The sequence below is a fragment of the Ferriphaselus sp. R-1 genome (assembly GCF_000746095.1).
Taxonomy (GTDB): Bacteria; Pseudomonadota; Gammaproteobacteria; order Burkholderiales; family Gallionellaceae; genus Ferriphaselus.
Genome location: NZ_JQKP01000002.1, coordinates 1 through 115343, shown reverse-complemented (window position 1 = coordinate 115343; position 115343 = coordinate 1). Strand labels below are relative to the sequence as shown.

At 60.3% G+C, this 115343-nt stretch carries 96 protein-coding genes, 1 tRNA gene, 1 other RNA gene, 1 pseudogene and 1 riboswitch (1 of these 100 running past the window's edge); of the genes and pseudogenes, 55 read left to right on the top strand and 44 right to left on the bottom strand.

What is annotated here, in order from left to right:
* From DM08_RS02980 to DM08_RS02925, 12 genes are all read right to left on the bottom strand, one after another.
* Positions 1–163 carry the beginning of an efflux RND transporter permease subunit gene (locus DM08_RS02980; protein ID WP_035383151.1) on the bottom strand. 2945 nt of this gene lie to the left of the window's left edge, so the window shows 163 of its 3108 coding nt (coding positions 1–163); it begins with the start codon at positions 161–163; its stop codon lies beyond the left edge, outside the window.
* Entirely contained in the window at positions 164–1303 is a 1140-nt protein-coding gene (locus DM08_RS02975) for an efflux RND transporter periplasmic adaptor subunit (protein ID WP_035383150.1), read from the bottom strand.
* Positions 1300–2925 (bottom strand): efflux transporter outer membrane subunit, encoded by a 1626-nt coding sequence (locus DM08_RS02970; RefSeq protein WP_237560204.1) that lies wholly within the window; start codon positions 2923–2925, stop codon positions 1300–1302. The genes DM08_RS02975 and DM08_RS02970 overlap by 4 nt, the downstream gene beginning before the upstream one ends.
* 150 nt (positions 2926–3075) lie before the next feature.
* The gene (locus tag DM08_RS02965; RefSeq protein WP_035383149.1) at positions 3076–4275 is read right to left on the bottom strand and encodes an ABC transporter permease; all 1200 of its coding nucleotides are present in this window, start codon (positions 4273–4275) and stop codon (positions 3076–3078) included.
* Between the two features lie 19 nt (positions 4276–4294).
* On the bottom strand, positions 4295–4672 hold the full coding sequence (locus tag DM08_RS02960) for an HVO_A0114 family putative DNA-binding protein (protein ID WP_035383148.1): 378 nt from the start codon (positions 4670–4672) through the stop codon (positions 4295–4297).
* Positions 4669–4947, bottom strand: a complete 279-nt coding sequence (locus tag DM08_RS02955) for a toxin-antitoxin system TumE family protein (RefSeq protein ID WP_035383147.1) — start codon at positions 4945–4947, stop codon at positions 4669–4671. Before DM08_RS02955 ends, DM08_RS02960 begins: the two co-directional genes overlap by 4 nt.
* Positions 4948–4992: 45 nt before the next feature.
* On the bottom strand, positions 4993–6198 hold the full coding sequence (locus DM08_RS02950; protein WP_035383146.1) for an ABC transporter permease: 1206 nt from the start codon (positions 6196–6198) through the stop codon (positions 4993–4995).
* Positions 6195–6878, bottom strand: coding sequence for an ABC transporter ATP-binding protein (locus DM08_RS02945; RefSeq protein ID WP_035383145.1), 684 nt, complete (start codon positions 6876–6878; stop codon positions 6195–6197). The genes DM08_RS02950 and DM08_RS02945 overlap by 4 nt, the downstream gene beginning before the upstream one ends.
* Positions 6875–8044, bottom strand: coding sequence for an efflux RND transporter periplasmic adaptor subunit (locus DM08_RS02940; RefSeq protein ID WP_237560203.1), 1170 nt, complete (start codon positions 8042–8044; stop codon positions 6875–6877). The genes DM08_RS02945 and DM08_RS02940 overlap by 4 nt, the downstream gene beginning before the upstream one ends.
* A gap of 12 nt (positions 8045–8056) precedes the next feature.
* Positions 8057–8737, bottom strand: coding sequence for a DUF4197 domain-containing protein (locus DM08_RS02935; RefSeq protein ID WP_035383144.1), 681 nt, complete (start codon positions 8735–8737; stop codon positions 8057–8059).
* A 34-nt stretch (positions 8738–8771) separates the two neighbouring features.
* Positions 8772–9338 carry a TMEM165/GDT1 family protein gene (locus DM08_RS02930; protein WP_035383143.1) on the bottom strand — a complete coding sequence of 189 codons (567 nt, stop codon included), beginning with the start codon at positions 9336–9338 and terminating at the stop codon, positions 8772–8774.
* Positions 9339–9351: 13 nt separating this feature from the next.
* A complete protein-coding gene (locus DM08_RS02925) occupies positions 9352–12432 on the bottom strand; it encodes a DUF748 domain-containing protein (protein ID WP_161780254.1) in 3081 nt (1026 codons plus the stop codon).
* Positions 12433–12716: 284 nt separating this feature from the next.
* Here DM08_RS02925 and gltB point away from each other — a divergent pair, with 284 nt between their 5' ends.
* The 8 genes from gltB (at position 12717) to DM08_RS02885 (ending at position 26416) form a co-directional block, all read left to right on the top strand.
* Positions 12717–17378 carry a glutamate synthase large subunit gene (gene gltB, locus DM08_RS02920; protein WP_081908743.1) on the top strand — a complete coding sequence of 1554 codons (4662 nt, stop codon included), beginning with the start codon at positions 12717–12719 and terminating at the stop codon, positions 17376–17378.
* Positions 17378–18841 (top strand): glutamate synthase subunit beta, encoded by a 1464-nt coding sequence (locus DM08_RS02915; protein ID WP_035383142.1) that lies wholly within the window; start codon positions 17378–17380, stop codon positions 18839–18841. The genes gltB and DM08_RS02915 overlap by 1 nt, the downstream gene beginning before the upstream one ends.
* Before the next feature lie 54 nt (positions 18842–18895).
* A complete protein-coding gene (gene hemE / locus DM08_RS02910; RefSeq protein WP_035383141.1) occupies positions 18896–19960 on the top strand; it encodes a uroporphyrinogen decarboxylase in 1065 nt (354 codons plus the stop codon).
* A gap of 294 nt (positions 19961–20254) precedes the next feature.
* On the top strand, positions 20255–22426 hold the full coding sequence (locus DM08_RS02905) for a primosomal protein N' (protein WP_035383140.1): 2172 nt from the start codon (positions 20255–20257) through the stop codon (positions 22424–22426).
* A 117-nt stretch (positions 22427–22543) separates the two neighbouring features.
* On the top strand, positions 22544–23056 hold the full coding sequence (petA, locus tag DM08_RS02900; RefSeq protein ID WP_035383139.1) for a ubiquinol-cytochrome c reductase iron-sulfur subunit: 513 nt from the start codon (positions 22544–22546) through the stop codon (positions 23054–23056).
* Positions 23057–23064: 8 nt separating this feature from the next.
* Entirely contained in the window at positions 23065–24288 is a 1224-nt protein-coding gene (locus DM08_RS02895; RefSeq protein WP_035383138.1) for a cytochrome b, read from the top strand.
* On the top strand, positions 24285–24959 hold the full coding sequence (locus tag DM08_RS02890) for a cytochrome c1 (RefSeq protein ID WP_237560202.1): 675 nt from the start codon (positions 24285–24287) through the stop codon (positions 24957–24959). Before DM08_RS02895 ends, DM08_RS02890 begins: the two co-directional genes overlap by 4 nt.
* Positions 24960–25009: 50 nt before the next feature.
* Positions 25010–26416, top strand: coding sequence for an FAD-binding oxidoreductase (locus DM08_RS02885; RefSeq protein ID WP_035383137.1), 1407 nt, complete (start codon positions 25010–25012; stop codon positions 26414–26416).
* 51 nt (positions 26417–26467) lie between these two features.
* Here the strand turns inward: DM08_RS02885 and DM08_RS02880 are convergent, their stop codons facing one another.
* The gene (locus DM08_RS02880; RefSeq protein ID WP_035383136.1) at positions 26468–26677 is read right to left on the bottom strand and encodes a SlyX family protein; all 210 of its coding nucleotides are present in this window, start codon (positions 26675–26677) and stop codon (positions 26468–26470) included.
* 93 nt (positions 26678–26770) lie between these two features.
* Here DM08_RS02880 and DM08_RS02875 point away from each other — a divergent pair, with 93 nt between their 5' ends.
* Both DM08_RS02875 and hemF read left to right on the top strand, forming a co-directional pair.
* Complete coding sequence (locus tag DM08_RS02875; protein WP_237560201.1) at positions 26771–27319, top strand: L-threonylcarbamoyladenylate synthase type 1 TsaC; 549 nt, start codon at positions 26771–26773, stop codon at positions 27317–27319.
* Between the two features lie 49 nt (positions 27320–27368).
* On the top strand, positions 27369–28283 hold the full coding sequence (gene hemF, locus DM08_RS02870; protein WP_035383135.1) for an oxygen-dependent coproporphyrinogen oxidase: 915 nt from the start codon (positions 27369–27371) through the stop codon (positions 28281–28283).
* On the opposite strand, the gene DM08_RS02865 is transcribed toward hemF, so the two are convergent.
* The gene (locus DM08_RS02865; RefSeq protein ID WP_035383134.1) at positions 28261–29487 is read right to left on the bottom strand and encodes a TIGR03862 family flavoprotein; all 1227 of its coding nucleotides are present in this window, start codon (positions 29485–29487) and stop codon (positions 28261–28263) included. The genes hemF and DM08_RS02865 overlap by 23 nt on opposite strands.
* A 14-nt stretch (positions 29488–29501) precedes the next feature.
* Complete coding sequence (locus tag DM08_RS02860) at positions 29502–30776, bottom strand: class I SAM-dependent methyltransferase (RefSeq protein WP_035383133.1); 1275 nt, start codon at positions 30774–30776, stop codon at positions 29502–29504.
* Positions 30777–30831: 55 nt separating this feature from the next.
* On the opposite strand from DM08_RS02860, the gene DM08_RS02855 reads away from it, so the two are divergent.
* Both DM08_RS02855 and ttcA read left to right on the top strand, forming a co-directional pair.
* Positions 30832–31572, top strand: coding sequence for a pteridine reductase (locus DM08_RS02855; RefSeq protein ID WP_035383132.1), 741 nt, complete (start codon positions 30832–30834; stop codon positions 31570–31572).
* A gap of 158 nt (positions 31573–31730) precedes the next feature.
* Positions 31731–32579 carry a tRNA 2-thiocytidine(32) synthetase TtcA gene (ttcA, locus tag DM08_RS02850; RefSeq protein ID WP_051937755.1) on the top strand — a complete coding sequence of 283 codons (849 nt, stop codon included), beginning with the start codon at positions 31731–31733 and terminating at the stop codon, positions 32577–32579.
* 7 nt (positions 32580–32586) lie between these two features.
* Here the strand turns inward: ttcA and DM08_RS02845 are convergent, their stop codons facing one another.
* From DM08_RS02845 to DM08_RS02820, 6 genes are read right to left on the bottom strand one after another with little or no spacing between them, the layout of a single operon-like run.
* Positions 32587–33036 (bottom strand): NanQ anomerase/TabA/YiaL family protein, encoded by a 450-nt coding sequence (locus DM08_RS02845; RefSeq protein WP_035383131.1) that lies wholly within the window; start codon positions 33034–33036, stop codon positions 32587–32589.
* Positions 33033–33698 carry a hypothetical protein gene (locus tag DM08_RS02840; protein ID WP_152555763.1) on the bottom strand — a complete coding sequence of 222 codons (666 nt, stop codon included), beginning with the start codon at positions 33696–33698 and terminating at the stop codon, positions 33033–33035. Before DM08_RS02840 ends, DM08_RS02845 begins: the two co-directional genes overlap by 4 nt.
* Entirely contained in the window at positions 33695–34414 is a 720-nt protein-coding gene (locus DM08_RS02835) for a type III pantothenate kinase (protein WP_035383129.1), read from the bottom strand. The genes DM08_RS02840 and DM08_RS02835 overlap by 4 nt, the downstream gene beginning before the upstream one ends.
* Complete coding sequence (locus DM08_RS02830) at positions 34411–35394, bottom strand: biotin--[acetyl-CoA-carboxylase] ligase (RefSeq protein WP_035383128.1); 984 nt, start codon at positions 35392–35394, stop codon at positions 34411–34413. Before DM08_RS02830 ends, DM08_RS02835 begins: the two co-directional genes overlap by 4 nt.
* An 18-nt stretch (positions 35395–35412) precedes the next feature.
* Positions 35413–35670, bottom strand: coding sequence for a hypothetical protein (locus tag DM08_RS02825; RefSeq protein ID WP_035383127.1), 258 nt, complete (start codon positions 35668–35670; stop codon positions 35413–35415).
* A gap of 9 nt (positions 35671–35679) precedes the next feature.
* Positions 35680–37950, bottom strand: a complete 2271-nt coding sequence (locus DM08_RS02820) for an NADP-dependent malic enzyme (protein ID WP_035383126.1) — start codon at positions 37948–37950, stop codon at positions 35680–35682.
* Positions 37951–38091: 141 nt separating this feature from the next.
* Here DM08_RS02820 and DM08_RS02815 point away from each other — a divergent pair, with 141 nt between their 5' ends.
* From DM08_RS02815 to DM08_RS02730, 17 genes are all read left to right on the top strand, one after another.
* Positions 38092–38961: an alpha/beta hydrolase gene (locus DM08_RS02815; protein ID WP_081908742.1), complete on the top strand. Its 870-nt coding sequence runs from the start codon at positions 38092–38094 to the stop codon at positions 38959–38961.
* A 27-nt stretch (positions 38962–38988) separates the two neighbouring features.
* A complete protein-coding gene (locus tag DM08_RS02810) occupies positions 38989–39240 on the top strand; it encodes an acyl carrier protein (protein ID WP_035383125.1) in 252 nt (83 codons plus the stop codon).
* Positions 39241–39243: 3 nt separating this feature from the next.
* Positions 39244–40485, top strand: a complete 1242-nt coding sequence (locus DM08_RS02805; protein ID WP_035383124.1) for a beta-ketoacyl-[acyl-carrier-protein] synthase family protein — start codon at positions 39244–39246, stop codon at positions 40483–40485.
* A 50-nt stretch (positions 40486–40535) separates the two neighbouring features.
* Entirely contained in the window at positions 40536–41462 is a 927-nt protein-coding gene (locus DM08_RS02800) for a bifunctional riboflavin kinase/FAD synthetase (RefSeq protein ID WP_035383123.1), read from the top strand.
* Positions 41455–44322: an isoleucine--tRNA ligase gene (gene ileS, locus DM08_RS02795; protein ID WP_035383122.1), complete on the top strand. Its 2868-nt coding sequence runs from the start codon at positions 41455–41457 to the stop codon at positions 44320–44322. The genes DM08_RS02800 and ileS overlap by 8 nt, the downstream gene beginning before the upstream one ends.
* A gap of 117 nt (positions 44323–44439) precedes the next feature.
* On the top strand, positions 44440–44922 hold the full coding sequence (lspA, locus tag DM08_RS02790; RefSeq protein ID WP_237560200.1) for a signal peptidase II: 483 nt from the start codon (positions 44440–44442) through the stop codon (positions 44920–44922).
* Positions 44922–45842: a 4-hydroxy-3-methylbut-2-enyl diphosphate reductase gene (ispH, locus tag DM08_RS02785; RefSeq protein WP_035383120.1), complete on the top strand. Its 921-nt coding sequence runs from the start codon at positions 44922–44924 to the stop codon at positions 45840–45842. Before lspA ends, ispH begins: the two co-directional genes overlap by 1 nt.
* Before the next feature lie 118 nt (positions 45843–45960).
* Positions 45961–46386 (top strand): type IV pilin protein, encoded by a 426-nt coding sequence (locus DM08_RS02780; protein ID WP_035383119.1) that lies wholly within the window; start codon positions 45961–45963, stop codon positions 46384–46386.
* Between the two features lie 8 nt (positions 46387–46394).
* Positions 46395–46910 (top strand): GspH/FimT family pseudopilin, encoded by a 516-nt coding sequence (locus DM08_RS02775; protein WP_035383118.1) that lies wholly within the window; start codon positions 46395–46397, stop codon positions 46908–46910.
* Between the two features lie 7 nt (positions 46911–46917).
* A complete protein-coding gene (locus DM08_RS02770) occupies positions 46918–47346 on the top strand; it encodes a type IV pilus modification PilV family protein (RefSeq protein WP_035383117.1) in 429 nt (142 codons plus the stop codon).
* 4 nt (positions 47347–47350) lie between these two features.
* Positions 47351–48109, top strand: a complete 759-nt coding sequence (locus DM08_RS02765; protein WP_161780253.1) for a PilW family protein — start codon at positions 47351–47353, stop codon at positions 48107–48109.
* A 2-nt stretch (positions 48110–48111) separates the two neighbouring features.
* Positions 48112–48822: a pilus assembly PilX family protein gene (locus DM08_RS02760; RefSeq protein WP_161780252.1), complete on the top strand. Its 711-nt coding sequence runs from the start codon at positions 48112–48114 to the stop codon at positions 48820–48822.
* A 13-nt stretch (positions 48823–48835) separates the two neighbouring features.
* Positions 48836–52669, top strand: a complete 3834-nt coding sequence (locus DM08_RS02755) for a pilus assembly protein (RefSeq protein WP_051937754.1) — start codon at positions 48836–48838, stop codon at positions 52667–52669.
* Positions 52670–52734: 65 nt separating this feature from the next.
* Positions 52735–53805, top strand: coding sequence for a glycine oxidase ThiO (thiO, locus tag DM08_RS02750; RefSeq protein ID WP_035383114.1), 1071 nt, complete (start codon positions 52735–52737; stop codon positions 53803–53805).
* Positions 53806–53853: 48 nt separating this feature from the next.
* Positions 53854–53929: transfer RNA gene (locus DM08_RS02745), tRNA-Thr, on the top strand.
* 121 nt (positions 53930–54050) lie between these two features.
* Complete coding sequence (locus tag DM08_RS02740; protein ID WP_152555761.1) at positions 54051–54467, top strand: helix-turn-helix transcriptional regulator; 417 nt, start codon at positions 54051–54053, stop codon at positions 54465–54467.
* 790 nt (positions 54468–55257) lie between these two features.
* The gene (locus DM08_RS02730; protein WP_051937753.1) at positions 55258–56814 is read left to right on the top strand and encodes a DNA primase family protein; all 1557 of its coding nucleotides are present in this window, start codon (positions 55258–55260) and stop codon (positions 56812–56814) included.
* A gap of 12 nt (positions 56815–56826) precedes the next feature.
* On the opposite strand, the gene DM08_RS12155 is transcribed toward DM08_RS02730, so the two are convergent.
* Positions 56827–58095: an MT-A70 family methyltransferase gene (locus tag DM08_RS12155; RefSeq protein WP_161780251.1), complete on the bottom strand. Its 1269-nt coding sequence runs from the start codon at positions 58093–58095 to the stop codon at positions 56827–56829.
* Between the two features lie 128 nt (positions 58096–58223).
* On the opposite strand from DM08_RS12155, the gene DM08_RS02720 reads away from it, so the two are divergent.
* A complete protein-coding gene (locus DM08_RS02720) occupies positions 58224–59174 on the top strand; it encodes a hypothetical protein (RefSeq protein ID WP_152555760.1) in 951 nt (316 codons plus the stop codon).
* Here the strand turns inward: DM08_RS02720 and DM08_RS02715 are convergent.
* From DM08_RS02715 to traD, 4 genes are all read right to left on the bottom strand, one after another.
* On the bottom strand, positions 59171–60325 hold the full coding sequence (locus DM08_RS02715; RefSeq protein WP_081908739.1) for a restriction endonuclease subunit S: 1155 nt from the start codon (positions 60323–60325) through the stop codon (positions 59171–59173). The two genes, DM08_RS02720 and DM08_RS02715, sit on opposite strands and share 4 nt — an antisense overlap.
* Before the next feature lie 2 nt (positions 60326–60327).
* Positions 60328–61947 (bottom strand): HsdM family class I SAM-dependent methyltransferase, encoded by a 1620-nt coding sequence (locus DM08_RS02710; protein WP_035383110.1) that lies wholly within the window; start codon positions 61945–61947, stop codon positions 60328–60330.
* A 12-nt stretch (positions 61948–61959) separates the two neighbouring features.
* Positions 61960–64107 (bottom strand): DEAD/DEAH box helicase family protein, encoded by a 2148-nt coding sequence (locus DM08_RS02705; protein WP_035383383.1) that lies wholly within the window; start codon positions 64105–64107, stop codon positions 61960–61962.
* Positions 64108–64211: 104 nt separating this feature from the next.
* Positions 64212–64586, bottom strand: a complete 375-nt coding sequence (gene traD / locus DM08_RS02700) for a conjugal transfer protein TraD (protein ID WP_035383109.1) — start codon at positions 64584–64586, stop codon at positions 64212–64214.
* Between the two features lie 193 nt (positions 64587–64779).
* On the opposite strand from traD, the gene DM08_RS02695 reads away from it, so the two are divergent.
* On the top strand, positions 64780–66111 hold the full coding sequence (locus DM08_RS02695) for a MobA/MobL family protein (RefSeq protein ID WP_161780250.1): 1332 nt from the start codon (positions 64780–64782) through the stop codon (positions 66109–66111).
* A gap of 126 nt (positions 66112–66237) precedes the next feature.
* Here DM08_RS02695 and DM08_RS02690 read toward each other — a convergent pair whose 3' ends face one another.
* Entirely contained in the window at positions 66238–69297 is a 3060-nt protein-coding gene (locus DM08_RS02690) for an STAND family AAA ATPase (RefSeq protein WP_035383107.1), read from the bottom strand.
* 586 nt (positions 69298–69883) lie between these two features.
* Between DM08_RS02690 and DM08_RS02685 the strand changes: the two genes are divergently transcribed.
* Positions 69884–70459, top strand: coding sequence for an antirestriction protein ArdA (locus DM08_RS02685; RefSeq protein ID WP_035383106.1), 576 nt, complete (start codon positions 69884–69886; stop codon positions 70457–70459).
* On the opposite strand, the gene DM08_RS02680 is transcribed toward DM08_RS02685, so the two are convergent.
* The 5 genes from DM08_RS02680 to DM08_RS02655 form a co-directional block, all read right to left on the bottom strand.
* Positions 70456–71643, bottom strand: coding sequence for a tyrosine-type recombinase/integrase (locus tag DM08_RS02680; protein ID WP_035383105.1), 1188 nt, complete (start codon positions 71641–71643; stop codon positions 70456–70458). The two genes, DM08_RS02685 and DM08_RS02680, sit on opposite strands and share 4 nt — an antisense overlap.
* Before the next feature lie 194 nt (positions 71644–71837).
* Entirely contained in the window at positions 71838–72791 is a 954-nt protein-coding gene (lipA, locus tag DM08_RS02670) for a lipoyl synthase (protein ID WP_035383104.1), read from the bottom strand.
* A complete protein-coding gene (gene lipB / locus DM08_RS02665) occupies positions 72781–73413 on the bottom strand; it encodes a lipoyl(octanoyl) transferase LipB (RefSeq protein WP_035383103.1) in 633 nt (210 codons plus the stop codon). Before lipB ends, lipA begins: the two co-directional genes overlap by 11 nt.
* Positions 73410–73679, bottom strand: coding sequence for a YbeD family protein (locus tag DM08_RS02660; RefSeq protein WP_035383102.1), 270 nt, complete (start codon positions 73677–73679; stop codon positions 73410–73412). The genes lipB and DM08_RS02660 overlap by 4 nt, the downstream gene beginning before the upstream one ends.
* A complete protein-coding gene (locus DM08_RS02655) occupies positions 73676–74095 on the bottom strand; it encodes an OsmC family protein (RefSeq protein ID WP_035383101.1) in 420 nt (139 codons plus the stop codon). The genes DM08_RS02660 and DM08_RS02655 overlap by 4 nt, the downstream gene beginning before the upstream one ends.
* Positions 74096–74182: 87 nt before the next feature.
* Between DM08_RS02655 and DM08_RS02650 the strand changes: the two genes are divergently transcribed.
* The 4 genes from DM08_RS02650 to DM08_RS02635 all read left to right on the top strand — a co-directional run bounded on the left by DM08_RS02650 (position 74183) and on the right by DM08_RS02635 (position 80873).
* Positions 74183–76126, top strand: a complete 1944-nt coding sequence (locus tag DM08_RS02650; protein WP_035383382.1) for a transglycosylase SLT domain-containing protein — start codon at positions 74183–74185, stop codon at positions 76124–76126.
* Entirely contained in the window at positions 76116–77342 is a 1227-nt protein-coding gene (locus DM08_RS02645; RefSeq protein ID WP_035383100.1) for a multifunctional CCA addition/repair protein, read from the top strand. Before DM08_RS02650 ends, DM08_RS02645 begins: the two co-directional genes overlap by 11 nt.
* A gap of 2 nt (positions 77343–77344) precedes the next feature.
* Positions 77345–78118, top strand: coding sequence for a TatD family hydrolase (locus DM08_RS02640; protein WP_035383099.1), 774 nt, complete (start codon positions 77345–77347; stop codon positions 78116–78118).
* Between the two features lie 67 nt (positions 78119–78185).
* Positions 78186–80873, top strand: coding sequence for a putative bifunctional diguanylate cyclase/phosphodiesterase (locus tag DM08_RS02635; RefSeq protein WP_051937750.1), 2688 nt, complete (start codon positions 78186–78188; stop codon positions 80871–80873).
* A 4-nt stretch (positions 80874–80877) separates the two neighbouring features.
* Here the strand turns inward: DM08_RS02635 and DM08_RS02630 are convergent, their stop codons facing one another.
* The 4 genes from DM08_RS02630 to DM08_RS02615 form a co-directional block, all read right to left on the bottom strand.
* Positions 80878–84729, bottom strand: a complete 3852-nt coding sequence (locus DM08_RS02630; protein WP_051937749.1) for a DUF3683 domain-containing protein — start codon at positions 84727–84729, stop codon at positions 80878–80880.
* A gap of 87 nt (positions 84730–84816) precedes the next feature.
* Positions 84817–86079 (bottom strand): flagellin lysine-N-methylase, encoded by a 1263-nt coding sequence (gene fliB, locus DM08_RS02625; protein ID WP_035383097.1) that lies wholly within the window; start codon positions 86077–86079, stop codon positions 84817–84819.
* Positions 86080–86122: 43 nt separating this feature from the next.
* Positions 86123–87871: a lipid A export permease/ATP-binding protein MsbA gene (gene msbA, locus DM08_RS02620; RefSeq protein WP_035383096.1), complete on the bottom strand. Its 1749-nt coding sequence runs from the start codon at positions 87869–87871 to the stop codon at positions 86123–86125.
* Between the two features lie 73 nt (positions 87872–87944).
* Complete coding sequence (locus DM08_RS02615) at positions 87945–90014, bottom strand: TonB-dependent receptor (protein ID WP_035383095.1); 2070 nt, start codon at positions 90012–90014, stop codon at positions 87945–87947.
* Between the two features lie 111 nt (positions 90015–90125).
* A riboswitch (cobalamin riboswitch) is annotated at positions 90126–90313 on the bottom strand.
* Between the two features lie 88 nt (positions 90314–90401).
* On the opposite strand from DM08_RS02615, the gene DM08_RS02610 reads away from it, so the two are divergent.
* The 5 genes from DM08_RS02610 (at position 90402) to groL (ending at position 93351) form a co-directional block, all read left to right on the top strand.
* Positions 90402–90599, top strand: a complete 198-nt coding sequence (locus DM08_RS02610; RefSeq protein WP_035383094.1) for a hypothetical protein — start codon at positions 90402–90404, stop codon at positions 90597–90599.
* Positions 90596–90910 (top strand): cell division protein ZapA, encoded by a 315-nt coding sequence (locus DM08_RS02605; RefSeq protein ID WP_035383093.1) that lies wholly within the window; start codon positions 90596–90598, stop codon positions 90908–90910. Before DM08_RS02610 ends, DM08_RS02605 begins: the two co-directional genes overlap by 4 nt.
* 22 nt (positions 90911–90932) lie before the next feature.
* Positions 90933–91111: non-coding RNA, 6S RNA (gene ssrS / locus DM08_RS12465), on the top strand.
* Positions 91112–91380: 269 nt separating this feature from the next.
* Complete coding sequence (locus DM08_RS02600) at positions 91381–91671, top strand: co-chaperone GroES (protein WP_035383092.1); 291 nt, start codon at positions 91381–91383, stop codon at positions 91669–91671.
* Positions 91672–91704: 33 nt separating this feature from the next.
* On the top strand, positions 91705–93351 hold the full coding sequence (groL, locus tag DM08_RS02595; RefSeq protein WP_035383091.1) for a chaperonin GroEL: 1647 nt from the start codon (positions 91705–91707) through the stop codon (positions 93349–93351).
* Positions 93352–93644: 293 nt separating this feature from the next.
* Here the strand turns inward: groL and DM08_RS12775 are convergent, their stop codons facing one another.
* Positions 93645–94493, bottom strand: a complete 849-nt coding sequence (locus DM08_RS12775; protein ID WP_152555759.1) for a hypothetical protein — start codon at positions 94491–94493, stop codon at positions 93645–93647.
* Between the two features lie 89 nt (positions 94494–94582).
* Positions 94583–95356 (bottom strand): hypothetical protein, encoded by a 774-nt coding sequence (locus DM08_RS12460; RefSeq protein WP_202593360.1) that lies wholly within the window; start codon positions 95354–95356, stop codon positions 94583–94585.
* Positions 95357–95757: 401 nt separating this feature from the next.
* Here DM08_RS12460 and dbpA point away from each other — a divergent pair, with 401 nt between their 5' ends.
* The gene (gene dbpA, locus DM08_RS02585; RefSeq protein WP_088177589.1) at positions 95758–97170 is read left to right on the top strand and encodes an ATP-dependent RNA helicase DbpA; all 1413 of its coding nucleotides are present in this window, start codon (positions 95758–95760) and stop codon (positions 97168–97170) included.
* Between the two features lie 41 nt (positions 97171–97211).
* Here dbpA and DM08_RS02580 read toward each other — a convergent pair whose 3' ends face one another.
* Both DM08_RS02580 and serB read right to left on the bottom strand, forming a co-directional pair.
* Complete coding sequence (locus DM08_RS02580) at positions 97212–98549, bottom strand: DEAD/DEAH box helicase (RefSeq protein ID WP_035383089.1); 1338 nt, start codon at positions 98547–98549, stop codon at positions 97212–97214.
* 190 nt (positions 98550–98739) lie between these two features.
* Entirely contained in the window at positions 98740–99576 is an 837-nt protein-coding gene (gene serB, locus DM08_RS02575; RefSeq protein WP_035383088.1) for a phosphoserine phosphatase SerB, read from the bottom strand.
* A 142-nt stretch (positions 99577–99718) separates the two neighbouring features.
* Here serB and DM08_RS02570 point away from each other — a divergent pair, with 142 nt between their 5' ends.
* The 10 genes from DM08_RS02570 (at position 99719) to ccoS (ending at position 109202) form a co-directional block, all read left to right on the top strand.
* Complete coding sequence (locus DM08_RS02570) at positions 99719–100438, top strand: pseudouridine synthase (protein ID WP_035383087.1); 720 nt, start codon at positions 99719–99721, stop codon at positions 100436–100438.
* A gap of 282 nt (positions 100439–100720) precedes the next feature.
* On the top strand, positions 100721–102154 hold the full coding sequence (ccoN, locus tag DM08_RS02565; protein WP_237560199.1) for a cytochrome-c oxidase, cbb3-type subunit I: 1434 nt from the start codon (positions 100721–100723) through the stop codon (positions 102152–102154).
* An 11-nt stretch (positions 102155–102165) separates the two neighbouring features.
* Positions 102166–102963, top strand: a complete 798-nt coding sequence (gene ccoO, locus DM08_RS02560; RefSeq protein ID WP_035383085.1) for a cytochrome-c oxidase, cbb3-type subunit II — start codon at positions 102166–102168, stop codon at positions 102961–102963.
* Positions 102956–103168 (top strand): hypothetical protein, encoded by a 213-nt coding sequence (locus tag DM08_RS02555; protein ID WP_035383084.1) that lies wholly within the window; start codon positions 102956–102958, stop codon positions 103166–103168. The genes ccoO and DM08_RS02555 overlap by 8 nt, the downstream gene beginning before the upstream one ends.
* On the top strand, positions 103165–104139 hold the full coding sequence (locus DM08_RS02550) for a c-type cytochrome (RefSeq protein ID WP_035383083.1): 975 nt from the start codon (positions 103165–103167) through the stop codon (positions 104137–104139). The genes DM08_RS02555 and DM08_RS02550 overlap by 4 nt, the downstream gene beginning before the upstream one ends.
* 59 nt (positions 104140–104198) lie before the next feature.
* Positions 104199–104321 (top strand): hypothetical protein, encoded by a 123-nt coding sequence (locus DM08_RS13260; RefSeq protein ID WP_255358305.1) that lies wholly within the window; start codon positions 104199–104201, stop codon positions 104319–104321.
* Between the two features lie 162 nt (positions 104322–104483).
* Positions 104484–105920 carry a cytochrome c oxidase accessory protein CcoG gene (ccoG, locus tag DM08_RS02545; RefSeq protein WP_035383082.1) on the top strand — a complete coding sequence of 479 codons (1437 nt, stop codon included), beginning with the start codon at positions 104484–104486 and terminating at the stop codon, positions 105918–105920.
* A gap of 39 nt (positions 105921–105959) precedes the next feature.
* Positions 105960–106520, top strand: a complete 561-nt coding sequence (locus DM08_RS02540) for a FixH family protein (protein WP_035383081.1) — start codon at positions 105960–105962, stop codon at positions 106518–106520.
* Positions 106521–106530: 10 nt separating this feature from the next.
* The gene (locus DM08_RS02535; RefSeq protein WP_035383080.1) at positions 106531–108993 is read left to right on the top strand and encodes a heavy metal translocating P-type ATPase; all 2463 of its coding nucleotides are present in this window, start codon (positions 106531–106533) and stop codon (positions 108991–108993) included.
* Positions 108990–109202, top strand: a complete 213-nt coding sequence (ccoS, locus tag DM08_RS02530; RefSeq protein WP_035383079.1) for a cbb3-type cytochrome oxidase assembly protein CcoS — start codon at positions 108990–108992, stop codon at positions 109200–109202. Before DM08_RS02535 ends, ccoS begins: the two co-directional genes overlap by 4 nt.
* A gap of 6 nt (positions 109203–109208) precedes the next feature.
* Here the strand turns inward: ccoS and DM08_RS02525 are convergent, their stop codons facing one another.
* The 3 genes from DM08_RS02525 to DM08_RS02515 all read right to left on the bottom strand — a co-directional run bounded on the left by DM08_RS02525 (position 109209) and on the right by DM08_RS02515 (position 111172).
* The gene (locus DM08_RS02525) at positions 109209–109886 is read right to left on the bottom strand and encodes a hypothetical protein (protein WP_035383078.1); all 678 of its coding nucleotides are present in this window, start codon (positions 109884–109886) and stop codon (positions 109209–109211) included.
* Positions 109886–110380: a hypothetical protein gene (locus DM08_RS02520; protein WP_035383077.1), complete on the bottom strand. Its 495-nt coding sequence runs from the start codon at positions 110378–110380 to the stop codon at positions 109886–109888. The genes DM08_RS02525 and DM08_RS02520 overlap by 1 nt, the downstream gene beginning before the upstream one ends.
* Before the next feature lie 66 nt (positions 110381–110446).
* Entirely contained in the window at positions 110447–111172 is a 726-nt protein-coding gene (locus tag DM08_RS02515; RefSeq protein WP_035383076.1) for a helix-turn-helix domain-containing protein, read from the bottom strand.
* 120 nt (positions 111173–111292) lie between these two features.
* On the opposite strand from DM08_RS02515, the gene hemN reads away from it, so the two are divergent.
* Entirely contained in the window at positions 111293–112693 is a 1401-nt protein-coding gene (gene hemN / locus DM08_RS02510; RefSeq protein ID WP_237560198.1) for an oxygen-independent coproporphyrinogen III oxidase, read from the top strand.
* An 80-nt stretch (positions 112694–112773) separates the two neighbouring features.
* Complete coding sequence (locus tag DM08_RS02505; RefSeq protein ID WP_035383074.1) at positions 112774–114021, top strand: nitronate monooxygenase; 1248 nt, start codon at positions 112774–112776, stop codon at positions 114019–114021.
* A 64-nt stretch (positions 114022–114085) separates the two neighbouring features.
* Here DM08_RS02505 and DM08_RS02500 read toward each other — a convergent pair whose 3' ends face one another.
* On the bottom strand, positions 114086–115021 hold the full coding sequence (locus DM08_RS02500; protein WP_255358307.1) for an alkene reductase: 936 nt from the start codon (positions 115019–115021) through the stop codon (positions 114086–114088).
* A gap of 89 nt (positions 115022–115110) precedes the next feature.
* Between DM08_RS02500 and DM08_RS02495 the strand changes: the two are divergent.
* Positions 115111–115343: pseudogene (locus DM08_RS02495) on the top strand (IS110 family transposase); the annotation flags it as partial.

Below are 115343 nucleotides of genomic sequence, written 5' to 3'. Positions count from 1 at the left end.
CGCTCGCCTGCGTCACTACCTGGACCTGCACGTCCTGTACGTCCGGAAAGGCCACGATGGGCAGGTTCTGCACCGCGCTCCAACCGAAGGCCAGCAGCACGCAAGTCGCCACCAGCACGAACACGCGCTGTTGCAGGGAGAAGGTGATCAGCCGTTCCAGCATTTACTGATTGCCCAGTTCGGAGTTGAGCAGGAGTGCGCCGCTGGTGACCACCCGCTCGCCCTCTTTCAGTCCTGATTTGACGTAGCTGAACTCGTGGCCGCGCAGGGCGAGATCGACCCGGCGCTTCTGCAACACACCTGGAGCCGTCTCGACGAACAGGAAACTGTACAGCCCTTCGGTGATAAGTGCGGCATTAGGTACGCGCGGCAGGCGGTCACGCTCGCGCGCGATCGGGGTCATGCGCGCATACATCTCCGGCTTCAACCGCCCCTCTTCGTTCACGACCTCGCAACGCATCTGCACCCGGCGGGTAGCGGGGTCCAGCGCCCCGGCGATGACTGTGATGTGCGCCAGGAACGCTTCGCCCGGATAAGCATCCACCTCAACGATGGCTGCTTGCCCCACCTCGACCTTGCCCAGCTCGCGCTCGGGCAGATCGACCTGCACCCACAGGTGCAAAGGATCGGTGATGACGAACAGGGGCTGGGGCGCATCGGGGCGCACTTCGCTGCCAGAACTGATCTGGCGTTCGGTAACGGTACCCGCCAGCGGCGCGCGCAGCAGATAGTGGCCACTGTTGTGCGCGCCACCCAGATTCTCCAGCCGTTCTCTGGCGCGCTTGCTTTCGGCCTCGGCCAGACGCTGGTCGGCTTCGGCCAGTTCGACATCCTTTTGGGCGATGCTCTTGGCTTCCCACAGTAACTTCGCTCGTTCGAAGGCCTGCTGCTTGCGCAGCAGATCGGCTTCTGCCTTCTGGCTGTCGGACACCGCCAGCGCGAAATCCGGCGCATCGATCTCGGCCAGCACCTCGCCCTTCTTCACGCGGTCGCCCGGCTCCTTGAGGATGCGCAACACGCGCCCGGCGATGGGCGCGCTGACGCGCGCAGTCAGATTGTCGTCGTAAGCGATGTGGGCGTTCAGCGGCTCGATCAGCGGTACCGGCTCGGATTCCACCGGGCTGATGTTCAGAAAAGCCAGTTGCGGTGCGTTCGCCGGATACACCACGACATCATGGTTGCCTGCCACGGCAGGTCGGTTGGTCGGCGGCACTTCGGTCTGGAAGCGCTGCCAGAGCCAGTATCCGCCTGCGATCAAGGCGAGTGCGGATAGTACGGGTATCAGTCGTCTAACATCCTTCATCGGGTACTGGCTCCTGGTGTGGAGGCGGCCTGCTCGGCACGTCCTCCGGTCGATTCTAACGGTGCTCCGGTATCGGCAGGCCGGTTCCACCAGCCGCCACCCAGTGCTTGATACAGTGCGGCGCTGTCGCCCAGACGGGCGGCTTGCGCCTGGATCAGGTCGAGTCGCGCCAGCAGATAGCCCTGTTCAACCACCAGCCGATCGGCATAGCTGGCATAGCCGGTCTGGTAGCTCTTGAGCGCGATGGCCCGCAGTCTGGCGTTGGCCTGCTCGCTTTCCGCTGCCGCACGCAAGGATTCGGCATCGGCCTGGAGTGTGTGCAAGGTATCTGCGACGTTCTGCAAGGCCGCGATCACCGTGCCCCGATACTGCGCCGCAGTCTGTTCCAGCGCAGCTTGTGCTGCCCGCGAACGGGCTCGCAGGCTGCCGCCATCGAAGATGGTGTAGGCGATGTTGGCGGCCAGATTGAAGAAGCCGCCGCCGTGACGGAACATCCAGTCCGGTGTGCTGGCCATGCCGCCGATGTCGGCCAGCAGGGCGAACTGCGGCAAGGTCGCGGCGATGGCCACGCCGGTCTGGGCGCTGGCCACGTGCAGCTGTTCTTCCGCCGCGCGCACGTCCGGGCGCTGTTCGACCAACTTGGACGGCAAGGTCAGTGGCAAGTCTTGCGGCAGATGCAGCTCGTCCAGCCGCACCGTCTCCACCACCTCGTCGGGATCTGCGCCAACCAGCGCATTCAGCAAGTCACGCGCCTGCCAACGCTGCTTTTGCAACGGTGCCAGCGCCCGTTCGGCGGCGGACAGCACTACTTGCTGCGTCGCCACGTCGGCCTCGGAGGCATAGCCGAGTTTCTGCTGGCGCTCGACGATGGCCAGCAGCTCACGGTTTAGTTGCACCACTTCAGCCACTGCCTCGTACTGGGCACTCAACGCGGCCTCCTGCACGGCAGCGGCGACCACGTTGGCCGCCAGCGTGACGTAGGTCGCCTCCAACTGGAAACGCTGCAAACGCGCTTGTGCCTCGGCGGATTCGGCCAGCCGGCGGTTCAGCCCGAACACGTCCGGCTGGTAGCCGATGTTGAGCTGGGCGACATGGAAGTTGTAATAGGCCGGACCGTTGAACACCGGCCCGGCAGGATTGGCGTAGGTCTGGATGATCTTGCCGTTGCCCTGCACGCCGGGCGAGTTACCGCCCATGTTGCCCGCCAGTTTGTTGCGCGAGGGCGAGTAGCTGACCCCGATGCTGGGATAGAAATAGCCGCGCTGGACGATGACGTTCTCCTGCGCTTGCCGCAACGCTGCCTGCGCCGCCGCCAGATCAGGGTTGGCGCGGAAAGCGCGCTGCACCAGCGCGTTCAGCGCAGCTGAATGGAACTCTTCCCACCACGCAAATGCGATGTCGCGTGCCGGATCAAAGCGCTGTTGCTCGCCAAGCTGTGCCGCTGCCGCTACCGTGGCTGTCGGTAGGGGTTGGGAACTGTAGCTGGCTGCCTGGGGGGCATCCGGTCGCTTGAAATCCGGGCCGACCGCGCAACCGGCCAGCAGCAGGGTCGCCAGCGCTAACAGAGCTTTGCCTCGGAGGGTTCCGATCGTGATCAACCGAGGCAAGGGAATACACATCATGTTTGCTCAAAAAGCTCCGTCAACTCAGCCCAAGGCGGGAAATATCCCAGCGAACGCCATCCCTCAGCAGAGCAGTCGGGATTGGCCGCCGCACATTCTACTCAGCTCACCACTGGAAGTAATAAGGGAATCCCTGATATTGCGGGGTGGTCACTCGGTGCGCAGCGCTTCGACCGGATCGAGCAGGGCGGCGCGGCGGGCGGGCATGACACCGGCGAGCAGGCCGATGATGAGCGCACTGCTCTCAGCCAGTACGGCAAAGCCCAGCGGGGTATGCACCGGCAGTGCGGGGAACAGCGCGTGCAGCCCTTGTGCGATGCCGACTCCGAGCAGCAGCCCAGCCAATCCGCCCGCCGCCGCCAGCAACATGGCTTCGCCCAGGAACAGCAACAACACTTGCTGGCGCTGTGCGCCCAGCGCGCGCAGCAGGCCGATCTCGCCAGTGCGTTCGGCCACGGCCATGGTCATGATGGTGAGGATGCCGACACCGCCCACCACCAGCGAGATGCCGCCCAGTGCGCCGACGGCGAAGGTCAGCACGTCCAGCACCGAGCCCAGCACTTCCAGCGCCTGCTGCTGCGAGGTGAGGGTGAAATCCTCGCGCCCGTGGCGGGCGATGAGCAAGGCCCGCACCGCCGCCTCGACCCGCTCCAGCGACAGATTCTCGGGATAGACCAGATGGATCTCCATCAGGCCGGGGCGATTGAACAGCTCCATCGCCCGCGCCGTCGGGATGTACACCGCATCGTCCAGATCGAAGCCCAGCATCTGGCCCTTGGATTCCATCACGCCGATCACCCGGTAGCGCACGCCGCCCACATGCAGGTAGGCGCCCAGCGGATTTTCCGTGCCGAAGATTTCGGTGCGCACCTTGGAGCCCAGCACCACGAAGGCGCGCGCCTGCTCGGCATCATCGGCGGGCAGGAACTGGCCGCTGTCCACCTTCATCTTCCACACCCGCTGCATCGCTGACCCCACGCCGTACACCATGGTGCGGCGGCTGCGGGTCTGGGCGCGCACCTCGGCATTGCCAGTCACGGTGGGATCGAGCGCCTCGACCTGCGGCAGCCGAGCCAGCGCCGCTGCATCGTCCAGCGACAACTGCCGCACCGAGCCGAAGATGCCCACACTGCCGCCCTGTGTCTGGGTTTTGCCCGGCTGGATGGAGATGAGGTGCGTGCCGAACTGCGAGAATTCGGCCAGCACGAAACGCTGCAAACCCTCGCCGATGGAGGTCAGCAGAATCACCGCCGCCACGCCCACCGCGATGCCCAACCCGGTCAGGAAACTGCGCATCCGGTAGGACAGGAAGCTGGACGTGGTGAGGCGGAGCAGGTCGGCGAAGTGCATGGGCGAGTCCGGCGAGCGTTTAAGCCGCCTGCCTTTCCGGCAGTTTCATGTCCACCCGGATCTCGTCATAAGGTGCGAAAACCAGTCCGTCGCCAGTCTTCTCGACGGCCATCCACTCGATCAGTCGCTCGCAGTCGTTGTGGACGTTCTTGTAGTCGCGCTTGAGGGTGCGGGCGAGTTCGGCGACACTCATCGCGCCGTGGGTACGCAACGCGCCGATCAATTCCCAACGCTTGGGCGTGAATACGGAGAACAACTCGCCCACGTCGTCGAAGCTGACACCAAAATAGGGCTGGACCGGCGAGTTCTCGCGCACGGAGAGCATGGCATCGCGCGCACGGTCCAGACTGGCGGAAACAGGCTCGCCTACGGTCAGGTGCAATATGTTTTTGCTCATTTTGTCGCCTCCATCACGTCTTGCCAGAAATCTTGCAACAACTGAGTTTCGTCGCGGAACAAATAAGGCGTTTCGATCTCGCCTAGATGCTTGTGGTCGCCCTTGCCGCGCTCGTTGTCGTAACCCACGATGCGCTGGCCGTCGCGCACGAACACCAGCCGATACTTGAACGGATGCTCGGAAGGCGGCACGGGTTCAGGCACTTTCCAAACCACCAACTCGATGATGCCACCGGCATAACGGCGCTTCTCGCGGTAGAGCAGTTGGGCGTTCATGGCGGGATTATGGGTGCTCTAGATTTATGGTGTCAAGAACCATAGTCATCGCCTCGCCAGTGCCAACACCGGATCAAGCTGGGCGGCACGGCGGGCGGGCATGACGCTGAACAGGATGCCGGTGCCGAGGGCCGTACCGAGAGCCGCCAACACCGCCCACCAGGGCGCACCGACCGGCAAAGTCGGGTAAAGGTGGCCAATGATGGAGCTGCCCAGCTCGCCCAGCAGCCATCCGGCGACACTGGCCAACAGCGACAGCATGGCGGCCTCGACGAAGAACAAGCGGCGTATCTGCGCGGGTGGTGCGCCCAGCGCCTTGAGCAGGCCGATCTCCTGCGTGCGCTGGGACACGGCGATCAGCATCACGTTCATGATGAGGATGCCGGCCACGGCCAGGCTGATGCTGGCGATGCCGCCGACGGCCAGCGTCAATGCGCTGAGGATGCGGTCGAAGGTGGCGAGCACGGCATCCTGCGTGACCACGGTCACATCGCGTTCGCCGTGGCGTTCGGTCAGGATGCGCTCGGCCTCGTCGCGCGCCGGGATGATCTGCTCGCGGCTGTTGGCCTCGATCAAAATGCGCAGCAGCGAGCGGGTGTTGAACATCTGGTGGGCGGAGGCGATGGGCACGATGACGACTTCGTCGGTGTTGAAACCCATGGACATGCCCTGTCCCGCCAGGATGCCGACCACGCGGCAGCGCCGGTCACCCAGCCGCAGCCAGCTTCCGACCACGCGCTGCGCGCCGAACAGTTCGCGGCTGATCTTGCTGCCCAGCACGCATACCGGCGTGGCGATACGGGCATCGCCCTCGGGCAGGAAACTGCCCTCACCCATGCTCATGTGACGGATTGCCAGCAGGGAAGCGGTCGAGCCCAGCACCACGACTTCGCGGTTGAGCGCGCCGTTGGAAGCCTGCGCCGCGCCTATGCTCAGCGGGGCGTAGCGGCGGATGGCGGTGCTGCGCGCCAAGGCTTGAGCGTCTTCGAGGATAAGTTCGCGCGGTATCTGCCCGAGCAACATGCCGGGCGACACGCCTGCCGTCTCGGTGCGACCGGGAAATACGATCACCAGATTGCTGCCCAGCGAGGAGAACTGGCCGATAACGTAGCGCCGTGCGCCTTCGCCCAGCGCGGTGAGGATGACGACAGCCGCCACGCCGATAGCCATCGCCAACATCATCAGCAAGGTGCGGGTGCGCGCACCGCGCAGGCTGCCGGAAGCGAACTGGAGCGTGTCGGCGAGGTTCATGGCGCGACGCGCTTCGAGTCGGACTCCAGTTGCCCGTCCACCATCACCAGGCTGCGACCGGCGCGATCGCCGATCTCGTGGTCGTGTGTCACCAGGATCAGGGTCACGCCGCGCTCGACCAGCCCCTCCAGCAGCGTCATCACCTCGCGACCCGTGGCGCGGTCGAGATTGCCGGTGGGCTCGTCCGCCAGCAACACCGCCGGGCGCATGATGGTGGCGCGGGCGATGGCGACGCGCTGGCGCTGGCCGCCGGAAAGCTGTTCTGGCCTGTGGTCGGCGCGGTTGCTCAGGCCGTAGCTGGCCAGCAACTCCGCCACGCGCGGCTTGCGCTCTTCCGGCGGCACGCCCGCCAGGATCAGCGGCAACTCGATGTTCATCGCGGCGGACAGGCGCGGCACCAGGTGGAAAAACTGGAACACGAAGCCGATCTTGTCGCGGCGCACCTGCGCCTGCTGCACCTCGTCCAGCGCCGTCACGTCCACCCCGTCCAGCCGGTAAGTGCCGGAGGTCGGGCGATCGAGCAGGCCGATCATGTTGAGCAGGGTGGATTTGCCGGAACCGGACGGCCCCATGATGGAGACATATTCGCCCGCGCCGATGTCGATGTTCAGGTCGCGCAGCGCGGCGACTTGCTGGTCGCCGACGTTGAAACTACGGCAGACATGCTCCAGCCGGATCATTTGGAGACTGGCGCGCTTTCCGCCTGGGCGCGCACGCCTGCTTTCACGCCCTCGCGGTCGAACGAAGTGACGATGCGGTCGCCCGGCTGCAATCCGGCGCTGATCTCGGTGTGGCTCCAGTTGCCCAGCCCGACCGTCACCGCGCGGTCTTCCAGCACGCCGTCGGGGCGCAGCAGCAACACGCGCTTGCCTTCCTGCAAGGCTTGGGTCGGGATGCGCAGCACGCCGGGACGGCTCTGGTGCACGATCTCCACATCGGCGCTGTAACCGACCAGCAGACTCTCGCCGGTGGGCGGCGGGACGAATTCGACCTCGACCTCCACCGTGCGCGCCTGCTTCTCGATCTCGGTCACATAGGGCGCGATGCGGCGCACGCGGCCCTCGAACGATCTGCCCTTGAGCGCATCCAGCGTGATGCGCCCGCTCTGGCCGACTTGGAGATGGCCCGCGTCCACCTCGTCGATGGGCGCACTGACATAGAGGCAACTGTCGTCGATCAGATCGACGGCGGGCAACGTGGGAATGCCGGGCGGCGACGGTGTGGCGTATTCGCCCAACTCACCGCTGAGGTCGGCGACGATGCCGTCGAAGGGCGCGCGCAGCACCATGCGCTCCAGCGTCGCATCGGCCAGGGCGATGCGCGACTGCGCCTGCTTCAGGCCGTTCCGGGCGACATCGCACGTCGCCGCACGGGAGCGCGCTTCAGCCTCGGCCTTGTCCAGCGACTGCGGTGAGTAGAACCCTTGTTTGGCCAGGTCACGCGCCCGCTGGACATCACGACGGGCCGTGTCGGACAGGGCGCAGGCATCGTTCGCCTGAGTCTGAGCCGCGAGCAATTGTTGGGCTGCCAGTCCGCGCTGGGCTTGCAGGTCGGAGTTCCACAACTCCAGCAGCACCTCGCCCGCCTTCACGCGCTGGCCCTTCTTGACCTTCATCGCGGCGATCTGTCCACCGGCAGGCGGTGCCAGTTTGGCGCGGCGGCAGGCTTTCACTGTGCCCGCGCGAGTGTTGCTGACCGTGGCTTCGACCGCGCCGCGTTCGACCGTGGTCACGACCACCTTCAGCGGTGCCGGGCGGGTGGCGAGCCAGCCCAAGCCGACCGCGCCCACCAGCACGGCCAGTACCAGATATTTCCTGCGTCCAGCCAACACGCTCGACAGTTTCACGCTATCTCCCGTTCATTTCCCAATGGCACCGAACACCTTGGACAGCAGATTGCTCGCCTGTCCCACCGGGTCTTTGCGGATGGCTTTCTCTTCTTCGGCGATCATCAGGTACAGCCCGTCCAGCGCTTTCTGGGTGACGTATTTCTCGATGTTGGCCTGATTTTCGTCCAGCAAGCCGTAGCCCGCTGCTTTGCCCGCAAACTGGTCATATTTTTGCGCCAGCCCCACTTTTTCAGTGGCCTTTTGCACGATGGGCAGGAACTTGGCTGCCAGCGGTGTGCGCGTCTTGCCACGGAAATACTCAGTTGCCGCCGTATCGCCGCCGGTCAAAATACCCTTGGCATCCTGTACGCTCATGTCTTTCACCGACTGGATCAGCAGCGCCTTGGCTTCCGGCACCGCCGCCTCGGCGGCACGGTTCATGGTCAGCACCAGCTCATCGGCATACTTGCCGCCACCAAAGGTGCGCAACAGCTTATCCACCTGTTGCAGCGAATCCGGCAAGGGAATCTTGACCTTGGGGTTGCCCAGAAAACCATCCGCCTTGCCCAGCGTGGCGACCGCGTTGCCCGCGCCCTGGGTGAGCGCCTGCTTCAGCCCGGAGACCGCGTCTTTATTGGAAAGATCGGCCAGGCCGAGTGCCTGACTGAACGGGCTGGTCAACAACAGGACACATAGCAACAGAATACGCATGGAAAGCTCCTAAATAAGTGCGAGGGATTATGCCTCAGTTCCCGCCCCAGCCGAACAGCACGGCCAGACCGAGCACGACGAAAATGGCGGCGGCGATGGCGTGGATCTGCTTGCCCGGCAGTTTGCGGGCGAGGCGCTCGCCCAGCAGCACGACGGGCGCATTCGCCAGCATCATGCCTACCGTGGTGCCCATCACCACGGCGGTGAGCGAATCGAACTTGGCGGCCAGCGCGATGGTGGCGATCTGTGTCTTGTCGCCGATCTCGGCCAGGAAGAACAGGATCAGCGTGGTGCCGAACACGCCCAGCTTGCGAAAGGTCGGTTCGTCATCATCCAGCTTGTCTGGCACCATGATCCACGCAGCCATGGCCAGAAACGACAGGCCCAGCACCCAGCGCAGCACCTGCTCGCCCATCAACTGTGCCAGCCAGGCACCCAGCGCTCCGGCCAGACCGTGGTTGAGCACGGTGGCCACGAAGATCGCGGCGATGACCGGCCAGGGTTTCTTGAAACGCGCCGCCAGCAGCAGCGACAGCAATTGGGTCTTGTCGCCGATCTCGGCGATGGCCACGATGCCGGTTGAAACGAGAAATGCTTCCATGATGCCCTTACAGTTAACGGATGGAGAAAGCGACGCGGCTGGGCGGCAGGTCTTTTTCCGCCGGGCCGACGTGACTGCTGAGCAGGAACACGCGCTCGACCGCCACGCTGCCGGTCGAGGTGAGCCAGTCCTGCACGGCGCGGCCACGCGCATCGGCCAGCTCGGTCAGGTCGGCATCGGTCACGGCGATGTTCGCCAGCAACAGGGCTTCCATCTCGGCCACGGGGATGCTCTTCTGCATGCCGATGGCGTTGCGCGGTTTTCCCTTGATGTCTGCGTCGCCATAGACCTTTTCCAGCAAGTCCGGGTATTCCTCGGGCGTGATCACCACCTCGTCCACAGACACGCTGGATTTGCCGCGCCGGGCGCTGTCGGCCAGCTTGCGCGCCTTGAGTTTACGCAGCATCAGTTCGTGTTTCAGCCCGGCGCGGTCAGCCGCCACGTCAGCAAAGCCGGTAATCTCCATCTTCAGGCCGGGACGGTCGGCCATGGCCTTGCCCAGCGACTGCAGCTTGCCCTCCATGTCCGGCGTGAGTCGGCTGGAACCGGCGATGAAGGCCAGATTGGAGAGGTCTTCTCCGCCACCGAACAGGGAACCCAGCAAGGCGAACGGCGCCGTGACCGCCTTTACCACCAGATTGACCAGCACCTTGACCACGATGCCGCCGATGCTGAATTGCGGATCGTTGAGCGAGCCGGACAGCGGCAGGTCGAGGTCGATCTCGCCGCGCGAGTTCTTCAGCAAGGCGATCGCCAACCGGATCGGGATGTCGAGCACGCTGGGGTTGTCCAGCTTCTCGCCCAGCGTCAACTGGTCTAGGAAAATCTTGTTCTGCGCCTTCAGCTCGCCCTTGTCGATCAGGTAACTCACGTCCACCGACAGCTTGCCCTTTTCGATGGGGTAGCCGAGGTAGTGGCCAGAATAGCCGGACAAAGTAGGCAGATCAAGGCCGCGCGCGCTGGCTTGCAGATTGAGCGAAAGCAGCGAGGCAAAAGGATCGACCCAGCCCGCGATGTGCAGCGGCGCGCTCTTGTCCACCTTGCCAGAGATTTCCACGCTGCTCTGCTTGCCTGCCGCCAGTGTGCCGATGTTGCCCTTGAGGCTGGACAGCCGCACTGCATAATTCGGCTTGATGAATTCGTCGTTGAAATCCACCTCACCGTTGGCCAGGGTGATCTTGCCGATGCGCACCGGCAAGGCGGGCGCGGGCTTCACTGGCGCGGTCGCAACCGGGGCGGGCGGTGCCGCCGCTATGCTGGACGCAGGTGCCGGAGTCGGTTCAGCCGGTTTGTTGACGATGCCTTTCAGGTTAAGTTGGCCTTTGGAGTTCACCAGCAGTTGCGCGTAAAAGTCGCGCAGGGAAACCTCGCCGATGTTGACCGCGAAGGGCTGGGTGTTGAGCGCCAGCTTGTCCACCCGTAACAGTTTCCAGCGCAACATGTCCTCGGCATTGACCCGATCCAGCACATTGAAATCGTTCAGCGCCACGTCGCCATCCAGTTTGACCTGGCCGTTGGCGGCGTGGATGTCGCCGGTGAAGCTGGCATCGCCGCGCGTCAGCACTGCGTTCAAGCCTTCCGTGGCCCAGCCTTGCAGGGCGACCAGATCGAAGTGCTGAGCATCCAGCTTGAGATCGGCCTGCCCCGCCAGCGTGACGCTGCCTTCGGCGGCCAGCGATCCCTGTTCGTTCACCGTGGCCTTCAGCTTCACGGGGATGGGCGGTGGCGTGAGGCTAGTCAGCTTGCCGGTCTCGATCTGCACGTCAGCCAGCGTCAGCGCATGCGCATCCTTGCGGCCTTGATCGACGAACTGCAGCTTGCCGGACTCCAGCACAAACTTGTCCAGCGACCAGTTCCAGGCAGGCGCGAGCGCCTCGGTCTTTTCCACCTTGGCCGGTTTGGCGGGCGGTGTGGGCGCGGGCGTGGCGAAGGTTTCGACGATGTCCAGCTTACCCGCCGGGGTGCGCGCCAGATCCAGTTCCGGCGTGGCCAGCTTCACCCCGCCGACCTGCGCCATGTGCGCCTTCATATCCACCGCCAGCGCATCCAGACTGAGTTCCTGCCAGCGCAGGAAACGAGAGTCGGCGCGCTGGAAGGAAGGCATCGCGTCGGCCTGCGACTGGAGCGCGATGCGCTGCACCGCCACTTTCTGGCCGAACACATCGGCACGGATGCCGCCCAGACTGAGCAGCGGCACGTCTATCCCGAGCTTCTGTGCAGTCAGCGTGCCTTTGAGCTTCTTCACCGCCAGATCGCCCGTCACATTCAGCGAATCCGCTCCGCCGTTGCGGCGCTGGAACTGCACTTGCAGCTTGGTGCTCAGCAGCGCCGACTCCAGTGCGAGCGGCGACTGGAGGTAGCCGCTGATGCGGGTCAGGTCGAAATCGTCCAGTTCCACCGCCAGCATCGCATCCTGGCCAGCGGCGAACGGGCGCACCTTGCCGGAGAGATTGAAGTCGGCGCCATTGAGGTGGGCGCTGAACGCAGGCTGGACATAAACTTCCTCCTGCGACGGGGTGTTGGCGAGGAAGGGCACGCCGAGATGGATCTGGCTGACCGTCTGTGTCTCCCCGACCACCTGGTCGACCCACTCCACCTGACCGTCGTTCAGGGTGATGTTGCTCACCGAGAACTGCTGGGGCGGCCCGTTACTTGCAGGTTTTGCCGCCCACTGATCCAGCAGGTCGGAGATGTTCAAGCGCGTTTCCGACTCGCGCACCAGATGCAGCCTGGGCTGGTCGATGGTGACTTCCGACACGATGGGCATCAGCCGGAACAGCGAAGCCGAGGACAAGTTCACCCGCAAACGCCCAACCGATGCCACATCGCCCACCTTGAAACCTTCCACCGTCACCGCCAGCGCATACGGCGAAACCACGATGCGCTCGACCGTCACCGGACGTTTGAACTCGGTACTCAAGGCCGTTTCCAGTTGCGACTTGGCATAGCCGGGAAGCCAGAAGTAGCCGACCAGACCGAACAACAGCATGAATCCGGCGAACGCGATGGACGTGCGTTTGGCGATGCGGCGCGCGCGCGCATCGCGCCACAGCTTGAGGGCGGGATTGTTTACGGAGGTGTTAGTCTGTGTCATGGCATCTTCTTCGGTCATCATCCAGCCTGGCGGCAAGTCCGGTAGTGCGGAGCCGGATCGGCCCGCGATCGCTGCTTGAGCGATTCTGCTTGAAATTGGGGATGAGGTCGAGAGATACACAGCGTGTGGCCGGCTGACCTCCCTGCTGTCAGTGCGGATTTACGCCGCGTCCGTGTTGCCCTCCACGGGGAGACAAGGTACCATTCCCGCCCTTTCGCTTGACTGTAGAACATGGCGATAGTGTGTCGCCGATTTGTGTAGGCTGAATTTGATTAAGGAATAGCGTGAACCATCCTTCGTTGCCGGTACAGCAGGGGCTGTACGATCCGCGCCAAGAGCGCGATGCGTGTGGTGTGGGCTTCGTGGCCCACATCAAAGGACAAAAGAGCCATGACCGCGTACGCGAAGGCTTGCAGATTCTGGAGAATCTGGTGCACCGGGGGGCAGTGGGTGCCGACCCGTTGGCCGGTGACGGTGCGGGCATTCTGCTGCAACTGCCGGATGCCTTCTTCCGTGCGGTCTCCGGCTGTGAGCTGCGCCCGGCGGGCGAATACGGCGTGGGTATGCTGTTCCTGCCGCGTGATGCTGCCGCGCGCGAAGCCTGCGAAAAAGTGATCGCTGCCAAGATCGCCGCCGAAGGCCAGACCCTGCTGGGCTGGCGCGACGTGCCGGTGAACAGCGCCATTCTGGGCGAGAGCGTCAAGCTGGTGGAGCCGACCGTGCGTCAGGTGTTCATCGGTCGCGGGGTGAACTGCCCCAGCCAGGATTGCTTCGAGCGCAAGCTGTTCGTCATCCGCAAGACCGCCGAACACGCCATCCGCAACCTGCCTAACGGCCAGGGTTCCGGTTTCTACATCCCCTCGCTGTCCTCCCGCACCATCGTCTACAAGGGCATGTTGCTGGCGGATCAGGTCGGCACCTATTATCTCGACCTGCAGGATGTTCGCGTGGTCTCCGCGCTGGCGCTGGTACACCAGCGTTTCTCTACCAACACCTTCCCGACCTGGGATCTGGCCCACCCGTTCCGCATGATCGCCCACAACGGCGAGATCAACACCGTGCGCGGCAACGTCAACTGGATGACTGCGCGCCATGCTGCGATGTCGTCGCAGTTCCTCGGGGAGGACCTGGAAAAGCTGTGGCCGCTCATCGTCGAAGGTCAGTCCGACTCCGCCTGTTTCGACAATGCGCTGGAACTGCTGGTGGCCGGTGGTTACAGCCTGCCGCACGCCATGATGATGCTGGTCCCGGAAGCCTGGGCTGGTAATCCACTGATGGACGAGGAACGCCGCGCGTTCTACGAATACCATGCCGCGCTGATGGAGCCGTGGGACGGCCCCGCCGCCGTGGCCTTCACCGACGGCCAGATGATCGGTGCGACGCTGGACCGCAACGGCCTGCGCCCAGCCCGTTATTTAGTCACCGACGACGACGTGGTGCTGCTGGCATCCGAGATGGGCGTGCTGCCCATCCCGCAGAACAAGATCGTCAAAAAGTGGCGTTTGCAGCCGGGCAAGATGTTCCTGATCGACATGCAAGCCGGTCGCATCGTCAGCGACGACGAACTGAAGACCCAGCTCGCCACCGCCAAGCCTTATCGCCAGTGGATCGAGAAGTCGCGCTACTTCCTGGGTGACCTGCCTGAAGTCGCCGCCAACGCTGGACTGAGTGCCTCGTTGCTCGACACCCAGCAGGCCTTTGGTTATTCGCAGGAAGACCTGAAATTCATCCTGGCACCGATGGCCGCCGCTGGCGAAGAAGCCACCGGCTCGATGGGTAACGATGCCGCGCTGCCCGTGCTGTCCAACAAGAACAAGGTGCTGTACAGCTACTTCAAGCAACTGTTCGCCCAGGTGACCAACCCGCCGATCGACCCGATCCGCGAAGAGATCGTGATGTCGCTGACCTCGTTCATCGGCCCCAAGCCCAATCTGCTGGGCGTGGACGAGACCAATCCGGCGTTGCGTTTGGAAGTGCATCAGCCAGTGCTGACCAATGACGACTTGGCCAAGCTGCGCGACATCGCCAGCCTGACTGACGGCCAGTACCGTTCGCGTGTGCTGGACATCACCTATCCGGTCGCCCAGGGCGCTGCCGGGTGCGATGCTGCCATCACTGCACTGTGTGCTGCTGCCGACCAGGCCGTGGCCGAAGGCATCAACGTGCTGATCCTGTCCGACCGAGGCGTGACCGCCGCGCGCGTCGCCATCCCGGCGCTGCTGGCCACCGCCGGTGTGCACCACCATCTGGTGTGCGAAGGTCTGCGCACCAGCACTGGCCTGGTGGTAGACACCGGCTCTGCCCGCGAGACCCACCACTTTGCCCTGCTCGCCGGTTACGGCGCAGAAGCGGTCTGTCCGTGGCTGGCCTTCGAGACCATCGCCGACCTGAGCGCCGGTCTGCCGGGGCAGCTGTCGCCGTACGAGGCGGGCAAACGCTTCGTCAAGGCGATCAACAAGGGCCTGCTGAAAGTGATGTCCAAGATGGGCATCTCCACTTACCAGTCCTACTGTGGCGCGCAGATCTTCGAGGCCATCGGCCTGAACGCCGCCTTCGTCGAGCGCTACTTCACCGGCACTGCCACCCAGATCGAGGGTATCGGCCTGGCCGAGGTCGCGGAAGAAGCGGTGCGCACCCATCTGGGCGCGTTCGGCAACGACCCGGTGCTGGCCGGCATGCTGGATGCGGGCGGCGAATACGCCTTCCGCATCCGTGGCGAAGAGCACATGTGGACACCGGACTCCATCGCCAAGTTGCAGCACGCCACCCGTGCCAACAACTTCAACACCTACAAGGAATACGCCAAGCTGATCAACGATCAGGCGCACAAGCTGAAGACGCTGCGCGGCCTGTTCGAGATCAAGCCGCTGGGTGCCCCCGTGCCGCTGGAAGAAGTCGAATCCGCCAAGGATATCGTCAAGCGCTTCGCTACCGGCGCGATGTCCTTGGGCTCCATCTCCACCGAGGCGCATACCGTGCTGGCGCAGGCGATGAACCGCATCGGCGGCAAGTCCAACACCGGCGAAGGTGGCGAGGATGCCAACCGTTTCCGCAAGCTGAAGGCGGGCGAGACGCTGGCCGGGATCATCGGCAAGAACCGCATCGAAGCTGACCGCGTGATGGCCGAGGGCGATTCGTTGCGCTCCGCCATCAAGCAGGTCGCGTCCGGTCGCTTCGGTGTGACGGCGGAATATCTGTCGAACGCCGACCAGATCCAGATCAAGATGGCGCAGGGCGCGAAGCCCGGCGAAGGCGGCCAATTGCCTGGCGGCAAGGTGTCCGAGTACATCGGCAAGCTGCGTCACTCGGTGCCCGGTGTCGGTCTGATCTCGCCGCCCCCGCACCACGACATCTATTCCATCGAAGACCTGGCGCAGCTCATCCATGACCTGAAGAACGCCAATTCCTCGGCTTCGATCTCGGTCAAGCTGGTGTCCGAAGTGGGTGTCGGCACCGTGGCCGCAGGCGTTTCCAAAGCCAAGGCCGACCACATCGTGATCTCCGGCTACGACGGCGGCACCGGCGCAAGCCCACTGTCCTCGATCAAACACGCCGGTACGCCGTGGGAACTGGGGCTGGCCGAAGCGCAGCAGACACTGGTGCTGAACCAGTTGCGTGGCCGCATCGGCTTGCAAGTGGACGGCCAGTTGAAGACGGGCCGCGACGTGCTGATCGGCGCACTGCTGGGCGCGGACGAGTTCGGCTTCGCCACCGCTCCGCTGGTGGTGGAAGGCTGCATCATGATGCGCAAATGTCACCTCAACACCTGCCCGGTCGGCGTGGCTACTCAGGACCCGGCGCTGCGCAAGAAATTCACCGGCCAGCCCGAGCACGTGGTCAACTACTTCTTCTTCGTCGCTGAAGAAGTACGTGAGCTGATGGCGCAGATGGGCATCCGCAAATTCGAGGACCTGATCGGTCGCTCCGACCTGCTCGACGTGAAGCAGGGCATCGCCCACTGGAAATCGCAGGGCTTGGACTTCAGCAAGATATTCCATCAGCCCGACATGCCTGCCAGCGTGGCGCGCCGCCATGCCGAATCGCAGGATCACGGTCTGGACAAGGCGCTGGATAACCAGCTCATTGCCGAAGCCGCACCGGCGCTCGAATCCGGCAAATCCGTCGTGATCCGCAGCAGCATCGGCAGCGTGAACCGCAGTGCGGGCACCATGCTGTCGCACGAGGTCGCCAAACGCTACGGCAACACCGGCCTGCCCGACAACACCATTGTGGTGAAACTGAAGGGGACGGCTGGACAGAGCTTCGGCGCATTCCTGGCGAACGGCGTGACGCTCGACCTTGAAGGCGAAGGTAACGATTACGTCGGCAAGGGACTGTGCGGCGGTCGTATCGTGATTCGCCCCGCGCAAGATTGTTCCATCGTGCCGGAAGAAAACATCATCGTCGGCAATACCGTGCTGTACGGCGCAACGGGCGGCCAGTGTTACTTCAACGGCGTCGCGGGCGAACGCTTCGCGGTGCGTAACTCCGGCGCGATCACCGTGGTCGAAGGCGCCGGCGATCACGGCTGCGAATACATGACCGGCGGCATCGTCATTGTGCTGGGCCAGACCGGGCGCAACTTCGCGGCGGGTATGTCCGGCGGTGTGGCTTACGTGCTGGATGAGGATGGCAGCTTCGCCAAGCGCTGCAACCTGGCCATGGTCGAGCTGGAACCGGTTCCGGCGGAATCTGCCGCCAGCGAGACGGGTGAACTGGAAACCCATGGTCGTATCCACTTCAACCACCTCGGCAAGGCCGATGAGGCGGTGCTGCGCACCTACGTCGAAAAGCATCTCGGCTTCACCAACAGCACGCGCGCCAAGAAGATTCTGGACAACTGGGCTACGTATCTGCCCAAGTTCGTCAAGGTGATGCCAACCGAATATCGCCGCGCACTGCGTGAGATCGCGGCACAACAAGCCAAGCAAGTGGAGGCCGCATAATGGGCAAGCCAACCGGATTCATGGAATTCCAGCGCATCAACGAGGCGTATCTGCCAGTTGCTGACCGCCTGAAGAACTACGGCGAATTCGTCCAGACCCTGACGGACGAGCAGGCCAAGACTCAGGGCGCGCGCTGCATGGACTGCGGCATCCCGTTCTGCAACAACGGCTGCCCGATCAACAACATCATCCCGGATTGGAACGATCTGGTGTATCGCGGCCAATGGCAGGAAGCCCTGACTGTGCTGCATTCCACCAACAACTTCCCCGAGTTCACCGGTCGCATCTGCCCCGCCCCATGCGAGGCCGCTTGTACCCTGAACATCGATCAGGCTGCCGTGGGTATCAAGTCCATCGAGCACGCCATCATCGACAAGGCCTGGGAGAACGGCTGGGTCGTGCCGCAACCGGCAGTGACCAAGACCGGCAAGAAGGTCGCCGTGGTCGGTGGCGGTCCCGCAGGTTTGGCCGCCGCCCAGCAACTGGCGCGTGCCGGTCACGCCGTGACGGTGTTCGAGAAGAATTCCCGTGTCGGCGGCCTGCTGCGCTACGGCATCCCTGATTTCAAGTTCGAGAAGTCGCACATCGACCGCCGCATGGACCAGATGCGCGCCGAAGGCGTGGAATTCCGTACCGGCGTGTGGGTGGGCAAGGAGATGCCGGGCAAGGGCACGGCCAATGACGCCACCACCAGCGTCAGCCCGGACGAGTTGCTGAAGAGCTTCGATGCCGTGATCCTGACCGGCGGTTCCGAGACGCCGCGCGATCTGCCGGTGCCAGGCCGCGAATTGTCCGGCGTGCATTTCGCGCTGGAATTCCTCATCCCGCAGAACAAGGAAGTGGCCGGTGATGGCCGCAACCCGATCCACGCTGATGGCAAGCACGTCGTGGTGATCGGCGGTGGCGACACCGGCTCCGACTGCGTGGGCACCTCCAACCGCCACGGCGCTGCCGCCGTCACCCAATTCGAGGTGATGCCGCGTCCGCCCGAGCTGGAGAACGGCCCGCTGACCTGGCCCTACTGGCCGCTCAAGCTGCGCACATCCAGCTCGCACGACGAAGGTTGCGCACGCGACTGGTCGGTGACCACCAAGGAATTCATCGGCGAGAACGGCAAGTTGACCGGCCTGAAGGCCGCCCGCGTGGAGTGGAAGGACGGCAAGCTGAGCGAGATCGCCGGCAGCGAGTTCATCGTCAAGGCCGACCTGGTGTTTCTGGCGATGGGCTTCACCAACCCGGTGGCCAAGATGCTGGAAGCCTTTGGTGTGGACAAGGATGCGCGCGGCAACGCCAAGGCCAACACCGACGGCGCGGGCTGCTACCAGACCAACGTGCCCAAGGTGTTCGCCGCTGGCGACGTGCGCCGGGGCCAGTCGCTGGTGGTCTGGGCCATCCGCGAAGGCCGCCAGGCCGCCCGCGCGGTGGATGAGTTCCTGATGGGCAGCAGCGTACTGCCACGTTAAGATAATAATCACAACGCCCTTGCCGAGCAGGGGCGTTTTCTTTTGAGAGATGCCATGAACTTCAAGGTCAAGAACGACACCTTCCTGCGCGCGCTGCTGCGCCAGCCGACTGAGTACACCCCACTGTGGATGATGCGCCAGGCCGGTCGCTATCTGCCGGAATACTGCGCCACCCGCAAGCGTGCGGGCAGCTTCCTTAATCTGTGCAAGTCGCCCGACATGGCGACCGAAGTGACCTTGCAGCCGCTGGATCGCTTCCCGCTGGATGCCGCCATCCTGTTCTCCGACATTCTGACCGTGCCGGACGCGATGGGTCTGGGTCTGTATTTCGCCGAAGGCGAAGGCCCGAAGTTCGAGCGCCCGCTGAAGACCGAAGCCGAGATCAAGGCGCTGCGCGTGCCGGACATCGGCACTGAGCTGAAGTACGTCACCGATGCCGTGTCGCAGATCCGCAAGGCCCTGGATGGCCGCGTGCCGCTGATCGGTTTCTCCGGCAGTCCGTGGACGCTGGGTTGCTACATGGTGGAAGGCGGCGGCAGCGACGACTACGCCAAGGTCAAGAGCATGATGTACAAGGAACCGGCGCTGATGCACCACATCCTCGGCGTGACTGCCGAAGCCGTGACCCAGTACCTGAACGCGCAGATCGAAGCGGGCGCGCAAGCTGTGATGATCTTTGATTCCTGGGGCGGCACGCTGTCGCACTACGCTTATCACGAGTTCTCGCTGCCTTATATGCAGCGGATTGTCGATGGCCTGATCAAGGAAAAGGACGGCGTGAAGATTCCGTCCATCGTGTTCACCAAGGGCGGTGGCCTGTGGATCGAGAACATCGCCGACATCGGTTGCGATGCGGTCGGTCTGGACTGGACCATGGACATCGGCATCGCTCGCCAGAAGGTCGGCCACAAGGTCGCCCTGCAAGGCAACATCGATCCGGCGGTGCTGTTCTCCAACCCGCAGGCCATCGAACGCGAAGTGGAAAAGGTGCTGGCCAGCTACGGCTACGGCAGCGGCCACGTGTTCAATCTGGGCCACGGCATCTCGCAATTTACCGATCCGGAGAACGCGGCTGCCTTGGTGCGCGCGGTGCATGAACTGAGCCGGAAGTACCACTGAAAGGTGTAATTTTCCAGTCGGGTTGTACACATAGCTGTTTTTTCGCAAAGGCCGTTGGCAAAAACCAGCGGCCTTTGTTGTTGGTGTTAATAAGTCATTGATTCAAAATGGCTAGTGCTGTTAGTGCAAAAAATGAGCAGCCGCAAAAAAGTCTATACACCATTAGCAGTTAGGCATTCCATCCAACAACTTTCCACACAGTTATCCACAGGAATTGTGTGTAAGATAAAAACCTATCGTCAGACCATGGTGTTAGCCGGGTTTCATAGAAAATTTCGCAGGAAAATAGACTAAATGCTGATTGTCCGTGTGGCGCTGGATCTGCCACTGTCAAGGCTGTTCGACTACTCGCTGAGTACGGAAATGCACGCGGTCGTGGGACAGCGTGTGCTGGTTCCGTTCGGACGCAAACAGCTCATTGGCGTGGTCATGGAGATAGCCGAAACCTCGGAATTGGCGGACGAGCGCATCAAGCCGGTGGAGCGCGTACTGGAAGATGTCGCGCCATTGCCCGAAGAGATGCTCCGCCTGTTGCGCTTTTGCAGCGACTATTACCACTATCCCTTGGGGGCGACCGTGCTGTCGGCCTTGCCCGCTCGCTTGCGTGCGGACGAAGCTGTCGCGTTGAAGACTGCGCCGAACTATGCGCTCACGGCGGCGGGACAGAGGCTGGAATCCTCCAGCCTGCCCAAGCGGCAGAAGGTACAACTCCGCTTGCTGGACGAGCTGCGCCAGGGCGTGCGGTCACTGGCGCAGCTCCGCACCTTGGCGACCAGTGCACCGACGGCATTGCAGGCCCTCATCGACGCGGGCTGGGTGGAGCAGGTCGCCGATGTCCCGGTGGATCATCGCTTCGCGAGCCACCATAGTCTGACAGACGAGCAGCAAGCCGCCGTGGATGCCGTGACCGCCACTCAAGGTTACGGCTGTTTCCTGCTGCATGGCATCACCGGTAGCGGCAAGACCGAAGTCTATGTCCACCTGATGCACCACGCGCTGGCGCAGGGCAGGCAAGTGCTGCTGTTGGTGCCGGAGATCAACCTCACCCCACAGCTCGAAGGCTATTTCCGCAGCCGCTTCCCGGATGCAGCGCTGGTCAGCCTGCACAGCGGTCTGGGCGACGGCGAGCGCACCCAGAACTGGCTGCGCGCCCAGAACGGGCAGGCGCGCATCGTGCTGGGGACGCGGCTGTCGGTGTTCACGCCCTTGCCGGAACTGGGGCTGATCCTGGTGGACGAGGAACACGACAGTTCCTACAAACAACAGGATGGCCTGCGCTACTCCGCCCGCGACGTGGCCATCTTCCGCGCCCATCAACGCGCCATCCCCATCGTGCTCGGTTCGGCCACGCCCGCGCTGGAAAGCTGGCACAACGCGCAGAGCGGGCGCTACCGACTGCTGCGCCTGACCCAGCGCGCTGTGGCACAGGCCACGCTGCCCAGCCTGCGCCTGATCCATACCCAGCAGGTGCTGATGCAGGAAGGCTTGAGTCCGCAACTGGTGACGGCGCTGGAAGCACGTCTGCAGCGCGGCGAACAGAGCCTGCTGTTCATCAACCGGCGCGGCTACGCCCCGGTGCTGATGTGCACCGCCTGCGGCTGGCTCTCCGCCTGCCCGCATTGTGCGGGCAAGCTGGTGCTGCATCTGCCGGAGCGCCGCCTGCGCTGCCATCATTGCGGCCTGCAGCAGCGCGTGCCCCACGCCTGCCCGTCCTGCGGCAATCCCGACCTGCAACCCGTCGGAATCGGCACGCAGCGCGTGGAAGCGGTGCTGGCCGAGCGCTTTCCGCAGGCGCGCATCCTGCGCGTGGATAGAGACAGCACCCGTAACAAAGGCAGTTGGAGCGCTATGCGCCAGCAGATCGCGGATGACCGGATAGACATCCTGATCGGCACGCAGATGCTGGCCAAGGGCCACGACTTCCCCAAGCTGACGCTGGTCGGCGTGCTCAATCCCGACGATGCGCTGTACAGCAGCGACTTCCGCGCCTCGGAAAGGCTGTTCGCGCAACTGGCGCAGGTGGCCGGTCGCGCTGGCCGCGCCGACAAGCCCGGCGAAGTCATCATCCAGACGGCCTTTCCCGACCATCCCTTGTTCCAGGCCTTGCGCGAACACGATTACGTCAGCTGGGCCGGGACGCTGTTGGGCGAACGCCAGCAAGCCGCTTTCCCTCCGTACTGTTTCCAGGCCATGCTGCGGGCAGAAGGGCTGCAGGCCGACAGCGTGTTCGGCTTTCTGCATCAGGCCCGCAAGCTGGGCGCTGAACTCGCGCACGTGGTGGAGCTCTACGGCGTGGTACCCGCCGCACTGCCGCGCCGCGCCAACCATACGCGGGCACAATTGCTGGTCCAGGCGGATACGCGCGCCGCACTGCAGGCGTTCCTGCGGGCCTGGCTCCCCCTGCTGGAGACTTTGCCCGCCGCCAAACTCCGTTGGTCGCTCGATGTCGACCCATTGGAGTTTTGACCGCACATTTCGCTTATCCCTTTGGGTAGCGGTCACTACTCCATACTAGCGGTTGACTGTCATACTGCCGAAGCCTGAAACTATTAGAATAATCTAATATATCTAGGGAGGTTAGAAATGGCAGACAGCGACACCCTGAACAGCCCGACGCGGCGCGACTTTCTGGGCAAGTTCACCACGGCAGCGGGCGTGACCGGCGCTGCGGCGGCCTGCTGGCCCTTCGTCAGCAGCATGAATCCCAGTCAAGACGTGCTGGCGAAATCCATCACCGAAGTCGATCTTTCCAACATCCCTCCGGGCGGGATGCACACCGTGGCCTGGCAGGGCAAGCCGGTGTTTGTACTGCACCGTACCGAAGCCGAGATCCGCAAGGCGCAGTCCTCGCCCGGCGGACTGGCACCGGAAGAAGATGGACGCCGCGTCCAGAAGCCGGAATGGCTGGTCGTGGTCGGGGTCTGCACCCATCTGGGCTGCGTGCCTAACCACAACGAGGACGGCTGGTTGTGCGCCTGTCACGGCAGTATGTACGACACCAGCGGGCGCGTGGTGCGCGGGCCGGCACCGAAGAATCTCGAAGTTCCCGTCTATAGTTTTGAAGGCGAGAACAAGATCGTCATCGGCAAGGCCTAGGAGCGACCATGTTCAAGCAGACCATAGACTGGATCGACCAGCGCTTTCCCCTGACCAGCTTCGTCAAGCACGAGCTCACAGGCTACCCCACGCCGCGCAACCTCAGTTACTGGTGGAACTTCGGTTTCCTCGCCGGTTTCGTGCTGGTGTTGCAGCTGGCCACTGGCATCTTCCTCGCCATGCATTACAAGCCGGATGCGGCGCTGGCCTTTGATTCCGTCCAGCACATCATGCGCGACGTGAACTACGGCTGGCTGTTGCGCTATCTGCATTCCACCGGAGCCTCGGCTTTCTTCGTCGTGGTCTACATCCACATGGCGCGTACGCTGTACTACGGCTCTTACCGCAAACCGCGCGAACTGCTGTGGTGGACGGGGCAGATCCTGCTGCTGTTATTGATGGCGATCTCGTTCATGGGCTATCTGCTGCCCTGGGGCCAGATGTCCTACTGGGGCGCTGCCGTCATCACCAACCTGTTCCGCGCCACGCCCTTCATCGGTGACCAGCTCGTGGTCTGGCTGCGCGGCGACTACGGCGTGGGTGACGCGACGCTGACGCGCTTCTTTGCCTTGCACTACCTGTTCCCCTTCATCATCAGCGCCGCCGTGGTCATCCATCTGGTCGCCCTGCACTCGGTGAAGAGCAGCAACCCTTCCGGCATCAATCTGGCTGACAAGGACAACATCCCCTTCCATCCTTACTTCACCATCAAGGACATGTTCGGGCTGGGCGTCTATCTGATGGTGTTCTGCTGGTTCGTGTTCTTCGCGCCGAACGCCTTCATCGAAGCCGCCAACAACATCCCGGCCAACCCGATGCAGACACCCGCACACATCGTGCCGGAGTGGTACTTCCTGCCGTTCTACGCCATCCTGCGCGCCGTGCCCGACCTGATCGGCGGCGTGATCGCGATGGCGCTGTCGGTGCTGATCTTCGCTGCCATGCCGTATATGGACCGATCCCGCATCCCCGGCGGCGCACATTACCGTCCTTTCTACCGCATTCTGTTCTACCTGTTCGCGGTGGACATCCTGGTGCTGGGCTGGGTCGGCTCGCAGCCGGTGACCAACACCACGGTGATCGTGGGACAAGTTGCCACCTTCGTCTATTTCGCCGCCTTCCTCGCCCTGCCTTTCATCTCCAAGATCGAGGAGCGTTATCTGATGTCACGCAAGCTGCCGCCCGCACTCAAATCCCTGCTGGATGCGCAGGGTGAGAGGAGTGCCAAATGATCAGGATGTTACTAGCCACCTTTTCCGCCCTGCTGCTGGCATGGGCTCCCGGCGCGGCGCATGCCAATGAAGCCGTGCTGGACCACAGCCCGCTGCCGGAGGACAAGGCCGCGCTGGTGCGCGGTGCCGAGATCGTCGCCACCAACTGCAATGGCTGCCACGGCCTGAAATACCTGCGCTACCGCCATCTGCTCAATTTGGGCGTGAGCAAGGACAAGGTCGACGAGTGGCGCGGCAGTCAGTCTCTGGATGCCGTGCTGGCCTCGCAGATGTCGGACGAGGCCGCCAAGGAATCCTTCGGCGGAGTCGTCCCTCCCGACCTGAGTTTGATGGCCAGTGCGCGCGAAGGCGGCGGGCATTATCTGTACTCCTACCTGACGGCTTATCACAACACTCAGGATGGAGTGTTGGGCAACACAGTCTTCCCCGAAACGCGCATGCCGGACGTGCTGGGCATGGCTACCGCCACGGATGCCCAGCAAAAAGCAGGGATCCAGGCGCAGGCCAAGGATGTCAGCGCCTTCCTGATCTGGGCTGCCGACCCGCACGCCGCCGAGCGCAAGCATCTGGGCAGCTATGTGCTGGCCTACCTGGCCTTCATGACTGTGCTGCTCTACCTGTGGAAACGGCGCATCTGGGCGCGCATCGATCAGGAACCGCCGATCGAATAGCACAGGCGCGGTATCATGAGGCCCTCGAACAACTGAGTGCCCAGTGTGCCATGAGCCATGAACTGATCTCCCGACTGGCCGACATCGTCGGCCAGTCCCATGTGCTGACCGGCGCTGCCGCCGAACCCCATTGCCGTGACTGGCGCGGACGCTATGCCGGCGATGCGCTGGCCGTAGTGTTTCCCGCCGACACGCAACAAGTCAGCGCCGTGGTCGCGCTGTGCGCCAGCCTGCGTGTCGCCATCGTGCCGCAGGGCGGCAACACCAGCTTGTGCGGCGCTTCAGTGCCGCTGGCGGACGGCACGCCGCAACTGGTGCTGAATCTCTCGCGCCTGAACCGCATCCGCGACGTGGATGCCACCGACTACACCATGACCGTGGAAGCAGGTTGCAAGCTGGCTGCGCTGTACGAGGCGGCGGATCAGGCCGGGCGCTTGTTCCCGCTTGGGCTGACCGCCATTGCGCCGCACTGCGAGATCGGCGGCAACCTGTCCACCAACGCCGGCGGCATCGGCGTGCTGCGTTACGGCAACGCGCGCGATCTGGTGCTGGGGCTGGAAGTGGTGTTGCCGGATGGCCGCATCTGGAACGGCCTACGCCGTCTGCGCAAAGACAACACCGGCTACGACCTCAAACATCTGTTCATCGGTGCGGAAGGCACACTGGGTATCATCACCGCCGCCGTACTGAAACTGTTCCCGCGCCCGCAAGCCGTGGCGACCGCCTGCATCGCTGTGCGCGACCCGGCCACGGCGGTGGCGCTGCTGGCGCATCTGCGTGCAGCCTGCGGCGACAAGATCAGCGGTTTCGAGATCATCTCGCGCTCCTGCCTCGATCTGGTGTTCAAGAACATTCAGGACACGCACGAGCCGTTCGCCCGTCCGCACGAATGGATCGTCATCACCCAACTGTCGGATGTGCTGGCGACTCCGCTGGATACCGCCCTGCGCGCGGCGCTGCAAGCTTTCGGCGACGGTATCCTGGAGTCCAGCGTCACCGCCGACAAGCATCACGCTGAACGTTGGTGGAAATTGCGCAAGAACATCAGCGATGCGCAAAAGATCGAAGGTCTGAGCATCAAGCACGACATCTCCGTGCCGATCAGCCGCGTGGCGGAGTTTATCGCCCAGGCCAGCGCCGACCTGCGCGCCGCCTACCCCGGTATCCGCATCGTTGCCTTCGGCCACATCGGCGACGGCAACATCCACTACAACGCCTCCTTGTTCGACGCGGCGCAGAATGCGGCCTTCATCGCCCAGCATGAACCGGAAGTGAATCGCATCGTCTATGAGGTCGTCGCCAGACTCGACGGCAGCATCAGCGCCGAACACGGACTAGGACAGTTGAAGCGCGAGGAGATCACGCATTACAAGAGCGGGCTGGAGCTGGAGCTGATGCGCAACGTGAAGCAGGCGCTGGATCCGCGCGGTCTGATGAACCCCGGCAAGGTCATCTGACTCGTGGCCGGGTTCGTGCGGCCACGAACAGCGTGCGTATGGTGCGGGAGGTCAGTAATGCGGGGGGCGCTCGCTGGCAGGTGACTTGCCGTCACCGCCTGCTTCGGCCAGTGATCTGACCTGTCTGGCCAGCGCCTCGACGATGGCATCGAGCTGTTCCAGCCTTTGCTGTTGCTGGTAGCTCGTTTTGTTCAGCGCCTCGATCAAATCTTCCTGGTAGGTGAGCTTGGCTTCGAGGTCGGCGAGGCGTTCTTCGGTCATGCGGCGATTCCGGTTGGGTGGCTCGGACGGCATTGTAACGCGGGCGGCGCGGCGATTCCGGTATCATTGCGCGCAGTTTTTCAGGAGCTTTCTGTGGTGCATCCATCCCCGGCAGTGATTGCCCATCTCAAACGCGGCGGCCTCGTCGCCTATCCTACCGAGTCGTGCTACGGCTTCGGTTGCGATCCGCGCAACCGGGATGCGGTATTGCGGCTGCTGAAGCTGAAGGGCAGACCGCAGAGGAAAGGGTTGATCCTGATCGCCAGTGCGCCGCGCCAGTTGCGCCGCTATCTGCAGCCGCTGGATGCCGCCGCCGAGGCGAGACTGGTGAAGGATGGCGCGCAAGCGATCACTTACCTGATGCCGGTGAGGCCATCCTGTCCGCGCTGGCTACGCGGCGAGCACGACACGCTGGCGGTGCGGCTGACGGCGCATCCGGAGGCCAGGGAGTTGTGCCGTCGGGCAGGCATGGCTCTGGTCTCGACCAGCGCGAACCTCGGCGGGCGACGCGCCACTCGAAGCTACGCCGAGTGCCAACGCTTGTTCGGCGGGTCGGTTCAGGTGCTGCCGGGGCGCGTGGGCAGACGCCGGAAGCCTTCGACCATCCGTGCGTGGGTGGGTGGTAGAATCGTACGAAACTAGTCAACAACGTCATCCCGCACGGACGGGAATGACGACTCAAGGAGAGAACATGGATAGTGCCGCCGTAAAACAATACTTGCTCGAACTGCAAGAGCTCATCGTGGATAGGCTGGAGCAGGTGGACGGCAAGAAATTCCTGCGCGACAAGTGGACGCGGGCGACCGGCTCCGGCGGTATCGGCAAGGGAGAAGGCATCAGCTGCATCATCGAGGAAGGCAACGTACTGGAACGCGGCGGGGTGGCGTTCTCGCATGTGCAGGGCGACAAGATGCCCGCCTCGGCCACCGCGCACCGCCCCGAGTTGGCCGGATGCAGCTGGGAGGCGATGGGCGTGTCGCTGGTGATGCACCCGCGCAACCCGTATGCGCCAACCTCGCACGCCAACGTGCGCATGTTCATGGCGCACAAGCCGGACGGCGACAAGGTGTTCTGGTTCGGCGGCGGCATGGACCTCACGCCCTACTACGGCTTCGAGGAAGACGCGGTACATTTCCACCAGATCTGCAAGAACGCGCTCGATCCTTTCGGCGCGGAACTGCACCCCAAGTACAAGAAATGGTGCGACGAGTATTTCTACCTCAAGCACCGCAACGAGCAGCGCGGCGTGGGCGGCATCTTCTTCGATGATCTAAACGCGCCCGGTTTCGACACCAGTTTCGCTATCCAGCAAAGCGTGGGCGACCATTACCTGTCGGCCTATGTGCCGCTGCTGGAAAAGCGCAAAGACACACCCTACGGCGAACGCGAACGCGACTTCCAACTGTACCGTCGCGGGCGCTATGTGGAGTTCAACCTGGTCATCGACCGCGGCACTATCTTCGGCTTGCAATCCAATGGTCGCACCGAATCCATTCTGCTGTCCATGCCGCCGCTGGTGAAATGGCGCTACGACTGGCAGCCCGAAGTGGGCACGCCGGAAGCGGAGTTGTACGACACCTTCCTCAAACCGCGCGACTGGGTCTGAGCCAGTCCAAAGCGCCAGACCCAGCGGCTTTGCCGCTGGCGAAGCAGGCAGTGAGCAGATAGCCCCCGGTGGGGGCTTCCCAGTCCAGCATCTCGCCCGCGCAGAATACGCCGGGTAGCTCCTTTACCATCAAGTTTGCATCCAGCGCCTCGAAGCGCACGCCGCCTGCGCTGCTGATGGCTTCATCCAGCGGGCGCGGGGCGAGCAGTGGCAGTGGCAGGGCTTTGATGGCGGCGGCGAGGCGGGCAGGTGTGTTGAACTCCTCCGCCGTCAGGCATTCGCGCAGCAGCCCGGCTTTCACGCCTTTCAGACCCAAACGGCTTTGCAGGTGACTGGAGAGCGAGCGCGAGCCGCGCGGGTGGGCAACGGCGGCGGCAACTTTTTCTGCTGACCAATCCGGCAGTAAGTCCAGATGCAGCGTGGCGCGTCCGGTGTGCTCGATCTCGTCGCGTAGTGCGGTGGAAAGAGCGTAGATCAGTCCGCCTTCGATGCCGTGGGCATCGATCAGGCATTCGCCCAGACGGCGCGCGCCGCCGAAGCTGGCCGCCACTGATTTCAGCGGTTCTCCGGCAAAGCGGCTGCGGAAATGCTCGCTCCACGCCACCTCGAAGCCGCAGTTGGACGGGCGCAGCGGCGAGACTTCTACTCCACGCCCGGCCAGCAGCGGAGTCCACGCACCATCTGAACCAAGTTTCGCCCAACTGCCGCCGCCAAGCGCCAGTACCACTGCGTCGGCGCGCACCGTGTGTTCGCCTTCCGGCTCTGCGAAAAGCAAGCTGCCGTCGTCCGTCCAGCCCAGCCAGCGATGGCGCATGGCGAAGCGCACGCCGCTCTCGCGCAGCCGGTGCAGCCAGCCGCGTAGCAGCGGCGCGGCTTTCATCTCGGTGGGAAACACGCGGCCAGAACTGCCGACGAAGGTCTGCACGCCGAGGCCATGAATCCACGCACGCAGGTCTTCCGGTGGAAAGGCGCGCAGCAGCGGCTCGATCTCGGGCTGGCGCGCGCCGTAGCGGGTGACAAAAGCATCGAACGCCTCGGAGTGGGTGATGTTCATGCCACCCTTGCCCGCCATCAGGAATTTGCGCCCAGCGCTGGGCATGGCGTCAAACACCGTGACCTGCGCGCCGCCCTGCGCCAGCACTTCGGCGGCCATCAGCCCGGCGGGGCCTGCACCGATGACGGCGACGGTCCTGGTGGTGTCCATGGGGTGAGCGGGGTTCACAGCAGGCGCGACAGGTCACCCCGCCCGAAGCCTTGCAACGGGGCTTCCAGCGCGCGTCCCAGCGCGATGACCTTGAACAGCTCGCCCATCTCGGCGGGGCTGGTCAGCTTCTGGAGTTGGCCGGAGAGCGGTGCGTAGGCGCGCACGTCATCGGGCGAGATTTCGTTCAGCAGATCGGTGATGCCGCAGTTGATGAGGAAGAAGGCTTGCGAGGTGTAGCCGAGGAACTCCAGCCCGGCATCCACGCCCGCCTCGGCCACGGCGGTGAAATCGACGTGGGCGGTGATGTCCTGCAAGCCGGGCAGGAACAGCGCATCGTCGTGGGCGTAGTGGCGGTAATGGCACATCAGCGTGCCGCGATCGCGTTGCGGATGATAGAACTCGCGCGCGCCGAAACCATAGTCGATGAACAGCAGCGCACCTTGTTGCAGGCGCTGGCCGAGGCTGGTGATCAGGCCGTTGGCGGCGAGCGGAAGCTCGCTCAGATAATCGTCGGGAACCTGTATGCGCTGGGCGGCGGCGAGCAAGGCAGGGTCGGTGATGGGGCGCTCCCGCCAGCAGAGTTGGCCGGATTCGGTGAGAGAGATGCCGCGCTCCAGTAGCACTTGCCCCATCTCGCTTCGGGGGAGGGGAGGGGTGGGGGACTTTCGGTCAAGGCTTCCTGATTCTTGGTGAACTCCCTCACCCTCGCTCCCTCTCCCTGCGGGAGAGGGAAGGGTTGCTGCCTGCCAATGTACCAAGTGCACCGGCAGCGCATCCAGCACTTCGTTGCCGATGACGGCACCGCTGATCGTATCGGGTAGCGCATCCAGCCAGTGCACCCGGTCGGCGAGGTGCGGCAGACGTTCGGCGATCAGTTGCTGCTGGCGCTGGCGCAAGTCGGCACTGACTTCGAGGATGGAATAGCGCTCCGGCAAGGCTCCCAGCACTTCCAGCTCGCTCAGGATGTCCAGCGCCAGTTTGCCGCTGCCCGCGCCCAGTTCCAGGATGTGGGGCGAGCTGGCGTGCATGATCTGGACGAGTTGCCGCGCCAGGGTGCGGCCGAACAGGGACGACAGTTCCGGCGCGGTGATGAAGTCGCCCGCCACGCCGAATTTGCGCGCGCCCGCCGTGTAATAGCCCAGCCCCGGCGCGTACAGGGCCAGCTCCATGTAGCGCGAGAACGGCAGCCAGCCGCCATGGTTCTGAATCTCGGCGGCGATCAGGGCGACGAGTTTTGCGCTGTGGGCTTGGGCTTCTGGGCTGGGAACGGGGAGCGTGGCGGCGGACATGGTCAGGTATAATTCGAAACAGGGCGCAAGTTTAGCAGTTTGGGGGGCGGAGCAGATGCAAGGCAAGACGGTATTGGTGACGGGGGGGGCGAAACGCGTGGGCGCGGCGATCTGCCGCCGCTTGCACGCGGCGGGCGCGAACTTGGCCATCCATTACCGCGCGTCGGCAGCCGAGGCGGAGGCGCTGCGCGATGAGCTGAACGCCAGCCGTGCCGGTTCCGCGCTGTGCGTGCAGGCCGATCTGCTGGACAGCGCGGCCTTGCCGGGCTTGGTCGCGACGGCAGTGCAGCATTTCGGGCGGCTGGATGCGCTGGTGAACAACGCTTCCAGTTTCTATGCGGCTTCGCTGGCCGAGACCGGCGAAGCGCACTGGCACGACCTGGTTGGCACCAATCTGAAAGCGCCGTTGTTCCTGGCGCAAGCGGCAGCTGCGGAACTGCGTCGCCAGCACGGGGCCATCGTCAACATCGTGGACATCCACGCCGAACGCCCGATGCACGGCCACCTGCTGTACAGCGTAGCCAAGGCTGGGCTGGTGGCGCTGACCAAGGGGCTGGCGCAGGAACTGGCACCGCAGGTGCGGGTCAACGCGGTCGCGCCGGGGGTGATCCTGTGGCCGGAAGAGGGCGGCTGGGACGACGAGGAAACGCGCCGCAAGATCGTCGCGCACACCCTGCTCAAACGCGAAGGCACGCCCGACGACATCGCCCGCACCGTGCGCTTTCTCATCGCCGACGCGCCCTACATCACCGGACAGGTGATCGCGGTGGACGGCGGACGCAGCGTGAACTTATGAGCCCGTCATTCCGGAGTAGGCCGGAATCCAGCCCGGACAACTACTCCGCGTAGCGGACAAAATCAGCGTTGCCCCGCTGCGCCGGTGTTTTTCTGATTTGCTGGGCTCCCGCCTACGCCGGAATGACGATCCAATACTAAGCAGAACGATTGAACATAATGACCGACACCATCCAGACCATCCATTTCGAGCCCCGCTCCACCAATTTCAACCGTCTCAAGGGCAGGCTGGAACATCAGGTGGGCAAGGCCATCGCCGATTTCAACATGATCGAAGAGGGCGACACCGTGATGGTGTGCCTGTCCGGCGGCAAGGATTCCTACACTTTGCTGGACATCCTGCTGACGCTGCAAAAGCGCGCGCCCATAGCCTTCAAGGTGGTGGCGATGAACCTCGACCAGAAGCAGCCTGGCTTCCCCGCTGACGTGCTGCCGAACTATCTGAAGACGGTCGGCGTGCCGTTCCACATCGAGACGCAGGACACTTATTCCATCGTCAAGGAGAAGATCCCGGAGGGCAAGACCACCTGCTCGCTGTGCTCGCGCCTGCGGCGCGGCATCATCTACAAGGTGGCGGGCGAGCTGGGGGCGAACAAGATTGCGCTGGGCCACCATCGCGACGACATGGTGGAGACGCTGTTCCTGAATATGTTCTTCGGCGGCAAGCTCAAGGCCATGCCGCCCAAGCTGGTCACCGACAAGGGCGACCACATCGTCATCCGTCCGCTGGCTTATTGCGCCGAAAAGGACATCGCCCGCTACGCCCGCAGCATGGAGTTCCCCATCATCCCGTGCAATCTGTGCGGCTCGCAGGAGAACCTGCAACGGCAGAACATCAAGGAGCTGCTGAACAACTGGGAACGCGAGTATCCGGGCCGCACCCAGACCATCTTCACCGCCATGCAGAACGTGAAGCCTTCCCACCTGCTCGATAGCGGCCTGTTCGACTTCAAGTCGCTGCAACTGGGTGATACGGTGGATGAAGGCGATGTCGCCTTCGACGACTAGCCGCCCGCTAGACCGCTTCGACTTTCAGTATCACTTTGCGGATCGCGCCCTCGCTCACCAGCGGGGCGTGCGCGTCTTCGGGGAAGAAGATGCAGAACGCGCCGGGCGGAGTGCCGATCCAACTGGCGGGCGCATCGCGGAAAAACTGGATGTCGCGCTCCGCGCTGTAGTCGCAGGTCGGCTGCTGGCACTCGCTCACTGGCCGCCAGCCCATCTCGTCGTGACCACTCAAGACGAACTGGATGTCGATGTAACGGCGATGCCGTTCCAGCGGCGCGTTCTCGCGACTGCGTCCCTGAGCGCCCTCGACGATGGCGATCAGTCGCTCGCCTTGCAACGGGTAGCGCCCGTTCTCGATCTGGATGAAATCGGTGAAACGCAGGTAGTCAAAGGCCTCCGCGAACAGGGGATGGAGCGCGGCGTAGCGGTCGGCGTTGCAGAGTTTGTCGAAGATCATGGTTTCGGGCTTTCGGTGGGGGCGGGGCAGGTCACGGACTGCAACTGACTGGCGGGGAAGCGTGCCTTGAGCTTGCTGGACTCGGCTTCGGTCAGCTCCCGCACGGTGAAAGCGGCGTAGGTGTTGCGGGTCAGGTACGGCTCCAGCTTGGCATCGCTGATGCCTTTGGCTTGCAGGCGGGCCAGCAGCTTTTCGCCACCTTCGCGCTGCTTGAAGGCACCCAGCGAGATCGCTCCCTGCAAGGGGCCGACCTCCTTGACGGGATAGAAGTCGTTGATGCCGGACATCTTCAGTTCGGCGGAGCGCTTGAGCAGCATGGTCGGGGAGGATAGTGGCGGGATGAACACCCAGAAACCATGGGCGCGCTCGATGAAATGCTTGCTCCAGCGCTCGGACGGCATACTGGCGGCCAGCAGTTTCTCGGCGCGCGCCAGTTCGGTGCCGGAGAACTCGCCCCAGTCCTGACACTTGGCCACGGGGACTGCGGTGTCGGAGGCGGGAGCTGGTGGCTCCACAGTCGCCGCCCTTGGCAGTCGCACCAGCTCGGGATGGTATTCGGGGCGCACCTGCGGGTCGATCTCAGGCGACGCGGCGCCCAGTTGCGTGATGGCGAACAGCACCAGATTACTTGCCAGCAATAGCCAGAATCCCAGTTTCATCATGTTCCGCTCTCTTCGGCGATGAGTTGCAAACCGTGCAGCACCAGATGATCCAGATGCGCCAGCGGCAGTTCCTCCAGGTAAGGTTCGATCAGGTCTGCCGCGCCGCCACTGAGCAGGCAGGGTGCATCGGGCTGGGCGAGCAGGGTGTACTGGCGCAGGATGGCGCCCACGGTGGCGGCGATCGCGCCGCTGAAGATTGCGTCTGCCGTGGCGCGCGGGAAGTCGCTCACCGCGCCGTCGCCGGCACGCAACTGCGCGGTTCCGGTCAGCAGGCTATGTTGCATAAGGGCGATGCCAGGCAGGATCAGACCGCCGAGGAACTCGCCCTGCTCCGACAGCGCATCCACCGTGGTCGCGGTGCCGCAATTCACCACCAGACAGGCGCGCCGCTCGATGTGCCAGGCGGCGACCAGCGCGGCCCAGCGGTCGCTGCCCAGTCTTTCCGGTTCTGTGTAGCCGTTGCTCACTCCGCATTGCCGGGCCGGGCTGCGGATGAGTTCCGGCGTGACACCCCAGTCCGCACAGGCCTGTTGCAGGACTTGCGCCACGTCGTGCCCCGCCACGTTGGAGATGACGACCCGGCGCGGCGCGCCCAACTTGGCCAGTGCGGCGGCGAGCCCGGCATGGTCGCACGCGCCCGTGCCCATCCAGCGCCCGTGGCCCAGTTCGGCCCACTTCGTCCGGGAGTTGCCCGCATCGATCAGCAGCGTACTCATGGCATGCGCAGGCTGATTTCGCCCGAGTTGAACAAACGTTCGCCGTGTTCGGTTGCCAGGCGCAAGGAGCCGTCCTCGGCGACACCGCGTGCGATGCCGGTGAGCGTCGAGCCGTCCGGCAACAGCAGGCGCACCGGGCGGTGCTGGGCGATATGTTCTGCTTCCCAGGCGGCGCGCAGTGGCGCGAAGCCGTGGGCGGCGAAGGTCTCCAGTACTGCCGCCAACTCGCGCAGGATCGCTGCCAGCAGCTGGTTGCGTTCCGGCAGCTCGGCCAGCTGTGCCAGGTTGCAGGCGGGTTGATCGAGCTGGCGCGACACTGCGTCCGGCAAGTCCAGGTTCAGGCCGACACCGATCACCACGGCGCTCGGCCCGAGCATGTCACCCTGCGCCTCGATCAGGATCCCGGCCAGCTTGCCGCCGTCCTTGCCCAGCACGTCATTGGGCCATTTCAGCCCGGTGCCGGCGATGCCGAAGCTGTGCAGCGCCCGCGTGATCGCCAGCCCGGCGGCCAGGCTCAGGCCGGAAAGCGCCGACAGGCCGCGCTCGAAACGCCACAACAGCGAGAAGGTCAGGGATCGTCCCAGCGCGGCGTGCCAGGTGCGGCCACGTCGGCCACGTCCGGCACTTTGCCATTCGACCGCGAGTACGCTGCCGCTGGGTGCGCCGAGGGCGGCGCGTTGCAGCAACACGGCATTGCTGGATCTGGCCTCGTCCAGCACCTCGATGGAGAATGTGCCGGCGGCCGCACCCAATCCGGCCCGGAGTGCGGCCACGTCCAGCCACTGGGGTGACTGCGGGATGCGATAGCCGCGCCCGCGCACGCGGTACAGGCTCAGGCCGAACTGCTCGACTTCGCGCAGGGCGTTGTGGATGCTGGCGCGGGACAGCCCGAACTCCGCCGCCAGCGTCTGGCCGGAATGGAACTCGCCATCGGCCAGGCGGCGCAACAGGGCGAACGCGAGAGGCTTGGGCGCGGACATGGGGCGGGCGGCAGGCGCTTACAGGTCGCCGATGGGGACGGCGGCGTGCACGCTGTCCAGCGCGTCCTTCAGCGTCTCTTCCGGCAGATTGTTGACCAGGGTGGACAGCATCTCGGCGGCTTCCGCCGCTTCGCTGGGCAGGTCGCGCCCGTCGGTGTTGGCGACGAACACGGCGGCGGCCCCGACTACCTTGAGCAGGCTGGCGCGTTCCTGCATCAGCATTTCGACTTCCTCGCGCAGCATGGCGATCTCTTGTTGGTTCAACTGGTGCGGCATGATGTTCTCCTAATGTGTCTCGACGCTGGCGACGGCCAGCGCACTCATGTTGACGATACGGCGTACGGTTGCGGACGAGGTAAGTACGTGGACCGACTTGTCCGTGCCCAGCAGGATGGGGCCGATGGCGATGCCGTCACCGGCCACCATCTTGAGCAGGTTGTAAGCGATGTTGGCGGCATCCAGGTTGGGCATGACGAGCAGGTTGGCCTCGCCCTTGAGGCGCGAGCCTGGCAGCAGTTGCAGGCGGATGGACTCGGACAGGGCGGCATCGCCGTGCATCTCGCCGTCCACTTCCAGCTCGGGCGCGCGTTCGGCCAGCAACTCGCGGGCTGCCGCCATCTTGCGTGCCGAGGCATCGTCGAAACTGCCGAAGTTCGAGTGCGACAGCAGCGCCACCTTGGGCGCGATGCCGAAGCGGCGGAGCTGTGCCGCCGCCAGCAAGGTCATCTCGGCGATCTCTGCCGCCGTCGGGTCGAGGTTGATGTGGGTGTCGCAGATGAACAGGGCGCGCTCGGGCAGCAGCAGGATGTTCATCGCGGCGTAGATGCTGGCTTCCGGTGCCAGACCGATGACCGCGCGCACGGTGGGCAGATGGTCCAGCGGCTGGCCAACCGTGCCACACAACATCGCATCCGCCGAACCTTGGCGCACCAGCATGGCGGCGATCAGCGTGGTGTTGTGGCGCATGGCGTATTTCGCTGCATCCACCGTGATGCCCTTGCGCTGCATCAGGCGGTGATATTCCGTCCAGTATTCGCGGAAGCGCGAGTCGTTCTCCGGGTCGACCAGCTCGAAATGTTCGCCCGCACGGATGCGCAGACCCAGTTTCTGGATGCGCATGTCCACCACGGCGGGGCGACCGATCAGGATGGGGCGGGCCAGTCCCTCGTCGACCACGGTCTGCGCCGCGTGCAGCACGCGCGCATCTTCGCCTTCCGCGTACACCAGTCGTTTCGGTGTGCGCTTGGCGGCATCGAACACCGGCTTCATCAGCATGCCGGACTGGTACAGGAAATAGGAGAGCTGCTCGCGGTAAGCCGCCATGTCGGTGATGGGCCGTTCGGCCACACCGCTGTCCATCGCGGCCTGCGCCACGGCGGGGGCGATGCGGGTGATCAGGCGCGGGTCGAAGGGTTTGGGGATCAGGTAGTCGGCCCCGAAGGTGAGCGTCTCCTCGCCATACACGGCGGCCACGGCGTCGGACTGTTCAGCCTCGGCCAGTTCGGCGATGGCATGCACGGCGGCCAGCTTCATCGCTTCGTTGATGGTGGATGCGCCCACGTCGAGCGCGCCCCGGAAGATGTAAGGGAAGCACAGCGCGTTGTTGACCTGGTTCGGGTAGTCCGAACGTCCGGTCGCCAGGATCGCATCAGGACGAACCGCGCGTGCGACATCCGGCAAGATTTCAGGGTGCGGATTCGCCAGCGCGAAGATCAAAGGGCGATCCGCCATCTGGACGACCATCTCTGGCTTCAACACGCCACCGGCAGACAGGCCGAGGAACACGTCCGCCCCGGCGATGACCTCGCCCAGCGTGCGGGCGGTGGTGTCGATGGCATAGCGCGCCTTGTTGTCGTCCATCTCCTCGGTGCGCCCCCGGTAGACCACGCCCTTAATGTCGGTGACAGTGATGTTCTCCATCCGCACGCCCAGCGCCACCAGCATGTCCAGGCAGGCCAGTGCCGCTGCGCCCGCGCCGCTGACCACCAGCTTGATGCGGGCGATGTCCTTGCCGACCGCCTTGAGGCCGTTGAGCAGGGCCGCGCCGACGATGATGGCAGTGCCGTGCTGGTCGTCGTGGAACACCGGGATCTTCATGCGCTCGCGCAGCTTGCGCTCGATGTAGAAACACTCCGGGGCCTTGATGTCTTCCAGATTGATGCCGCCGAAGGTGGGTTCCAGTGCGGCGATGATGTCCACCAGCTTGTCCGGGTCGTGCTCGGCCACCTCGATGTCGAACACGTCGATGCCAGCGAACTTCTTGAACAGCACGCCCTTGCCTTCCATCACCGGTTTGGAAGCCAGCGGGCCGATGTTGCCCAGGCCCAACACGGCCGTGCCGTTGGAGATGACCGCGACCAGATTGCCGCGCGCAGTCAGCGTGCGGGCCTCACCGGGATCGCGCACGATCTCCTCGCAAGCGGCGGCTACGCCGGGCGAGTAGGCCAGCGCCAGATCGCGCTGGGTCAGCATCGGCTTGCTCGGGGTGACGGTGATCTTGCCCGCCGGGGTCTGGCGATGGTATTGCAATGCGGCTAGTCGCAGTTGCTCGTCCATGGTGCTCTCGGTCAACGTAATCGTCCGATTATACCCGAGCACCTGCGTGTGCCAGCTATCGCCTGCGAAGTGCCGCCAGGGGAGCGCGGAGGGCTTTGCTATAATCGCGCCATTGAATCCTGATGCTTCCCTGCTGCCCGAATGAAACCCCTGGAACTGATCGCTGGCGAACATGCCGTGCTGCTGCTGCACGGCCTGACCAGCACGCCCGTCGAACTGCAGCCCTTGGCCAAACGCTTGCACAAGGCGGGCTATAGCGTGCGTGCGCCCTACTTCACGGGTTACAGCCATGAGCCGGGCTACGATGCGCATTCGGTCACGCCCTGGCGGGAGTGGCAGCGGCAAGTGCTGCAGGAACTGCGCGAGATGAAGCAGCGCTATGCGACGGTCTCGGTTGGCGGCTTGTGCATGGGCGCGGTGCTGGCCTTGAGCGCGGCCAGCGAGGCCGGTGACGAGGTCGATGGCCTGATCCTGCTGGCGACCACGCTGTATTACGATGGCTGGAGCATCCCTTGGTATCGCTTCGTGCTGCCGCTGGGCTATTACACGCCGTTCCGCTACTTTTATGCCTACCGCGAGCGCGAGCCGTTCGGCTTGAAGAACGAGGCGCTGCGCACCTGGGTGGCGCGTGAGATGGCCTCCAAGACCTCGTCCATCGCCGGAGCCGCCAAGCTGACCCTGCCGGCGATCCACGAGGGGGAGTTGCTCATCCGGCACGTCAAGCGCAGCTTGCCCAAGGTGGTGGTGCCGACGTTGCTGATACACGCCAAGGAGGACGATGTCTCCACTTTGCGCAGCGCCGATTTCGTCAGCAAGCACATTGGCTCCAGTCATGTGCGCAAGGTCGTCCTGCTCGACAGTTATCACATGATCACGCTGGACAACGAGCGCGAGCGGGTGGCCGACGAGGCCATCGCCTTCCTCGACGGTGTGCAGCGGCACCGGGCGGCAGAGGGCGCAGGGGCGGCTGTGGTATCATCGCGCCCGCATCACGGGGCTGTCTCGGCCTGAGATGCACTACACACAGGATCAGAATCAATGAGTACATTGCAAACCATACAGCGCATGATCGCGGAACAGTTCGAGCTGAAGCTCGAAGACCTGGTGCCGGATGCCACGCTGGAGTCGCTGGGACTGGACTCCCTCTCGGTCATCGAATTCATGTTCAATATCGAGGACGAGTTCAAGATCAAGCTGTCCAACGAGCTGCTGGAGCACATCAAGACCTTGCAGGATGTGGTCGACATCATCGACAAGCAGGTCGCGGAGCAGCACGGCAAGGCTGCGTGAGCGATGGGCCGCCGTGTCGTCATCAGCGGGTTGGGGGCGCTGACCCCGGTCGGCCAGAATCCCGAGGCCTCTTTCAGGAATCTGTTGGACGGGCGCTCCGGCATCCGTCGGCTGCAACTCCCCTTCATCGACAAGCTCGATGTCCGCATCGGCGCGCAAATCCCCGACTATGATCCGGCGGCCCACTTCTCCAAGATCAAACTCTCCGGCATCGAGCGTTTCAGCCAGTTCGCCCTGATCGCGGCAGCGCAGGCCGTGGCGGATGCCGGGCTGGAGATCGCCGAGCACGAGCAGGCGCGCGCCGGGGTGTTCATGGGGACCGGTCTGGGCGGTGCGGGCACCATGGAAGAAGGCTACGAACAGGTGTTCCTGCGCGACGATCCGCGCATCAAGCCGCTGTCGGTGTTGCTGTCCATGAACAATGCCGCCGCTTCGCATCTCTCGCTTGCCTACAAGCTGCAAGGTGCCAACGTCACTTACTCCACCGCCTGCGCCTCCTCGGCCATCGCCATCGGCGAGGCCTATCGCCAGATCAAGCATGGCTACGCTGACGTGATGCTGGCGGGCGGCTCCGAGGCGCTGCTGACCTTCGGCGCGATGAAAGCCTGGGAAGCCTTGCGCACGCTGGCGACCGAAGATCCCGCTGACCCTGCTGCCTCCTGCAAGCCCTTCGCCAAGGATCGCAACGGTCTGGTGCTGGGCGAGGGCGCGGCGGTGCTGGTGCTGGAAGATGCTGAACGCGCCTTGGCGCGCGGAGCCAGCATCTACGCCGAGATCGTCGGCTACGACTGTTCGTCGGATGCCAGCCATATCACAAAACCTGATTCAGCCGGACAGACCCGCGCCATGCGCAGTGCCTTGCGCGATGCCGGGCTGCAGCCTGCCGACATCGGCTACATCAACGCCCACGGCACCGCCACCCAGGCGGGCGACATCGAGGAGACGCGCGCCATCAAGGCGGTGTTCGGCGAACATGCCGCCCGGCTGCCGGTCAGCTCCACCAAGTCCATGCACGGCCATCTGATGGGGGCGACCGGCGCGGTGGAGTTCATGGTGGCGGTGCTGGCGCTGCACCATCAGGCCATCCCGCCCACCATCAATCTGCATAGCCCCGATCCCGAGTGCGACCTGGATTACGTGGCGAACCAAGGTCGCCGCAACGTGCCGCTGCAGGCGGTGATGTCCAATTCCTTTGCGTTCGGCGGCACCAATGCGGTGCTGATCGCCCGCAAGTTCGTGCCCTAGTGCGCTCCCCCGCCAGTGCGCGGCGGGAGTCTGTATAATCGCCCCCCATCATGCTGATTCTTCGCGGACTTCGCTCTCCGGACCCCCATCCTGTCGCAGTCACCATCGGGAACTTTGACGGTTTTCATCTGGGACACCAACAACTGCTGACGCAATTGCGCGCGGCGGCGCAGGCGTGCGGGGGCGATACGGCGGTGGTCATCTTCGAGCCGCATCCGCGTGAGTTCTTCACGCCCGACAGCGCGCCGACGCGGCTGACCAGCCTGCGCGAGAAGCTGGAGTTGTTCGCCGACTTCGGCGTGGACCGCGTCCATGTGTGCCGCTTCAATCAGCAACTGGCGCAGATGCCGGCGGTGGGATTCATCCACGCGCTGCATGACGAGCTGGGTGCCCGCTATGTGCTGATCGGCGACGATTTTCGCTTCGGCAAGGGCCGTGGCGGCGATTTCGCCATGATGGAAAAAGTCGGCGAGGAGGTCGGCTTCGAAGTGTCCTCCATGCATAGCGTATTGCAGGACGGCATCCGCGTCTCCAGCACCGGCATCCGCATGGCGCTGGCGGAAGGCAATCTGCGCGCGGCGCGCCGTTATCTGGGGCGACCCTACAGCATCAGCGGGCGCGTGGTGCGCGGTGACGGGCTGGGGCGGCAACTCGGCTTCCATACCGCCAATGTGCAGATGAAGCACAACCGTCCGCCGCTGTCCGGCGTGTACGTGGTGCGTGCGCATCTGGAAGGCAGCGCCGGCATCGCCGGTGTGGCCAATCTCGGTGTGCGCCCGACCGCGACGCAGGCGAACAAGGCCGTGCTGGAAGTGCATTTGTTCGATTTCGCCCAGGACATCTACGGCCAGCACCTGCGCGTGGAGTTCATGCACAAGCTGCGCGACGAAAAGAGATTCCCCGATTTGGCTGCCTTGCAGCAACAGATTGCGCACGATGCGGCGCAAGCACGACTTTGGTTCAAGAAAAATGGCTGACAACAAGTACCCGCTCAATCTTCCCGATACGACTTTCCCGATGCGCGGCGACCTCGCCAAGCGCGAGCCGCTGATGCTGGCGCAATGGCAGGCGCAGCAGCGCTACCAGCGCATCCGCCGTACCGCCGCCGGTCGCCCCAAATTCATCCTGCACGACGGCCCGCCCTACGCCAACGGCGACATCCACATCGGCCACGCGGTGAACAAGATCCTCAAGGACATCATCATCAAGTCCAAGACCCTGAGCGGCTACGACGCGCCTTACGTGCCGGGCTGGGATTGCCACGGCTTGCCGATCGAGCTGATGGTCGAGAAGCTGCACGGCAAGAACATCGACCCCGCCCAATTCCGCGAACTGTGCCGCGCCTACGCCGCCGAACAGGTGGAGCGGCAGAAGAAGGATTTCATTCGCCTCGGCGTGCTGGGCGACTGGGACAAACCTTATCTGACGATGGATTTCAATACCGAGGCCGACATCATCCGCGCGCTTGGGAAAATCTTCGAGCAAGGCTATCTGTACCAAGGCAAAAAACCGGTGAACTGGTGCATGGACTGCGGCTCGGCGCTGGCCGAAGCCGAGGTCGAGTACGAAGACAAAGTGTCGCCCGCCATCGACGTGGGCTTCGAGGTGGCGGACAGGCTGGCGCTGGACAAGGCTTTCGGCGTGTCGCTGCCGGGTGAGGCCAAGGTCTACGCCGTGATCTGGACGACCACGCCGTGGACGTTGCCCGCCAATCAGGCGGTGAGCGTGCACCCTGAGCATGACTACCGTTTGATCCACACGACCAAAGGATACCTCGTGCTGGCCGCCGAACTGGCTGATGCCGGGCTGGCGCGCTACGGCTTGAGCGAGGGCGCGGCGACTGCGGGCGTGTGCAAGGGCGCGGCGCTGGAGAACCTGCCGCTGCATCACCCGTTATACAGCCGCATCGTGCCGGTGATTTGTGGCGAGCACGTCACGCTGGAAGCCGGTACTGGCTTGGTGCACACCGCCCCCGCGCACGGCGTGGACGACTACGTGGTCGGCCTCAAATACAACCTGCCGACCGACAACCCGGTGGGCGACGACGGCAAGTTTTTCGCCAGCGTACCCCCGGTCGGCGAACACGCCATCGCGGGTTTGAGCGTCTGGCAGGCCAACCCGCTGGTGCTGCAAACGCTGGAAGCCAGCGGCCATCTGTTGCACAGCGAGAAACTCAAGCACAGCTACCCGCACTGCTGGCGCCACAAGACACCGATCATCTTCCGCGCCACGCCGCAGTGGTTCATCGGCATGGAGCAAGCTTCGCTCCCCTCTCCCGCAAGCGGGAGAGGGGCTGGGGGAGAGGGGACTACACTGCGCGCCCAAGCCAATGCTGCCGTGGATGCCACCGAGTTCTTCCCCGCTTGGGGTCGCGCCCGGTTGGAGGCGATGATCCGCAACCGTCCCGACTGGTGCGTGTCGCGCCAGCGTAACTGGGGCGTGCCGATGACCTTGTTCATCCACAAAGAGACCGGCCTGCCGCACCCGGATACGGCGGCGTTGCTGGAGAAGGTGGCCAAGCAGGTGGAGCAGCGCGGCATCGAGGCGTGGTTCAGTCTGGACTTTGCCGACTTCCCGGAAGTCGATACCGCCGAGTACAAGAAAGTGACCGACACGCTGGACGTGTGGTTCGACTCGGGTGCGACGCACTTTGCCGTGTTGCGCCAGCGCTCAGAGTTGAAGCATCTGCCGGAGCAATCTTCGCAGCACCCCGCCGACCTGTATCTGGAAGGCTCCGACCAGCATCGCGGCTGGTTCCAGTCCAGCTTGCTCACCGGCTGCGCCATCGACGGTCGCGCGCCTTACAACGCGTTGCTGACCCACGGTTTCGTGGTCGACGGCAAGGGCATGAAGATGTCCAAGTCCAAGGGCAATGTCATCGCACCGCAGAAGGTGATGGACCAGTACGGCGCGGACATCCTGCGCCTGTGGGTGGCGGCGACGGATTACTCCGGCGAGCTGTCCATTTCCGACGAAATCTTGAAGCGCGTGGTCGAGAGCTACCGCCGCATCCGCAACACCCTGCGCTTTTTGCTGGCCAACACTTCCGACTTCGACCCGGCGCAGCACGCGTTGCCGGTGGAGCAATGGCTGGAGATCGACCGCTACGCGCTGGCGTTGACGCAAAAGTTGCAGGGCGAGGTGCGCGCCGACTACGACCGCTACGAGTTCCATCTGGTGGTGCAGAAGCTGACTTCGTTCTGCTCCGAAGACCTGGGCGGCTTCTACCTCGACATTCTGAAAGACCGGCTCTACACCGCAGGCGAAAACTCCCCCGCCCGCCGTTCGGCGCAGAATGCGCTGTTCCACATTACCCATGCTTTGATCCGGCTGATGTCGCCGATCTTGAGCTTCACTGGCGAAGAAGGCTGGAGTGCGCTAACCGGTAAGACCGAAGAAGGGGTGTTTGAGCAGACTTGGTATGATGAATTTCCCACCTATGACTTTGATGCCAACGCACTAACAGAGGAGTGGCGATTAATTCGTAGCGATAGAGATTTTGTGAACAAACAAGTGGAAGAGTTGCGCTCACAAGGAAAGCTCGGCTCATCCCTTCAGGCTGAGTTGATTGTTCGCCGACGCGGGCAACCCGATTACGAGCGCCTGGAAAGACTTGGTGAAGGCCTGAAGTATATTTTCATTGTCTCGAAAGTAACTCTGGAGCGTGCCAGTAACACATTGGCGGAAGGGATTGTTGTCACTACCAGCGCCCACGCCAAGTGCGACCGCTGCTGGCATTACCGCGAGGATGTGGGTGTTCATGCCGAGCACCCGACGCTGTGTGGGCGTTGCGTGTCTAATCTGTACGGCGAGGGCGAGGCGCGGACGTATGCTTGAGCACCGTAGCCACCCTCTCCCACCGGGAGAGGGGCTGGGGGTGAGGGAGTTGCCATTCAACGGAGCGCCCCTCACCCTACCCCTCTCCCGGCGGGAGAGGGAATCGGGGGGTTTGTTGTGACTCGCCCCATATCATTGAGCAAGTGGCTCTCACTCGCCGCCTTGGTCATACTCCTCGACCAGTGGAGCAAGTCCGCCGTCGTCAGTCATTTCATCTACGGCGAGCTGATGCGGGTCACCGGCTTTTTCAATCTGGTGCTGGCGCACAACGAAGGCGCGGCATTCAGCATGCTGGCGGGGGCGGGGGGCTGGCAGCGTTGGTTCTTCACCGCCATCGCCATTGGCGCGTCGGTGTGGATCATCACCATGTTGCGCAAACATGCGGCACAGACGCTGTTCTGCTTTGCCCTGACCATGATCCTGGGCGGCGCGCTGGGCAATCTGATCGACCGCATCGCCTACGGTTACGTGGTGGATTTCCTCAACTTCCATTGGGGCGAGCATCACTTTCCCGCTTTCAATCTGGCCGATTCGGCTATCACGCTGGGCGCGGGGCTGTTGCTGTGGGACAGCTTCACCCAACCCAAGGAGAAGAACTGATGGACATCTTGCTCGCCAATCCGCGCGGTTTCTGCGCCGGGGTAGACCGCGCTATCGCCATCGTCGAACGGGCGCTGGAGTTGCACGGCGCGCCCATCTACGTGCGCCATGAAGTGGTGCACAACAAGTTCGTGGTGGACGGCCTCAAGGCCAAGGGCGCGATCTTTATCGAAGAGCTGGCCGATGTGCCGTCCGGCAGCATCCTGATTTTCAGCGCCCACGGCGTGTCGCAGGCGGTGCGTCAGGAAGCGGAAACGCGCGGACTGACGGTGTTCGACGCGACCTGTCCGCTGGTGACCAAGGTGCATCTGGAGGTGGTGCGCAAGCACGCGCTCAGCAAGGAGATCATCATGATCGGCCACGCCGGGCACCCCGAGGTGGAAGGCACCATGGGGCAGATCGAGGGCGGCGTGTATCTGGTGGAGTCGCCGGAAGATGTGTCCGCGCTGCAAGTGAAGGACGAGGACAATCTGGCCTTCGTTACCCAGACCACGCTGTCGGTGGACGATGCCAGCCGCATCATCGACGCGCTCAAGGCGCGCTTCCCCAACATCGTCGGGCCGAAAAAGGACGACATCTGCTATGCCACGCAGAACCGGCAGGATGCGGTCAAGCTGCTGGCGCAGCAGTGTGACGTGGTGATCGTGGTCGGTTCGCCGAACAGCTCGAACTCCAACCGTTTGCGCGAAGTGGCGAAGAACCTTGGCACCCCGGCCTATCTGGTGGACAACGCCGCCGAGTTGCAGCCGCAATGGCTGGAAGGCAAGCGCCATGTCGGGGTCAGTGCCGGTGCGTCCGCGCCCGAGGTGCTGGTACAGGAAGTGGTCGCCAGCATCCGGCAGTTGGGAGCCACTTCGGTGCGCGATCTCGACGGCATCATCGAGAACGTGGTGTTCCCTCTGCCCAAGTCGCTGGCCTGAGGCGATCGACCGCTTGTCGGTCGATCTTCGACGTTGGTCGCCATGCCGGGATGCCGCCCTTCAGGAGCGGATCTTCTTGCCGATGTACCCTTGCGTTAATAAATACAGGGAGGCGGGAATGAAACGGCAATCGGGATTTACCTTGGTAGAGATCATGGTGGCGGTGGTGATCGTGGCGATACTCGCCTCGGTCGCAGTGCCTGCCTACAGCAACTACGTCCGGCGTGGCAAGATTTCCGAAGCCACCTCCAACCTTGCCAGTCTGCGCGTGGCGATGGAACAGTACTATCAAGATAACCGCACCTATCTTAACGGCGGCGCTTGCGGAGTGCCCATGCCTGCGGCCCCGGCGGTGCAACACTTTACCTTTGCCTGCGCGGGCACGGCGACTACCTACACGCTCACGGCGACCGGCATCGGCGGCATGGCAGGATTTAGCTACACCCTGAATGAGGCCAACGCCAAGACCAGTGCCGTGGCCGGTGTGGCGGGCTGGGCCGGAAACAACGCCTGCTGGGTGACCAAGCAAGGCGGAGCCTGCTAGGAGCGGTGATGATTCATGTCCAGCGACAAGTCGGTTTGACCCTGATCGAGCTGATGGTGGCGGTGCTCATCGTCAGCCTCCTGATGGCGATTGGGGCCAACAGCTATTCGCGCTGGACGCAGAACCAGCAGGTCAGGGTGGCGGCGGAGTCGATCCTGAACGGGATGCAGCTGGCGCGCGGCGAGGCGGTCAAGCGCAACGGCAACGTGCGTTTCGTGCTGGGGGCGCAGTCTTCCTGGGTCATCGTCGAAGCGGCGGGCGGCACCACCTTGCAGGCGCGGGTAGCGGCAGAGGGGTCGAACAACGCGACGGTGGCAGTATTGCCGGGCGGAGCCACTACGCTCACCTTCAGCTCGCTCGGGCGGGTCACCACCAATGCCGACGGCAGCGCCGCGCTGACCCAGATCGACGTGGACAACGCCAGAGGCGACCGGCCTTTGCGCATCACCATCAGCGCGGGCGGGAACGCCCGCATGTGCGACCCTTCGCCCAAGCTGGCGGCGGGCGATCCGAGAGCATGTTGAGGCGGATATGAACGGGCGCACGCATCAATCCGGCTCGGTGTTGCTGGAGGCACTCATCGCCATCCTGATCTTTTCCATCGGCATCCTGGCCTTGGTGGGGATGCAGGCTACCGCGATCAACAATGTGGCCGATGCCAAATACCGCGCCGATGCCAGCTTCTTGGCAGATCAGATCATCGGCGTGATGTGGGCGAGCCGGGTCGCGTCCGGCGTGAACTTCGTCCCCGATGCCACCTTTGCTTGCAACCCCTGCACCCAAGCCAACGGCAACGCGGCGACACGCGCCTGGGCGGGTGCGAACGGTGTGGCGGGCGCGCTTCCGGCGGGCACCGGCACGGTGGCGGTGAACGGCACGCAGGTGACGGTCACCGTGACCTGGCAGCCGCCGCAGGCCACGGTGCCCCATCGTCATGCCGCAGTCTCCTACATCAACTGATGCCATGAGAGCCATTCCGCGCCGACAGTCCGGATTCAGCTTGGTCGATGTGATGGTCGGCATGGTGCTGGGCCTGATCGGCACCATCGTGATCTTTCAGGTGTTCGAGTCGTCCGAGCGCATCAAACGCACCAGCACCAGCGGCAACGATGCCCAGCAGAACGGGGCGGTCGCCATGTTCGCGCTGGAGCGCGCGCTGAAAGAGGCCGGTTACGGCATGAACGGCACTGATGCGAACCCCGTGCCGGTGCAGATCACCTTCGGCAATGCCGCTGCCGTGCCGGATACGCTGACGGTCAGCTACAGGCGCAACTGGGATTACGGCCCCTTTGTGCCCTCTGCGGCGGGTGTCCTGCCGGTTCCGCCCGCGCTGACCGTGGAGACCTATTCGCTCAACAATCAGGCGCAGCTCGTCTCCAATCTGAATGGCGTGCTGGCGGATGGCATCGTGCAGCTCAAAGCTGAATATGGCGTGGACACCACCGCCATTCCCGACGGCATCATGGATGCCTGGCAGACCGCACTGCCGATCAATCCGCTCACCGTGCTGGCCGTGCGTCTGGTGCTGGTCGCGCGCAGCGCCCAACCGGAAAAGCCGGCGGCAGGGGCAGCCTGTGCTACGACAACGGTCGCGCCTTTGTGGAGCGCGGGCTCGGTGATCCTGACCGGCAATCTGGGACTGGCGGGCGGCGATAGCTGGAACTGCTATCGCTACAAGACCTTCCAGGTCACCGTGCCCTTGCGCAACGTGCTCTGGAGATAATGATGCGCCCCAGTCGATCACACGCCAGAAGGATGCCCAGTCTGCCGCAGCGGCAGCAAGGGCTGGTGTTGCTGATCGCCCTGATCGTGCTGGTGGCGATGACGCTGGCAGGTATAGCCATGATGCGCTCGGTGGATACCGGTACGCTGATCTCCGGCAACCTCGCTTTCAAGCAGGCTGCCACGCAAGCCAGCGACCGTGCCACGAACGATGGTTTCAATGCGCTGATGGCGGTCACCGGCAACAACACCGACAAGCAGATACTGCGTCTGGTCAACGGCTCGGCCTGCCCGGCGGGCGCGACGGCGGCGCTGTGTCCGGGCGGCGTCACCAACATCCCCGGCTATGCGCCCAGCACCCTGAACGCCTGTGAAGTGACCAATAACTGTGCCACGGTGGCCCAGCAGCAGTGGTGGAACGTGGCGGCGAACTGGGCGGGCGCGCCCTCGGTGAACGTCACCGATGCCAACGGTGGTACGGTGGCGACCGTGTCCTACCTCATCCATCGCATGTGCACCGCAGCGGGGCCGACGGCGGGCAACACCTGCCAGACCTCGGCGACGGGCGGCGGTGGCGGCACGGGATGCAGCAAGGCGGTGGGTGGTTCGGCCTGCTTCGCCAGCAGTGCCGTGTTCTACCGCATCACGGCGCGTTCGCAGGGGCCGCGCAACACCACCAGCTATACCCAGACCATGGTGCTGATCGGTGATTAGTCAGGAGATGGAAATGAGACATTTGAGCGATTCGGCAAGACAGCGGCGTAGCGGCGCGCAGGCCGTCAGCGCGGACTTGGCCAGGCGCGCGGTTGCGTCGTCGATCTGGCTGGCGGCGATCACGCTGTGCCTGATGCAGTTCCTCGGTCAGGCGATGGCTGCGGTGACCGACCTGTCCACCGTACCGCTGGCCACCGCCACGCCGTCCGTGGTCAAGCCCAATCTGATGTTCGTGCTGGACGATTCGGGCTCCATGGCGTGGGATTATCTGCCGGACAACGTGAACGATAACAACACCTGCAAGCCACTAGCAGCATGTACCAACGGGATGCCGCCGTTCTACGCGGGACAGTTCAACGGGGTGTACTACAACCCGCAGATCACCTATTCCCCGCCGGTGAACGCCGACGGCACCAGCAAGGCGGCGCAGGGCACACCGTGGACGGCGGTGAAAGTGGATGGCTTCGGGGTGTCCAGCACCGCCACCACCAACCTCATCACCAGTTTCCCGGAGATCGTCTATTGCAATACAACGAGCCCGACCACTGCCGACCTCAGCAATCCAGCGAAATGCCGACGTAATGGCATCGACAACGGCAACCCGTTCAACTATCAGATCACGGCAGGCACGGCTGCTACCGGCTATCCCGATACCGCGTTCAAGAACCAGAATACCAAGAACGGCACGCCCTTCTATTTCGTCATCAGCCCGGTCGAGCATTGCAGCGATTACGCGCTGAACAACTGCGTCGCAGCCACGGTGGCTACCGTTGCCAACCCTTATCCCGCGCCGGTGCGCTTCTGTAACAGCACGGCGAATGCGACGGCTGCCGTGCCGGTGAGTGGCGGCAACAAATGTCAGGCGCGCTTCGACTCAGCCAATGGCTACATCTATCCGCGCTACGGCTCGTTCAAGCGTACTGACATCGTTTCCACGACCACCAGCTACGGGCCGTTCACCTATCGAGCCGATTGTGCTGCCCGCACCACCTGTACCTACGCCGAGGAGATGACCAATTTCGCCAACTGGTATGCCTATTACTCCGATCGCATGAACATGATGAAATCGTCCGCCGGACGCGCCTTCCTGCCGCTGGACAACCGTTACCGCATCGGTTTCATCACCATCAATCCGGGCGCGCCGGTTGCTTCGAGTAACTATCTGGCCATCAACACCTTCGATGCCACCCAGAAGACGGCTTGGTACAACATGTTCTATGCGCAAGTGCCGGGCTCCAGTACGCCGCTGCGCACTGCGCTGTCGCGCGTGGGGCGGCATTTCGCGGGCAAACAAGACGGTATCAACAGTGGCATGACCGGCGATCCTATCCAGTATTCCTGCCAGCAGAACTTCACCATTCTGACCACCGACGGCTACTGGAACGACTCCACCACGCCGGTGCAGATCAACGGTACCACGGCCATCGGCGATCAGGACAATGTGAACCAGACCGTGGCACCGATCTACTCCAGCCGGGCGACCGGCACCTATGACGGCGGCGTGGGCGGCGGCAACACCCTGGCCGATGTAGCGATGTATTACTACAAGACCGATCTGCGTAGCGCTGCACTGGGTAACGCCACGGGTGCGCTGGGTTCGGATGTCAGCGCCAACAACGTGCTGGCCACCACCCTCGATTTCGCCACGCACCAGCATATGACCACCTTTACCCTCGGCCTGGCCAGCGGCCTGATGACTTATCAGGCGGGCTACGAGACGGCGGCGACCGGCGATTTCGCCAATATCAAGGCGGGCACCAACAATGGCTGCGACTGGGTGACCGGCGTGTGCAACTGGCCGGTGCCCGTCGCCAATGCTCCTTCTACGCTGGATGACTTGTGGCACGCGGCGGTGAATGGGCGCGGGAGTTTCTACAGTGCACGCGACCCGCAGTCGCTGTCGGATGGCTTGGCAGGAGCCTTGGCCGGTGTTTCGGTGCGCGCCGGTGGTGGCGCGGCAGCGGCGACCAGCACGCCCAACATCACCCAGACTGACAACCGCGTGTATGGCTCCAGCTACCGCAGCGGCAAGTGGGATGGCGATGTGACCTCGGAGCAGATTGACCCGGCCACCGGCGCGTTCATCCCTGGCACCGCCTGGTCGGCGCAAGCCTTGCTGGATGCCCGCGTGCAAGCGGCCGCCGATACCCGCACGATCTACACTTTCAGCAGCGGCGGTGCGAGCCATCTCAAGAGTTTCGACTGGGCCAGCCTGTCGGTGGCCGAGCAGGCGTATTTTTCCAACAAGTGCAGCCTGTGGTCGCAATGCACCGTAACCAGCCTGACCGCACCCGAGATCGTCCTCGGCAACAATGGCCAGAGTCTGGTCGAGTATCTGCGCGGCCAATACCAGTATGACCAGCGTGCCACCAATGCCAGCCAGGTGTTCCGCACCCGCGACCATGTGCTGGGCGATGCGATCAACGCCAAGCCAGTGTTCGTGAAAGTGCCGCAGAGCAGCTTCGCCGATGCGGTCACCCCGACCTATGACTCGTTCAAAACGGCGAACGCCACCCGCCAGGGCATGGTGTATGTCGCCGCCAACGACGGCATGTTGCATGCGTTCAACACCGATACCGGCGCGGAGAGTTGGGCCTATGTGCCCAAGATGGTGATGCCCAATCTATACAAGCTGGCGGAAGTGAACTACGCCAGCAACCACCAGTATTTCGTCGATGGTTCGCCGGAAGTGATGGACATCTTCGATACGACGGCTTCGGCCTGGAAGACCATCCTGGTCGGCGGTCTGGGCGGTGGCGGGCGCGGCTACTATGCGCTGGACATCACCAATCCCGCTGCTCCACAAGCCTTGTGGGAGATCTGCTCCGACAGCACCTTGTGCGGCATCGCCGACACCGACATGGGTTACAGCTACGGCAATCCGGTCATCACCAAGCGCGCCTCGGACGGGCGCTGGGTGGTCATCCTCAGTTCGGGTTACAACAACGTCACTCCCGGCACCGGGCACGGCATCCTGTATGTGCTGGATGCGCTGACCGGCACGGTGCTGAACAAGGTCGATACTGGCACCGGCAATACCACTACGCCCAGCGGGCTGGCGAAGTTCAGTGTGTGGGCTGACGATGCGAGCCGCGACAACACCGGCAAGTGGGTGTATGGCGGCGACCTGAACGGCGATGTGTGGCGGTTCGACCTGACCACGGCCACGCCCACCGTGGTGCAGATCGCCGCGCTGCGTGATGGTCTGGGTGTGGGGCAGCCGGTGACGGTGCGCCCCGACCTCGGCCTGGTGAACAGCAACCCGGTGGTGTTCGTCGGCACCGGGCGCTTCCTCGGCACAAGCGACCTGACCAATACGCAACAACAGTCGCTGTACGCGTTCCGCGATACCGCCGCCAACCTGGGCAATCTGCGCGGTCGTGCCGACATGGTGGTGCAGACGCTGACCCAGACCAGCGTCACCACCCGCACCGGCAGCAACAACGCAGTGGACTGGGCGGTCAAGAAGGGCTGGTATGTGGATTTCAACCCCGGCAACGCCTCGCCCGGCGAACGGGTGAACATCGACCCTATTCTGGTGAACGGCACTTTGCTGGTGTTCACCAACATCCCGACCTCCAGCGCCTGCACGGTGGGCGGCGAGAGCTGGTTGTACCAGTTCAACTACGCCAGCGGTGCCTGGCCCGCGCCGGTGACCAACCAGCAGGTCGGCGGGAAGATCAGCTCCTCGCTGACGGCCGGGGCGACTGTGGTGATGCTGCCTGACGGTACCATCAAAGCCATTGTGACCGATGCTTCGGGCAACAAATCGCCCGTCAACGTCAATGCCAGCGGCGGCGGCTCCGTCACCGGGCGACGTGTTTCCTGGCGCGAACTCACCCCGTAGCCTTTATACTTCGGGCTGGACAAACGAACGGCGGGCGAGTCCCGCCGTTTTGTTGGGTAACGGGAATGGGAAAGATGGATTTCGTCATCATCGGTGCCGGGGTGAATGGCCTCGCCGCTGCACAGCAATTGTTACTACGGGGAGCTAGCGTCACCGTGCTGGAGCGCGGCGATGTCGGGCAGGAAGCGTCCTGGGCGGGAGGCGGCATCCTGTCACCGCTGTGCCCGTGGGACTATCCCGACGAAGTGACCAGCCTCGCTTTTCGCGGCATGGCGCAATTCGGCGAACTCACCGACGCTCTTTACGCCGCAACCGGCATCGACCCCGAATACGAAGTCAAAGGCATGTTGATTCTGCCGCCGGTCGATGTCTCCGAAGCGGTGCAGTGGTGCTCGTATCGAGGGGTGAACATCCGCAGAGTCATGACCAGAGATGAGCTTCCCGGCTGGCGCGGTGAGTGCCTGCTGATGCCCGAAGTAGCGCAGGTGCGTAATCCCCGGTTCCTGCGTGCGATGCGCCAGCGCGTGGTGCAACTGGGCGGCAAGATCGTCGAGCAATGCGAGGTGCGCGAATTCGTCACGCAGGGCGAGCAGGTACAGTCGCTCACCACCTCGGTGGGCGAGTTCCGCGCCGACAGCTATGTGCTGACCGCTGGAGCCTGGAGCCAGCCGCTGCTAGGGCGCTACGCGCTGGCGGCGGAACTCAAGCCGATACGCGGCCAGATGCTGCTCTACAAATTCGATGCGCCGCCGCTGCACCACATTGTCCTGCAAGATGGCCTGTACCTGATCTCGCGCCGCGACGGCCATCTGTTGGTGGGGAGCACGCTGGAAGATGTCGGCTTCGACAAAAGCACCACCGAACAAGCGCGGGCAAGTCTGCTGCACCGCGCCCAAAGCCTGCTTCCCGCGCTGGCCGATAGGCTGCTGATTCAGCACTGGGCCGGACTCCGCCCCGGCTCGCCCGGCAACGTGCCGGTCATCGGACGACATCCTGAGTTGGCGAACCTCTGGCTCAACACTGGCCATTTCCGCTACGGCGTGACCATGTCGCCCGCCAGCACCGAGATACTCATCAACGAGATCATCGGTGCCGAGCAGCCCATCGACATTACCCCCTACCGCCCCAGTCGCTAACCACACTTTGCCCGCACGCGCCTAAACGCCTATAATCCGCGCCCGTGCGCTGATGTAGCTCAGTCGGTAGAGCAACTGATTCGTAATCAGTAGGTCGGGTGTTCGATTCACCTCATCAGCACCAAACATTTATAATTAAAACATATAGATAGGACATACCGAGAGCTCCTGAGATTTACCGACTTTTCCTATTAAATCTGGTTAAAAAGTTGAATTCTCGGGGGGTGTTGGTTAAGAAAATGGTTATGAGTTCGACCCTAGAACAAATCGAAGCACTCTTTCCGAGCCCCCCTCTGACACTCACGATTGAGCAAATTGCAGAGGTTATTGGTGTCGCTCGGCAAACAATCTACAACCAACTTTCTCTCGGTAAGTGCTCTTTACCTCTCAACGGAAGAGGGGGGAGGCGCACTGCACTGAAAAGCCATATTGCAGCTTGGCTGGATGGCACGCTGCCTGATGCAAAGCCGCCGAAGAGAGGGCGTCCGAAAAACTCTGAACGCCTTCGTTTCTGCAGGCTGTTGGTCAAGGAGATTGATCAGCTTTGGCAGAGGGAGCTGAGACTAGAAGAGGCGAGACAAAAGGAGCAATACGATCAACTAAAGGAGGTGCTCCATGGGCAAATCCCGTCGCTTCCTGAATACACAAAACCCACCCTCTAATTCACCGAAATTCGATTGCATGCCGCCCCAGCGGCACCCTGCCCCAAGTGGCACAGGCAACCCTTGACCCTGTGCCCTGCCGAAACCCGCATCCCGTCTACACTGTACGAGTGGCACGACTGGCACAGGCACTTTTGCCAGTAGCCCAGTCCTTACATCCATACCCCTATCAATTTCCCATCACCTGTTTTACTACCTTTGCCACCTGTGCCAGTCGTGCCAACGGCATACGCCCCGATTCCATGGGCTTTACTGCCCTATCTCAATGGCACATGGTCATCTCTCTACCCCGTGCCACCCGTGCCAAACCTGATCGTTTTGAAAAGATGATTTTTCAATTTATTTTCATATAGTTGCTTGACTTATGTAAAACGTATGCTAACCCTATGTCATACACACAATCACGTGTGTACTACTACGAAAGGGAACGAACTATGGAACAAACAAACATTAGCAGGAAGAAGGCAGCATGGAATCGGTACGTCGAGGCAAGGGAGCGGGATCAGCAGCCGCTGCCTGCCTATATGAATGTGGGAAGTGGTGCGCACAAGACTCGCACCCTGTTTGTTCGGATGCAACCGCGACTGATGGAGCAGTACGAAGCGGCATGTGCTGAACGGGGCTTAAATCCTAGTGAAGCCACTCGCCAATTGATCGCAGCGTGGTTGCGAAGTCCAGACAGCCTGCCCGTTGGCATTCCGACCCAACGGCAGTAATCCCCAGCAGGAAACATCTTCAACTCAACCAAGGAGGGCTTATTGCTCTAAACCAATCGAAAGGAACACACACCATGACATTCAAATCCAAACTCGTCGGAGAACGACCCGCCGACACCTACCCACCTGAAACACCCGAGCAGTCGCAAGCCTGCTCACCCAACCAGCCTCCGAGCAAAGCTAGCAAGCCCTCGCTCGACAAAGTATTTGCCGACCTGATGCTGACCGCACCCAACCGCAACATGGTTGGCCCGTGGGCCATGAAAACCGAGAGCACAGCCGATGCTGGTTGTATGTATCGCTGGGGCAAATACTGTTGGGAATATGTCCACGCCGAAGAGGGTAAGGCCATTGCCTCACAGTGGCTGGATATACACTATCCCGACAAGGCCACCGCCCAGACCGCCTCGGCGATCTGGAACTATGCCTGTGCCCGACTCCGACAGGCAAAGCCCTTACCGGATTCTACCCGCTCATCCATCATCCCGACACTGAGTGGCTACCTCGACATCCAGCAGGATGGATCAATTCAAGTGATGCGGCCTGCTCCTGAGTATGGGGTAGATTACGTCATCCAAGCCAATCTTGGCCACCAGCCACATTCCGACCAATATCAACCCAACCACCTACCCGAATCCAGCTTGTTCGGGCGATTCCTGAATGTTTCGCTACCCGACCCAGCCATCCGTGACGTGGTTCAGGAGTTGTGCGGGCAAACCCTGCTGGCCGCCAACTATGGCGTAGCGGGCTGGTTTGTTGGGCAAGGGGCAAACGGCAAGGGGGTATTGATGGAAGTGGTAGAGGCCATCCATCGCCAAGCCTGTCGCTTGCGGCTGGATCGGCTGTCTGCTAATTTCGCTCTGGAACCGCTGATCGGGGCTTCTCTGGTGCTAGTGGATGAAGTTGCTAACGCCCGCTTTGATGAGGAACTTTTTAAGACCCTCATCACAGGTAACGGCATTGACATCAACCGCAAATATGACAAACCCCTACGCTCCTACCGCTCGCGTGCAAAGTGGATCATCTCCTCCAACAATGTGCCTCACATCGCCGACAAATCCGATGGGGTTTGGCGACGCATCGTGTTCGTGCCGTGGCAGGTTCAGGTGCCCGAATCCGAGCGTATCGCCGATCTGGACAAGAAAATCATCGCCGACGAGCTACACCTTGTGCTCGACTGGTTGCTGGAGGGGGCGATCCGCATTGTCCGGCGTGGACGAATGCTGACAGAAGTCGAGTTGCCGGAAACCATCCGATCACAGAAACAAACGATGCGACTGGAAAGCGACAGCTTGCTGGCATGGATCGAAGAAGAAGGCATTCACTCCAGCTCCACCGTATGGACTGCTAACGACCAGATCTATCGAGCGTATGCGGATTGGTGCGAAGCTGCTCAACGCACGCCGCTGGGGGTGGAGATGTTTTGGAAGGGGCTACGCCACCGCTTCCAATTTGAGACAAGGCAGAAAAGGCAAAACAAGAACGGCAAGACCGTGCGGATCAGGGAGTCGTCAGTGTCGCTAAAACCGAAGGCTGACACCACGGCCACTCCTGAATGGAAACAGCCCACACCCAACCCAGCAGGCAGGATCGAGGGTGAACTGTTCATTTGCGAGGAGTTGCCATTTTGATGCCTTGCAGCCTCAGGCGGCGATTTCCACATGTTCATCATTTGCGGACACCCTCAATAGTGTTGCCTGCACCTGATGGACTGGTTCAGCACCTACACCTATAACCTCATTCCCCCACACAGTCCATCCTGCTCTGGGCTCACGAGCAAACATCTCGATCTTGGCGACATCTGGATACATAGCCGTCAGCATGTCAGCGAAGTGCTCCGGCTTTTGGCTATGCTTACGCCTTGGCTCATGATGCCATGATTTGCTTCGCTTAGTCTTTATGCAAGGCAGGCTGCCCTTCTTCCCGACAAGCAAGGTCTCGTGGGAGGTCAGGGTTGGGCCTTCTGACGGCACTGCATTGTCTTTACACCAGACCATCGTAGAAACAAACTCAAACCCCCACTCTGTGAACAGCATCAGCCCATCCGGAATCATGCAGTTTGGCACCCACATGTAAATCATGGAATCCGGAGCAGCACCATCTTTGATCGGCAACGCCTTGATTTCATCAAGACGCATCAGCGGATAGTGAGCATCCGGAGCACAGAACGAGGATTCATTATTTCCACCATAATCCCAAGGCGGATCCAAATAGTACAAAGAGTACAGCCCTTCCAGCGAGTTCAGTGCAACTTCATTGTTTCTGCTCAACTCCTGTGCCGCCTTGATTTTTGCAGCGGTGACAGTTGCGGTGTAGTTCTTTTTCTTGGTCTGCTGAATCCCAGCCTTCAGGATTTTTTGGATGTCATTTTTTGTGGCATTGTCCAGACTGGGGACAGCTTGGGCGATTTGCGCCGCATTGGTCAGCGACAACTCGTCATTCTTCACCATTTCAATCAGTGCTGGACTCCCGCTTTTTAAAACCTTACAGGCTCGATCAATACTGTCCATTGATACCGCCATTTTCTCAGCGGAAGTCTTGCGGGTGATTTTGTTAGTCCCAGAATGCTGGTTATCCCCCTTCGAGGTATTGATCATTTGTGCCGCCAGAATAGACCGCTCCCCTGTCGTCAGATGCCGCCGGAGCACATTCAGACTGTGGGCTGCTTCTGCCGGTGAGGTGTTGGACTCACCAAGTTCGGTGATGATGGGCTCGATTCCCAGCTCCTTACAAATCTGTAGGCGCGCCCGACCATCAATCACCTGTCCGTCGATAGTAATAATCGGCATCAACTGCCCTCGCAGTTCAATATCCTTGCGAAGTGCGGCATATTCGTCCCCCTTCAACTCCGGAATCAGTTCGTGGATTTTCTCGATGGTCATCATTTCTGCGACATTGATTTCGTTGCTCATAACATTCTCCTTATTGTGAAATATCAACTGGTTAACTCCCTGTTGATGGAGACATTTAACCATTTGCAGAAAACGATTTCCTCAAGCATTATTCAGATCGCTATCGAATAACTCCGCACAGGTGATTGATGACTACAACAAGAAGGCGTGGCCAACCTGAAATACAGGATTGGGAAAAAGTGCGTACCGTGGCATGGGCAAATTGGGTTCGCCACCGCACTCAGCAGAAGGCCGATGAGTATGCTGGAATAGCCAACCCCAGCAATGATGATCCATTCGTCTCGACCGGCACACTTGATCTGTTGAACGAGCGTCTGGGCAAATCCAAGCGTACTCGAACCATTGCTTTGTCAGACTTGAACAACATTTTTCAAGGCAACAAGTCGAACAGCAATGCAACATTGCCCGCTTTTTCAGCCTACCGACTTGGCAGACATGTCAGGCTTAGCTCGGATCTGATTGAAAGCATAGACAAGGTTCTGTCTGGAACCGCGAGCTTCTATACCCTTGGGCCATACAAGACCCCCTTGTGGGCTGCCCTTGCCGGAAAAATTACTGCCGTGGACTTTTGGAAGCCAATGACTGATTCTGCTGTATTCGACTCGGCAGAGCTTGATAAGTATTCCGCCAGTTTCGACTTGCTTGGATACAAGGGTAATAAGCATCGGGCATTTGCCGATGTCCCATGGGAAATTTGGGTTCAGTTGCTACACAAACTGCCCCTCCCTCCCATGAATGAGATAACAAAGGGTAACCAACACCCCCTTCTTTCAGGCAGTGAAGATAAAGACAGGGCGGCGGGAGATGTTTGGTATGGTTATGGGGTACTGGCGATTGGCCTCTGCCAAGTTGCCGTGAATGACACCCAAAATGCTGATCCGTATTCACGGCAAGACTTGTGTACCTTGATGCTTAGGCTGGATCCATTGTGGGCTCGACTGGATGCCCTGCATTCGCTGCTTAACGATGACAGCCCAAATGCTCACCCAATCGGAAATGCAGTCAACTTGCTGACAGAAAAGCTGAGGCAATCCATCTTATCCGAAGACGAACAGGATGCCGCCACAGCGGCAGGCTAATCTTTGCCGGAAAATGTTCTCGCCAGCAGGGCACCAAACAACTCTTGTGCTTTGGCTGTTGCTTGAGCTTGAAGGGCTTGGATGGAGCGGACTTGTTGACACCTCTTCTCAAATTTGATTTGGACTTCAATGTCAGGACAAATAACCTGCATTGATTTCAACTGAACACCAGTCAAATGTGGAATGGTCGCATGACCAGAAGATCCCATCAGAGCCCCTGACTTTGATAGATACCATAAGAGCCACACAACAAAATCTGGTTTCACCACTCTCAGATCAGGTCGTAGTCTATGCAATGCCTTTTGGTAGTAGCAGTCATCAATCTCGCCGGTCCAGATACAAGCTCTCCCTATATCGCCCCCTTCGCAGATCAACACATCACCAGAAAGCAATCTAAATCTCTCTTGCTCCTCGGGTGATATATCCATCGTGTAAATACTATCTATATCAACACTATTCCACTGTACGTTGATATTTCGAATGTAAGGTTTCTGGAACAACCCTGTCTGCTTTTGCTTATCAAGCATTTTCCCAAGGCGACAATCCCCGAAGTCTCCAAACGACGTTACAGCCCACCCCATCGTATTTTTCAATGGGTCGCCGAACATCTCCAAGAAAATACTCGCCACCATTTCGGCAGACTGCCGTTCGGCCTCTTGGCGAAGACGGACGATGCTTTCTGCCGCAGAAAGATTTCGGACATGCTGCTGTTGAATCGAAAGTGGGGGGAGGGGGAACGAGACTGAGGCCAAATCAGCTCGGTTAATGGCTTGAAAAGTTGAGCCTTGCCCCTTTCTAGCCAATTCCGACTCGGCCTCAATCATCTTAAAGCGCAGGAACTCGGGAATTACTCTACTCTGATCGGCTCTAATAGCAGCGAGTCCTCGTCCAATACAGCACGTTGTGTTGGCAACATTAGTCGGCCCCACTGGAGCCCTTACAGATACTAATATATCGCCAGACTCGGCAATCCTCACAGGGGCGCTACACCATTTCCTCGGTGTTGGATGTCGTAAACCAAACTCTGATTTTCCTTGAAAAAATGGTAGCCCTTCGCCACGTTCGTTGTAAGTTTCTCCAGGAGGAGACTGTCCCATAATGATGCTGGCAACAGCATCAAGGCGGACATTGGAACCAAATACCACGTTCATAATTAATCGCCCCCAATTGAGGCGAGGAGATTGCTTATTTCTTCTGTAATCTCAATTTCAAGAGCCATCAATTCATCCAGTATTTCCTTCGGGTTTCGATGCTCGATAGCCGACTGCGACATAGGACGGTAGCGCCCAGCAGACAGGTTGAAGTCATTCGCATAGAGCGATTCGGAAGGTGCAAACCACCACTTGTGAGTCCATTCCGCCGACTCATCACGGCTTTGCCATTCCTGCCAGCGTTCACTCCTTGCCTTATAGCATTCAGCCAGCATGGGCATGTCGTCGAGTTCAATCGGGGTGTCATGGTTGGCATCCAGCTTGTAGCCGTCGTCATCGGCATGGAGGAACATTACCTTGTCGGTTCGCCCCCCTTTACGGAAGAACAGCACCGAGGTCTTTACGCCGGAATAGGGTTGGAAAACTCCCCCAGGCAGGGAAAGTACAGCTTCAACCGTATTATTCTCGATCAACTGACGGCGCAGTTCCTTATGGGCACCTGTTGACCCGAACAGCACACCTTCCGGCACGATCACGCCACATCGCCCCCCAGTGCGAAGGCTGTCCAGCATATATTTCAGGAACAGTAATTCAGTCGATGTTGTCGTGCCGACCTTCACATCATCCACGATGCGATCCTTGTCCACCCGCCCCGAAAAAGGCGGGTTGGCAAGCACCACATGGAAGCCTTCATCGGGCAAGCCCAGTTCGTGCTTGCGTTCAGAATCGAGGGTGGTCGTGAGCACATTTCGCAGCAGAATTCTGACATTCGCTAAGCCCCGCAAAGTCAGGTTCATGGTGGCAAGTCGAACCATCTTGGGATCAACATCGTTGCCGTAGAAGGTGCTGTTTTGGAGGACGACAATCTGCTGGGCAGACAACCTGTCGCCCACGCCTCGCCTTTGTTTCTTGCCATCCAACTCATCCTCGTGGATGCCACTTGGCGAAGAGTTGGCTAACCGGATGTGGTTGTATGCGGCCGCCAAGAAACCTGCCGTTCCGGCAGCAGGGTCATAAATGGTTTCGCCGATTTGCGGGTTCACCATTTCGACGATGGCACGGATGATATGGCGAGGAGTGCGAAACTGCCCCAATTCACCTGCCTGCTTAATTTGTCGCAACACATGCTCGAACAAGTCGCCCTTGGTGTCGGCATCGGCTTGATCGAGTCGCAAGCCATCGACCAGATTGACCACCTGCGTTAATACCGTCGGTTCGTCTATCGTCAGGCGAGCCCCGTTCATGAAGTTGAAGGCAGACCGTTCGGCAACTTCGTCGAAGAACGGAAACACCTCATCCCGCACAAAACGGACGAGGCTTTCGCCACTCATCCCCTTTGCCCAGACTGACCACTTGAACTGATCTCGCCCGATGCTCGTTTCATCCGACTGGCGTGCATTGAGTGGATTTCTCAAATGCCAGTCCCCAGCAAAAATCGAGGTGTAGGACTGTTTCAGCACCCGAGCCCGCATGGTGTTCTCAGAGTCGATTCCTTCAATGAGGTAGAAGAAAAATAGGAACGACAACTGTTCCGCATTGCTCATCGGATCGGGGTAACCGCCGCCATAAAGATAATTACGAATCTGTTCGATAGACGAACGCATATCTGCGGTCAAAGGCATTGCGATTCCTTGTTATTGTTGTGGAGAGGCTGGCTGGTAGCTTACCGGCTCCTCGCCATCATTGTCATTCTGGTAGACCGAGGCATTCAGGCTGACAAGTATGGATTCCAGAGCATCTTCGCCCCCGAATATCCGCACCGCATTGGCATAGCCACCTTGGGCGCTGAATGGATGGAAGGCGAAATGCCCACTGGTAAACTCATCCCAGTGCTCCGCATTCGCCCGAATCTGACTGCCAACGATGCGCAGCAGGTTTTCCTGTGATGGAGTTAAATCGTCCCGTGCAGTCAACCAAGCCTCGAAACGAGCGCCTAATTGGCTGGCTTTCTCTTCGGAGGCTTCCGGAAAAACGATGTTGCCGTTCTCGTCCACGGTCATCCAGCCCCGACTGAACGGGTCGATATGGTCATCGACATCCACAACCAAAGCCCCCTTACTGGGGGGAGGGCGAGGTCTTTTCGGTTTCTCAGTAATGACACCGCCCGAACCATATTCATCGCCATCGCCGTGGTAATCCACCACCCCCACGAAGTCGAACATGGTGAAGATCGGCTTGTTTTGAGCCTTGCGAGTGCCACGCCCACGCATTTGCTGATACAGAATCACCGACTTGGTGAATCGGGCAAAGACAAGATTGACCACTTCTGGACAGTCAAAGCCGGTGTCCAGCATGTTCACTGACACCAGTATCTTCGGGTATGGCTCTTTCTTGAACCGCCGAATCTTGCTCAAGCCGTCAGTGGTGTCATCCTTCCCCACGCCTGAAATCACATAGTCAGCGTAGCGTGTCTCTGGCGTCGGCTTTTGATCGGCATAAATTTCGTCGAACATCTTGGCAAGCGTTTCGGCATGCTGTTTGTTGACGGCGAATACGATGCTCTTGCCCAAGAGTGGCTTTCTCAGGATGCCCTTAAGGTCGATGTACCCCTCATCCATTACCTTGCGAAACTCTCGCACAATGGAACGGTTGCGTTCGGGTATGGTGAATCGTCGCTCCAAGGCATTCGGGTCTATCGTGATGGTGTCGGACTCCTTGAACAGCTTGTTGAACTCTTCTTTTGTGTCAGCATCCATCGCTGACCAATCCAGTTCGTCCCGCTTGACGGGGAAGCCACCTTCCGAGGCAGTCTTGACCGTTTTCGCACGGTAAATCTGATATGGCACCAGATAGCCATCACGGATGGCATCCTTCATCTTGTAGGTGAAAGTCGGCTTGTCCACCTCGAAGAACCGTAAGGTGTCCTTCACAAACTCTGCATCCTCTTCGTCGCCCGATTCAGCATCCTGCCCACTGATGCACGGCGTGGCAGTTAGGCCAATTTGGATGCCATCGAAATGTTTGAGCACTCCACTCCATTGCCCATAGATGCTACGGTGGCACTCATCGGAAATCACCAAGTCGAAATAGCCCGCCGAGTATTCCCCATAGATGTTCACCATGCTTTGCAGGGTGGTGATGGTAATCCGTTTCTCATCCTGAAAACGACGACCAGCCCGCAACACATAGCAGGGAAAATCTTTCAGGTGTTCAGCGAAGGCTTCCTCGGTTTGGGTGGCAAGAGGTATCCGGTCAACCAAGAAGAGAACACGACTGACGGCGTTAGCCTCGAACAGCCGCTTGATGAGTCCCGCAGCCGTTCTGGTCTTGCCTGTGCCGGTTGCCATTTCAATCAGTAATTTACGGCGACCGGACTCGATCTCACGGCATACAGTTTGAATGCACTCCTGTTGATAATCTCGACCAGAAACACGGACATCAATCGGAACCGTGGTGGGCTTGCGAGACACCTTCAACGTGGCAGATCGCCGTTCAAGGTCATCCTGCTTGAAGAAGGTCTTAACTGGACGGGCGAACGCTTCATTACGCCACTCCCAGAACAGGATTTCCTTGCCATTGGCGAGGAAAATATAAGGCACGTCCAATTGACGGGCATAGTTCTTTGCCTGATCTGATGCGGAATCAGGGCTGACAGAGAACCTCTTGGCTTCAATGACTGCGAGGGCTCTACCGTGACGGTCATTCAATACATAGTCAGCCTTGGTGCCATCAGGCATCACGACCTCGTATTTCACACTGATTCCATCGGACAGATTCCAGCCTTGGCTGGATAATTGGCTGTCGATAATCACACGGGAAAAGGCTTCGTTGGAATGGTTCATATAGCGGGAGCCTATCACAATCACCATCTGCGAGAGTAGGCCAAAGTATATAGGTCGGTCTAAGCCAGCAGTACCACTCTTCGCATGAGCTCAGTCCATGCCCTTTACCGTTCAGACCGAACGTCGGCCTGCGTGTAACCTTGGGCGGCAGCACTTTCCTTGATGCTCTGCCGCTGATCCTTCAATAGCCCAGCCCCCTGTTTGTTCCACCGCTCCAACGTGGCGGCATCGGTTACTACCATCACTTGAAGCAAGGCACCCAAAAGCACCTCATCCGACAGTGTGCGGTTTTTCTGTTGACCTGCCAGTTCAATCAATCCGCCCCAGCGATATTTCTGGCGGTTCTGTTCCTTGCGTTTCGTCTCACGCTCACGAGCAGAAATCACCTTTCCCTGCTGATTCAGTTCCACCAGTTGCCGTTCCAGCTTCTGGCGTTTTTGCTCGATCACTTCGAGCCGTTTCGAATACGAGTATCCCATTCCACTCTCCTCATCAAATTCGACCTTTCATCCATATAGATCAATTAAATCAATCGTCAAGACTTGACTGACGAGCGGTATCCATTAGTACAAGAGGTGAACCAAGGGACTAGACGCACTTATGCATTTCTTCGGAAATGCTGCGTTGGGGGATACCCCCAAGCCCCAGAACAACAAGAAGAAAGGAGCCCACATGGCGATCTACCACCTCCACATTGATTCCTACCGGCGCAGTCGTGGGCGAACTGCGGTGGGTGGCATGGCTTATCGCCGTGGCTTGAAGGCTGGGTGCCGCCATAGCGGCAAGCACTACAACTTTCGGGGGAAAGGTGAAGTGGCTCTGTCCGGCTTCGTGAATGCCGACGGCGACGAAACCGACTACTCCCAGCTTTCCAATCTAGTCTTGCTCTACGAAACCATCGAGCAAAACGAGACCCACTGTCGTGCAACGGTAGGAAGGGAGATCGAGGTTGCTTTGCCGGTGGAGCTTGACTTGGCCGATCAGCAGGTACTGATCCTAGGCTTCATCGAGGAGGCGCGTCAGACCTTCGGTGCTGAGCGTTCCTTCTTCGATTACTCCATCCACAACAAGCTGGGCAATCCGCATTGCCACATCTGTATGAGCGAGCGTGAGCAGGTCGCTCCATTCAGTTTCAGCAAGACCAAGCGTCGTGACTGGGACGGACAGGAATTCATTAAACAATGCCGCCTCATTTGGGAACGGCACACGAACACCGCTCTTGTAGCGGCAGGCGTAGGTCAGCGAGTGGATAGCCGCTCACACGCTGATAGGGGGCTGATTGTGTTGCCCTCGCTACACGAAGGCAGAGCGGCCTATTTCCACAGCGAGGTAAAAACCATGAACAACCAAATCAAGCAAGTCAACGAAGAGATCAAGAAAAAGCAGGTGCTGAAGGCCATTCCAGCAGCGCCCAAGCCTACCCTATCAACTGGAACCCCTAACCCACCCAAGTTCGACGAGGATGCTGAGTGGTCTATCCAAACGGAAGGCGAAGCGGCAGCCCACGAATTGCGTCAGCTACTCAAGAGCAAGTACAACCACCAGTTCGGATTCTCGAAATACATCAGTCGAATCGAGCTCAAGGGCGAATACGCCATCCTGTATTTCAAAGACCGCTCTTCCATCACGGATCACGGCGACCGAATCGTGGCAGAAGGTGGCAGTGCCGAGCTGTCGGCATACCGCCTGATCGAGATTGCCAAAGCCAAGAGCTGGCACACGGTCTCATTTACGGGCAACGAGGATTTCCTGCGTTGTGCCTTCGAGCGAGCCTTGGCTGAGGGTATGGAGATCGTGCCCAAAGACGAGGCACAGGAGAAATTGCTAACCGAAATCCGTCGAGGCAAGGGATCTGTCGAGACTGACATGACCGAGACCAAAATGATCGTGCCGATTGGTTCTTCTCTTCAGGAACGCATACTGAAACATCACCTCAGGCAGAAACCAAACAACACACCAGAGGTGCCCAAGAAACCTCGTCGGGGAAGAAAGTCAGGTGCGTGACCTGAGGATGTAGCTGGGGCGGCATCCAAGATCGAATGTCTGAAATTCGGCCATAGCGGTCATCTGAACATGATGCAATAAGGGCCGCTTAACACAAAATTCCAGACACCTTCCACTTACAGTGACTCACTTTACAAGCCTGCGAGATTTTTCTTGGTAGGTAATAGCATGTTGGATGCCCAAGTCAATATTCAATTCGCTATACAGCCATTGCATGTCTTGTTCGGATGTCTTGAACATGTATAGACGATTGAGCACCATTATCTGAAGAAGCCTCGAGGCGACTAGGTCTTTCTCCACATCCTTGTGCAATTGCTTTAATTTTTGTCGAGGAATCGTCTTCGGTGAATCCAAGATGATATTGAGCTCGATAAGCTTAAATGCGAGTGTCGGATTTTTCTTTACGACCTCTCTTACATCCTCAGATAGGCTATCTGAATTGGCCGATTGCGCAGCTCGCAATACAAACGCGAAAGTAATGATCTGAACAAGGCTGGCGACAACCCTTCGTGCGATGGCCTTCCGGTCTTCATCGTTCTCGATTTTTCCTTTTCGCAGCAGTGCCGCATCAATCTCGGCTACGAGAGCATCCGGATGCTTCTCTAGGTAGCTGTAAAAGTCACGGATTGCACGAAGTGGGCCATTGAATAGGTCTTCGAGTAAAGCAACCTTTCGCGAGCGCGGTATCTTGGCGTACTGATTCTTCAAGACCTGACCGAGGATTTCCATGGTTTTGAACAACATGGTCATCTGGGCAAGCAAGCTTAACTCTGGCGAACTTTCTTCGGTTTCACACAGCCCGTCATGTCCGTCGTCAAGCTGGTCTTGAAGTTCATTGCGGCGCTTCCGATGCTCGACCGGAGATTCGCCTGAGTAGGTTAGCTTCGGCGCATCCTCAATGAGCTGCTTGATTCCAGTTGTATCGCCCTCAAAAGTAACAGGTGCATGTGTCCGAAATAGTCCGTGAAGAGCACTCGAAATCGAATTTAAAACAAATTCATCGTTGGAGTGATGAGCCAAGAAAAGCACGGTATTTGCATGATCGCGGACATATAGATGTTCGGTACAGTGACCGATATATGCCCGAATATCCAAATCCGATATGTTCTCGCTTAGGTAATGTCCTTTCAGGTAGTAGTAAATGTACGGATACCTGAATTTGTAGTCGTCACCCGAGCGGCACAGCACCCTAGCATCCAGCAAGATATCGAGATAACGAGAAAAATCGACCGTGACCCAGTGCTTCGAGAATCGTTCATTGAACTCGCGCAGTTCATCCTTGGTTAGTTCACTTTTCTTGTGAAGATGAAACTCCCACGCTAAATGCGCTGAATACTGGAATGTCTCTGTCAGTTTATTCGGCTTTACACCAGAATTCTGGAATGCCTCTGTCAGTAGATATTGGTAGTAATAGCCGAGAGCACTTTCTTTGAAATCTCCGCTGCGACCAGCTTCCATGCTTTGCAGCAATGTCAGCAGATATAGCGGGTGAGACGGCACAACAGTTTTTGCCATCACGACATCCATCAATCGCTCGGCCTGATCACATTGGGCGATAAACTTCGCCTCATCGACAGTTCCATCAGCACCCAAAGAAAACCAGCGTTCGATTAGCTGAGAGCGAAGCTGGTAACCAAATGGCTGAAGCTGATAATGCTGAAGCCCAAGAAGCTGGCGGGATGCGTCGCCATCGAGCATCTCCCGCATTTCAAACATTGCGCCGGTTGTAACGACCATATGTCCAAAGCGCTTTTTGAGAGCGCAAAGCAAATCTGCGCGGGCGTCCGCAGCCTTCATCGAGCTTTCGTCAAAGTTGTCGATGAGCAACAACTTTTGGCTTGCAGGTAGTTGGCTAAATGCTTCTACGTGTGCTTTTCCGTACTGGATTTCGACCGCATGACTTATTGCCGAATGGATTTCCGCATCCGTTGTGCGACGAAGTTCCTTTCCGTTTATCAGGACTGGAACAAAGCCGCGCCCGTGGTATTGCCGATACAGTTCGAAGAGCAGGCTGGTGCATCCAGCCTTTTCATCTCCCTCAACAAGAGCTCCGTCCGCAGTAACTTCAGGAGATAGTAAGCGTTGGGAGCTAATAAAGCTTCGGCGTTTATCTTCCCCGTTGCCGACTTTGCGAAGGTCCGGATAAACAAAAATATCCGAAAGCGAAATGTTCGTTTGTCCGGGATGTTTGAAAAACGCGCCGGGGTCATCAAGGCGCTCGAGAAAAGACTCAGTAATTGGAAACGGATTTGCTCGTTTGGCGGGGAGGTCGTGGTAGTCGGCCCATGAACCCTCTTCGGTTGGCTTGTACATATCGCCAGCCCACGCGTATCGCGTAGATGCAAACTGCCCGACTTCAATATCCAAAATCACAACGTTGAACGCGGAATCTGATAGATCTTTTTCACCCTGTAACACGCAGCCTTCTACAAATGCGCTTTTTTCGCTTTCGGCATCATGAACAATTCCGACATTTGCTTGATGCTCATGGCCGGAAATGATGATATTGGCCGTCTGACGAAGAAACGTTCTGAATGGTTTGTAAATTGTTTGACTAAACCAATTCAATGGATGGTGTAACACGACTAGACGAACATCAACACTGTCGGATTTCTGCACCTTGTAATTGTCAATCGGGAAGAAAAGGCGTCCAGGCTCCTCCTTTAGCTTTGAAACCCATGAGACATTCAAGCATTCAAAGCTGAAACTCTTCCCGTCGACTTGAAATCTGGCTGTTCTCCACAATGAATCACCGTGGGCCTCCGGATTGTTTTCGAGCGCGTCGCGGAAAGCAAAGAAATCCTCTTGAATTGACGTACACGTTTCGATAACCGAAGTGTCGATTTCAGGATCGTCGCTGTCGTCGATGCTTTTGATAAGCATCTTTCGGGCACTGTTGTTCTTATCAAAATCGCAGTCGTGATTTCCCGGAACAATGACGAACGACACAGGCAGTTTCGCTTCGTCGAGTATCGCGTTCTTGATTTCTGCAAAGAATGTCTCTGCTAGGGCATATTGATCCGCATGTCCGGAAAACGCTATGTCGCCCGACACAACAATGAAAACTCTCGATGCAGATGGCAACGACGAGTACGTGCAAGCCGCAATACTCTTTGCCCGCTTAAGAATCGGATCTTGGGGGGATTTAATATGTATATCGCTTAAATGAAGGATTACTGCAGTCATCGCGCCACTCCGCCTTTTGAAGTTATAGTTTCCAGTTACGTTCCGGCGTCTCGAAAAAATCACAATCGATGGAGCAATCGCAATTTCACCATGCTGACGGGAAGTGCACCCTACCTCCTGCTACTCGGATGGTCAATATGCCGGATTATCTGGAACCTTGTGAACGACAGCTACTGTGCCGACAGCAGTCATTTTGTTACTCTGCAAACTGGCAGCAATGGCCGAATATCAGACATTCGATCTTGGATGCCGCCCCAGCGGCAGGCTGCATGATTGAATTGTTTTCCCAGACCGGACACTGAGTGCCCCCTGCTTGCTTTACTGGGTGGCAATCGTGTTGCGAGCCGTCCACCTTTCGTCAAGGTTGATTGACCTGCTGTAGCCGCCTTCCACCAACTTCCCAAAATCGTCCTTCCCTACAAGCCATCCCCGTGGGCTACGAGCAGAAACCGTGGCAGGGCTCATTTCATTCACGCTGACCGCACCATTCTACTCTTCGGGCTTTCCCGTCTGTCCTTGCTTTTGTCAGTTGCGCGTTGCGACGCGGCTCCAAAAAGCATGTTCAACAACGACGAAAGGAAAAGTCATGATCGCTCTCAACGCCACCCATCAAACCAAGCAGACATTCAACCCCGACGCTCACCAAAAAGCATATCCTGAGTTCTACGCCCAACCATACAACCTCGATGCCAGAGGATTCTACTTCACGACAACCGAGGAGTTTGAAACCCTGTCCAGCCAGTGCGTCGATGCCTACGGCTTGCCGGTGGAGGAGTTCGAGATTCAATTCATTGACGGCACCAGCGCAGAGGCTGATCTGTTCCGTGCTTGCAGTGTGAACCAAGCAAACTTGGGGCAGTTTCTGGCCTTACTTGACGAAACCGACGACCATCAATTGCCTGCCTTGGCTTACCTGTGCGATCTGGGCTATTCGATGGAGCAGGCGATGAACAGCATGGACGACGTGACGATCTTTCACGGAAACCTGAGCGATGCAGCAGAGGAACTCTTCGACGAGTGCTACCTGCACCAGATTCCTGAGCACCTGCACGCTTATATCGACTATGACTGCTTTGCGAATGACTGCCAAATATCGGGCGATATGGTGGAGTTCGAGTTTGGTGGTGAAACCTACACCATCACCAATGCTGCGGTACTTTAGTTCTGGGCCACCTCCGTGGGCTCCTTTGTGGGGTTGGCTTTATTGAGGTAGCCCCCAGCCTCCGCAATATCCTTGTGCGTTGCTCTGAAATAATGATCAATCAGGACTTGGATGTTGCGGTGGCCTGTAATCTTGGACAGCGCCATGATGTTTCCATTGAATCGACCGAGTGCTTCCTTAACGACGAAGGTTGCTCGAAAATCGTGCAGGCGTAGGTCGGCAATTTCGGGACGAGGGTTGTCAACATTCTTGGCAACTCGTGCTCGTGCTTTGATGTATGCCCGAGTAATCGCATCGGGGGTAATGGCGCTATCCTTGTCGACCTTGGGACTATTGGATGTTGTCAAAAACACAAATCCCTTCTTGCGCCCTCCGATAATTTTGCTCAATACGTTGACAGTGTTGGCGTCGAGAGGGATTTTCCTGTCATCACGGTTTTTCGTGTCCCGAAAAGTTAGGTGTGGGACATCGGGCTCATTTAGGTTGATGTCCTCAATGCGAAGTCTAACCAGTTCGGATCGCCTACATCCAAGCATGAGGTAGAGAACCAAGGCATCTTTGAGCGTCTTGCTTTCCGTGTTGGAGAGCAGAAGTTGGATTTCTTCCTCTGTGGCGATGCGACTACGGCGAGTAAGATCGCCTCTTTTGAATCTCAGCCTGCTGACAAGGATGTGGTTGACGATCCAGGTTGCTCCATTGGGCACTTCCTGTTTGAGGCGTTCAATGATGACACTGAAGCATCCAAGGTATGAATTGATTGAGCTTGGGCTGTATCCGTCCTCTATCAAGGCTTCCTTCCATTCCTTGAAGTCTTTTGCCGTGAGCTTTTTTAGTGGGGTGTCGAGCAAGTGATCTGCATCATCCAGTCCCGCCAGTATCTGGTTAATCAGATTCTTCGTGTTGGAGGCCGATTTCTGTCTTTGCAGATCTTTTGAGGTCAGATACACCTGGAAGTGTGGACGTAACGTAAGCTTGGAGGATTCGGCTGTGCCCACGCCAAAATCAGTGATGTGTTCCAATTCCTCATCTCGCCATTTTTTGAGTCGAGTGAGTGCGCGATCATAGGATTTCGTACTTGCTGGGACAAATTGCTCATATTGCAGGTATTCTTTCCCGTGCTTTCTGAATCTGCACCGCAATGTGTTGGGGTTGAACAGGTCAATGTTCGTTTCGATTTTAGCCATTTTCAGGTTGCCTTGGTTAAAATGTTGGTTTTGTGAAGCCGTTTAAACCTGAATATATGATATATTGCAGTTGGTTAGGAAATCAAGGGATTATGTTTCGTAATCAGTAGGTCGGGTGTTCGATTCACCTCATCAGCACCAAAAAGCCAAGGGCTGCCAGATCCGGCAGCCCTTTCTCATTCCTGCTTGCAGGCTTAGTCTTGGATGTCTACCCCGGCCTGGGCGGCTTGTTCGTCGGCGAAGTAGCTGCTGCGTACCATCGGGCCGCAGGCGGCGTGGGAGAAGCCCATGTCCAGCGCGGCGTTCTCGAACATTTTGAAGGAATCGGGCGTGACGTAGCGCAGCACCGGCAGGTGGCCGTCGGAGGGTTGCAGGTATTGGCCCAGGGTGAGCATTTCGACATCGTGGGCGCGCAGGTCGCGCATCACTTGCAGCACTTCTTCGTCGGTCTCGCCCAAGCCCAGCATCAGGCCAGATTTGGTGGTGACGTGCGGGAAGCGCGCTTTGAACTCCTTGAGCAATTTGAGCGAGTGCGCGTAGTCGGCACCGGGACGCGCTAGGGTGTACAAGCGCGGCACGGTCTCCAGATTGTGGTTGAGCACGTCGGGCAGGCTGCGCGCCATCTCGTCCAGCGCCACGTCGAGGCGGCCACGGAAGTCCGGCACCAGCGTCTCCAGCCGCGTCTGGGGCGAACTGGCGCGGATGGCGGTCAGACAGTCGGAGAAGTGCCCGGCACCACCGTCGCGCAGATCGTCACGATCCACGCTGGTGATGACTACGTAACGCAGCTTGAGCAGACCAATGGACTGCGCCAGACTGGCCGGTTCGTTAACGTCTGGCGGCAGCGGTTTGCCATGCGCCACGTCGCAGAACGGACAGCGGCGGGTGCACACGTCGCCCAGGATCATGAAGGTGGCCGTGCCTTTGCCAAAGCATTCCCCGATGTTGGGGCAAGAGGCCTCCTCGCACACCGTGTGCAGCTTGTGCTCGCGCAACATGCGCTTCACTTCGTGGTAACCCGCGCCGCTGCCGGATTTGACGCGTATCCACTCCGGTTTGCGCAGACGCTGCTGCAAGGGGACGATCTTGATCGGGTTGCGCGCGGTCTTGGCGGCGCCGGTCTGTTTGTGCGGTTTTTCAGTGCTCATGTTTGCTTTCCAGATGGTGTTGCAAGCGCGCGGTCAACTGCTGCGCCAGAAGTTGTTCAAGTTCTGCCAGCGGCGTGGCGATGCCATGCTCGCGGGCTTGGGTCACGCGCAATCCGGCGTAACCGCAGGGGTTGATGAAGCTGAACGGAGACAGGTCCATCTCCACGTTAAAGGCTAGACCGTGGTAACAGCAGCCGTTCCTGATCTTCAGCCCGAGCGAGGCGATTTTGGCAGCGCCGACGTACACGCCGGGCGCATCCTCGCGCCCCGCCGCCGTTACACTGTGTTGCGCCAGCACGGCGATCACGCTGTCTTCCATCAGCCGCACCAGCTCACGCACGTTGATCTTCCAGCGGCGCAGGTCGAGCAGCAGGTAGGCCACGATCTGGCCGGGGCCGTGGTAGGTCACCTGCCCGCCCCGGTCGATCTGCACCACCGGGATGGCGGTCGGGTTGAGCAGGTGTTCCGGCTTACCCGCCTGCCCCTGAGTAAAGGTGGGCGGATGCTGCACCATCCACAACTCGTCCGGCGTATCCGCCGTGCGCTCGGCGGTGAAGCCCTGCATCGCGCGCCAGGTCGGCTCGTATTCGACCAAGCCGAGTGATTTGACGATCAACGTCACAGCGCCATCTTCACCATCGGATGCGAGGTGAGTTCGCGGTACAACGCGTCGAGCTGTTCGCGCGATTCGGCCCGGAAGGTGCAGGTCAGGCTGAGGTATTTCGCACCGCTGCTGCTGCGCATCTCGATGGTCGCCGCATCGAACTCGGGCGCATGGCGCTGCACGACTTCGGCGATGGCCTGGGCGAAGCCGGGCTGAGCGTGGCCGAACACCTTGAGCGGGAAGTCGCAGGGGAATTCGAACAGGGTGTCTTGCGGTGCGCTCATGGGGCCTCAGCGATCTCGAAATCGTGGCTCATCGCGGCGGTCGCCCCTAGCATGATGCTGGCCGAGCAGTATTTCTCTGCCGACAGCTTGATGGCGCGCTCGACCACGTCCGGCTTGAGTGCGCGGCCCGTGACGACGAAGTGCATGTGGATGCGGGTGAACACCTTGGGGTCGGTCTCGGCGCGGTCGGCCTCGATCTGAACTTCGCAATCGATCACCTGCTGGCGCGATTTCTTCAGGATGGCGATCACGTCGAACGAGGTACAGCCGCCCGCGCCCAGCAGCAGCATCTCCATTGGGCGCGGGCCGAGGTTGCGCCCGCCCGCCGCCGGAGCGCCGTCCATCAGCACCGCATGCCCACTCTCGGTCTCGCCCAGAAAGGAGACCTGCTCCACCCATTTGACGCGTGCTTTCATGCTCTATCCTTGGTAAATTCGGTTCGGCGGATTCTAACCGATAGGCGTGTGATATGCTTCCCGCCGTTGATGTGGTTGCCCTTGCCGATGAGATTTTTCCTGCTTGCCCTGTTGCTGTCCCCTGTACTTGTCCACGCCAACGAGGAGTCGGATTTCCTCGCTGCGCGCGACGCGTTCCGTTCCGGCAACAAGGTCAGGCTGGAGCAGCTGGCCGAGAAACTCTCCCGCTCAGCCATGGAGCCTTACGTCGCGTACTACCGTTTGCGACTGAACCTGACCACCTCCGATCCCTCCGACATCCAGGCTTTCCTCGCCCGCCCCGCCGATACGCCGGTGGTCGACAAACTACGCGGAGAATGGCTGCGCCAGCTCGGCAAGACGCAGCAATGGAGCACCTTCCTGGCCGAATTCCCGCGCCTGCAAACGCAGGAGACCGATCTGAGCTGCTACGCCCTGCAAGCCCGCGCCCAACTCCAGCCGACCCAGGCGCAGGCCGACGAGGTGCTGCGTGAGGTGCGCCCGCTGTGGCTGGTCGGGCGCGAGCAGCCGGAAAGCTGTACGCCGCTGTTCGAGGCCGCTCTGGCGCGCAACCTGCTCGGCGAACAGGATGTCTGGCTGCGCCTGCGGCTGGCGTTGGAAGCGGGCAACGTCACGCTGGCCAAACGCCTGTCGGCGCAACTGCCGAGCCGTTTGCAGATCGCGCCCGCCATGCTGGACAGCGCTGCCAGCAATCCCGAGCGCTATCTGGAGCACGCCGGGCTGGATCAGCCGAACGAGGCGCAACGCCTCGCGGCGCAGTTCGCCGTACTGCGTCTGGCCAAGCAATCGCCGCCGCAGGCCCATGCCCGCTGGCAGAGCATCGCCGCCCATTTTCCCGAGGATGAGCGCGCCTATGTCAGCGGCTGGCTGGCTTACGAAGCTGCGATGAAGCTGGATGCGCATGCGCTGGACTGGTACCGGGCGGCGGGCAATGCGCCGCTGAACGAAGCGCAGCGGGAATGGCGGGTGCGTGCCGCCCTGCGTGCGAAGAACTGGCGGGAAGTGGCCAACGCCATCGCCCAGCTCACGCCCGCCCAGCAGCAGGAAGCGCCGTGGCGCTACTGGAAGGGCCGTGCGCTCAAGGAGCAGGGCAAAGTCACCGAGGCTAACAAGCTGTTCATCGATCTGGCGCGTGAGTTCAACTTCTACGGCCAGATGGCGAGTGAGGAGTTGGGCGCGGTGATTGCGACGGAAAGCAAGGCCGACAGCTTCAAGCCCGGCAAAGCCGAGCTGGAGGCGGTTGGCAAGCTGCCCGGCATCCAGCGCGCGCTGCTGCTGTATCGGCTGGACATGCGTGTCGAGGCGGCCAAGGAGTGGTCGCTGACCTTGCGCAGCCTGAACGATCGCCAGCTGATCACCGCTGCCGAGATCGCCCGCCGCAACGAGATGTATGACCGTGCCATCAGCGCCGCCGACCGTACCGTGGCGACGCACGATTTCAACCTGCGCTACCTGGCGCCGTACCGCGAGGAGTTGCAAAGCCATCTGCGCGACAACGGGCTGGAGGAGGCCTGGGTCTACGGCCTGATGCGGCAGGAGAGTCGCTTCGTGACGCAGGCTAAATCCAATGTAGGCGCGGCGGGACTGATGCAGATCATGCCTGCCACCGCCAAGTGGGTGGCGAAGAAGCTCGGCCTGAAATCCTACAAGCAGTCGCTCATCCACCAGATGGAGACCAACCTCAAGCTGGGCACCTATTACATGAAGACCGTGCTCGACTGGTTCGACGGCAGCCCGGTGCTGGCCTCGGCGGCCTACAACGCCGGTCCGGGGCGGGCGCGCCGTTGGCGCGGCGAGGTGCCGCTGGAAGGCGCGATCTACGCCGAGACCATTCCGTTCAACGAGACGCGCGACTACGTGAAGAAGGTGATGAGCAACACCGTGTATTACGCGGCCCAGTTCGGCCAGCCGGGTGTCTCGCTCAAGCAACGGCTGGGCGTGATCGCGCCCAAGAGCGAGGCCAACCAGACCCCCATCCCCGATGAAAAATAAGCCGGAAACCTACTGTGTCGGCGGTGCGGTGCGCGACCGTCTGCTCGGCCTGCCGGTGCAGGACAGGGATTGGGTGGTGGTGGGCAGCACGCCGGAAGCGATGGAAGCGCAAGGTTTCCAGCCGGTCGGCAAGGATTTCCCCGTCTTCCTGCACCCCCAGACCCACGAGGAGTACGCGCTGGCGCGCACCGAGCGCAAGACGGCGCGCGGCTACAAAGGCTTCACGGTACACGCCGCGCCCGACGTGACGCTGGAGCAGGACTTGCTGCGCCGCGACTTCACCGTCAACGCCATCGCTGAAGCACCCGACGGCACGCTGATCGACCCTTACGGCGGGCAGGCCGACCTCGCCGCAGGCATCCTGCGCCACGTCAGCGCCGCCTTTGCCGAAGACCCGGTGCGCATCCTGCGCGGCGCGCGCTTCGCCGCCCGGTTCGGTTTCAGCTTCGCGCCCGAGACCTTAGCGCTGATGCGCGAGATGGTTGAAAACGGCGAGGTGGATGCGCTAGTGCCGGAGCGCGTCTGGCAGGAGTTGGCGCGCGGCCTGATGGGCAGTAAACCGTCGCGCTTCATCACTACCCTGCGCGAGTGCGGCGCATTGAAGAAAATCCTGCCCGAGGTGGATGCGTTGTTCGGCGTGCCGCAGCCGCCGCAACACCATCCCGAGATCGACTGCGGCATCCACGTTATGTTGGTGCTGGACGACACCGCCCGCCACGGCTATCCGCTGGAAGTGCGCTACGCCGCGCTCGGCCACGATCTGGGCAAGGGCAACACGCCGTCCGACATCCTGCCGCGCCACATCGGCCACGAGCTGCGCAGCGTGGACTTGCTGAAGGCCGTGAGCGAGCGCTTGCGCGCCCCGGCCGATTGCCGCGATCTGGCGCGGCTGGTGGCGCGCTACCACGGCGACATCCATCGCGCCAAACAGCTGCGCGCCGACACCGTGGTGCGCCTGTTCGACAGTTGCGACGGCTGGCGCAAGCCGGAGCGTTTCACGCAGATCCTGCAAGCCTGCCAGAGTGACGCGCGTGGCCGCACTGGTCACGAACAGGACGACTATCCGCAAGCCGCCTATCTGGAGCAGCTGCTGGCCGCCGCCCGTGCGGTGGATGCCGGAGCCATCGCCCGTGAATGCGGCGATCCGGCGCGCATCCCAGATCTGATCCGGCTGGCGCGCATCGCAGCGGTGGAGCGCGCCTCGGCGGCTGCCTAGCCATGTTCATCGACACCCACTGCCACCTCGATGCGGCGGAGTTCGGCGCAGACCAGGCCGAGTTGGTGGAAGCCGCCCAGCGAGCCGGGGTCAGTCGGATCGTCGTGCCCTCGGTCGAGCGCGCCAACTTCGCCACCGTACAGGCCTTGTGCGCACAGCATCTCGGCTGTGCCCCGGCCTTCGGCATCCATCCCATGTATGTGGAGCGCGCCGTGCCGGACGACCTGACCGTGCTACGCGACTATCTAGCCTTGCCGCAGACCGTGGCGGTAGGCGAGATCGGGCTGGATTTTTTTGTGGAGCATTATGATCGGGCACGGCAGGAATTCTACTTTGTCGAGCAGCTAAAGCTGGCGCGGGAATTCGACTTGCCGGTGCTGCTGCATCTGCGTCGCGCCCAGGACATCGTGCTGAAACACCTGCGCCAGCACCCGGTGCGTGGCGGCATCGCCCATGCTTTCAACGGCAGCCGCCAGCAGGCGGACCAGTTCATCAAGCTAGGCTTCAAGCTGGGTTTCGGCGGAGCGATGACTCACCCGCGAGCCCTGCGCCTGCGCGAACTGGCGGCGACGTTGCCGCTGGAAGCCATCGTGCTGGAGACCGACGCGCCCGACATCCCGCCGGTGTTCCTAGCACGCGGCCAGCCCAACAAGCCGGAGTATCTGCCGCGCATCGCGGCGACCCTGGCCGAGTTGCGCGGGGTGTCGCTCGCTCAACTGGCACAAGCCACCTCGCAGAACGCAGCGGCCATCCTCCCTGGCCTGTTTCACCCCTGATTCCTGCGCCCGCAGCGACAGAGAAGTCGTAGAATGGCGGTGATTTGACTTGACTCGATTCGTCACCATGAAACGGTCCTTACCCAATCTGCAACCTTTTGCGCAGTCCTGCGCCGGGGAAGATCGCCACCTGAAGTACAAGGTCACTTTCCTCAATAGCGTGTTCCTGATGGCTGCGCTGGTGGCGTTCGGCATGGGCTTCTATCGCTGGCAGATCAGTCCGCTGATGGGGTGCATAGACTTCGGGTTCGCTGCGGTCAGTTTCGTGGCACTGCATTACCTCAAGCATCACCGCGACAAGGTCGAACTGATCAGCAACTTCGCCATCGCTTCCAGCTTCCTGCTGTTCCTTGCCATCTATCTGCTGGCTCCCTACAACGTGATGCGGTTGTCGCTGTTCTTCCTGCTTTCCGCTGCGACCTTCTACCTGAAAGGCCGTGTGATCGGTCTGCGCTGGCTGTATGTCATTTTATCCGCCATCGTGGCGGCTCATTTTTTGACCGGCTTCCAGACCGGCTACTCTCATGTCGATATCTTCACCACATGTGTGTATCTGATCGCCTTGTACTTCATCTTCTGGAATTACGAGACCGTCAAGGAGGAGCAGCGCCAGCGCGAGCAGGAATATGAGTTGGAGCGACAGGTCGGTGAGCGTTGGCGGCTGGCGCTGGAGAGCGCGGGCGATGCCATCTGGGATTGGAACCTGCAAACCCATCATCTGCTGTATTCCCGCAGCTATACCGAGATGTTGGGTTATAGCGAGGAGGAGTTGGGGCATGATTCCTCAGTGATCGAGAGGTTGATGCATCCCGACGACAAGTTTGCCGCCCGCCATCGTCTCAGCGCCACGCTCAAAGGCATGAGCAACGACAGGTTCGTCTCCGAAGCGCGTCTGCGCTGCAAGGACGGCAGCTATCGCTGGATACTCTGCCGTGGACAGATACGGGAGCGCGATGCCCAGGGGCGTGCGCTGCGCATGGTCGGCACCAGCATAGATACGACCGAGCGCAAACTGGCGGAGCAGGAGCTGCAGTTTTCACGTCAGGAGCTAGAAGTTGAGCGCCAGTTATTCCAGAGCATTCTGGATAACGCGCCGTTGGGTATTTGGATGCTGGAGGCGGATGGCCGCGCGCGTTTCGTGAATAAGGGCTACTGTCAGGCCGTTGGTATTTCCGAGCAAGAGTTCCTCTCGGCACGTCATTATTCCCAGGTTATGCCACCGTCCACCATCCCGAGTTGCATGAAATCCGACGAGGAGTGTTTTGCTCAGGATGGCCCTCATCTCTCTCGTGAATGGGTCCCTTTTGTGGATGGTCGCGACCACTTGCTGGAAGTCACCAAGGTACGCTTGTCCAATAAGGATGGCAGTATCCGTGGCTTGATCGGCATCGCAGCGGATGTGACTGAGCGTAACGAGCACGAAAAGCAACTCGAACACATCGCTCACTATGACTCATTGACCGGAGTGCCCAATCGGGTGCTGCTGGCCGACCGGTTGTCGCAAGCCTTGGCGCGTACCAAGCGTGAGAAGGGCCTGATGGCGGTGTGTTACCTCGATCTGGATGGGTTCAAGCCGGTCAACGACACCTTTGGGCATGAGATGGGCGATCATGTGCTGGTCGAGATCACGCGCCGTATCAAGGAAGTGATCCGTGAGGATGACACGGTCGCCCGCTTGGGGGGCGACGAGTTCGTGGTGTTGCTGGTCGGGCTGGAGGTGCCGGAGGAGTGCGCGGGCAGCCTGAATCGCCTGCTGGACCGGATCAACCAGCCTATCGACATCCTGGGCAAACAATTGCACATCAGCGCCAGCATCGGCGTATCGCTCTATCCGGAGGATGAGCAGGATGCCGATACGCTGCTGCGCCATGCCGACCAGGCCATGTACATCGCCAAGCAGTCGGGCAGGAATCGCTATCATCTGTTCGATCCCACCAACGACCTGCGCGCCCGCTCGCATCACGAATTGCTGCAGCAGATCAGGCATGGTCTGAGGCACGATGAGTTCGAGTTGTACTATCAACCCAAGGTCGAGATGGCAACGGGTCGCCTGGTTGGTGCCGAGGCGCTGATACGCTGGCACCATCCGACCCGGGGCTTCCTGCTGCCGGTCGACTTCCTCCACGTGATAGAGAACACCGAGTTGGAGATCGAGCTGGGGGACTGGGTCTTTGCCCATGCCTTCCAGCAATTGCAGCGCTGGCGGCGAGCTGGCCAGACCTTGGAGGTCAGCATCAATGCCTCGGCCTATCACCTGCAATCCGCTGGTTTCGTACCCAAGCTGCAAATGCTGATGGATGGGTGCTGTGACCAGCCCTGCCATCGTTGCGTGCAGATCGAGGTGCTGGAGACGGCGGCGCTGGACGATATCGGCCAGGTCAGTGCCATCATCAAATCATGTCGGGAGTTCGGCGTGGGTTTCGCCCTGGACGACTTCGGCACGGGCTATTCATCGCTCACCTATTTGAGCAATCTGGACGTGGACACGCTCAAGATCGATCAGTCGTTCGTGCTGGGGATGTTGGTGGACAAGGGCGACCAGGCTATCGTGCAGGGCATCATCGCGTTGGCCAAAGCCTTCGAACGGGGCATCGTGGCCGAGGGAGTGGAGAGCGACGAGCACTACCGCGCCCTGTTGCAGCTGGGCTGCGAGGTCGGGCAGGGTTTCGGCATCGCCCGCCCCATGCCGGCGGCAGACTTGATCGAGTGGAGCAAACACTGGTCACCCAGCAAAGCGGCAACCGGGACGGTTTGACCGGCTAGAGCAGCACCCGCTCGATGCCGCCGTTGTTGGCCTTGGCGACGTAATCGGCCAGCCAGTTCTCACCCAGCAGATGCTTGGCCATCTCGACCACGATGTAATCCGCCGTGGTGCCCGAGTCCTCGTTGTAGCGCGACAAACCTTGCTGGCAGGACGGGCAGGAGGTCAGTATCTTGACCTCACCGGCAAAGCCATCGGCACGCAGTGCATCCGCCCCCTTGCGCATTTCTTCTTCCTTGCGGAAACGGATCTGCGTCGAGATGTCCGGGCGGCTCGCCGCCAAGGTGCCCGACTCGCCGCAGCAGCGCTCGTTTTGCGCGACAGGCACGCCCATCAATTCGTTCACCACCTTCATCGGCGCGTGCGTCTTCATCGGCGAGTGGCAGGGGTCGTGGTACATGTAGCGCGTCCCTTGCACGCCTTCCAGTTTCACGCCCTTTTCGAGCAGATATTCATGGATGTCGAGCAAGCGGCAGCCGGGGAATATCTTGTCGAACTGGTACTTCAGCAGCTGATCCATACAGGTGCCGCAGGACACGACCACGGTCTTGATGTCGAGGTAGTTGAGCGTGTTGGCGACGCGATGGAACAGCACGCGGTTGTCGGTGGTGATCTGGTTGCCCTTGTCGGCAAAGCCGGAGGCAGTCTGCGGATAGCCGCAGCACAGGTAGCCGGGCGGCAGCACGGTGATCGCGCCGGTCTCGTACAGCATCGCCTGCGTCGCCAGCCCGACCTGACCGAACAGGCGCTCGGAGCCGCAGCCGGGGAAGTAGAACACCGCTTCGGAGTCCTCGTTGACCTTGTGCGGGTTGCGGATCACCGGCACCACGGTCTGATCCTCGATGTCCAGCAGCGCACGCGAAGTCTTCTTCGGCAGATTGCCCGGCATCGGCTTGTTGATGAAGTGGATCACCTGCGCCTTGACCGGCGCGCGCCCCAGCGTGGCGGGCGGATGTGCCACTTGCTCGCGGATCAGGCCGAAGTGCTTGCCGAGCTGATAGCCCAGCCGCTGCGCCTTGTACGACCACTCAATCATCACCTTGCGCACCAGCTTGATGGTGGCCGGGTCGGTCGCATTGAGGAAAGCCATCGAGGCGGCACTGCCGGGATTGAACTTCTTCTTGCCCTGCTTGCGCAGGAAGTTACGCATGGCGATGGACACGTCGCCGAAGTCGATGTTGACCGGACAAGGGTTCGCGCACTTGTGGCACACCGTGCAGTGGTCGGCCACATCGTTGAACTCGTCGAAATGGGCCAGCGAGATGCCGCGCCGGGTCTGCTCTTCGTACAAAAAGGCTTCGATCAGCAAGGACGTGCCGAGAATCTTGTTGCGCGGCGAATACAGCAGGTTGGCGCGCGGGATGTGGGTGTTGCACACCGGCTTGCACTTGCCGCAGCGCAGGCAGTCCTTGATCGAGTCGGCGATCTCGCCCAACTCGCTTTTTTCCAGGATCAGGCTTTCCAGCTCCATCAGGTTGAAGCTGGGGGTGTAGGCGCGTTCGAGGTTGCTGCCGGTGAGCAGCTTGCCCTTGTTGAACCGGCCTTCGGGATCGACGCGGCGCTTGTATTCCGCGAAGGGAGTCAGCTCTTCCGGCTCCAGATAGTCGAACTTGGTGATGCCGATGCCGTGCTCGCCCGAGATCACGCCGCCCAAGTCTTTCGCCAACTGCATGATGCGATCCACCGCGCCGTTGGCCTGTTGCAGCATGGCGTAATCGTCGGAGTTGACCGGGATATTGGTATGCACGTTGCCGTCGCCGGCGTGCATGTGCAGCGCCACAAACACGCGGCTCTTCAGCACGGTCTGATGGATAGCGTTGCACTTTTCCAGAATCGTCTGGAACGTGCGGCCACTGAAGGTGTGACGCAACTCTTCGCGCACTTCGGCCTTCCACGAGGCGCGGATGCTGTGATCTTGCAAAGTGTGGAAGACAGTCGGGTTAGTGTCCGGAGACGTAAGACGTAAGTTGGGAGTTGCTGTTTGCTCGGGACTTACGTCTTCCGACTTACGACTGGGTTCATCCAGATTTTCCAACAGCCACTGCCAGCGCTGGCGCACCTTGGCCAGCAGTTCGCGCGCTTGCTGCGGACGGTTGCCCAGCAATTCGGTGTCACCCAGTTGCGCGTCGTCCTGATAGAACAGCGGCAGCTCGCCCGCGAAGAACTCGTCCAGCGCATCCAGCAGTTTCAGCTTGTTGGCCAGCGACAGTTCGATGTTGATGCGCTCCACGCCGTCGCAGTAATCGCCCATGCGCGGCAGCGGAATGACCACGTCTTCGTTGATCTTGAACGCGTTGGTATGTTTGGCGATGGCGGCGGTGCGGGCGCGATCCAGCCAGAACTTCTTGCGTGCTTCGGCGGCGACGGCGATGAAGCCTTCGCCGTGACGCAGGTTGGCCAGGCGCACGATCTCGGATGCGGCTTCACCCGCCGCGCGTTCGTCGTCGCTCACCACATCGGCGATCAGCACCATCTTGGGCCGCGTGCCGCGCCGCGATTTGGTGGCATAGCCCACGGCTTTCAGGTAGCGCTCGTCCAGATGTTCCAGCCCGGCCAGCAGCACCGGCTTGTCGCCACGGTTGTCCAGCAAGGTGGTGATCTCGACGATGGCGGGCACGGCTTCGCGCACTTGGCCGAAGAATTCCAGGCACACGGTGCGGGTGTGCGTATGCGCCCGATGCAAAATGAAGCGCGCCGAGGTGATGATGCCGTCGCAGCCTTCCTTCTGGATGCCGGGCAGGCCGGACAGGAACTTGTCGGTCACATCCTTGCCGAGGCCGCTCTTGCGGAACTTCCCGCCGGGAATCTCCAGAATCTCCGGCGCGCCGTGCGGGGTTTTGCCGTCCGCCTCGAAATAGCTCAGGCGGAAGCGTGCCAGTTCCACGTCGTGGATCTTGCCCAGGTTGTGGTCAAGGCGCTCGACTTCCAGCCACAAGCCGTCCGGCGTGACCATTTTCCACGAAGCCAGATTGTCCAGCGCCGTGCCCCACAGCACGGCCTTTTTGCCGCCTGCGTTCATCGCCACATTGCCGCCTATGCAGGAGGCATCCGCCGACGTCGGATCGACCGCGAACACCAGGTCGTTGGCTTCTGCCGCTTCCATCACGCGCCGCGTCACCACGCCTGCGCCGCAATGGATGGTGGCGTAAGGTTGGGTCAGGCCGGGCAACACGCGCGATTCGACGGCGGAGATCGCGTCCAGCTTCTCGGTGTTGATGACGGCGGAAAGCTTGGTCAGCGGCACTGCGCCGCCGGTGTAGCCGGTGCCGCCGCCGCGCGGGATCAGCGTCAGACCGAGTTCGATACAGCTGCGCACCAGCGGCGCGACCTCGGCTTCTGTATCTGGCGTGAGCACCACGAAGGGATATTCCACGCGCCAGTCCGTCGCGTCGGTGACGTGCGAGACACGTGCCAGTCCGTCGAAGGCGATGTTGTCGCGGCGGGTGTGCTTGCCGAGTGCGCGCAAGGCACGGCGGCGCAACTCCAGCGTCTGCCTGAACTCGGCGGCGAATTCATCCACGGCCTGGTTGGCCAGTTGCAGCAGGCGCGCCACGATCTCGTTACTCTGGCGACGCGACTCGATCTCGTTCAGCCGGTGGCGCAAAGCACCGACCAGCGCACTGCGCCGATCCGGATTGCCGAGCAGGTCGTCTTGCAGATAGGGATTGCGAGTCACCACCCAGATGTCGCCCAACACCTCGTACAACATGCGCGCCGAGCGGCCCGTGCGGCGCTCCTGGCGCAGCCCGTTGATGATGTCCCACGCCTCATCGCCGAGCAGGCGGATGACGATCTCGCGGTCGGAGAACGAGGTGTAGTTGTAGGGGATTTCGCGCAGTCGGGCGGTCATGCGAGGGTCAGGATACAGGGCAAGGCGCGCATTCTACCGCAAGGTGGCGATTTGCTCGACCCCGCCGCCGCCAAGGATATGTGCGACTTACGCTTCCTTGAGCAGCCACATCACATCCACGAACTTGCCTTGCCCTGTCGCCCCAATGGCGAGCAATAGCTTTTCCAGATAGGCCGGATTGTGATTGGTCTTGCGAGCGAAGGACTGCAGCAGCTGTACCACGCGCTCATCGCTCAGGCCTTGTTCATGCGCAGCCATGCCGACCAGCAAGACCTGGACGATGGCGAGGTTGCACACCAACTCGCGGTACAGATCGAGGTAGTTGCCGATAGCAAAGGGAAACAGGCGCGTTAGCACCTGATTCACCAGATAGTTTTCCAGAATGTAGCCCTTGTCCTGAAAGTACGGTGCGTAATACTGGCGGTAAGCGGCGGAGTAACGCCCCAGCAGGTCAGCGTCAGCCACCGGCTTTTCAGTTTCTCCGGCCAGCAAACCGCTGGAAGCGGCAATCAGACATTCGCGCATGCGCGGCGTAGCGCGCTCGGCCAGGAATTGCACCAGCACGTTGCCGATGGTCTGGATCTTGCGCGCCAGATCGCCGTTGATCTGAGCGAACTGCGCCTCGACATTGGCGGGATTGGACACGAAGTGGCTGTAGCCCTGAAGCACCGGCAGCAGCTCCGAGGCTTGTTTGAATTTGGCCGAAGACGTGACCTTGTCCACATCTTCCAGCAGGAAACCCAATACCATCAGCCGCGCGCCTAGCGATAGCTCGCGGAACTGCAACAGGCCGATGACCAAGCCGCGCAGGTCGTTGAGGATGGCCATTTGCGCCGGATCACCATTGCTCTGCTGCGGAAAACGGCGGGAAATGAAACCACGCCGTTCCAGGTCAGGGTCGACAGCGATCAGCTCGAAGCCTATGGGCTCGGGGTGCAACAGCACTTTGCGCGCCGCTTCGGGGCAAGAGATACCGAGTGAGTACTCTAGCTGTCCGCCGAACAGATTGACGTAGCGTGGATAGGTGGCGCAAGTATCAGACAGCGTCTCGCCGCCCAAATGGCGATGTATTGAGCACAAGTTATCCGCCTGCAAAAACGAGCAGCGCCCATCCTCTGAACACTTCATGGCCGCCGCATTCTCCTTGGTGCGGGTCTGCGCGTCCTGATTCTCGATCAGCGCCTCACGGAACATCGGTGTCAGCACCTCGTGTTGGCACGCTTGATAGCGGCGCAAACTCACTTCATCCACCGAGATTTTCCAGCCGATACAGCACGACTCCTCACACTCTCCCCCAATGCAGTGGAATTCCTGGTAGTAGTCAGGCACCAGCGCTTGCTTCCGTTTCATGGCAACGACTCCCAAAGTATGGTCTGCTGCGGTGGTCCGCAGCTTATTGCGCAGTGCGCGTTTCGGAGAACTGGATACGGTGCAGTTGCGCATAGACACCGTTGTGCGCCAGCAATTCGCGGTGCGTGCCGACTTCCACGATCTCGCCTTTCTGCATCACCACGATGCGATCGGCGTTCTCGATGGTGGACAGGCGGTGGGCGATCACCAGCGAAGTGCGGCCCTGCATCAGCGTTTCCAGCGCCGCTTGGACATGGCGCTCGGATTCCGAGTCCAGCGCCGAAGTGGCCTCGTCCAGAATCAGGATGGGCGCGTTCTTGAGGATAGCGCGGGCGATGGCGATGCGCTGACGCTGACCGCCGGACAGGCGCACGCCCTTCTCGCCGACCAGCGTATTCAATCCTTGCGGCATCTCGCGGATGAATTCCATCGCATGGGCGGCCACCGCCGCCGCGACGATCTCGGCCTCCGGCACTTCGCGCATCTGGCCGTAGGCGATGTTAGCCGCGACCGTGTCGTTGAACAGCACCACTTCCTGACTCACCAGCGCGATATTGGCGCGCAAGCTGGCCAGGCTGAGCTCGCTCAGATCGTGGCCGTCCAGCGTGATGCGCCCTGCCGTCGGCGTGTAGAAACGCGGCACCAGATTGGCCAGCGTGCTCTTGCCGCTGCCCGAAGCGCCGACCAGCGCCACAGTCTGCCCCGCCGGGATCGCCAGATTGACATCGCGCAACACCTTCTTGGCGTCATCAGCCTGATAGGAGAAATCCAGATGCTCGAACGCCAGGTCGCCGCGCGCGCGTCCCATTGCCACCGTACCCTGATCGACCTCGCTGGGCGTATCGAGCAGTTCGAACACCGACTCCGCCGCCGCCAGCCCGCGCTGCATGTATTCGCTCACCGCCGTGATGCGCTTGATCGGCGCGGTCAGCATCAGCATGGCGGCGACGAATGACAGGAAACCGCCGACCGTGGTCTGGTCGGAGCGCGATTGTTCGATGACCAGATAGATGACGATGGACAAGGCCACGGCGGCCACCATCTGCACGATGGGCACGTTGGCTGCCGACGCTGCCGTCTGACGCATGGTGTGGCGGCGCAGGCCGTTGGAATGCTCGAAGAAGCGGTGGCTCTCGTAGCTTTGTCCGCCGAACAGCTTCACCACTTTATGCGCCGTCACGCTCTCCTCTATGGTCTGCGTGATGTCGCCCATGGCCTGTTGCGAATCGCGGCTGGCACTGCGCAGCCGACGGCTGATGGTAGTGATGATGAGGGCGATCACCGGCGCCATCACCAGCGACAGCAGCGTGAGCTTCCAGTTGAGATAGAACAGCCAGCCGAGCAGGCCGACGACGATGATGGAATCGCGGATGGTGATGGTCACCACGCTGGTCGCCGCTGCCGTGACCTGGGTCACATCGAACGTCAGCTTGGAGATCAGATTGCCGGTGGCGTGATCGTCGTAATAGCGCGTGGGCAGGGACAACAGCTTGGCGAACATCTGCTCGCGCAGATCCATCACCACCTTGTTGCCGATCCAGCCGATGGCGTAAGTGCCCACGAACGAGGCCGCGCCGCGCACGAAGAAGATCACCAGGATGAACACGGGCGTGAGCCGGATCACCGTGTCGTCCTTGTGCACGAAGGTGCCGTCCAGCATAGGCTTGAGCAGGGCAGGCAACAGCGGCTCGGTCGCCGCCGCCACCATCATGCCGAGTATGGAGAGCGCGAACACGCGCCAGTAAGGTTTGACGTAGCCGAGAAGACGGCGATAGAGCTGACTGCTGGTCATGGAATTCATGGCGCGCACTGTAGCAGAAAAGCAAAAGGGCGGCACCGCCGCCCTCGTGCACAGTCACACCTGTTTAGAGCTGGTAACCAAGCCCCACAAACACAGTCCTTCCCGGCAACGTATATGCGTTGAACTTGCCCGGTGTGAACTGGCTGCTGACAGCATAGTTGTAATACTTGCGGTCGAACAGGTTGTTCACGGAGGCGCTCAGTTGCAAGCCACCCACTTGATGCACCAGCTTGAGGTCGACCAGAGTGTACGCCGGGATCTTCATGCCCAAGGTATTGGCCTCGTCGTTCTCCATGAATTGCGTACCGACATGGCTCACCGCCGTATTTAGGCGGGTCTGTGCGCTCATCGCCCACGATGCGGTCAGATTCGCCTTTTGGCTGGCCACCAGCGGCACATGCTTGCCAGCGATGCTGACGTTGGTCTGGGTGAACGCGCTGCCCGGCCACACGCCGGAGATGAAGCGTGCGTCGGTGTAGCCGTAAGTCGCATTCAGTGTCAGTGGTTGCAACACTTGCCACTTGCCCTCCAGCTCTATGCCCTGACGGCGTGACGGCGGCAGATTGGTATTGCCCACGCCTGTGCTGAACGGATCGAGATGGATCTCATCCCTGACTTCGTTGCTGAACACGGTGGCGCGCCAGCTCGCCGACGAGACGCGCTGCCCCAACCCGAATTCGAACCCATCCACCGTTTGCGGGCGCAGGAACTGGAACTGGTTGGTGAAAGCCGGGCCGGATTCGTAGATCTCGTCCACGTTGGCGAAGCGGAAGCTGCGCCCAGCCCTGCCGTGGATGGATAGTCCCGTATCGAACTGGTGGCGCAATCCAAGCTCATAGGCATTCTTCGCGGCAGAGAACGAGCCTGCGGGAGCCGCCGAGCCTAAGAATGCGCCGGGCGCAGCGGCGTTGTAGATGTCCGTGCCGTTCATGCCCAGCCGCTCCTTGCGGAACCCGGCCAGCAGCGTGGTCGCAGTGGTCAGGTGGGTGGTGTTCTGCAGATACCAGGCATCGTTGCTCTGGGTCATGCCGATGCGATTGATCGGCTGGGCGATGTTGGCTGCCGCGTTCGAGATGCGCTGGGCGTAATCCCAACGCTGCACATCCACGCCGACCACCAGTGAGCTGTCGCCGCCCAGCTGGTGCGGGATGCGCACACGCGGGGTGAACGAGTTCACCGCAAGATCGCCATCGCGATAGGTCGGGAATCCGCCTTGGTCAAAATACGACTTCTGATTCTTGGTGCGACGTGCCACACCTAGATTGAGGTCAGCCCCGGACAGACTGTGCTGCCACTCCAGCGCCACCTGGTTGCCATCGCGGCTGGCGTAATCCAGCGGCGTGGCCGCGCCGCGCGGGTCGGTCGTCACCTGGTCGATGCCCAGCGCGGGCTGGACAGTGCGAGCGCCCGGCAGACGGATGGTTTGTTGGTCCATGCCCAGCTTGAGCGCCAGTTCACCCGCCTCGGTCAACCAGCGGGCGGTGGCTTGCGCATTGGCCTGGTCGTTGCTGTTATTCGCTCGATAGCCGCCCGAATGCAGCTTGCTGGCGGTGACATCCACTCCGACATCGCCGGAGAAATAGCCACCGCTGGCTTGTAGCTCATTGGTGTCATAGCTGCCGCCACGCACGCTGACCTGACCGCTGCCGCCCACTTTAGTCGGCATGCGGGTGATGATGTTGATCACCCCGCTGCTGGCTCCGTCGCCATACAACACGGCGCCGCTGCCACGTACGATTTCGATGCGTTCGATGGCGGCGAACGGGATCGCCGCCCATTGCACACCGGACAGGTCGGGATCGGTGATGCGTCGTCCATCCAGCAGGATCAAGGTGTTCTGCCCCGCCGTCGCACCGAAACCGCGCATGTCCACCGTGGACGAGGCCGCGTTGTTGCCGAAGAGGTCGCGCATGGCGATACCCGCTTGCTCGGCGAGCAACTCCGGCAGGGTGCGCGCGCTGCTTTGCTGGATGTCGTCGCGGCTGATGATAGAGACATTGATCGGTTTATCCGTCGCCGCATCCCTGAAGCGCGTAGCCGTAACTACGATCTCGTCCAATGCTTGCCCGGGTTCGGCGTGCGCCAAGGGAGAGGCCGCACATAGCAGTGCAGCCAAAAGTCGATTATGTTGCATGATGATTTCCTGAGTAAGTTCCAAGCGTCCCCGTTGAAACGGTTGATTACAGGAAAGCGGGGCGAACGAAGGGTGGGCGGTGTGGCGCTGCCGTCCCTGCGCCACCCGCGCATTCCTGACCTACTCTCGGGCCGGTATCCGGGCTCGCAGAAAGAGTCATCGCCTTCCCGTGATGAATCCACAGTGGCATGAGGATGACTCCACACCTGCTTACCGTTGCGGGGGCAGCACAGGCATCGCACCTGTTTCCCGTTTAACCGGACGATAGCTCGTCCGGCACCCGAAAGCGCGCGCATTCTACCAGCAAGTTGCGCCGCTCCCGGGTCGCCCGCAAAAACTTTCGTTACCGTTTGACGTGGCGGAATCCCTTAAACTATAGTTCGCCCCATGCAAAACGAATTCAACGCGCTGGAGCAAAAATTGGGTCAGTTGGTGCAGCTGGCCTCGCGCCTGCGCTCCGAGAATCACCAGCTACGCCAGGAGTTGGCCGCCGCCCTGAGCCAGAATCGCCAATACAGTGACAAAATCGAGGGCGTTTCCGGTCGGCTGGAGAATCTGCTGAGCCAACTGCCGGAAGAAGCATGAGCGACAACACGATGAAGACACTGGAAGTCACTCTGCTTGACCGCGATTTTCGCGTCGCCTGCCCGGAAGACGACGAGGCCGATTTGCTTGCGGCCGTCACCTACTTGGACAAGAAGATGCGCGAGATCCAGGCCGCTGGCAAGACTGCTTCGATGGAGCGCATTGCGGTGATGGCCGCACTGAACATTGCCCATGAACTGCTCAAAACCCGCGTCGGTGCAGGGTTTGACCTCGGAGAGTTTAAGCGTAGAATGCAGGCCATGCAGGCGACGGTGGATTCCGCTCTGGCTGAACAGGATGCCCTGTTCTAGTTGTTGAAACACAGATCAAGTTTGTCCCCTGCGGTGTTTGTCAGGCTCATAATTCTTTGAACCAATAAGCGCTGCTTAAGGTTGTGACCCACCAAGTTACTGTTGTGAACGTCCCGCGTCGGACGATCCTGATGTAACCGGGAAACGACCATCTTGAACCCAGGTTCAAGACATTGAGCCAACGGCACAGGCGGGGGCTTTATTCCGGGCACGGCCCGAGAGAGATGCGACTTCGGTCGCATTTTTCTTTTCCGCAGAGCAGCTTCCCCTGTGTTTGGAGTGCCGAGGCCCGTGGTTCGGCGGGTTCCGGTTTCCCGCGTGCCCCGGCCTGGCTGGGGCGACCTCTGCAAATTCTTTTCATTGCGCTCTTGAAATCGACCATGTCATCCCCATCATTGGCAGTCGCCGGGCGAGAGTGCTAAACTCCGCGCCCGCTTTCAATTCAACTCATTGTTTCAGGAGAACCAAGCATGAAAATTCGTCCTTTGAGCGACCGCGTGATCGTCAAGCGTATGGAAGAAGACGTGAAGACCGCTTCCGGCATCGTGCTGGCCAGCACCGCCGTTGAAAAACCTGACACGGGTGAAGTCGTTGCTGTCGGCAACGGCAAGGTCGGTGACGACGGCAAGCTGCGCGTCATGAGCGTGAAGGTCGGCGACAAGGTGCTGTTCGGCAAGTATTCCGGCCAGACCTTCAAGTTGGACGGTCAGGAATTCCTGACCATGCGCGAAGACGACATCATCGGCGTCGTCGAAGCCTAATCCCCAATTTATCGAATTCTCAGGAGAAACAACATGGCAGCAAAAGACGTAAAGTTCCACGACGCAGCCCGTGCCAAGATGGTGACGGGTGTCAACATTCTGGCTGATGCAGTCAAAGTGACACTGGGCCCCAAGGGCCGTAACGTGGTGCTGGATCGCTCCTACGGTTCCCCCACCGTGACCAAGGACGGCGTGTCCGTCGCCAAGGAGATCGAACTGAAGGACAAGTTCGAGAACATGGGCGCGCAAATGGTGAAGGAAGTGGCTTCGAAGACTTCCGACGTGGCCGGTGACGGTACAACAACCGCGACTGTGCTGGCGCAATCCATCGTGATGGAAGGCATGAAGTTCGTGGCCGCCGGGATGAACCCGATGGACCTGAAGCGCGGCATCGACAAGGCCGTGATCGCCACCATCGAAGAACTGAAGAAGATCTCCAAGCCTTGCTCCACCACCAAGGAGATCGCTCAGGTCGGCTCCATCTCCGCCAACTCTGACGCAGCCATCGGCGACATCATCGCCGCTGCGATGGAAAAGGTCGGCAAGGAAGGCGTAATCACCGTGGAAGACGGCAAGTCGTTGCAGAACGAACTGGACGTGGTCGAAGGTATGCAGTTCGACCGTGGCTACCTGTCGCCCTACTTCATCAACAATCAGGACAAGCAGATCGCTGCGATGGACAACCCGTTCATCCTGTTGCACGACAAGAAGATCTCCAACATCCGCGACCTGCTGCCCGTGCTGGAAGGCGTGGCCAAGGCAGGCCGTCCGCTGCTGATCATCGCTGAAGATGTGGAAGGCGAAGCGCTGGCCACTCTGGTGGTGAACAACATCCGTGGCATCCTGAAGACCGTCGCCGTCAAGGCGCCCGGCTTTGGCGACCGTCGCAAGGCCATGCTGGAAGACATCGCCATCCTGACCGGCGGCACGGTGATCGCTGAAGAAGTCGGCCTGACGCTGGAAAAGACTACGCTGGCCGAACTGGGCCAGGCCAAGCGCATCGAAGTGGGCAAGGACAACACCACCATCATCGACGGCGCAGGCTCCGAAGACGCGATCAAGGGTCGTCTGCTCACCATCAACAAGCAACTGGAAGAGACCACCAGCGACTACGACAAGGAAAAGCTGCAAGAGCGCAAGGCCAAGCTGGCTGGCGGCGTGGCCGTGATCAAGGTCGGTGCAGCCACCGAAGTCGAAATGAAGGAAAAGCGTGACCGCGTGGATGACGCGCTGCATGCCACCCGCGCTGCGGTGGAAGAGGGCATCGTCCCTGGCGGCGGCGTGGCTCTGTTGCGTGCCAAGGCAGCCGTGGCTGGCCTGAAGGGCGACAACCACGACCAGGACGCAGGCATCACCATCGTGCTGCGCGCGATGGAAGCTCCGCTGCGCGCCATCGTCGCCAACGCGGGCGACGAGCCATCGGTGGTGGTGAACCAAGTGCTGGGCGGCTCGGGCAGCTATGGCTACAACGCAGCCAGCAGCGTCTATGGCGACATGCTCGAAATGGGCGTGGTCGATCCGACCAAGGTGACCCGCACTGCGCTGCAGAACGCGGCTTCCATCGCCGGCTTGATGCTGACGACGGCTTGCATGGTGGCCGAGTTGCCGGAAGACAAACCGGCTGCTGGCGGCATGGGCGGCGACATGGGCGGCATGGGTGGAATGGGCGGCATGATGTAACTCGTCCCACGACGCGTCGCTGTAAAACAAAACCCCGCTTCGGCGGGGTTTTGTTTTTAATCCTACTTAACCACACTTCAGTATCGCGTAAGCATGGAGTTGCTCAACCGTTGGAACCAATCCTCATCCACAGTCACCGCGTCCCAGTTTGCGCGTCAGAATTTTATTGCGCTATAGCGACCGTTCATCTGGGGCAGCTTTCGACCCAGAACAGAATTGAGATGTTGATTGATGCCCCTGTAGCATTCCACCTACATCACCCTGTGTTGCAGTCCAGTGATGGGCAGATGAGTTTAGGGGAGCGAGGATGTGATGTGTGGTTTTGTATCAGGCTGATGGCAGTGAGCATCACCACTATCGCCGGAGACGCGACGTGCAAGGGGAACCAACATAAGAGCTCCATTCAGCGAGCGTATTAACACACGATTACACTCATCGCTTAATACTTGTGCGCGCTCAAACTTTTCAGCCTCACCCTCTTTATAGCGGATCGTCTTAAATGGACTGTTATCTGGTGTTGATTTCAACGCTTCGAAATCCCGAATTGCAACCTGAAGTGAGTCTGCAATTAAATCCGCGCTGGTACTTATCAACTGCTCACCGCTATTCTTTGTCCAGTAGTCCTCGGGCTTTGCTTCAATGTGCGCGGGGGAAATTACTCGTACAGTCGAGAGATGGTCACGCTTTTCGCGCCCCCCTCCCTTCCTGAAAACAATTGTATTGTCCAAGACGAGCGACGATTGATCTTGTGTCATTGAAATGACCAAATTACTTTCTATAGCAGAGTCACTACCAAGATCAGAGTTATCAATAGCCCATCGCACTTTGGCATCACTTGGTAATCTTGAGATGGCTAGTGACCACAACTGCTCATAGCCAATCTCTCCGATTGCCCGCAGATAGGGCAATAACACTTTATCGGCTTCTGCCTGAATTTTCTTCCTTTGTTCTTGCTTAGCCGAGCCAACCAATAGGCCATGGGTCAAGACGGCAGCAACCAGTCCAACTGCATTGGGAGCTGGGTAAAGCAAACCCGTCGTTCCGGTACCTGCCTCATCAAAGTTGGCAACTCCACGATATACCAGAGCCTCACCTTTAGAATGAAGAAGGCAGTAACCCGATTTGCATTCGGCGAGTGGCATGGGCGATGCGCCTGGCATCTCGCCAGCACTTACCGCCACCATGCCAATACAGCATGACGCTATTAGTGCGGCTCGAATGAGCCCACTGTTCATTTGGTTTTACTTTCTCTGGGAGCATCCTCTGCAAGTGAAGAGATTTTTTCTGGTGCTTGTTGAGCCTGGGGGCCAAATTGACCACTCGTAAATGGGTGAATGAAACTCTCCTTCCCAAGTTCCAATGCTTGGAAGTACGCATTGGTTAAGCCAGGAAACTTAGGGGGTTCATCCCAATTTTGCGCAGCACTCTTTACGATAGACACCGGTTGATACCAGTCGTACGTATTGTTCCTAAGGTTGATCATATATCCAAGCCCTTGCAATTGACCTTTGGGATCGCTCGTTGGCACATATGCAGAGTAGGTTCTGACAAATCCAAGGGCCGTTATGTTGATAACTAGTAGCCGGTCAACGTTATATTTTTCTTGCAGCGGGGTGAAATCCTTTTCAGCAACATTTACGCCTTTTTTTGCAAATGATTTTAGATTCGCAATATTTATTTCATCATCAATAACTACAACATCAGCCCCAATGCCCTTTAAGGCATCTGCCACTTCCACTTTCAGATTTGGAAGGTCTTCATAGGAAAGTGTTTTTGTATGCGAAATAAGTGATGAATTCATCAGAGATGCCGCTGCAATGCACAGCAAGCAGTCCGCACCAGGTAACCGAGTTTCCATTTTTGGCAGTGCAGTCATCACAACCCCGATGCGTCCAGATTTGGGGCTAACAACTTCATTTGTTAGTGATACGGAATGTTGGGGCACTGATGCGCAGCCACCTAGTAAGGTTGTAACGATAAACAACATTGCGAAACGAATTTTCATGGAAGTATCCTAAACAAATTTATTTGCCACTCATGCCGGGCACAACCAAAAGCCCCGGGGGGCAACCATTGGTCGGCGGCATTCTATTTGAGACAATGCGTGTTTCCAATATATGTGAAGTTCTATATCTAGATATAGAACTTCACAGTTGATGAATTCGATTATGTGACCAAGCGCCAATGTCCGCTTTTGGCACATAACTGCCTAGTAGGCGCTGTATATCTCGGCCAGATTGCGGTCATTCAAGATGCTTTAACTGGTTGGTTTTTTAATGGGGGATGTCGGTTTCGTCGTATTCCGCAGGCCACCGCAACTAAAAGCGCGCTCTTGGCACGGCCCACCCTAAGCACTACTCCTCGAAATAACTGAACGTCAGCTGCTTGCGGCTGAGATAATCGGGCATGACTGACATTTCTTCGCCCATCTCCCAGCCCGTCAGCGGGCAATCCTTCGATCAACTTCCGCTGTCGCCCGCCATTCTGGCGACACTCAAGCAGCTGGGTTACGACAGCATGACGCCGATCCAGGCGGCCAGTTTGCCGATTACGTTGGCCGGGCACGACCTGATCGCGCAGGCCAAGACCGGCAGTGGCAAGACGGCGGCGTTCGCGTTGTCGCTGCTGACGCGGCTGAATCCACGCCGGTTCGCGGTGCAGGCGATGGTGCTGTGCCCGACGCGTGAGCTGGCCGATCAGGTGACGCAGGAGATACGCCGACTGGCGCGCTTTATCGACAATGTGAAGGTGGTCGCGCTGGTCGGCGGCATGACTATGCGCCCGCAGATGGCCAGCCTGGAGCATGGCGCGCACATCGTGGTGGGCACGCCGGGGCGCATCATGGATCACATCGAACGCGAGACGCTGGACCTTGCCGCGCTCAACACGCTGGTGCTGGACGAGGCCGACCGCATGCTGGACATGGGCTTTTACGACCAGATCGCCTGGGTCGCCAAGCAATGCCCGCGCAAGCGCCAGACGCTGCTGTTCTCCGCCACCTATCCCGACGGCGTTACCCGGCTGGCGCGCCAATTCATGTACCAGCCGCAGGAGGTGACGCTGGCCGAGCAGCACGAGAGCCACAAGATTCGTCAGCGTTTCTACGAGGTGGCGCGCGACCAGAGGCTGGCCGCCGTTGCCGCGCTGCTCAGGCACTACCGCCCGGAAAGCACGCTCGCTTTTTGCAACACCAAGCAGCAATGCCGCGATCTGGTCGAACTGCTGCACGCGCAGGGCTTCCACGCGCTGACGCTGAACGGCGACCTCGAACAGCGCGAGCGCGATCAGGTGCTGATCCAGTTCGCCAATCGCAGTTGCTCGGTGCTGGTCGCCACCGACGTGGCGGCGCGCGGGCTGGACATCGCCGGGCTGGAGGCCGTCATCAACGTGGACATCACGCCCGATCCTGAAGTCCATATCCACCGCGTGGGGCGTACAGGCCGTGCCGATGCCGATGGCTGGGCCTTCAGCCTGTGTGCGCCGACCGACCTGCATCGCATCGAGACCATCGCCCGCTTGATGGATATGGAGCCGGAATGGAATGAGCTGAGTGAGTTGAACGCGGATGCGGCCAAGCTGATACCGCCCATGGTGACGTTGCAGATTCTCGGTGGACGCAAAGAGAAGATCCGGGCGGGCGACGTGCTGGGTGCGCTGACCGGCGAAGCGGGGTTCACCCGCGAGCAGATCGGCAAGATCAACGTGACCGAGTGGAGCACCTATGTTGCGGTGACGCGGAACATCGCCAGAGAGGCGGTGCGGCGCTTGTCGGAGGGGAAGGTGAAAGGCAAGACCGTGAAGGTGCGCGCCATCGAGTAGTGGCGAGCCGGAACGTCGGGTGACCTTCCGGCTGCGTGGTCTTAGCGTCCGCGCCCACCGAAACGATGGACGGCGGGCTTGCCAGCCGTGGCGGGTTTGGCGTGCGTATTGCCGCCGCTGCGTGCAGGTGCTGGTCCGCCAGTGCGCGGGGTGCCGTTTTGGGGGCGACGCTGGCCGCCACCTTGACCACGGCCTTGCCCGCCGCCGCGATTCTGTCCGTTCAGGATAGGCTCGGCCTTGATGCGCGGATCAGGCTCGAAGCCGGGGATCTGTACCACCGGGATCTCGCGCTTGATGAGCCGCTCGATGCCTTTCAGCAGCTGATGCTCGTCGATGCACACCAAGGAGCTGGCCTCGCCTTCGCTACCCGCGCGACCCGTCCGGCCGATGCGGTGCACATAATCTTCCGCCACGTTGGGCAGCTCGTAGTTCACCACATGTGGCAATTCGCTGATGTCGATGCCGCGTGCGGCGATGTCGGTGGCGCACAGCACTTGCAGCTTGCCGCTCTTGAACTCAGCCAGCGCACGGGTGCGCGCCGCCTGGCTCTTGTTGCCGTGGATGGCCATCGCGCTGATGCTTTCCTTGTTCAGATATTCCGCCAGATTATTCGCGCCGTGTTTGGTGCGAGTGAACACCAGCACCTGGAACCAGTTGTTATCCTTGATGAGCTGGGTCAGCAGCGCGCGCTTGCGTTCACGATCCACCGGATAGACGCGCTGCTCGATCAGCTCATTGGCCTGATTGCGGCGCGCCACTTCGATCAGCGCAGGATTGTTCAGCAGGCCATCGGCCAGCGCCTTGATCTCGTCGGAGAAGGTGGCGGAGAACAGCAGGTTCTGGCGCTTGGCGGGCAGCAGCGCGAGGATCTTTTTAATGTCGCGGATGAAGCCCATGTCCAGCATACGGTCGGCCTCGTCCAGCACCAGAATCTCGACGCGCGACAGGTCCACGGTCTTTTGCTGCACGTGGTCGAGCAGGCGACCCGGTGTCGCCACCAGAATGTCCACGCGGCCATGCAACTGCTTGATCTGCGGATTGATGTTCACGCCGCCGAACATCATCATCGATTTCAGCGGCAGGTACTTGCCGTACTCGCGCACGCTTTCTTCCACTTGGGCGGCGAGTTCGCGCGTCGGGGTGAGCACCAGCGCCCGTATCGGCGCTTTGCCGCTGACGGGCTGGGCGGAAAGCCGTTGCAACAGCGGCAAGGTGAAACCGGCGGTCTTGCCGGTGCCGGTCTGTGCGCCTGCGAGCAGGTCGCCGCCAGACAGCACGGCAGGGATCGCCTGTGCCTGGATCGGGGTGGGTTCGGTATAGCCGCGCTCGGTAACGGCGCGGAGAATGGCATCGGACAAGCCGAGGGTAGCGAATGACATTGAAAACTTTCAGAAAACATCGGCCTGTCGCTCCAGCGGAGCGCCAGTCTAAGGCAGACGGGGGTGATACAACGAGCCGGAATCGGCAGCGGCAACAGGACTGAAACGATGACGCGGGCGGATTGTAACAGAGTGCGCGGGTGGTGCGCCTGTTGTTGCGATCACGCCCGGTGTGAGACCGGCTCGACCGTCAATGGCCGAGCAGCGGCAGTACGCCATCCAGCCCGGTGAAATTGAGGGCATGGCTGGCGCGGGCACGTACCACGGGTTTTGCATGGTAGGCGATGCTGGTTCCGGCTTCAGCCATCATCTTCAGGTCATTGGCTCCGTCGCCGATGGCAACGACTTGCTGGGGATGCAGATTGAACTGACTGCGGATGTGATTGAGATGGTCGGCCTTGCCCTGCGCATCGACGATCGTGCCGAGCACTTTGCCGGTAAGCTTGCCGTTGATGATCTCCAGCGTGTTCGACTGGGCGTAGTCGAGGCCGAGACGGTCCTTTAGGCGGTCGGTAAAGAAGGTGAAGCCGCCTGAGACCAGCAGGGTCTTGATGCCATGTCTCTTCAGCTCGCCCAGCATGAATTCGGCACCGGGGTTGAGTTGTAGGCGTTCTTCATAGACACGTTGCAGAGCGCTCTCGTCCAGGCCTGCCAGCAGTGCGACGCGCCGCGTCAGGCTTTCCGCAAAGTCGATCTCGCCGCGCATGGCAGATTCGGTGATCTCGGAGACCTGCGGTTTCAGTCCCTGCATGTCGGCGATCTCATCGATACATTCGATGTTGATGAGGGTCGAGTCCATGTCCATCACGACCAAACCGAAGTTCGACAGGCTGGAGCGGGCATCAACGAAGGCGTAATCGAGCTGGTGCTCGAAGCAGAAGCCAGCGATGCTGTCATGCGGGCGTGCCTCGTGCAGGCGAAAGGCGTGAGCGCCTATCTGTTCTGTGCGGGCGGGGAGTGTCAGGCCAGCCAGCTGGTTCAGCAGGTTGGCGGGGATGGCGTGATTGGCTTGGATGATCAGATTCATAGGGCGGCTCGCTGCTGTTCCTGTGGCGCGTAAGCGTGGTTCGATGATCTGGTGATTCTAATCGAATCCATAACCAGGGCCGTGGAGAATTCGAGTGACGGCGGGACGGGATGCTTTGCGCAGCTTCTGCTAAAGTGCGAGCATGAAGAAATTATCTTTGGATCGCGTGTTGCAAACGCAGGGGTTCGGTTCGCGCAAATGGTGTCGTGCGGCGATCGAGTCGGGCGAGGTGTGTGTAGGCGGGGAGCTGGTGCAGGATTACCGGGCGGAGTTCGATACGTCCGATCTGGTGTTCTCCGTGTTCGACGAACCATGGCAGTACCGCGAGCACGTCTATCTAGTATTGAACAAGCCGACCGGGTATGAGTGTTCGCGCAAGCCCAGTCATCATCCCGGCGTGCTCAGCCTGCTGCCGGAACAGTTCGCGCGGCGTGATGTGCAGCCCGTGGGGCGCTTGGACCACGATACGACTGGGATGTTGCTGATGTCCGATGACGGGGCGTTCATACATGCGCAGTCATCCCCGAAGAGTCATATACCCAAGGTGTACATCGCTACTACGCACGATCCGGTCACGCCGGAATTGATCGCTAGGCTGCTGGGCGGGGTCAAGCTGCATGATGAGCCGCTGCCGCTGTCTGCACTGAGATGTGATCAGGTTGGCGAGCATCAGATGGAAATCGTACTGGAGCAGGGGAAATATCATCAGGTCAAGCGGATGCTCGCTGCGGCAGGCAATCATTGTAGTGCCTTGTCCCGTGTGGCGATCGGCCAGCTTGCGCTAGATACGCTGGGAGTAGCCGAAGGTGACTGGGCTTACCTGTCGGCTCGGCAAATCGAGAAACTGGTTCCGAGCGAGTAATCCCCAGTTTCCGGGGCGTTTGACTGGGGTAGAGCCGGGCCAAATGTTGCAGAGTGTGGACAAAAGATCGAGAAATTTTGAGGTGGGAAATACCGGATAAAATCACTCGGATGTCGAACGTTTTGGAACCAATTTATGCTTTACTTGTCGCGGCGGGGTGTGACATTATGTCGCGGCTAGTAAAGCTGTGTAGGTAAGAGGGTGAATTATTCACGGTTTATTGAACTGCGAAGCGTGAATAATTCATTGATTTGTTTTAATTTCTCTAGGGAGGAGACTACTGTGGGAGCTACTCAAGAAGCGACACCGGTAAAGTACGACATGGACATAGTCCGATGGTTCACCATCGCGGCTGTGATCTATGGTGTGGTAGGCACGCTGATCGGCGTGTATGTGGCATCGGAACTGGCATGGCCGTTCCTGAACTTGGATATTCCATATCTGACGTTCGGTCGTCTGCGCCCACTGCATACCAATGCGGTGATCTTTGCGTTTGGCGGTTGTGTGCTGATGGCGACTGGTTTTTACATCGTCCAGCGTACGGGTGCTACCAAGCTGTGGAGTAATGGCTTGGCATGGTTCACGTTCTGGGGTTGGAATGCGATCATCGTTTCCGCCGTTGTGACATTGCCACTGGGCTGGACTTCCGGTAAGGAATATGCCGAGCTGGTTTGGCCAATCGACATCGCGATTGCGGTTGTGTGGCTGTCCTTTGGTCTGAATCACATCATGACCACTGCAATCCGCAAGACCTCGCACATCTATGTGTCCAACTGGTTCACGATGGGTATGATCGTCATGATCACTTACCTGCACGTTGTGAATAGCATGGCTATCCCGGTTAGCATGACTCAAGCCTTCTCCATCTACTCTGGCGTGCAAGATGCAATGATCCAGTGGTGGTGGGGTCACAATGCGGTCGGTTTCTACCTGACCGGTGGCTTCCTGGGCATCATGTACTACTTCATTCCTAAGCAAGCTGGTCGTCCAGTGTTCTCGTATCGTCTGTCTGTGTTGCACTTCTGGACACTGACCTTCGGTTACGTTTGGCTGGGTGCTCACCACCTGCAGTACACCGCTCTGCCTGACTGGACTGGTTCTCTGGGTGCTGCTGTGTCTCTGGCGATGATCATCCCATCTTGGGGTGGTGCGATGAACGGTATGATGACTCTGTCCGGTGCATGGGACAAGCTGCGTACCGACTACATCCTGCGCTTCCTGGTGACTGCGATGGCTTTCTATGCGATGTCCACGTTCGATGGTCCGGTTATGTCCATCAAGACTGTGAATGCGCTGTCTCACTACACTGACTGGACGGTGGGTCACGTACACGCAGGTGCTCTGGGCTGGATGTCCATGATCTCCTTCGGCGCGATCTATCACATGGTCAAGAAGCTGTGGAATACCGAAATGTATTCCGACAAGCTGGTGAACGTGCACTTCTGGGTTGCCTTGATCGGTGCTGTGACTTACATCGTTGCGATGTGGGTGTCCGGCATTATGCAGGGCCTGATGTGGCGTGATTATGATGAATACGGCACATTGACCTATACCTTCGTTGAATCTGTATCCGCAATGCATCCTTATTATGTGATGCGCGCTGTTGGCGGTGCGATTTTCAATCTGGGCACATGGATCATGCTGTTCAACGTGATCATGACCGTGCGTCAAGCAGGTGCTGCTCGTGGCGTTAGCGCTGCTGCGGCAAGAGCATAAGGGAGAGAGACATGTCTGATCACGATCAAATTTATTCAACCAAGTTCCAGGACAGCATCGAGCGCAATACGCTCCTGATGTTCATCCTTACGGCTGTGGCTGTGGCCATCGGCGGTATCGTGGAAATCGTGCCTCTGTTCTATCTGCCTAACACAGGTATGTCTGGTGGCGACGGCACCTTCAATGGTACGCAGCACAAAGATGCCAACGGCAATGTGATTCCGATGGACAAGATCGTTTGGAATCCCGCCACATCCGCGCACAAGACGATGGATGAGTGGGTGCCTGGCGATGGCGTTCGTCCGTACAAGCCGCTGGAAATGGCCGGTCGTGCGATTTTCATTCGCGAGGGTTGTTTCCTGTGTCACTCGCAGATGATTCGTCCGTTCCGCGATGAGAAGGATCGCTATGGTCACTACTCCATTGCTGAAGAGTCCATGTACGACCACACCTATCAGTGGGGCTCCAAGCGTACCGGCCCTGATCTGGCTCGTGTGGGTGGCAAGTACTCCGATGAATGGCACCGCAAACACCTGAAGTACCCACGTGATGTGGTTCCTGAATCTGTGATGCCGAACTACTTCTTCTTGGAAAATGCGATGGTCGATGGCGATAACACCGCCAAGATCATGGAAGTGATGACCAAGATGCCGTTCAACCCAGTTCCTAAGACCATCTACACCGATGAATACATCGCCGGTGCTAAGGCTGCGGTCGCAGGCAAGACTGAGATGGACGCAGTCATCGCGTTCCTGCAATCCTTGGGTAATCACGTCAAGTTCGAAGAAGGCGTGAACTACCGTGACTAAATTGATGGACTACCTGCACACGGACTGGGCCGCGATGACCCGCAACGATTGGCTCGGCGTATTCTTCGCCGTGGGAACCTTCGTTGCAATGGTCGCAGTCTATGTGATGGTGTTCAATCCTAGGAACAAGGACGCGCTCAACTCGCAGGGCGACATGGCTCTGCGAGATGAGGCCGACTACAACAATTCAGGAGATAAAAAATGAGTGACAATCACAACTCCGTGGGTGGCGTGCCTACCACCGGACACGTATGGGATGACGATCTGGGGGATTTCGTCAATCAGCCGCCCAAGTGGTGGATGCTTGGCCTGACCGCCAGTACGATTTGGGTTTGTGTGTACTGGCTGATGTATCCTTCGGTCCCCGTCGCCATCGCTGGACATCACTGGACAGGGATCGGCTTGCCGGGCTCGGGTCAGTGGAGTGCGATCAGCGAACTGGCTGCGGATCAGAAGGTGCTGGATGATGCGCGTGCCAAGTACGAAGATAAGCTGAAGGGTATGACTCCGGCTGCGATTCTGGCTGATGCTGAGTTGTCCGAGTACGTGGCTCGTTCCGGCAAGGTGCTGTTCTCTGACAACTGTGCGGCATGTCACGGTCAAAACGGTGTCGGTACTGTTCAGGCAGGCAAGTTCGCACAGCGCGAAAAGGGTTTGATGGCTCCGATCCTGAACGATGATGACTGGCTATATGGTGGTACCGTGGACACGATCCATGAAACCATCACCGGTGGTCGTCAAGGCATGATGCCAGCACACAAGGATGTCTTGTCCGCTGCTGAAATCGACTCGCTGGCCGCTTCCGTTGCTGCGGGCACCCCGGCTGCCAATCCTCTGTTCGCAGAGAAGGGCTGTACTGGATGTCACGGTGAAGATGGTAAAGGTATGCAAGCCATGGGTTCTGCCAACCTGACCGACAAGATCTGGCGTTTCGACGGATCTCCGGAAGGTATCAAGCAGACCATCACCTACGGTGTGAACTCGGGTGATGCCAATGCTCGTGTCGCTGTGATGCCAAGCTTTACCGCTGCTGGCAAGCTGTCCGATGTCCAGATGAAGAAGCTGGCTGTTTATGTGTACAAGTTTGGTGGTGGTACACCTGCAGCTGCTCCTGCTCCGGTTGAGGCTGCCGCAGCTGCTTCTGAGGCACCAGCCGCCGAAGCCGTAGCCAAGTAAGTATCCATGGCCTGACCGCACGGTGTGCAGCCGTGCGGGTTTTTGAAAGGAAAATTGATATGTCACATGACTTCGTATATTGGGGCTTGATGATCGGCACCGCTGGGGCGTTCTCTGCCGTTATCGCAGCGCTGGTCTGGTTGTTCTACAACGCAACCACCAAAAAGTCGGGCGACAAGTAACATCTTTGCCCACCGAAAGGAGGAGGCTTGCCTCCTCCTTTTTCATTATTGAATTTCTTCCGGAATAGGGACACACTGCGCAAGTTTTTCGCTGAAGAGGTTGTGCAGCGTTTTCCTAATAACAATCCACTCGACGTGGATAAGGTAACGACAGGAGTGAGTATGAGCGAGCTGGAAAAAACCCCAAAGGCCGAGACGGGCAATGTCACCGGGCTTTATACCGAACACGAAGAGTGGGTGGTCAATATGGGTGAGAAAACCATCCATGCCAAGCGCATGCCGGGTTTTTTCCGTACGCTGAAATACATCACGGAATCCTTTTGGCTGATCTTGTTCCTCGGCCCTTATCTGCGTTGGAATGGCAAGCAAGCGTTGATGCTGGATGTGAATGATCGGCAGTTCCATATCTTCGGTCTGACCATCCTGCCGCAAGATATCTGGATGGTTTCGCTGTTGCTGTTATTGCTGGCTATGACCCTGTTCGCCGTGACCTCGGTGGCGTCACGCGTGTTCTGTGGCTACTTCTGCTTCCAGACCACATGGGTCGACCTGTTCACCTGGATCGAAGAGAAGATCGAGGGCAATCCGAATGCCCGTCACAAGCTGGATGCCGCGCCGATGGACGGTGCGAAATTTGGCAAGAAAGCGCTCAAGCACGCCCTTTGGCTGCTGATCGCTATCTTGACCGGCATCAGCGTCATCATCTGGTTCGAGGACGCGTTCGTGTTCTGGGGCAATCTGCTTCACTTCAATCTGTCGCTGATCGAAGTCGCTACCCTCATCGCATTTACACTCGGCACCTATTTCCTCGCGGGTTTCCTGCGCGAGCAGACGTGCTTGTGGCTGTGCCCGTATGCCCGTATCCAGGGAGTGATGTGTGATTCCCAGACACTGGTTCCGACCTATGACGAAAAGCGTGGTGAGCCGCGTGGTCGTATCCGCAAAGGAGCAGCGGCTGAAGAAAGCAAGCAGGGCGACTGTATCGACTGCTTCCAGTGCGTGCAGGTATGTCCGACAGGTGTTGATATTCGTCAGGGGCAGCAGCTCGGGTGTATCACGTGTGGCTTGTGTCTAGACGCTTGCGATTCGATCATGGATAAGATCGGTCGTCCACGCGGCCTGATCCGCTACATGACTCTGGATGAGGTGAACGGTCTGCCGGAGAAGAAGCTGTACCAGCACCCAAGGACGTTGGTCTACATTGGCATCTTGCTGATCGCGCTCGTCGGCATCATCTACGGCCTCAGTCATATGGGCAACCTGACCTTGCGCGTCGCACCGGAACGGCAGCCGCTGTTCGTGCGGATGAGTGATGGATCGATCCAGAACAAATATACCTTCAAGGTGCTGAACAAGACGGCGGGCGATGTGCAGGTGAAAGTGAGCGCCGAAGGTGGCGTGAAAGGCCAGATCATCGTCGATGGTGGTAAGCCACAGTTGATCCATCATGGCAAGGCATCTGCGTTCACCGTGTTCGTGAAGGCTCCGGAGGAGAATCTGATGTCTGAAACCACCAAGATCCAGTTCCGTGTCGAGAATCTTGACGACCCCAACATGAAGGCTGAATACGATACGGTGTTCACTGGGCCGAAGCGTTGATCGGTTGACGCGTGGTATAGAACGTTAGAGAGGTGCGCAGTGTTATCGCAAAAGAACAAGCAAGGCTGGCGTAATCCGTGGGTGTTTGGTTTGATCGCCGTGATCTTGGCCGGGGTGGTGATTAACATCAAGTTTTACTGGAATGTCACACAGCATCCAGTGCGCTTGCTGGACGATCACTACAACGTCAAGTCGCACAACCAATACGATGCCAAGTGGGTGCAACAGCAGGCTGAGCGTTCCACGCTGGGGTGGCAGGTCAAGCTGCACTCTCCGCACCGATTGGAGAATGATGCTTTGGCCGAACCCTCTGCGGCCAAGTTCATCCTGCTGGCGAGCCCGGCTGAGTTGAACCTCGAACTGGCCAACCGGGAGGGCAAGCCCATCCAGGGCGGGCAGGTGTTCATCAATGCCCAATGGCCGGAAGACCCGAAGTTTGATACGCAGTGTGAGTTGTTCGAGAAAGCGCCGGGTCGTTATGTTGGCCAGTTGAAATTTCCCAGAGCCGGAAATTGGGATCTGATCATCAAGGCAACGCACGAAAGTCGACAGTTCGAAATGGAGCAGAAAGTCTTCGTCGAAATCCCCAAGCAGCCGTAGCATTCTCCAGATGCCTCACACTGCCGGTCATACTTCAGCGCATGATTGCTTCCACTGTGGGCAGGAAATCGCGGCGGACGCTGATTTCCATAGCCCACTAGGGGGAGAGACGCGCGATTTTTGCTGCTTCGCCTGCCAGTCGGTGTGCGAGGCAATCTACCAGGCCGATCTGCAGGGCTATTACCAGCGCACCCCTCAGGGTACGCTGCTGGCTCCCCCCCCCACGCCGCCCAGAGACATCGAAATGTACGATCTGGATGAAGTGCAGGAGGACTTCGTCCAGTCCAAGGGGGCGGTCAGCGATACGCACCTGCTGATCGAGGGCATCCATTGTGCAGCCTGCGTCTGGTTGATCGAGCGCAGTATGATGCGTCTGCCCGGTGTACACACGGCCAACGTCAATCTGGCTGGCAAACGCTTGCACCTGCGCTGGGATAATTCCCGGCTCAAGCTTTCTGCGGTGATCCACGAGTTGTCCAAGATCGGCTACTCCGGCATTCCTTATGATCCGGAGGCGGCGGAAGGGGCCATGAAGCGCACCAATCGGGCCCTGCTGTTCCGCTTGTTCTTCGCCGGTTTTGCGATGATGAACTTGAACCTGATCGCCATCGCGCTCTACAGCGGGGCGGATCGCGGCGAGTTCGTGAATTTCTTCCACTGGATGGCCTGCGCGCTGGCTACGCCTACGTTGTTGTATTCCGGCTTCCCCTTCTACAAAGGGGCTTGGAGCGGTTTGCGCAATGCGCGGCTGACCATGGACCTGCCGATCGCCATTGGCCTGTCGGTGACCTATGCCTATTCCCTGTACGTGACTCTTGGCGGTGCAGGGGCGGTATATTTCGACACGGTGACCAACCTCACCTTTGTGATCCTCATAGGCCGTTATCTTGAAGGCATGTACCGGCATCAGGCCGTTGCGGCCACCAACCGGCTGATGGATCTGCAACCGCGCGTAGCCTCGGTGCTGCGCGAAGGCGAGGAGCGTATCGTTTCCGTCCGCGCGGTGCAGATAGGCGAGCGCGTGGTGGTCAAGCCGGGTAACAAGGTGCCCATGGACGGTATCGTTTGCGAAGGGCATAGCTCGGTGGACGAGTCCATGCTGAGCGGTGAGTCGCTGCCGGTGCGCAAGCACGTCGGCGATCACGTTGCTGCCGGCACCATCAACGGCAGCGGGGCCCTGGTGATCGAAGTGCGCGCCGCCGCACAAGACTCGATGCTGTCCAAGATCATCCGTTTGGTGGAAGAGGCGCAATCCTCCAAGGCCCCGATCCAGCGCATCGCCGATACCATCGTGCCGTGGTTCGTCATGGCGACCCTGATCTGTGCCGGTATCACGTTCTTCCTCTGGTCGGAGCATTTCGAGGTGGCATTGATGGCGGCGACCTCGGTGTTGATCATCACTTGTCCCTGTGCGTTGGGCATGGCCACGCCGATGTCGATAGCGGTGGCTTCGGGTCTGGGCGCACGCCATGGCATTCTGGTGAAGAACGGAGTTGTGCTGGAGACCTTGTCCAAGGTCACCCATTTCGTCTTCGACAAGACGGGTACCCTGACCGAGGGCAAGATGCGCGTCGAGCATTTGGTCCTGGCCCAGGCGCAAGATGAGGCAGAGGCCCTGGCTCTGGCCGCCGGTGTCGAGCGCTATTCCGAACACAGCGTCGCCCAAGCCATCGTGCGTGTGGCTGACGAGCGCGATTTGCCTTATCGCAAGATCGAGGTGACTGGCTTTCACGCCACGCCGGGGGCGGGGGTGGAGGCGGCCCATGAGGGCAAGGCAGTTCTCATCGGTACCGCAGATTGGCTGGCCAAGCGCGGGGTCAGGCTGGAGGCTGCGTTGTTGCTGAGTCTGGGCGAGCTTGAGCAGCAAGCCAAGACCTGCGTGCATCTGGCGCTGGGCGACCAGCATCTCGCGGTGATCGTGTTGGCGGATACGCTGCGGGCGGACGCGCAGGGGCTGATCGACTCCTTGCGTGAGGCGGGCATAGGTATGACCCTGCTGAGTGGTGATCGCAAAGCAGTGGCCGAGGCGATCGCGCATCAGTTGGGCGGTATGGAGGTCATCGCTGAAGTGTTGCCGCAGGACAAGGACAGTGTGATCCAGCAGCTACAGCAGCAGGGCAAGATCGTGGCGATGGTGGGGGACGGCGTGAATGACGCGCCCGCGCTGATCCGTGCCGACGTGGGCATCGCCCTGGGGTCGGGCACCGATGTGTCGGTCGAGAGTGCCGACATCGTGTTGATGCAGAATGAACTCGACAAGGTGCGCCTGGCGACCCAGCTGTCGCGTCGCACCTTGCGCACCATCAAGCAGAACATCAGCCTGTCGTTCGTGTATAACGCCATCATGGTGCCGCTGGCGATGATGGCGCGGGTGACCCCGCTGACAGCTGCCATTACCATGCCGTTAAGCTCCTTGCTGGTGATCGGTAACGCGGCGCGCATACGCAACCTCTTCAAGGAAAAGTCACAATGAACGTAATCTACAGTCTTATTCCTGGGATGACCTTCTTCGGCCTGGTCTTCGTCGCCATCCTGATCTGGGCGGTGAAGAAGGGTCAGTATGAGGATATGGAAGGCAATGCCAGTCGCATTCTGCTGGATGACGATGAGGATGCGATGCTGCACAGCCAGCCAAAGAAAAAGGCGCAACCGAGTGATGACTCGGCTGCGCCCAAGCAGTAAAGCGAATTATTTTACGATCTCACCATTGGCCAGCAATGGCGCACGTAACGCCCCAAAATCCTGCAATGTCGAGTATTGCAGCACAGGTTTCTCTTTCGGATTCAGAATGATGTCCAGGCCGTGCTGGGGATAGAGCCAGTGCGTGAGGTTGACCTTGGTCTCCCGGATGCGTTCGGCGGGTTCGCCAAAACGCTTGACGATGACCGACTCCTCCAGGCGTACATTGGGCAGATAGGTCAGGCTGGCGACGGGAGCTTTGCGCACCTTGTCCAGATCGTCAGGAGTCAATGTGATGCGTTTGCCGCTACCTGTGGCATTCATGCGCAGCCCCCGGTTGAACATCCCCGTCAGCTCTTCGGCGGGCACGGCCACCGTCATTACCAACTTGGCCTTCAGGCCGTTGAAATTGACTTCTTCAATGAAGGCCTCCACACCCATGTCGCGGTCGGTCGGCTTGAACAGGCTGATTTCGGCCTCTTCCTTGAAGGTTTTCTCTGCTTCCGCCAGCGCGGTCTCGCCCAAGGTGATGCCGAAAATGCGGGTCGATTCAGGTGTCGGGTGAGTGATGCGCCACGGCAGGGTGTCCGGGGTGCTGGTCGAGTTGTCGGGCAAGGTCAGCAGGATCGCAATGGTCACTGCGATCAGGCCGACGACCCCCAGAATGATTTTCTTGTCGGAACCCATCAGGCTGTCTTGGTGTCGAGTTTCAGGGCGGCAGCAGGGATCTTGCCGGTCTTGCATTGGTGCTCAGCATCGTATTCCATCACCACCAGGGCCAACAGCGCGACCATGAACGGCAGCTGGCCGATGCCGAATGCCAGCGACTTGCTGGCGATGGGGCTGAAGCCCAGTTGGGCGCCACCGAACAACATGGCCGCCGTGAACGAGAACGTCACCAGGAACAGGCCCATGAACAGCTTGGCACGCTTGGCAGCGAGCATCATATGGCAGCGCACGAACTGGGAGGGTTCGTTCTTGGCCTTGCTGGCTTTGAGGATGACGATACCCAGCAGGCTCAAAGAAAGTACGGGCATCAGCATCAAGGGGATATAACTGGTGCTCATCAGGCCAAGTGCGACGACGAACACAAATACGTGTACGACGATGAAATCGAACAATAGGTAGGCATGCAACTGCTTGGCGCGAGAGATTTCATCGGCACTGACTTGATGTTCCATTTGGGAGGTTCTCCAGATTGTTATCCAAGGGGCGAATAATCCACTCAACCTAGATGGCTGTCAAACTCAACGGGGTCGATGCATGCAGTCATGCAAGCCATTCAGATCAAGGAGGTGGACCGATCTTACGTGGATATCGATCAGGCCGCCCTCCTGGAAGTGGGAGAATGCTCGGCTGACGGTTTCCAGTTTCAATCCCAGATGGCTGCCGATCTCTTCACGCGACATGCGTAACTGGAACTGGGACGCGGAATAGCCGCGTGCGGCAAAGCGCTCGGACAGGTCGAGCAGAAAGGAGGCCAGCCGTTCCTCTGCACGCATCGAGCCGAGTAGCATCATGACCTGCTGGTCGCGCACGATCTCGCGACTCATCAGTCGGTGCAGGTGGCGCTGCAGGGAGGGCAGTTCGCGGCTCAATGTCTCCAGTTGCTCATAGGGCAACTCGCAGATGTCGCAGTCCTCCAGGGCGATCGCATCGCAGGCATGAGTGGCGGAGTTGATTGCGTCCATACCGATGATGTCGCCTGCCATCTGGAAGCCGGTGATGTGTTCACGCCCATCCTCGTGCAGGATCTGGGTCTTGAGGAAGCCGGTGTGGACAGCATACAGCGCGGCAAAGCGGTCACCGCTGCGGAACAGGAAGTCGCCCCGTTTGAGCGCATGCCTGGGGCCGAACAGAGCCTCGACCCGAGCCACTTCGCTTTCCGAGAGGTCCTGAGGCAGGCAAAATTCACGCAGATGGCAGGTGGAGCAGGGACTTTTGGGCTGTGGGTGTGCGACGTACTGTTGCAAGATGAATTCCGTGAGCAGTCAGCTGGGTTACAATATGACACGGTTTTTGATATATATCAAACTGACATTGAGCTGGTGCCGGAGCGGTGCCGGTACAGACATCGGATACAGGAGTGGAGTGTGGGAGAACCAGTGACTTTGCCGCCGTTGGAGGTGGATTTGGAGTTGATCCGGCGATTGGACCGTAACGGCCCGCGCTACACCTCTTATCCTACGGCAGATCGTTTTGACAAGGGGTTTGGTCCGGCTGCTTACATTCCCTGGCTCAGGAAGCGCGCAGCCGATCCGGATCGCAGCCCCCTTTCGCTGTATTTCCACATTCCGTTCTGCAACACGCTGTGCTTCTATTGCGGCTGCAACAAGGTCATCACCAAGGATTTCAGCAAATCCGAGAAATACATCCAGTACGTGATCAAGGAGATGCGCATGCAGGCGGCCTTGATGGGCGAACGCCAGCGCGTCGAACAACTGCATTGGGGCGGCGGCACGCCGACCTTCCTCACCCACGAACAGATGCGCGCGCTGATGGGCGCGACCCGCGAGCTGTTCGACCTGGCCGCTGATGGCGAGTATTCGATCGAGATCGACCCGCGCAAGGTGGGCGACGAGACCATCGCCCTGCTGGCCGAACTCGGCTTCAACCGCATCAGCATCGGCGTGCAGGATTTTGAGCCCGAAGTGCAGAAGGCGGTGAACCGCATCCAGAGCGAGGAAGAGACGTTGCGCGTCATCAAGGCCGCTCGCGCCAACGGCTTCCAGTCGGTGAGCATCGACCTGATCTACGGCCTGCCCAAGCAGACGGTGGCAGGCTTCAAGCGCACGCTGGAAAAAGTCATCGCCGCCGATCCGGACCGCCTTTCGATCTACAACTACGCGCACCTGCCCACGGTGTTCATGCCGCAGCGCCGCATCAACGAGGCGGACTTGCCCATCGCACAGGTCAAGCTGGAGATCCTCGGCCTGGCGGTCAAGACCATGACTGATGCCGGCTACCTCTACATCGGCATGGATCACTTCGCCAAGCCCCAGGATGAGCTGGCGGTGGCGCAGCGCGAACATCGATTGCACCGCAACTTCCAGGGGTATTCCACCCACTCTGATTGCGACATGATCTCGCTGGGTGTCAGCTCCATCGGCCAGGTCGGTCCGACCTACAGCCAGAACTTCCGCGAGCTGGACGACTACTACGCCGCGCTGGACCGCGACGAGCTGCCGGTCATGCGCGGCATGGAACTGAACCGCGACGACGAGCTGCGCCGCGCCATCATCCAGTACCTGATGTGCCATTTCGAGCTCGACAAGGCTGCACTGGAGCGGGAATGGGACATCCGTTTCGATGAATACTTCGCCGTGGAGCTGGGTGAGCTGGCCGAGCGTGCCGCCGAAGGGCTGGTGGAGCTGACACCGGAAGCCATCCGCGTCACTCCGCGTGGCCGCATGCTTATCCGCAACGTCTGCATGGTGTTCGACCATTACTTGCGCACCCGCGAGCAACACGCGCGCTATTCCAAGGTAATATAGCGCCTGAAAATTTTGACAATGATTGCGGGGACCGGGATCTCCGCAACGCACGGAGGAGAGCCCGCCATTCGGGGCGCATAATGACAAAAAAAGTTGACGATTTCCGCTTGCGTTGGGGCAAGCAGGAACTGGTGCCGATCATGATCGGCGGTATGGGGGTCGATATTTCCACTGCCGAGCTGGCACTGGAGGCGGCGCGTCTCGGTGGCATCGGCCACATTTCCGACGCCATGTTGCCGACGGTCTCCGACCGCCGTTACGACACTGACTTCGTCAAGGAAAAGCTCCAGCAGTACAAATACAACATCAACAACTCCGACAAGTCCGAGATCAAGTTCGACCTCGGTCACGTCGCCGAATCGACCCGCTTGCACATCGGCAAGACCATGGAAGCCAAGCGCGGCAGCGGCATGGTGTTCCTCAACTGCATGGAAAAGCTGACCATGAATGCGCCCAAGGAGACGCTCAAGGTACGCTTGTGGGAGGCGCTGTCGGCAGGTATCGACGGCATCACTCTGGCGGCGGGCCTGCACCTCGGCTCTTTCGCCATGATCGAGGATCACCCCCGTTTCCGCGATGCCAAGCTGGGCATCATCGTTTCCAGCCTGCGTGCGCTGCAACTGTTCCTGCGCAAGAACGCCCGCACCAACCGCCTGCCCGACTTCGTGGTGGTGGAAGGTCCGCTGGCGGGCGGCCACCTTGGCTTTGGCATGGACTGGGCGCAGTACGACCTGCGCGTCATCACCCAGGAGATCCTCGATTACCTGAAGGCCGAGCAGCTCGACATCCCGGTGATCCCGGCGGGCGGCATCTTCACCGGCACCGACGCGACCAACTTCCTGGAGATGGGCGCAGCCGCCGTGCAGGTGGCGACCCGCTTCACCGTGGCGGCGGAATGCGGCCTGCCCAAGGACGTGCAGCAGGAATATTTCAAGGCCAGCGAGGACGACATCGAAGTCAACGGCGTGTCGCCCACCGGCTATCCGATGCGCATGCTGAAGAACAGCCCGGCCATCGGCTCCGGCATCCGCCCCGGCTGCGAGTCCTACGGCTACGTGCTGGATGCCAATGGCAAGTGTTCCTATATCGACTCTTACAACCGCGAGGTCGCCCAGCATCCGGATGCCAAGAAGATCCAGGTGTTCGACAAGACCTGTCTATGCACCCACATGCGCAACTTCAAGCTGTGGACCTGCGGCCACTACACCTACCGCCTCAAGGACACCAGCCGCAAGCTGGCTGATGGCAGCTATCAGGTGCTGTCTGCCGAGCACATCTTCACGGATTACCAGTTCAGTACCGACCACCGGATCGTGCTGCCGGACTGAGTTCGCACTTTCCAAGCAAAACGGCCTGCGCGATTTGCCGCAGGCCGTTTTTTTTGGGGGGCGATCAGTAGTCCAGATAACCCTGCTCGCCGGGGGTGTAGAACGTGTTGGGATCGGGCTGGGCGAGCGCCGCGCCGGTCTGCAGCTTCTGTACCAGATCGGGGTTGGCGATGAACGGGCGACCGAAGGCGACCAGATCGCCGCGTTCGGCATCGAGGTCGGCGTTGGCGCGCGCTGTATCGTAGCCGCCGGACAAAATGTAGCGGCCCTTGAACGCCGCGCGGATGCCAGCCTTTAGCACCGGGCTGACTTCCGGTGCACCCATAGCACTGTGATCCACTATGTGGATGTAGGCCAGACCGATGGCGTTCAACTCTTCCATCAGGCGCAGGTAAAGCGCATCCATTTCCGCATCCGGCAGCATGCCGTTGAACACGCCGTAGGGCGAAACGCGCATCCCGATGCGCTCCGCGCCGATGGCGGCGGCGCAGGCGCGGGCCACTTCGACGGCGAAGCGCAGGCGATTCTCCACGCTGCCGCCCCAGCGGTCGGTGCGCTGGTTGGAGGCCGTGTTGAGGAACTGGTCGATCAGATAGCCGTTGGCCGCATGCAGCTCGATGCCATCCAGCCCGGCCGCGACGGCGTTTTTTGCACCCTGGACGAATTCGGCGATGGCAGCGGCGATGTCGGCCTCGCTCATCGCAGCTGGAACCGGATGCGGCTGCATCCCCTGGCTATCCGTCCACATCTCACCCGGCGCGGCGAGGGCGGAGGGAGCCAGCACCTGCGCCCCGGCGGGCAAATTGGCGGCATGACCCACGCGCCCGGTGTGCATGAGCTGGGCAAAAATGCGCCCGCCGGACTGGTGCACCGCATTCGCCACAGCGCGCCATCCCTCGATCTGGGCCGGGCTGAACAGCCCGGGAATGCGGGCATAACCCAACCCGTTGGGCGAGGGCGAAACCCCTTCGGTAATCAGCAGCCCGGCATCGGCGCGCAGGGCAATGGAATGGACACCTCCCCCTAAACGGCATCGAGATGTGCCAGACTGGAGATGGCAAACAACCAGTCAACAGAGGGAGGTGTGAAATGGATATTACGCGTATTGGCATAGACCTGGCAAAGAACGTATTCCAGATACACGGAGTGGATCGTGCGGGCAAGGTGATTGTCAGGAAGCAATTGCGGCGCAACCAGATGCAGGCATACTTTGGCAAACTGCCAGCGACATTGATCGGCATGGAAGCCTGTGGAAGCTCACACTACTGGGCGCGGGAGCTGGGCAAAATGGGACATGACGTGCGACTGATGTCGCCGCAATT

What these genes read in the sequence shown, in the direction of transcription:
- DM08_RS02975 (WP_035383150.1), bottom strand. Translation starts at nt 1,303, where the DNA reads ATGAAGGATGTTAGACGACTGATACCCGTACTATCCGCACTCGCCTTG.
- DM08_RS02970 (WP_237560204.1), bottom strand. Translation starts at nt 2,925, where the DNA reads ATGATGTGTATTCCCTTGCCTCGGTTGATCACGATCGGAACCCTCCGA.
- DM08_RS02965 (WP_035383149.1), bottom strand. Translation starts at nt 4,275, where the DNA reads ATGCACTTCGCCGACCTGCTCCGCCTCACCACGTCCAGCTTCCTGTCC.
- DM08_RS02960 (WP_035383148.1), bottom strand. Translation starts at nt 4,672, where the DNA reads ATGAGCAAAAACATATTGCACCTGACCGTAGGCGAGCCTGTTTCCGCC.
- DM08_RS02955 (WP_035383147.1), bottom strand. Translation starts at nt 4,947, where the DNA reads ATGAACGCCCAACTGCTCTACCGCGAGAAGCGCCGTTATGCCGGTGGC.
- DM08_RS02950 (WP_035383146.1), bottom strand. Translation starts at nt 6,198, where the DNA reads ATGAACCTCGCCGACACGCTCCAGTTCGCTTCCGGCAGCCTGCGCGGT.
- DM08_RS02945 (WP_035383145.1), bottom strand. Translation starts at nt 6,878, where the DNA reads ATGATCCGGCTGGAGCATGTCTGCCGTAGTTTCAACGTCGGCGACCAG.
- DM08_RS02935 (WP_035383144.1), bottom strand. Translation starts at nt 8,737, where the DNA reads ATGCGTATTCTGTTGCTATGTGTCCTGTTGTTGACCAGCCCGTTCAGT.
- DM08_RS02930 (WP_035383143.1), bottom strand. Translation starts at nt 9,338, where the DNA reads ATGGAAGCATTTCTCGTTTCAACCGGCATCGTGGCCATCGCCGAGATC.
- DM08_RS02925 (WP_161780254.1), bottom strand. Translation starts at nt 12,432, where the DNA reads ATGACACAGACTAACACCTCCGTAAACAATCCCGCCCTCAAGCTGTGG.
- DM08_RS02915 (WP_035383142.1), top strand. Translation starts at nt 17,378, where the DNA reads ATGGGCAAGCCAACCGGATTCATGGAATTCCAGCGCATCAACGAGGCG.
- hemE (WP_035383141.1), top strand. Translation starts at nt 18,896, where the DNA reads ATGAACTTCAAGGTCAAGAACGACACCTTCCTGCGCGCGCTGCTGCGC.
- DM08_RS02905 (WP_035383140.1), top strand. Translation starts at nt 20,255, where the DNA reads ATGCTGATTGTCCGTGTGGCGCTGGATCTGCCACTGTCAAGGCTGTTC.
- petA (WP_035383139.1), top strand. Translation starts at nt 22,544, where the DNA reads ATGGCAGACAGCGACACCCTGAACAGCCCGACGCGGCGCGACTTTCTG.
- DM08_RS02895 (WP_035383138.1), top strand. Translation starts at nt 23,065, where the DNA reads ATGTTCAAGCAGACCATAGACTGGATCGACCAGCGCTTTCCCCTGACC.
- DM08_RS02890 (WP_237560202.1), top strand. Translation starts at nt 24,285, where the DNA reads ATGATCAGGATGTTACTAGCCACCTTTTCCGCCCTGCTGCTGGCATGG.
- DM08_RS02885 (WP_035383137.1), top strand. Translation starts at nt 25,010, where the DNA reads ATGAGCCATGAACTGATCTCCCGACTGGCCGACATCGTCGGCCAGTCC.
- DM08_RS02880 (WP_035383136.1), bottom strand. Translation starts at nt 26,677, where the DNA reads ATGACCGAAGAACGCCTCGCCGACCTCGAAGCCAAGCTCACCTACCAG.
- hemF (WP_035383135.1), top strand. Translation starts at nt 27,369, where the DNA reads ATGGATAGTGCCGCCGTAAAACAATACTTGCTCGAACTGCAAGAGCTC.
- DM08_RS02865 (WP_035383134.1), bottom strand. Translation starts at nt 29,487, where the DNA reads ATGGACACCACCAGGACCGTCGCCGTCATCGGTGCAGGCCCCGCCGGG.
- DM08_RS02860 (WP_035383133.1), bottom strand. Translation starts at nt 30,776, where the DNA reads ATGTCCGCCGCCACGCTCCCCGTTCCCAGCCCAGAAGCCCAAGCCCAC.
- DM08_RS02855 (WP_035383132.1), top strand. Translation starts at nt 30,832, where the DNA reads ATGCAAGGCAAGACGGTATTGGTGACGGGGGGGGCGAAACGCGTGGGC.
- ttcA (WP_051937755.1), top strand. Translation starts at nt 31,731, where the DNA reads ATGACCGACACCATCCAGACCATCCATTTCGAGCCCCGCTCCACCAAT.
- DM08_RS02845 (WP_035383131.1), bottom strand. Translation starts at nt 33,036, where the DNA reads ATGATCTTCGACAAACTCTGCAACGCCGACCGCTACGCCGCGCTCCAT.
- DM08_RS02840 (WP_152555763.1), bottom strand. Translation starts at nt 33,698, where the DNA reads ATGATGAAACTGGGATTCTGGCTATTGCTGGCAAGTAATCTGGTGCTG.
- DM08_RS02835 (WP_035383129.1), bottom strand. Translation starts at nt 34,414, where the DNA reads ATGAGTACGCTGCTGATCGATGCGGGCAACTCCCGGACGAAGTGGGCC.
- DM08_RS02830 (WP_035383128.1), bottom strand. Translation starts at nt 35,394, where the DNA reads ATGTCCGCGCCCAAGCCTCTCGCGTTCGCCCTGTTGCGCCGCCTGGCC.
- DM08_RS02825 (WP_035383127.1), bottom strand. Translation starts at nt 35,670, where the DNA reads ATGCCGCACCAGTTGAACCAACAAGAGATCGCCATGCTGCGCGAGGAA.
- DM08_RS02820 (WP_035383126.1), bottom strand. Translation starts at nt 37,950, where the DNA reads ATGGACGAGCAACTGCGACTAGCCGCATTGCAATACCATCGCCAGACC.
- DM08_RS02815 (WP_081908742.1), top strand. Translation starts at nt 38,092, where the DNA reads ATGAAACCCCTGGAACTGATCGCTGGCGAACATGCCGTGCTGCTGCTG.
- DM08_RS02810 (WP_035383125.1), top strand. Translation starts at nt 38,989, where the DNA reads ATGAGTACATTGCAAACCATACAGCGCATGATCGCGGAACAGTTCGAG.
- DM08_RS02805 (WP_035383124.1), top strand. Translation starts at nt 39,244, where the DNA reads ATGGGCCGCCGTGTCGTCATCAGCGGGTTGGGGGCGCTGACCCCGGTC.
- DM08_RS02800 (WP_035383123.1), top strand. Translation starts at nt 40,536, where the DNA reads ATGCTGATTCTTCGCGGACTTCGCTCTCCGGACCCCCATCCTGTCGCA.
- ileS (WP_035383122.1), top strand. Translation starts at nt 41,455, where the DNA reads ATGGCTGACAACAAGTACCCGCTCAATCTTCCCGATACGACTTTCCCG.
- ispH (WP_035383120.1), top strand. Translation starts at nt 44,922, where the DNA reads ATGGACATCTTGCTCGCCAATCCGCGCGGTTTCTGCGCCGGGGTAGAC.
- DM08_RS02780 (WP_035383119.1), top strand. Translation starts at nt 45,961, where the DNA reads ATGAAACGGCAATCGGGATTTACCTTGGTAGAGATCATGGTGGCGGTG.
- DM08_RS02775 (WP_035383118.1), top strand. Translation starts at nt 46,395, where the DNA reads ATGATTCATGTCCAGCGACAAGTCGGTTTGACCCTGATCGAGCTGATG.
- DM08_RS02770 (WP_035383117.1), top strand. Translation starts at nt 46,918, where the DNA reads ATGAACGGGCGCACGCATCAATCCGGCTCGGTGTTGCTGGAGGCACTC.
- DM08_RS02765 (WP_161780253.1), top strand. Translation starts at nt 47,351, where the DNA reads ATGAGAGCCATTCCGCGCCGACAGTCCGGATTCAGCTTGGTCGATGTG.
- DM08_RS02760 (WP_161780252.1), top strand. Translation starts at nt 48,112, where the DNA reads ATGCGCCCCAGTCGATCACACGCCAGAAGGATGCCCAGTCTGCCGCAG.
- DM08_RS02755 (WP_051937754.1), top strand. Translation starts at nt 48,836, where the DNA reads ATGAGACATTTGAGCGATTCGGCAAGACAGCGGCGTAGCGGCGCGCAG.
- thiO (WP_035383114.1), top strand. Translation starts at nt 52,735, where the DNA reads ATGGGAAAGATGGATTTCGTCATCATCGGTGCCGGGGTGAATGGCCTC.
- DM08_RS02740 (WP_152555761.1), top strand. Translation starts at nt 54,051, where the DNA reads ATGAGTTCGACCCTAGAACAAATCGAAGCACTCTTTCCGAGCCCCCCT.
- DM08_RS02730 (WP_051937753.1), top strand. Translation starts at nt 55,258, where the DNA reads ATGACATTCAAATCCAAACTCGTCGGAGAACGACCCGCCGACACCTAC.
- DM08_RS12155 (WP_161780251.1), bottom strand. Translation starts at nt 58,095, where the DNA reads ATGAGCAACGAAATCAATGTCGCAGAAATGATGACCATCGAGAAAATC.
- DM08_RS02720 (WP_152555760.1), top strand. Translation starts at nt 58,224, where the DNA reads ATGACTACAACAAGAAGGCGTGGCCAACCTGAAATACAGGATTGGGAA.
- DM08_RS02715 (WP_081908739.1), bottom strand. Translation starts at nt 60,325, where the DNA reads ATGAACGTGGTATTTGGTTCCAATGTCCGCCTTGATGCTGTTGCCAGC.
- DM08_RS02710 (WP_035383110.1), bottom strand. Translation starts at nt 61,947, where the DNA reads ATGCCTTTGACCGCAGATATGCGTTCGTCTATCGAACAGATTCGTAAT.
- DM08_RS02705 (WP_035383383.1), bottom strand. Translation starts at nt 64,107, where the DNA reads ATGAACCATTCCAACGAAGCCTTTTCCCGTGTGATTATCGACAGCCAA.
- traD (WP_035383109.1), bottom strand. Translation starts at nt 64,586, where the DNA reads ATGGGATACTCGTATTCGAAACGGCTCGAAGTGATCGAGCAAAAACGC.
- DM08_RS02695 (WP_161780250.1), top strand. Translation starts at nt 64,780, where the DNA reads ATGGCGATCTACCACCTCCACATTGATTCCTACCGGCGCAGTCGTGGG.
- DM08_RS02690 (WP_035383107.1), bottom strand. Translation starts at nt 69,297, where the DNA reads ATGACTGCAGTAATCCTTCATTTAAGCGATATACATATTAAATCCCCC.
- DM08_RS02685 (WP_035383106.1), top strand. Translation starts at nt 69,884, where the DNA reads ATGATCGCTCTCAACGCCACCCATCAAACCAAGCAGACATTCAACCCC.
- DM08_RS02680 (WP_035383105.1), bottom strand. Translation starts at nt 71,643, where the DNA reads ATGGCTAAAATCGAAACGAACATTGACCTGTTCAACCCCAACACATTG.
- lipA (WP_035383104.1), bottom strand. Translation starts at nt 72,791, where the DNA reads ATGAGCACTGAAAAACCGCACAAACAGACCGGCGCCGCCAAGACCGCG.
- DM08_RS02660 (WP_035383102.1), bottom strand. Translation starts at nt 73,679, where the DNA reads ATGAGCGCACCGCAAGACACCCTGTTCGAATTCCCCTGCGACTTCCCG.
- DM08_RS02655 (WP_035383101.1), bottom strand. Translation starts at nt 74,095, where the DNA reads ATGAAAGCACGCGTCAAATGGGTGGAGCAGGTCTCCTTTCTGGGCGAG.
- DM08_RS02650 (WP_035383382.1), top strand. Translation starts at nt 74,183, where the DNA reads ATGAGATTTTTCCTGCTTGCCCTGTTGCTGTCCCCTGTACTTGTCCAC.
- DM08_RS02645 (WP_035383100.1), top strand. Translation starts at nt 76,116, where the DNA reads ATGAAAAATAAGCCGGAAACCTACTGTGTCGGCGGTGCGGTGCGCGAC.
- DM08_RS02640 (WP_035383099.1), top strand. Translation starts at nt 77,345, where the DNA reads ATGTTCATCGACACCCACTGCCACCTCGATGCGGCGGAGTTCGGCGCA.
- DM08_RS02635 (WP_051937750.1), top strand. Translation starts at nt 78,186, where the DNA reads ATGAAACGGTCCTTACCCAATCTGCAACCTTTTGCGCAGTCCTGCGCC.
- DM08_RS02630 (WP_051937749.1), bottom strand. Translation starts at nt 84,729, where the DNA reads ATGACCGCCCGACTGCGCGAAATCCCCTACAACTACACCTCGTTCTCC.
- fliB (WP_035383097.1), bottom strand. Translation starts at nt 86,079, where the DNA reads ATGAAACGGAAGCAAGCGCTGGTGCCTGACTACTACCAGGAATTCCAC.
- msbA (WP_035383096.1), bottom strand. Translation starts at nt 87,871, where the DNA reads ATGACCAGCAGTCAGCTCTATCGCCGTCTTCTCGGCTACGTCAAACCT.
- DM08_RS02615 (WP_035383095.1), bottom strand. Translation starts at nt 90,014, where the DNA reads ATGCAACATAATCGACTTTTGGCTGCACTGCTATGTGCGGCCTCTCCC.
- DM08_RS02610 (WP_035383094.1), top strand. Translation starts at nt 90,402, where the DNA reads ATGCAAAACGAATTCAACGCGCTGGAGCAAAAATTGGGTCAGTTGGTG.
- DM08_RS02605 (WP_035383093.1), top strand. Translation starts at nt 90,596, where the DNA reads ATGAGCGACAACACGATGAAGACACTGGAAGTCACTCTGCTTGACCGC.
- DM08_RS02600 (WP_035383092.1), top strand. Translation starts at nt 91,381, where the DNA reads ATGAAAATTCGTCCTTTGAGCGACCGCGTGATCGTCAAGCGTATGGAA.
- groL (WP_035383091.1), top strand. Translation starts at nt 91,705, where the DNA reads ATGGCAGCAAAAGACGTAAAGTTCCACGACGCAGCCCGTGCCAAGATG.
- DM08_RS12775 (WP_152555759.1), bottom strand. Translation starts at nt 94,493, where the DNA reads ATGCCACTCGCCGAATGCAAATCGGGTTACTGCCTTCTTCATTCTAAA.
- DM08_RS12460 (WP_202593360.1), bottom strand. Translation starts at nt 95,356, where the DNA reads ATGAAAATTCGTTTCGCAATGTTGTTTATCGTTACAACCTTACTAGGT.
- dbpA (WP_088177589.1), top strand. Translation starts at nt 95,758, where the DNA reads ATGACTGACATTTCTTCGCCCATCTCCCAGCCCGTCAGCGGGCAATCC.
- DM08_RS02580 (WP_035383089.1), bottom strand. Translation starts at nt 98,549, where the DNA reads ATGTCATTCGCTACCCTCGGCTTGTCCGATGCCATTCTCCGCGCCGTT.
- serB (WP_035383088.1), bottom strand. Translation starts at nt 99,576, where the DNA reads ATGAATCTGATCATCCAAGCCAATCACGCCATCCCCGCCAACCTGCTG.
- DM08_RS02570 (WP_035383087.1), top strand. Translation starts at nt 99,719, where the DNA reads ATGAAGAAATTATCTTTGGATCGCGTGTTGCAAACGCAGGGGTTCGGT.
- ccoO (WP_035383085.1), top strand. Translation starts at nt 102,166, where the DNA reads ATGTCTGATCACGATCAAATTTATTCAACCAAGTTCCAGGACAGCATC.
- DM08_RS02550 (WP_035383083.1), top strand. Translation starts at nt 103,165, where the DNA reads ATGAGTGACAATCACAACTCCGTGGGTGGCGTGCCTACCACCGGACAC.
- DM08_RS13260 (WP_255358305.1), top strand. Translation starts at nt 104,199, where the DNA reads ATGTCACATGACTTCGTATATTGGGGCTTGATGATCGGCACCGCTGGG.
- ccoG (WP_035383082.1), top strand. Translation starts at nt 104,484, where the DNA reads ATGAGCGAGCTGGAAAAAACCCCAAAGGCCGAGACGGGCAATGTCACC.
- DM08_RS02535 (WP_035383080.1), top strand. Translation starts at nt 106,531, where the DNA reads ATGCCTCACACTGCCGGTCATACTTCAGCGCATGATTGCTTCCACTGT.
- ccoS (WP_035383079.1), top strand. Translation starts at nt 108,990, where the DNA reads ATGAACGTAATCTACAGTCTTATTCCTGGGATGACCTTCTTCGGCCTG.
- DM08_RS02525 (WP_035383078.1), bottom strand. Translation starts at nt 109,886, where the DNA reads ATGGGTTCCGACAAGAAAATCATTCTGGGGGTCGTCGGCCTGATCGCA.
- DM08_RS02520 (WP_035383077.1), bottom strand. Translation starts at nt 110,380, where the DNA reads ATGGAACATCAAGTCAGTGCCGATGAAATCTCTCGCGCCAAGCAGTTG.
- DM08_RS02505 (WP_035383074.1), top strand. Translation starts at nt 112,774, where the DNA reads ATGACAAAAAAAGTTGACGATTTCCGCTTGCGTTGGGGCAAGCAGGAA.